Raw genomic sequence first — 115,343 nt, 5'->3', positions numbered from 1 at the left:
TTAATTTCGTTTATGACGAACTTATCAAAAAAACTGGACTTTCGGAAATTTCAACAGATGATTTAAAACAAATTGCTAGTAAAGATAAAAAATTCAACCCCATTATGGCATTAATTAAATTATTATCAGATATTTTTGTTCCAATTATACCTGCCCTTGTTGCAGGTGGTTTATTAATGGCATTACAAAACTTTTTAACAGCTGCTGGACTTTTTGGACCAAAATCAATTGAAGAAATGTATCCTGCGATTGAAGGTATTTCCTCAATGATCCAACTGATGTCCGCTGCACCATTTATGTTTTTGCCTATTCTAGTTGGTATTTCCGCTGCTAAACGTTTTGGAGCCAACCAGTTCCTTGGTGCTGCAATTGGAATGATTATGACAACACCACAACTTGGTGGTTCTATGGAATATTGGAATATTTTTGGTTATCATGTCTCACAAACTAACTATGCTTATCAAGTCATTCCTGTGTTAGCAGCTGTTTGGCTATTATCAATACTGGAAAAGTTTTTTCACAAAAAACTTCCATCATCCGTTGACTTTACATTTACCCCCTTATTATCTGTAATCATTACCGGCTTTCTAACCTTCACAGTCATCGGCCCTGTCATGTTATTGCTTTCTAACGGGATTACAGATGCGATCGTTTGGCTATATAATGCAACCGGATTTATTGGAATGGGTATTTTTGGTGGAACTTACTCGTTAATCGTTATGACCGGTCTTCATCAATCATTTCCTGCAATTGAAACGCAGTTACTTTCAGCATGGACTAATGGTATTGGACATGGAGACTTTATATTTGTAGTTGCTTCTATGGCGAACGTTGCCCAAGGTGCTGCAACATTTGCTATCTGGTTCTTGACTAAAAATGCTAAAACAAAAAGTCTTGCTTCCTCTGCAGGGGTATCAGCTCTTCTTGGAATTACTGAACCAGCTCTGTTTGGTGTCAATTTAAAATATCGTTTCCCATTTTTCTGTGCTTTAATTGGTTCGGGAGTTGCCGCTGCAGTAGCAGGTCTACTGAAAGTAGTTGCTGTATCCCTTGGTTCAGCAGGTTTTCTTGGATTTCTTTCAATTAATGCAACCTCTATCCCATTTTATTTACTATGTGAATTAATTAGCTTTGCGATTGCTTTTGCAATTACTTACTTTTATGGAAAAACAAAAGCTTCAGGCATCTTTGCAGCAGAAGCTCTTACGGATCAAACAGTAACGAATCATTCAGAAAACACCCAACAATCCACAGTTACTTCTGGAGAACCTACTAAAACAAATCATTCTTCAGAAACAATCGTTAGTCCCCTTGCTGGTGAAGTGATTGGACTTGATTCAGTAAATGATCCAGTATTTTCTTCAGAGACTATGGGAAAAGGTATTGCGATTAAACCAACTGGGGACACTGTTTATTCTCCAGTAGATGGTACTATTCAAGTTACATTTGAGACTGGACATGCTTACGGTCTTAAATCGAATGATGGCGCTGAAATACTGATTCATATTGGTATTGACACCGTATCGATGGGCGGTAAAGGATTTATACAAAAAGTTACTGCTAATCAAAAAGTAAAAAAAGGAGATATCCTTGGAACGTTTGATCGTACGCTAATTAAAGAAGCAGGACTTGATGATACAACAATGGTTATTGTGACAAATACCGCAGATTATTCAAAAGTGACACCACTTATTAAAGGAACGGTTACCGCTACTACTGATTTACTTGAAGTTGACTAATGGAATAGTCAATAGTACTGATTATTCTTTCTAACCAAAACATCAATAAACGGATAATTTAAAGGGCTATGCGCGATCTGATGTATGTATTAACTGGAATAATAGCGATTTTTCAAAAGAAAATAACAAATAAACGAGTTAAATTCTTTAAAAATCTGAACAATAAATTGGTTAAATGCATAACTGCCCATGAAATCATCTTTAACTATAAGGAGAAATGTTTTATGCTATACGGTGCAATTGAAGCAGGAGGAACAAAATTTGTCTGTGCAGTTGGTAATGCACAATTAGAGGTTATTGAGAGAGTGAGTTTTGAAACTTTGAATCCAGGAGAAACAATGCCACAAGTTGTTTCTTTTTTCAAAAAATATGAAACAGAATTGTCCAGCATTGCTGTTGGTTCTTTCGGGCCTATTGATATCCATCCTGAATCGAAAACATATGGATATATAACCTCAACACCTAAAATACCGTGGAGAAATTTTGATTTTATTGGTTATCTAAAAAGAAATTTTGAGAAAATTCCTTTTTATTGGACAACTGATGTCAATGCTGCAGCTTATGGAGAATATATAGCTGGACATGGTCAAGGCCATTCATTAGTTGTTTATTATACAGTTGGCACAGGTATAGGTGGTGGTGCACTGCAAAATGGAAGATTTATCGAGGGATTCAGTCATCCGGAAATGGGGCATATGATTGTACGTAATCACCCTGACGATCACTTTAAGGGTAACTGCCCTTATCATCAAAATTGTTTAGAAGGTATGGCAGCAGGACCTGCTATCGAAAAGAGAATAGGAATTAAAGGTCAAGATTTAAAGGAAGATCATCCTTTTTGGGACATGGAAGCTTTTTACATTGCCCAATGCATTCATAATACTACAATGATGTTTTCACCGGATATTATCATTCTAGGTGGCGGTGTAATGAAACAAGTCCACTTACAAGAGAAAATTCATCGTGAATTTTCAAAACTTAATCAGAATTATGTTGCTCATCCGAAAATAGAAGAATATATTGTTTTTCCAAAATTAGGAGATCAAGCTGGAATTATCGGTTGTTTAGGGCTAGCCCAAAAAATAGCTTCTAATTAAACAATGATAGAGTTTTGATAGTAGTTTGACAGAAATCTCCAGCTCTGATAAATAGTTTAAGCAAATCATCTATCTAATATCTCCAATTGTGAATACAATATGGCATTTGCACAGCCATTGGGTATGGTCTAAACGATGTACTTTATTAGGTATTCCTTAGCCCTTCTCACAGCACTTGGTTTTATCTTTCACTCGATTTGTGAGTTTAACTAGTTCTAGTGATAATAACAGAAAAAGATCAGTCAATGTTGTAAACATTGATTGATCTTTTTGTCTCATTTCAGTCTTTTTAAAATGAACACTCAAAAATTTTATTTTTCTGAATCATCAGTAGTCGTTTCTTCGACTTCTTCTTTCAAAGCATCACCTAAAAGATCACCCATTGTGAAACCAGTATTTTCTTCTGGTAATTCATAGGTTTCAACATCTTTTGGTTCTTCTTCCGATGCTGGTTTTTCTTCTAAAGCCTTGATGCTAAGGGCAATACGATGTTCTTCAGGATGTACTTCTAAAACTTTTACTTGCACTTCATCCCCTTCATGAAGTACTTCATGAGGTGTAGCGATGTGCTTGTGAGAGATTTGAGAAATATGAACCAGACCTTCTACCCCTGGGAATACTTCTACAAATGCACCAAAGCTTGTCAAACGTTTCACTTTTCCATCTAAAACTGAACCAACAGTGGCTTTTTCTTCAATATCAGTCCAAGGCCCAGGCAACGTGTCTTTAATTGAAAGAGAAACACGTTCTTGTTCAGGATTAATCGAAAGAACTTTTACTTTTACTTCATCCCCAACTGCTAAAGCATCACTAGGCTTCGCCACATGGCTATGTGAGATCTCAGAAACATGGACCAATCCATCAATTCCACCTAAATCAACGAAAGCACCAAAATCAGTTATACGAGCTACTCGTCCGTCGATAACGTCTCCCTCGTGAATATTGGCTAGAATTTCTTTTTTCTTTTCTTCTTTTTCCGTTTCCACAACTGCTTTGTGTGAAAGAATTAAACGGTTTTCTGAAGGTTCGATCTCAACGATCTTGAACGCCAATGTTTGACCTTTGTATTCTGAAAAATCAGCAACAAAATGATCTTCCACCATTGAAGCTGGTACAAAACCACGAACACCTACATCAACGACTAAGCCGCCTTTTACGACATTCGTCACAGGTGCTTCGATGATATTACCTGCTTGGAAATCTTTTTCGATATCTTCCCAAACTTTTTTGGCATCCAAACGGCGTTTTGAAAGCAAATAGCTACCGTTTTCTTTATCTTTTCCGATAGTACTGATAACTACAAGTTCTAGAGTATCTCCTACTTTTACTACCTCGTTGATATCTTCAACAGGTGAAGTAGACAATTCTTTAGCAGGAACGACGCCTTCAACTCCGGCACCTTCGATTCCTACCACAACTTGTTTATCTTCGATTACTAAAACTTCGCCGGATACAACGTCTCCAACGTTTACTTCTTGGACGCTATTCATTGCATCTTCCATTGATTGACTGTTTTCTGTTTGATTTTGTTCAAATTCTGTCATAACATTTGTCCTCCTAACCAACATTCTGCCGTAACAACGGTACTAATTTTAGTTTAATTGATTATTAAAAAAAAATAAAGCGATTTCGTTTGGTTTACCCTAAAAATCCTGAGTTTTTCCCTTTTTACAAAAGATAGCCTTTTTCTGTGACCACTTTTTTGATGGATTGGACAACTTCCGTAATCGATTTTCCAGTAGTGTCGATTCGAATAGCATCATCCGCTTGTCTTAAAGGGGATACTTTTCTTGTAGAATCATAATGATCTCTCTCTTGGATTTCCTTCGTAAGAGTTTCCAACTCTGTTGGTATCCCTTTTTCAATATTTTCTTTATAGCGTCTTTGTGCCCGTTCTGTTACACTTGCTACTAAAAATATTTTCACTTCTGCCTGAGGTAAAACAGAAGTACCAATATCTCGGCCGTCCATTACAACCCCACCATGTTCACCAATTTTACGTTGGATCGAAACCAGTGCTTCACGTACTTTTTGATGAGCAGAAACTTCAGAAACTGCCTTGGTCACATCTGGCTGACGAATTTCTGTAGTTACATCTTGGTCTGCCACCAAAACGTGTTGACCGTCTGTCTCTTGGATAAAAGAGATTGGATAGGCTTGGATCAGCTTTACGAGTTGCTCTTCATCTCCAAAAGGTACTTGATGTTTTATCGCTAGATACGTAATGGCACGATACATGGCGCCTGTATCGGTATAAATATAGTTGTATTCTTTTGCCAAAATTTTTGCAACAGTACTTTTACCTGACGAAGCAGGTCCATCTATTGCAATACTGATTTGTGTCATGCTATAACTCCCTTTTCAAAAAAAAAGCCGCAGATCGCGGCTAAGATTATTTAACTTTTAATTGTTGTCCAGGATAAATCATATAATTATTTGGATCTAAACCATTTAATGCAAATAATTGATCAATAGTGATCCCGGCACGTTCAGCTACTTGTTTAGGTCCGTCACCTGGTTGAACAGTCACTGTTGATCCATCTGCAGCAGCCGAAGAGGATGGTGTTGTCGCTTCTTCTACCGTGCTAGTTGGTTGTGTTTCTTGTTGGTAAGTAGACGTTGTCGAAGGCGTTGTTTCCTCTGGTACAGTAGTACTTTGTGGTGTACTTGCTACTACTGATTCTGTCTGAGTAGTGCTTTCAGGCTCCGTACTTGATTCTTTTGTTGATGATATTTCTGATGAGGTCGTACTTTCCACTACAGAAGACGTTGTTGTAGTTGATGATGCACTTGAAGCATTGGAAGACCCATTTCTAATCCAGAAGTAAGCTCCCGCTGGAATTGCAATGCACAATACTAATAATACTAAGAAGAGAGACAAAAACAGCGTGTTGCCTTTCTTTTGTTGTCGTTGAGAACTTCTTGAAGAAACTTCGTCTTCAGTGTCATAAATCGGTTGTTCCCATGGCTCTTGTGTTTCATTATTTTCTGATGAATGATGTCTATCTTTTCTGCTCACCTTATTAACCTCCTAATTTCTATCGTGAATATTATACCATAGCCAGAACGCGATTGTCTTATAAATTTTCTATCCAATGTTTTTTTAAAATAAATTTAGTAAAATATCTTGCCACTGTTTTAGCTCTACAGATGGGCTGACTTCTCTATTTTCCTGACTCGTAAGGACCGCTCCATCAATATCACAACATTTTTCTGGTTTTTTTATCAGTTTCTCCCCAAAGTATTCAAGAATCAGCGCTCTTCGACAAGTCTTTGCATTGACATAATGAAGCATTTGTTGTAGTCGATATTCCTTTTCTTTTTCTTGGCGTTTTAGCCGATTTAACCACTCTTGCGGATTGCTCGTTTGTGCAATTATTTCTAACCATTTTTGTTGAATCTCATCGAATTGTTCTTGTTCATTGCTATGATATTGCAGATAAATTTCAAAACTTTGTCGTTGTTCTCTAGAAAGTTGATTAAAAAAATAATGAATGCGTTCGTCATTTTCTTTGTATAAAAGAATCGCTTCACTCGCCTGTTGATCTCTTCCCGCACGCCCGATTTCTTGAACATAATTTTCTAAACTATCTGGTAAATCGTAATGGACAACATAACGGATATCTGGCTTATCGATGCCCATACCAAAAGCATTCGTCGCAATCAAAAATTGAAGTTTATTTTGACTAAATTGTTGTTGCAACTGTCGCCTTTGTGATGCCTCTAATCCACCATGATAATAGCCGATAGTAAAACGTGAGCGAAATAGCTGATACAAACGCTCTACCTCTTTCTTTGTCGCACAATAAATAATCATCGAGCCTTTTGCTTGTTTCATCAGGTCCTCTAGATCAGCTTCTTTTTGGGAAGTCTTTTTGACATATAAAGCAATATTTTGTCGATTAACCGAATGGATAATTCGAACTGGCACTTCTTGAAACAAGACAGTTTCAATATCATGTTGCACGGCTGTAGTAGCGGTTGCTGTCAAGGCAAGCGTTACTGGAGAGCCTAATTTCTGAGCAATTTCTCCTAGTTGTTGGTATTCCGGACGGAAATCTACCCCCCACTGAGAAACGCAATGCGCCTCATCGATCACATATAACCCAATTTTTTGTTTTTGTAATTGTTCTATCACATCTTTTTGCGTCAACATTTCTGGACTTAAAAATAAAAATTTATAATTGGACAAATGATTTAACACATAATATCGTTCCGTTCTAGATAGTAAACTATTGAAAGCAACAACTCGCTTTTCTCCTTGTTTCTGTAGTTGCATCACCTGATCCTCCATCAATGAAAGCAAAGGTGAAACAATGATAACCATTCCTTCACGCAGATAACCGGTCAGTTGGTAGCATAGACTTTTTCCATTTCCTGTCGGTAACACTGCGAGGACATCTTGGTCATTCAATAAAGACTGGATGATTTCTTCTTGTCCTGAACGAAACGAAGTAAATCCAAAACGTTTTTGTAGTTCATCCTTCAGCGACATTCTTCAGTTCCCCTTTCAATACACCAATTTGATAAAAACGAAACTCTCCATAGTCTAGTGGTGCGACTTCATTTAATTCTCGATAATTCCATTCTTTGATGTTCGATAGTTGACTTAGTCGCTTAAATGTCTGCTTGGTGATCATTTTTTGATAAGGAAAATCAGTTAAATAAAGTTGCCATTCGATCAAATGATCGGTTACTGTTCCTCTTTTTAAATGACGTATCTTCATTACTTCATCAATTGAGCATCCAGATAAAATCAGTTTTCTCGTCGTTAACATACTTTGATTGAAGTTTTGCATAAGTAGTGGTGAAACCAATTGAAAAAGCAACGAATCTTTTTTTTCTTCGATTGTTTTTAGCAGCAGGTGTACTTGCTTTGCTTCATACAATTCACGTTGCACTTCATTGGTTATTTCTGTTAATTGATAAGTTAATAAACCAGGTGACTGGATACCTGAAAATTGATTGGCCAGAAAGTTAGCCGATTCAGTCGTCATCGTTGAAAAGATTTCACTCAGTTCTTGGCTTAATTTTTTTGCTAAAGTTTGTCGATCTAGTTGTGTGTCAGCTAACCATTTTTTTACTTGGATAGTATAATAGGGACTAGTTTCAATCGGTAAGTATTCCTTTTTATTATTTACCAGATGAGAGACAACTTGAACAGCAAACTTGATCAACCGCCAACAATTCTCAGCGGTTCTGCCATAACGATCATAATGGAGCCCTTCTAGATCAATCTTTTTTTCTGCTAAAGTTTTTTCACCTAAATGAGTGATCATCACGCCATCTTCCAGCTGAATAAGGAACTTTTGGTCAACTAATTGGTCAATGATACGTGTAAATTCTTCTTGATTCATTTTAGGAAAACTACCATGTATAAATAATAAATGGTTTAAAAAACTATAAATCAATACCGAACTCGTTCGTTTTCCTGTGATAACTTGGTATAAGGAGCTGATCCTTAACTTGTTTCTTGTTGAAAATAAAGCTAAAATAAATGAAGTCATATTACTCCCCTTAAGAATAGGATGGTCAAAATGTCATTACTATGTAAATTAGTACCTGAGCGCTGTATCGCTTGTGGTCTTTGTCAAATCGAAGCCCCAGATATCTTTGATTATGATGAAGAAGGAATCGTTTTATTTGCGCAAGAACCAGAAGCTCATCAGCAATTTGTTTCTCAAACTGACGAGGAAGCCGTCAGAAAAGCTTATCAAAAATGTCCAGTAAGAGCTATTTTATTAGAGAAATCATGAAAACTAGTTAACCAAATGAATATAGATCAATGTAAGTGTTTCTAATAATGATGATTTGAAAAGTAGGCAGTTGACCTGGAAATGGTGTTTGAACAAATTTCTTTCTATGTTCAAGTGAAAGTTTGAGTTGATTTATCTCTAGTCTATTTATATAAAGATTGTGACTTATGTAGATCTTCGGCAAAGTTTCTGATAAATGGACTTCTGAACTGCCTTAGATAAAGTCATGAAAGAAGCGGGAAGCTACGATAACAATAAGCTTGAATTTTTTTTAACAGTTTCTCATGTTATAAAAAATCCAAGCTTTTTTCAAAGAGCTGATACACACTTTTTACTCATTTTTAAAGTGAGCTGTAAGATTTAGGTCTGGAACTCTATTCTCCTAACCAATTGATTAACGTATTGATAATCGCTGTTTGTTGGTCTTCGTTTGTAATCTTAGCTTTACCGTCTCCCTTTTGTTCCCCATAGCTGCCAAATCCGCCATGATTTCCTCCATTAATCGAAACATATTCTGTTTGCTCAGGTAAATATTCTTTAGCTGATTCATAGGCTTTTTTATTCAAGACTTTATCATTAGAAGCAGTCAGGCTTAATACAGGTAATGTCGTTTTCGCCAATGTACCTTTTTCATCAGGATAGCTTGCTAAGAAAAAGATTCCTTTTAAGTGTTTGTCAGAAGAATGCTGATTAGCATAACGACTCGCCATGACGCCCCCCAATGAGTGTCCACCAATCACATAATTTCGATTTGAAAAGTCTTCTTTGATCTTATCTGCCTTATTCCCACTAAGTATGGCTAAGTCAAGAGGCATCTTAGCGATTGCTACGGAGTACCCACTTTTTGCTAATTGTTCAGCCCAGACACTATAACTAGCTGGTTCAACCAAAGCACCTGGATAAAAAATAACCAGTGGTTTTTGACTTTTTTCTTTCGTCTCAAAAAATAAATAATCTTTTTTATCCTTTCCATTTTGGGCTATTTGACTTGCTTGACTAGATGGTTCATAGGTATTTTGTTGTAAATAGTAGTAACCAGCGCCTCCTGCTAGCCCCAAAAAAATAATTATACCAATTAATACTCGCTTAAATATCTTCACATCTCTCACCTATTCTCCTTTTATCGTACCTATTAATCGATTATAAATTCACACTAAATAAAATACGAATAAATTGCAACTCTTTTTTCTTGAAAAAGAATAAATTTGTTTAGCCAGTGGCACTAAATGCGATCTTTCTTAGACCTGACTCTTCCCCTCAACAAGACCCACTATAACAAAAAAAAGGCTGATGAATGTACATTGACCTTCATCAGCCTTTAACAGTAAGAGAGCAGTTTCGTTCTCTATTGGACTAAAGTGTATTTAGTTGAGCATTTCAAATGATTATTTTCCACACAAACGGTAAACAGCTTCTGCATAGATTTCCATTGCTTTGTACATGCTGCTTAGTTCCCAACGTTCATTTGCCTGATGCATAAAATCAGGGGTATCTGGGAACATTGCACCAAATGCTACACATTGGTTCATCGTCCGTGCAAAAGTTGCACCGCCAGATACAAATGGTTCAGTCATATCACCAGTAATATCACGGTAAGTTCCTAAAAGATTTTTGATCAATTCACTGTCTAATGGAACATAAAGGGAATCTAAGAAGTCAAATTCTTCATAAGTCAACTCATACTTTTTAGCAGTTTCTGTTAGTTTTTCTACGAGTTCATCTTTTTTGAAAGTTACTGGGATACGCATGTCGACCCCGATTTTAGTTTGTTCAGGAGTGATTTCCAGACTAGCAAAGTTCATTGTCAATTCGCCAGATTGTTCATCCACCGTTTTTCCTACCACGTTTTCACCAGTAGCATTTTCTTGAACTAATTGACCTAAGAAGTTGATTGGAGCAAAATCAAATACTTCAGAAAGAGCAATCGCTAAACGAGAGATTGCATTGACACCTTCTGCTGCATCTTTGGCATGGATACTTTTTCCAAGAACGACAATTGATTCTCCTTGATCTTCAAAGTCAAATCCATGTTTTTTCAATGCTTCTTTGACTTCAGCTAATTTTTCACCAGCATAAGGAGCTGCATCTGGAACGACATTCAGTGCGCCACCAGCTTTAACTGAAAATTCAGATGTTCCCGGTCCAGTTAGGTAAGCTTGTAGTAATCCTTTTTCAGCATAAATCAATGGAAACTCTGCATCTGGTGCGAATCCTTGCGTAATACCTTCTTCTTTTTCGTTGTATTTATCTAAACAACGCCACAAGTTTTCTTCATCGGTTCCAAAAATAAATCGGATACGTGTATTAAATTCAACGCCTGCATCCATCAAAGATTTGACAGCATACATTGCAGCGATGGAAGGTCCCTTGTCGTCTTGTGATCCTCGTCCAATCAACCAACCATCTTTGACAGTTGGTTCAAATGGTTTAGAATCCCAATTGTTTTCATCGCCAGCTGGAACGACATCCATATGACACAAGATACCAAATAGCTCATCGCCAGATCCGACTTCCGCATAACCATAATATCCTTCTGGATCTTTAAATGTCTTGAATCCTAGATTTTCACTGATTTCTAACACTTTATCCAATGCTTCGATCACTTTTGTCCCAAAAGGATGCCCTTCACCAGTATCTGATTCGTCCAGAACTGAAGGGATTCGAATCAATTCATTTAAAGATTCCAATGCTTGTTCATGATGTTGTTTTGTTACAAATTGTTTCATGTTACTAGCCTCCTAATATAATAAAAAGGTTATGTCAAAACAACAGACACAACCTCTTTTTTCAAACAATAAATAGTTGAGCTTGGATCTTGTCCATTCACATCAAGTAGAAAACCATGTACACTCTAAGTCACGGTTTTGTCTACTTTGTTATAACATTGCCGCTACACCTAAGATAACACAAATGGCTACAAATAGGATAGCAATCAATTTTCCTGTGAATTTCCACCAAACGGAAATATCAAAACGAGCGATCGCAACAGCCCCCATAACGATTGCTGATGTTGGTGTGATCAAGTTGACCAAACCAGATGCTGATTGATAAGCAGTGATAACTAAATCTTTACCAACGCCTGCAAATTCACCCATTGGTCCCATGATTCCCATAGTAGCTGCTGCTAGTCCAGAAGTTGATGGGATCAAGAATGACATAGGGATATAGAAGATAAACGTTAAGATCAAGAAGACACTAGATGACAATGAACTTAATCCTTGTTCACCCCAATGTAAGATCGTATCAGTGATTAAACCATTATTCATCACAACTTGGATACCACGTGCAACAGCTACCACGATCGCAACACCGATCAAATCTGAAGCTCCTGCTAAGAATTCAGAAATAAAGACTGATTCTTTCATTCCGTAAGTGATTGCCACTACAATAGCCATCACTAAGAACAACATGGTAATTTCTGGGAAATACCATTCTCCTAAAGGAAGCATGTTTTTACCTAAAACAGTTCCGACTACAGGTAACCCTGTTAACCAGTTAGTTAATGATTCAAAAATCGTAAAGTTTTTATTCAATGTTGTCCAAGGAATCAAACTAATGATCATAATACCAAAGGTAATGAAAAATAGGATATTTACATGTTTTTGTCTTTTAGTAATTGATTCTTGACGACCAATTGAATCGATATCAAAATGTTTGATGTCTTCTTCACGTTGTTTATATACAAGTGATTTCGTTGGGTCTTTTTCCACTTTAGATGCGTAACGGTAGACATAAGCAATTGAGATAGCCAATAGTACCACGAACATCAAGAAACGTAACCCGATTCCTTCACCCATTGAGATACCCACTGCTTGAGAAGCGACCCCAGTAGCAAATGGATTAACGGTTGAAGCTAAACAACCAACTTGTGACCCTACTAAAACGATAGCTACTGCAACAACTGTATCAAACCCAACAGCCATCATAACAGGAATCAATAAAGCATAGAACGGAATAGTTTCTTCCGCCATACCATAAGTTGAACCACCTAATGCAAATAAGATCATCAACACAGGGATCAACATTTTTTCTTTCCCTTTAAAGCGTTTTACAACGGAAGCAATCCCTGCATCCAAAGCACCAGTTTTATTGATAATACCTAAGAAACCACCCACAACTAAAATAAAGAATGAAATTGGAATAGCAGCCGGTGTTTCTTTCGTTAATTCCCCAGCAGGTACACCTAGCATCCCATTAATCGGTGCCATAAAGATATCCCATAGCCCCTGAGGATTTTGCTCTACTCGTTCATATGATCCAGCAATGATGTTGCCTGCATCATTGACACTATAATGTCCAGCTGGTATGAACCAAGTTAGTACAGCGATAATCGCAATAATAATAAATAAGACCGTATACGCTGAAGGCATTTGAAATTGTTTCTTCTTTGTTTGTTCCATGTTCTTCTCCCTTTCTTGTAACATTAGAATCTTATAAGAGTGATTCCATCAGTTATTTTATCAAAAAGAATACGATAACCAAAACAATAACCTATTGATTTGGCAAATTTTATTCAAAAATCCTGCTTTCACTCCTTTCTCTATAAAATTTAAGGTAAAGCTTTTTCAATACAATTGTAGCGTTTTCCTCTTCCATTATAACAAAACTATTTATCATTCAAAAAGTGATTAATTTCACATTTTGAATCATAAAATACATTTTTATGCATAAACAAAAGAAATACTCAAACACCGTTTATAAAACGCTTACACAACGTGGGTTAATGAATTTTTTTTCATTAAAATTTCCGATATTTTTTTATTTCCTTGAATTCTTTTTAGAAAAAACAATGTTTATTTTCTCATCCCCTTTTTTCTAATAGTTGGACTACTTTTTCAGAAATACTAGTACTGACAAAAACGGCTCCTTAACTTTTTATATTGTAAAAGTTAAGGAGCCTCGACTGATTTTTTTAATGATAAAATAATTAAGAAAGTGGCATCAATTCATGCTTCCCTCTGAAAATGGATAAACGAGCATGAGCTGCTGTACTATTTATTTGTTGTTCGTCACTGTATGTCTTTGTGCCAACTGGTGTTGTTTCCGACTTAACCATGGCAATAATTTTGCGTGTAAAACCAAAAAGGCAGCACTGACGATAAATCCTTTAATGATATTAAATGGGACGATTCCGATCAGGACATAATTAGCTAACGGCATCCCTAACATTTGATTAGCATTTAAACCTAAAAACATAAGGTATAATGGGGTAATCACAAAATAGTTTGCGACACTCATGAAGATCGTCATTGCGATCGTACCAGAAATCACACCTAAAAACTTATTTTTCCCTACTTGAGTCTTCTTACGGAAGAAGTAGAAAATAGGTAAGGTAAAGATAGCTGTTGCTAAAAAGCTGGCTGTATCTCCTACCAAATTATCTGGTGAAAAGCCAGTAGTGATCAAGTGTAAGATCGATCGTAAGAAAGCTGTAACCAATCCAGCAACTGGACCAAATAAAAACATACTGATCAGTACTGGGATATCACTAAAATCGATCTTTAAAAAACTAAAGGCTGGCATGATCGGAAATGCGATATATTGCAAAACCAATCCGATCGCAGCAAATAATGCCACAGCGACCATTTTTTGTACACGGGTGTTCTTCATTTGAAATCCTCCTGTTAGGACTCCTCTTCAGCGAACTTTTCGACGAACTTTTTGCAAATAAAAAAACTCTCCAATAACAGGGAGAGTTAGAGTTATTTGGCAAAAAACTACGTCAAATAAGCTCTATCTTCTTTATCCAGACTATACTGTCGGTATCGGAATTTCACCGATTCAGCTACTTAGGTAAAGTAGGTCGTGGACTATAACCACCGGTCGGGAATTTCACCCTGCCCCTGAAGACGAACCATTTATAATTTTGTTTACCTTTACATTATACATCGCTTGAGAAAAAATGCAATCATTTATCCTTATAATAAGTAAGTAATCACTTTGATTGATTTAATAAACTGCTGACTTCTTTTTTGTTCAACTCACGATAGTCGCCAGGGCGTAAGCCTTGAAGCGTCAAATCGCCGTATTTTTCTCGTTTTAATTTTTGAACAGGTAAGCCAACTGCTTGAAGCATATTTTTTACCTGATGATTTCTACCTTCATGGATAGTCAATTCAACGATACTATGATTTGTCTTAGGATCCACAGATAATATTTGGTAACGTGCTGGTGAAGTTCGTTTCCCTTCGATTTTTATCCCTTTCGTCAAGGGAGATAACATTGTTTTAGTAGCAATCCCTTTGACTTTCGCCACATATACTTTGTCTACTTCATGTTTTGGGTGGGTCAAACGTTGCGCAAAATCACCATCATTAGTCAAGAGCAGTATACCCGAAGTATCATAATCTAATCGTCCTACTGGATAAATTCGTTCTTTTACCATTGGCAGCAAATCAGTTACGACTTTTCGCCCCTTGTCATCAGCAACAGCGGAAATCACGCCTTTTGGTTTATATAGTAAATAGTACCCGTATTCTTCTTGATAAATCGGCACTTCATCTACTTCGATCAAATCACGTTTGCTAACTTTTACTCCGAGTTCTTTTACTACTTTGCCGTTGACTTTTACTCGTCCAGCCAAAATATATTCTTCCGCTTTACGTCTGGAAGTGATCCCTGCATGCGCAATTACTTTTTGTAGTCTTTCCATTATATCTGTTCTCCTTCATCCATTTCATCAAAGAATAAGTCGAGTGAAGACTCTTCGTTTAATGAATGCTCCATTGCTTGTATATCTGGTAAGTCTTTTAATGAGTTGAGACCAAAATAATCTAAAAAATAAGGAGTCGTCCCATACAAAATAGGTCGTCCAGGTCCTTCCACGCGTCCTTTTTCTTCAATCAACTGATGAGCAGCTAGCCGTTGAATGGCACCTGAGACTTGGACCCCACGAATTTGTTCGATTTCTACTCTGGTAATCGGTTGTTTATATGCAATGATCGCCAACGTTTCGACAGCTGCTTGTGAGAGAGTATTAGACGTCCCTTGGGCATAGCGTTTCAACAATGGCGCTAACTCTTTTTTGGTTGTTAAAACGACATGTGCCTCTGTTTCCAAAATATGCAAAGCACTAGCTGGATCATTTTCATATCTTGTTTTTAATTCCGTTAATAAAGCCACTGTCTCTTCTTTCGTAATAGTTAACAGATAGCTGATTTCTTCTAACCCGATTCCTTCCTCGCCAACAATAAATAAAATGGCTTCAAGTTCACTTAATTTTGTCATCTTTGGTATCTCCTACTGCTAGATAAAGCATAATTGTTTCATAATTTCCTTCTTGTTGCGCAACGATCTGACCATTTTTCATCATTTCTAATAAAGCCATAAATGTAGTGACTACTTCTGTTTTCGAAGGCGTTTCAAAAAAAGACTCAAAAGAGCATCCCTTATGATGTTGCTTAAGACGCTCTTCAATAAAGATGATACGTTCTTCAATTGTTGTATCATCAGGAGTAATCGTTTTTTCAACTTTCTCTGAGAATTTCTTTCGCTCTAAGATTTTTTCCATCGCATGAAACAAATCAATCTTTTTGACTTGTCCACGTTTCAATGGTTTCTCTTGTCCAATGAGATCGTCTACTGCAACTGGTTCTTTCGTATAATATAAGCTTCTCTCTTGGGCTTTTTCGGTTAACTGCTCTGCAGCATACTTATACTTTCGATATTCCAATAATTGATTGACTAATTCGTCACGCGGGTCCTCTTCCCAATACTCATCTTCAATGATTGCTTCTTGAACAGGTAACAAAGTTTTGCTTTTGATCGCCATCAACGTGGCAGCCATCACTAGATATTCTCCAGCAACAGCAAGTTCAAGAGTTTTCATCGTATGGATATAACTCATGTATTGCTCAGTGATCGTTGCAATCGGGATATCATAAATATCGATCTCCATTTGCTGGATCAAATGAAGGAGTAAATCTAAGGGTCCTTCAAATATATCTAATTTGATATTGATTTCTGTCACCATATTCACTCTTTCTTCTTGTTTCGATCGACCCATTTTGCGAGATATGGACGGGTAATCTCTGTTGGTCGTATGGAAAAGTCTGGGTATTTTTCTTGAAGTTCATCAAGCATTTGAAAGCCCATCTGATCTCCCCGATAAGATGGATTCAATGAAACATCGTGAATAATCAATTCCTGATTTTCACCCCAATAAACACCAATGATCCCTTGAATATTCGTTGAACCTTCTGGTGTGAAGAAAAAAAGTTCATATCCTTCTTCTGTTTCATAGGTATTGATTTCTTTGAGTAAATTCGATTTATCCGTTAGTTTCTTATGAAAACTTAACAGTCCCATAGCAATTTTACGATTTTCTTTTCGGTAATGTGTTAACATTTTTTCACCTTCCTATGACTAAGCCCTTGGAAAATGCTGCTTATAAACATCCGTCATTCTTTTCTTTGTGATATGTGTATAAATTTGTGTTGTTGAGATATCAGCATGTCCTAATAATTCCTGTACCGTTCGAAGATCTGCACCATTTTCCAGCAAATGTGTCGCAAAACTATGCCTTAAAGTATGAGGGGTCACCTCTTTATTGATTCCTGCTTCACGCACTAATTGTTTAAGGTTTTTCCAGATACCTTGCCGTGATAACCCTGTACCATGATGATTGACAAATACATGCGTTTCAGAAGGATTCGCTACAAGGAGGGGGCGTGCTTCGTCTAGATACCGCTCCAACCATTGGATCGCATAATCACCTAGAGGTATGATCCGTTCTTTGTCCCCTTTACCAAGTGTTTGGACCAAGCCGAGCGACAAGTGAAGATCACTTAGCTTTAAACCAACGAGTTCACTAACACGCATACCTGTTGCATACATGACTTCTAGAATTGCTCGATCTCTGATCCCTAGATTTTTGGTTGTATCAGGTGTTTCGATCAATCGTTCAACCTCAGTCAAGGATAAGGTACTAGGTAACTTTTGAACCTTTTTAGGCGTATCAATGTGTTGCATCGGGTCATGATCAGTCAATCGTTCTTGACGTAAGAATTGATGAAATCTTCTCAAGCTAGTAATCATTCTGGTCACGGTTGCCGGAGCTTTCTTTTCATCATGCATCTTTTCCAGATAATTGATCACGACGTAGCGATCGACATCTTGCCAGGAAGTGATTTGCTCATCTTCTAAATAGTGAAGATACTGTAACAAATCTCGTTCATAACTTTTTCTCGTATTTAATGACAAGCCACGTTCAATCGTCAAATAGTGGAGATAATCATTAATTTCTTCATTCATAATAATCCACCTCGTGCTCTTCTATCATATCAGATACCCTTCATTTTCGATAGTCTATTTTACAGCTAGGCAAAGAAAAAGCCGTCTAGCAATCAGACGGTTTTGCTTTCTTTTTCTTTAGTGTAACATTTTTGACAAATACCATGAAATGTTAAGCGATGATCTTTTACCAAAAAGTTATACCGTTGCTCCACAATTTCTTCCACTTCACACAATAAATCTTCTTCGACCTCTTCAATCGTGCCACATCGTAAACACAATAAATGATGATGGAAATGTTTTGCTCCTTCTTTTCTCAAGTCATAGCGAGCAACACCATCATTGAAGCTGACTTTATCAATGACTTTCAAATCGGTCAAAATCTCTAACGTCCGATAGACAGTAGCTAACCCAATTTCTGGACTCTTTTTTTTCACTAGAAAAAAGACTTCTTCTGCCGATAAATGTTCTTTCTCATTTTCTAAAAGTACTTGTAAAGTTGCTTCTCTTTGTGGGGTTAATTTGAACCCCGACTCGTGCAATTGTTGTTTCGTTTTTTTCATTACTGACATCGCATTCATAACCATGTATTCAACCCCGACAATTTATAATAATTATAATCAAACAAAAGGAATCTCTTTCTAAATTAAAATAATTATAAGCTAGTTAAGAAAAACATGCAAGGTATTCTCAATTAGATTTTCTAATTCGTTTCGTTACCCCTGCTTCTTGTTTGACTAGTCCTTGTTTTAATAGATTGCCGATTGCTCGTTTAAAAGCTCCCTTGCTTATACCAAAAGTTTTCATGATATCTTCCGGATCAGATTTGTCAGTAAAATGGATTTGCTCATCTGCTGATCGTTCAATGATCGTTAAAATCATTTGTGCATCATCAGAGATTGCTTCATATGCTCTTGGTTTTAATGAAAGATTCAATACTCCATCAGGTCTCACACCAATTACTCGTCCTTTGACTTGTTCACCTAAGCGCGGCTCATTATAGCGTTCTGATGGGTGGATAAATCCGATATAATAATCATCTGTTAAGACGTACGTTCCGGTAATTTTCAAGCGGTAAGCAACACCTGTAATGTCTTTATTTTTGATTTCTTCTGTTCCACGTTTACTCAATGATTTAAAAATCTTTTCATCGGCTAAACTACCCCAAATTCGGTCTTTGCTATCGACTCTTAAAGCAACCATTAAACGATCGCCTTTTTTAGGCCAAAGTTCTGTCATCGTTGGTAGTTCATCTAATGAGACTACAAAATCTTTGTCGGGTAATCCAATATCGACGAATACTCCTAGATCTTTTCGTGAAGCAGTCACTGTACCAAAAGCATAATGACCAATTCGACTTTTAGGAATCAACGTAGTAAAACGATTTTCATGTTTTTGATTTTGATAACCAAACCCTTCGACTGCTTCACCGATACGATAGGTCCCTTCGGTTTTACTTAATCCAAAAGTTTGTCCATTTTTCTGGACAAAGTAATTTTTTTCATTTTCATCAATTACCATTCCGGTAAATATTGTTGCCAATAATTCATTCATCTTATTTCTCCTTATTTATAAAAGATTCAGCCATCTTTTCTTAGTTATCATAACATAATGTTCCCATGATTAGTAGTTGGTTTGGTCTTAGTCGTCGCAAAAAAACTCAGACATCGTGTATCTGATCCTATATGGTCATCCACTTAGTTCCATACGATCTACGATATCTGAGTAGTATTTGGTCATTGTCTATCTAGCAGATTAATGGCTGCCATTTCCGCCAAACCAGCCTGTTTTACAATTGATCGTCACAATATAAAATGGCAATGCACTTTCACCGATTCCACGCATCAAATTAGATTGGGTTGAAGTAGCATAAAGATTATAGTAACCTTCACCATTTTCGATTCTCGCTTTTTCTAGTTTATATCCACCTGCCACAATGTAGCCTCGTTGAATACAAGTAGCAATAACACTTTGTTGGACTCCTGGTGCCCAATTCCATGCTGGATTAGATGCATCAGCCACATCACTTTGTCGAGTTGACATGATGGGTTGATTGGCTGAATTAGTCTTATTGGTAGTTGAACTAGATTTTGCTTGTTGTGCAGCCAGAGCTGCAGCTTGTTTGGCTGCTTCAGCTGCTTTTTTTGCTTCTTCAGCTTTTTTTGCTTCTTCTTTTGCTTGTGCTTCTTTCTGCTCTTTCGCAGTCAAGGTTTCATCTACTTTTTTTAGTTGATCTTTTAACGCGACAGCTAGCTCTTCATTTTTGATTTGCTCTACAGCATTTTTTGCTTCGTCATACTGCTCTCTGTTCGCACTGTCTACGACTTGATTATCATGATAGACAACGTTCACTTTATCTTTAGCCGTCTGCAATTGTTTGTATTGGTCCTCTGCTTCGGTTTGCGCTTGCTTGATCAGACGTCCAAAAGCAGTTTCATTTGTAGTCATTGGTTGAATGGCTTGATCCTCTTTTAGTTTGGGATCAGCTGCTAAATGATCATCGTCAATCACTACCGAAGTAAATAACTGGTTGACACGCTGAATATCTTTGATTTTGGTTTGGATATCCTGGAATGTTTTTTCTAATTCAGGGTATTCTTTCTCTTTTTTTACGTCATTCAGATCAGTCTTTAGTTTAGCTAAGTCTTGATTGATCATTGAAGTACGGATAAACTGGTGAGACGAATCTGTATAAAAAGCATTCAAGGCTGTCTGTAGCTCTGCCACCTTTTGTTTTTGTCTTTCTTCTTGTGCAGCGATTTGTGCCTGAACATCTTGCTGATGGTCATAATAAGCCCAACCACCGACTCCGAGCAAGACGATTGCTGCTAAAGCCAGATACGGTCCTTTTTTCGATCTTTTTCGTTTCCCCTCATCAGTCTTAGCTGATGTAACTGGTTCTTTTTGTTCCGTTTCTGTCCTTTGATCGATTTCATTTGATAATTCTGTTTTTTCTATAGCTTCTGGTTTTGAAGAATCTTTCTTACGAATTTCTTTTTTTGGTTCTTCTTCTTTCGGTACTTCTTCTTTTGCTGTTTCTTTTTTCGATATTTCTTCTTTTAGAACTTCTCCGTTTGATTGATTCTCTTGTGATGGAGCTGCTTTCGGAATATCTTTTTCTGAAACTTCAGGTTTCAAATTTTCGTTTAACGCTTCGTCCTCATGGGTTGAGTTTTTATCGACATCTTCCGCACTCGTTTTTTCCTCGACTTCTTTTTTTCCTATCAAAAGTTTTTCTGACGATGATTGGACGTGAGTCGTTTTTGAAGCGGGCACTGGTTCTTCAGTTTGTTCCTTAGAAGAAAGCAGTTGATTTTCTTCTGAAGTTTGGGGTGCCGTTAAGCGTTCATGATTTTTTTCTGTTTCCGTTTCGAACGTTTCTTCTTGATCAATCGCTTGATGGTCAGTTGGCTGAACAACGCTATCCTTCGTATCAACTGTTTCCTTTTCTTTCGTTTCACGTTCGTTAGTTCCTGGCACTGTACTTTTTTGTTTTGAATCAGTCTCTTTGGCATTTTTAGCTGCGAGTTCCTCTTGGATCATTCGCATCAATTCTTCTGCATGTTCTTCTGTTGTATCTTCTCTATGAGCTTTGATATAAGCAGATAAAATCGAATTTTCTTTTTCATGATCAACAAATTCTTTTAATTCAGCTACTCTTTTTTGTTGCTCTGCTTCGAGTTCATCCGTCATTTCATCGCCGTTAGCTTGTTTTTTCGAATTAGTTCCTTCTTCACTTGTTGACGGCTTTGTATTTAGCTTTTTAGTGACTTCTTCTTCAGCATCATTAGTTTCTGCTAGATTCGTTTCTCCAGATGATTCTTCTTTAAACAAGGCCATGACCGATTCTAATGGTAACTCTGTTAATTCTGACCATTCGATTGGATCATTTAATTCCGTGTCAGGAAAATGTTCTTCTGAAGAATCTATTGGTAATTGACTGTTGTTCTTTTCTTCATTCGTGTGTTGGTCTTGCTCTTTTATTTGGTAACCACAATCAGGACAAATCAACTTTCCTTTGATTTTCTTTGATCCACACGTTGGGCATTTTTTTATCACTGAGCGATCGGCTCCTTTTGTTAGGTTTACGCTACCATTTAATCTACCATATTCTGAAAGTTTCGCCAAGAGCCTATTTTGATCAAACAGATGTCAAATAGTATAACTCGTAAAAATAAAACAAATAATTTATAAAAAGTTTCTTATAATTACGCATAGTTACGCAATTATTTATGTTTTCATCATCATAATGTTAATAGCGCATCAATTATTTGTTTATTATGATCAGATTCAAGCTTTTGACTCAGCTATTGACTAAAAAAGTAGCACGGGATCATCTATTCTGATCCCGTGCTACTTTGTTTTCACTAAAGGCTACTCGCAATTTTAAAAGACAGTCATTGTCTATAAGATTCAAAATTTGAATCCTATTTTTACTCTAAGAAATCTTTCAATTGTTTTGAACGTGATGGATGGCGTAATTTACGTAACGCTTTCGCTTCGATTTGTCGAATACGTTCACGTGTTACTCCGAATACTTTCCCAACTTCTTCGAGTGTTCTGGTACGGCCATCGTCTAAACCAAAACGTAAGCGGAGAACATTCTCTTCACGGTCAGTCAATGTATCTAAAACATCTTCTAATTGTTCTTTTAGCAATTCATAAGCCGCATGTTCTGCAGGACTAGTAGCTTCTTGGTCTTCAATGAAGTCTCCTAAATGAGAATCATCTTCTTCACCAATTGGTGTTTCTAAAGAAACTGGCTCCTGCGCAATTTTCAATATTTCACGTACTTTTTCTGTAGGAAGGTCCATTTCTGCACCAATTTCTTCTGGCGTCGGTTCTCTTCCTAAATCTTGAAGTAATTGACGTTGGATACGGATCAATTTATTGATGGTTTCTACCATATGCACTGGGATACGGATCGTACGTGCTTGGTCAGCGATGGCACGAGTGATTGCTTGTCTGATCCACCATGTAGCATAAGTTGAAAATTTGAATCCTTTACGATAGTCAAATTTTTCAACAGCTTTCATCAAGCCCATATTTCCTTCTTGGATCAAATCAAGAAATTGCATGCCACGTCCAACATATCTCTTAGCAATACTTACGACCAAACGAAGGTTTGCTTCAGCTAAACGCTGTTTTGCTTCTTGATCACCTTCTTCGATTTTTAAAGCAAGAGCTACTTCTTCTTCCGCAGTTAATAGGGAAACACGACCAATCTCTTTTAAATACATACGAACTGGATCGTTGATTTTTACACCAGTAGGTGCTGACAGATCTTCTGTTTTTGCTTGTTCCGCTTTTTTCTCTGCACTCTTCAAGCTATGGATCGATGGATCTCCATTTTCATCAACAACGCTGATTCCAGCATCCTCGACTTTTTGGATCAATTTATCCATCTCATCCGCATTCAATGTGAATGGCGTTGCAAGTTTATTTGAAAGATCATCATACACGACTTGTCTTTTTGGTTTGTTTTCTTTGATAAAAGCTGCTACTGCTGCTTCATACTTTTTATTCTCTGTTACATTTGCCATAAAAGAAGGCCCCCCTTGAGTAGCTATTCGGCTTGTTTTAACTGTTTTGTTAAATTAATGATCTCAATCGTTAATTCCAATTCTAATTGCTTGTTTCCAGTTCTTCTAGCCTCTTGCTGCATTTGTTTTTTTAAAGTTATTTCATCAGCTAAACTAGACTTTCTGATTACACGCAATAAGTCTTGGATTTCTCTTGGTGTGCTTTCTTCGGCTACACGCAAATACTCGATTTCCACCACTAAACGCCTTAAATTTTCATCTTGCAAAAAGTCCAAAAACTCCGCAAGGTTGAATTCATCATGTTGTGACACAAATGCATCGAATAAAAAATATACTTCTGCATAAATGTCATGAATAAACTGAAATTGCTGTTCTTTCAAAAGATTACGGACAGATATCTCTTTGAACACTCTGTACAAGAGCATTTGTTCCGCTTTTTCTACTTGAGTCAGCGGTCTCTTTTTCGTTATTGCCGTCCGTGAAATAGCTGGTTCTGGCAATGTCGTTGGTTGGTTGGTTCGATTCGTTTGATTTTCCCTGCGAAAATCCCGTATTTGCTTTTGCAGGGTTTCACGACTAAGTTGAAATTCGGTCGCTAGTTGCGACAAATACATATCTTGTTCGATTGGCGAGACAACTTGACTAAGTTCTCTCGATACCTCTTCTAAGTACTGGATTTTATCTTTTTCATTCTCCAGGTTCTTGTCTTGCTTCAAATAACGTGACTTGAAAGTAAAGACCGTTTCACGACCATGAAAGATCAGTTCATTAAAGGAGTCATTTCCATATTTACGTAAATATTCATCGGGATCAAGTTTTTCCGGAATCACAACGATTGATAATTGCAATCGACTATTTTGTCGTAACAATTCGATCCCTCGATTCGTTGCCTCGAATCCTGCCTTATCTCCATCGTAACAAAAAACTAGTTCTTTGGTTACTCGTTCAATCTGCTGGATCTGTTGATTCGTTAAACTCGTTCCCATGGAAGCTATCCCATTTTTTACACCTGCTTGCCAAGAAGCAATGACATCCATGAAACCTTCAAATAAAAGAACTTCACCGCTTTTTCGGATATCACTACGTGCTTTATCCAAGTTGAACAACACTTGTCTTTTATTGAATAATTCTGTTTCTGGACTATTCAAATATTTGGGTTGATCTTTTTCTTGTCCTTTTTCTGGTGCAAGCCAGCGTCCAGAAAAACCAATCGTGCGCCCTTGAGGGTTTCTGATAGGAAACATGATACGTTGGTAAAACCGATCAGATATTCCTCCATCCTCATGAGAGATAAACAAACCAGAACGTTCCAACACTTCTTGATCGTATGCTTCAGTTTTAAATACTTGTTTCAAAAATGAACGTTCATTCGGTGCAAATCCGATCGCAAATTCTTCAATCAATTCTAGTGTCAAACCACGTTGTAGTAAGTAATCTAAAGCTTGCTCGCCTACTTTCGTGTGTAGCAACATATGATGATATACTTCTGCGGCTTTTTCATGCGCTAAAATCAATTTTCCTGTAATTGAATCGCTATTTTCGAAGGGAAGTGTTTGTTTGCGCCATTGATCTTCTAACTGAATTTGTTCAAAATCAGCAACTTTGACGACTGCTTCTGGGAAACTAAGTCCTTCTAGTTCTTGAAGAAAAGTAAAGACGTTTCCTCCTTTTCCGCAACCAAAGCAATGAAAAATCTGTTTATCTTCAGCCACCGAGAAAGATGGTGTTCGTTCTTCATGAAAAGGACACAAACCTAAATAATTCTTTCCAGATTTTTTTAATTGGACGTATTGACCAATCACCTCAACAATATTCGTTTGTCCACGAATCGTTTCAATGACTTCTTGAGGAATCCGTTGAGCCATGCTTTCACCCCCTGTAAATAGCTAATTGGCATCTGTCAAAGAGATACCTCAGGAGAATAACCGGTAAAAAATCGCACTAACGAAAATCAGTGCGATTTTAAAGGACACAATTATACATGTTTCATTCTATCACAATTCTAAACTTTTTCAAGTATAATACTTGTCATTCTAAGAACAAGCAACGGTTTATTTCGTTGTTGCTAATTTATTCAATAAGTAGTCACGGATATTGGTCTTTCCATAAATCAGTCTCAAAATGATATTAACGATCATAAAACCAATGAAATATGGCCAAGCCGTTCCTAACCCAAGATCAACTTCTAACAGATGATGGAAAAGCATCGCTGCTACATAAATCCCTACAACAGTTGTTACCGCTAAGAAAATTCGCAACGGATTAAATGGATAACACGCTTTGACTACTGCCATACAGCTGATTCCGATCAATAGATAATACATTAAAGTGGTCGTTTGCAACGGGGTAAATGGCAAAACTTTTCCTAAAATATAAACCACAATAATATTCAATACGACTAGTAATGCATTTGGTAACGCATTGATCAATGCTGTTGGTAAATAACGATAGGTAATCTTTCGTTTATCTTGTTCAAACGATAAGAAGAAAGAAGGGTAACCTTCAATAGCTAAGTCAATCAATGTGATCTGGATTGGGATGAATGGAAACCCGATTGCAGTAATTGCGCATAAGATAGAAAGAATAAACGAATAGATCGTCTTGATAAAGAAAATACCTGAAACTTTGGTCACATTGTTTACGACACGACGCCCTTCGAATAAGACTTCTGGTAAAGTCGTAAAATCAGAATCAAGTAAAACGAGATTAGCAATTTGTCTTGTTGCACCGTCTCCTTCAGCCATGGCGATACTGCAGTCTGCTTCACGCAGTGCCAATACGTCATTGACTCCATCCCCAGTCATAGCCACAGTTCCACCACTTTGTTTTAATTCATTCACTAATGTTTTCTTTTGTTGTGGACTCACACGACCAAAGACCGTGTACTCATGAGCGGCTTCCCGGACAGCTTTTTCTTCTGTCATCGTAGAAAGATCAACATACGAATCATAATTTGGTAAGCCTGCACGGCGGGCAATATTTGAAACTGTGAACGGATTATCACCTGAAATAACCTTTAGATTCACACCTTCAGCATGTAAATAAGCTAATGTTTCTTCTGCATTTTTACGTATTGGGTCGTCAATTTCAAACAGCGCGATTGGTTCAACGCCTTTTGGCTCTCCTTCAGTCAAATGTTGTTCAGGAGCGACACCCAGCATCAATACACGGTAGCCATTTGCTTGAGCATCCACCAAACTTTCTGGCAGTTGTGATTTTTCAACCAAACGTTCAGGAGCTCCTACATAGATCACACCTAATTCAGGAAACTCCATTGCTCCCCATTTACGGTCAGAAGAGAAAGCTAACTTTTCAGTCACAGTATAGCGATTAGCTACTTGAAAGTAATCTCTAAGCGCCCGCATGGTAAGATTATTGTCACTGCTTTCAGCTAGATAGGTTCCCATGATTTCAGGAATCGCTTTTTCGTACTTAGGATTTAGGGCTTCGACCCGTTGGATACTCATTTTTCCTTCAGTGATCGTCCCTGTTTTATCCAAGCAAAGCGTATCTACATGAGCAAGTGTTTCAATCGAATACATATCTTGGACTAAGATTCTTTTCTTTGCTAATTTCGTTACACCAGTAGTCAGTGCAATACTAATCAAAAGGACTAAGCCTTTAGGCAACATCCCTAGTAATGCTGCTGCCGAAGCAATAACAGAAATCTTAATGGAAGCATCACGGATAAATAACGCTTCTAAAAATAAAATAATACCTAATGGAATTATAATGAAGCTAGTAAATTTCGATACTTTTCGAATAGAATCGACAAGTTCAGAATGAATCGCTTTATGGGTTTTTGCCTCACTCGTTAGGCGAACTGCATAGTTGTCTGCGCCAACACGAATCGTTTGAGCTAAAACAGAACCACTGGTTAAGAAACTACCTGAAAGCAATTCATCTCCTTCGGTTTTGACAATCAGGTCTGACTCCCCTGTCAATAGTGCCTCATTGGCTTCTGCGCGTCCTGAGATCACTTTTAAATCAGAAGGAATCTGTTCCCCTGCACCAATCTTTACGACATCTCCTAAAACTAATTCTTTCGTTGAAATCGACTGCTCTTTTCCTTCGCGGATAACTCGTACCTCTGATTGCGAAACAATCGATAGCTTTCTTACTAGATTTCTAGCATGGATTTCTTGATAGATACCAATAATGATATTCACCACAATGATTGCCAAGTAAGCCATATTGGAATAGGCACCGACCAATAGTAAGCAAATCCCAATACCAAAATTTAAAAAATTGAATAGCGTTAGTATATTGTCACTAAGAATCTGCTTAGTACTTTTTGATGCATCCTCTTGGTAATCATTTTGCTGCCCAGAGGAAATTTTTTGTCTCACTTCTTCCTGAGTAAGACCATTCATTTCTTTCGTTTCCATTTTTCGCCAACTTTCAAAAAATAATCAATATATTTAAGTCTAGCTTGTTCTATTATTAAAAACAACTTATTTTTTACAAATTTATACAAAATAAGAACACATGATTCTATGCCGCTGAGAAATCCCAGCAAAAATCATGTGCCATTCAACCTTTATTTATATTGTTCTTCTAAACGACTCATCCACCAACCTAATGCGATACCAGCAAAAAATAAAATGGGACAAAAGATGATTCCTAGTAAACTTAAATTTGTGTAATCTGTAGGAACAATCATTACCGTCGAAGCAAAAACAACTCCTAAAATAAAATGGAACAATTTACTATATGCCTTAGAAAAGATAAAATCAAATAACTTTGATAACGTCAACACGCAGACTACCGCGCCTAAACCGATCGGTAAGATCACGTCTAAGCGAGCTTCTTTGAAACCATCAGCCATCGCCTTGTATAACCCCATATAGACTAAAAAATTCGAGGGACTCAGTCCAGGAACAATCATCCCTAAGCCGATTAAACCGCCAGCGATGATCCAAGTTACTGTGTTTTGTTCAACTTGACCATCAAATAGTTGTGATCCGTAAAGTAAAAAGAAATAAGCCACGATCAATGTGACGATCATCAGGATGATATCACCTGATTGCCGCCCTTTCTTTCCAGCTTCTTTCCACAACGCTGGAACAGTACCTACAATACACCCAACAAAAAACCATAAAATCGTCGTTTCATATGTCCCTAATAAGAAACTCACCAAAAAGGAAAGCAAAAAGACTCCGCTGATGCCTCCTAATCCGACAGGCAAAAAGAAAAGCACGTTTTCTTTAAAATTTCTGGTTAGATGAGCTAAAAAAGAGATCAATCGTTCGTACATCCCAAAAACAGCTGCTAAAGCGCCTCCGCTTACCCCCGGTAAAATAAAACCCGAACCGATAAACATTCCCTTTACAAAGCGCAATAGCCAGTCTTTCCCTGAATCTTTCGCTACCTTTTCTGTTATGATTTGTTCTTTTTCCACTTTTTTGAGCACTCCTTCTTTCTGATAAGATAAAGATCTAGCAAAAAATCTCAGCATTACACTCAATTAGTTAAAAACTTTGTCATATAACTCAATGAGGTCTTCATTCATCTTGACAACTCTTGTGTAAAACATGTTCCCTCCATTATGATAAAGATAACCGCCATTGTAAAGCAATGAGGGGACTCGCCAATAGCGATACTTGGTTTTTTTCTCATTACCTAAAAGTGGACTCAAGACATTTTTGGAATATTCTTCTGCTATCTCCATAGTATTTTCCCCACCTCGGTTTTTTACGTAGACAATATAATCCTTACCGAAGTTATAGGCTTGTATAGCTGTATCAAGATCACATCCTTGTTTTTTTGCCTCATTGATCATTTCTGCTAAGTAGCTGACTCCTTGATCGATACTTTCTTTTTGATTATCGATCACATTGGCTTTACCATAGGCGCTTTCCGAACTTTGCATCAAATCAATCCCCTTGCCTTTTGATTCTGTTAAAATGATCCCCTTGACCAAAGACTCGTACTCTTCCATATGGTACTTTTTGATTGCTGTTGTTATTTCTGGTTCGTACTTTTCTACTCTTTTAATCGATTGATAGGTTTTTCCTAAGATGATCAATACTCCTATGACCAAGACAATCACTAAAAAAGAGACGATTCTTCGAAAGATTGATTTTTTCTTTTTTTTCATAAACATTCACCTAGTTATTTTGACATCTTTTTTTATCTTACTATTTATTATCGTTCTTGGCTATTTCTTACTAATCATTTGTTCCTTTCCTTAATAAAAACTGAAATTTTCGGAATTTTTTACTATCTTACGAAAATGATCGTTGTTTTTTTAGGAAAACAATTGCTCTTATAGGAGAATTGTCGTTATACTTTAACCAGTAGGTGATTATGTGAAAAAAGAAAAGAAATATGCAAAAATGACTGATGGAACAGAGATCTATTATGAGAAAAGCGGAAATGGCATGCCTCTGTTTTTACTCCATGGTAATGATGGCAGTGGTCGTTTCTTCTCAGAGCAAGTTCCTGTCTTTAGTCAGTTTTATACCGTTTATCTCATTGATAGTCGAGGTCACGGACGTTCAACGAATCAAGCAAATACCTTGTCTTTTCGTTTGATGGCAGAAGATCTTTATACCATCATGCTACTTGAAGGAATTACAAAAGCAAATATACTAGGTTTTAGTGATGGAGCTAATCTTGGATTGGTCTTTTCAAGTTATTATCCAGAGAAAGTACATCGATTAATATTAAATTCAGGAAATACTTTAGTTAAAGGGGTTTTATTCTCAGCGAGACTGCTTAGCTACTGTCATTATATTGGTATGTGGTTGCTTTCTTTAGTTTGCCCATCGCTTAGAAAAAATTTGTTAGTGATCAAATTGTTGTTAAAAGATATCGGTCTTTCAACAGCAGATTTAGAGAAAATTAAATGTAAAACATTGATTATTGTTGGAAAAAAAGATGTGATCAAACTGCAACACTCCCTTTACCTAGCAAAAACGATCCCAAATGCTTCTTTTGTTTTAGTGAACGAACAAGGACATCAGTTAGCTAGAAAAGATCCTCAACGTTTCAATCAAGAAGTATTAGATTTTTTGTCTGAATAATAAGAATAGTAGGTGATTTTTTTGTTAAAACAAGCCTTACAATGGTTCAAAAACCATTTAGGTCTCTTTAAAACAATCTTTTTAATTTCTGTGGTTGTCATTATCGTTAGTGAATTGATCAATATTGGCAAAACACTATCGATCGCTCAATTAGCCGAAACATTTGCAACAATCCCACTTTGGAAGACGGGGTTGATGCTCATTGTTGGATTACTATCTGTTGCACCGATGATTGGGTATGACATCATCCTTAACCGCTTGTTGGGACAAAAATTAAAAAAGAGTTATTTATTTGAAACAAGTTGGTTGATCAATACCATCAACAATGTTGCCGGTTTTGGCGGCTTTGTCAGCATCGGATTACGCTCCGAATTATACGGTCATAAAAAAGACAGTAAGCAGTTGATGCAAGCTTTGTCGAAGATCTTTTTATTTCTAATGGCCGGACTGTCTATTTATAGTTTGATTTCTTTTTTTATGGTCTTTTTTGCACCGGTTGCGCCTTTTATTAAGCAGTATTGGATTTGGTTGATCGGTGGTGGGTTATACTTCCCACTTGTTTTTGTAGTCACTACCTTAAAAAAAGAGGGCTACCTCGGAGGACTCTCATTAAAAACACAAGGACAATTGCTGCTTGTCTCGATCTTAGAGTGGTCTGGTGTCTTGTTCACCTTTCTAGCAGTTGGGGCACTTATGGATATCAAAGTCGATTTGTGGCAAACGATACCGCTCTTTATCGCAGCTTCAGTTATCGGAATCGTCTCGATGATTCCTGGTGAAATCGGTAGTTTTGATATCATGATGATTATCGGTCTTTCTGCCATAGGTGTGCCAAAGGCAACTGTAGTCGTTTGGATCTTACTGTACCGAATTTTTTATTACATTATTCCTTTTTTGATCGGGATCGTCTTTTTCTTTAAGAATATTGGCTCAACCTTTGATCAACGTTATTCTGGTATTCCTAAGCAGCTGGCAACAGAGATTGCTCATAAAGCCGTCGTCGTCCTTTTATATTTTTCTGGTATCATGATGGTTCTTTCAGCAACGATCCCACAAGCTTTTACCGAGTTTCGTTGGCTGCATAGTATCAATCCGTTAAGGTTGCATTTTATTATTCAATTCCCAAGTATGTTGTTAGGATTTCTCTTTGTCATCATGGGGCGTGGGATTGCTGCAAGAGTCAAAAGAGCCTATTGGCCAACTATTGCATTGATCTTTTTAGCAGCATCTTATGTGACGATTATTGACTTTAGTTTTACTGCAGCTATTTTCCTATTGTTACTGTTGTTGATCGTAATTGCTTCGAAAAATGAATTATTTAGAGAACAAATCATTTATTCATGGGAATGGTTGACGATTGATGGTGTGATTATTGGTGCCTTAGCGTTGCTCTACATCATTATTGGCGTTTATAATCTGCCAACATTTCCTCATCGTAAGCATCATTTTATTTCGTTCTTTTTGTTCCCGTCAGAAAAGATTTGGTTATCTGGATTATTTGCTATTATTGCAGTAAGCTTTATCATCATTCTTTTCGTCCACTTCCTACAAGGAAAGAAACAGCAAGTCGGCGAACCGTTGGATGAAGAAAAAGCGTTAAATATCCTCCATACCTTTGGCGGAAATTCTGATAGTCAATTGATTTTCTTAAAAGACAAGCGCATGTTTATTTACGAAAAAGACCAAGTTGGAACGGTTTTATTACAGTTTGCTTGTTACAATAATAAATGTATCGTGATGGGCGATCCTTCGGGTAAAAAAGAAGATTTTCCTGCTGCTATCGAAGCGTTTATTGAAGAAACTGATCGTTTGTGTTACCTCCCCGTCTTTTATGAAACGAGTGAAGAAATCGTGATGATTTTACATGAATTTGGCTATGATTTCATCAAAATGGGCGAAGAAGCCCATGTTGAATTAGCCAATTTCACTACTTCTGGAAAGAAAATGAAAGGGTCACGTGCGATCTTGAATCGGATTGACCGAGAAGGTTTTACTTTTGAGATTATTCAGCCACCTTTTTCTGCGACACAGATGACTGAACTCAAACAAATTTCTGATCAATGGTTAGGAAGCCGAAAAGAAAAAGGTTTTTCACTGGGGTTCTTCTCAGAAGATTATCTACAGCGGGCACCGATCGCTGTTTTAAAAGACCCACAACAAGACTTAGTAGCATTTGCTTCGATCATGCCAACCTACACAGATAACAAAATCGGCACGATTGATTTGATGCGTTATGATCCTGAGAAAGCACCAGCTGGAAGTATGGATTATCTTTTCCTTCATTTATTTGAGTATATGAAAGAGGAACAGATTGAATTTTTCAACTTGGGGATGGCGCCATTATCCAACGTTGGAACCTCAAGAAAAAGTTTTATTCAAGAACGAATCGCTTACTTAGTTTATGAATTTGGTTCACATTTTTACTCTTTCCACGGCTTGCGTGAGTATAAAGATAAATATGCGACTCATTGGACTTCCCGCTATACTTCCTATTCACGTGACAGTTGGATTGCCTATGTCATGATCGCATTATTGATCATTGATAATGCACCAGTTGACCATAAAAAGCGATTAGTAGGTTTAAAGAAATGGTTACAAAAACGCTGAATATGACAACTTATATCTAATGATGGAAGAAAAAAAGACGCATGATTCTAAAAGTCATCTGACTTGTTGAACCGTGCGTCTTTTTTATTTATCTATCCTTTGTTCTTAGGCTTCGATTTCTGTTACGATACCTGAACCTACTGTACGACCACCTTCACGAATGGAGAAAGTCGTCCCGTTTTCAATAGCAACAGGATGAATCAATTCTACATCGATCGTTACGTTGTCGCCAGGCATGACCATTTCCGTTCCTTCTGGCAAAACAATTGTTCCTGTTACGTCAGTTGTGCGGAAATAAAATTGTGGTCGATAATTATTGAAGAATGGTGTATGACGTCCGCCTTCTTCTTTGGTCAAAACATACACTTCTGCTTTGAATTTAGTATGAGGTGTAATTGAACCAGGTTTGGCAATCACTTGGCCACGTTCGATGTCTTCTCTTTGAATCCCACGTAATAACACACCTACGTTATCCCCTGCTTCACCGTAATCAAGCGTTTTGCGGAACATTTCAACTCCTGTTACTACGGCTTTTTGCGTTTCTGGTTTGATCCCTACGATTTCGATTTCGTCACCGACTCGAACAGCCCCACGGTCAATCCGACCAGATGCTACTGTTCCACGTCCAGTAATTGAAAATACATCTTCGACGGGTAACAATAATGGTTTGTCCGTATCACGTTCTGGTGTTGGGATGTATTCATCGACTGTGTCCATCAATTCCATGATAGCTGCTTCTGCATCAGGATCACCTTGTAATGCTTTTAATGCTGATCCTTTGATAACAGGTGTATCATCACCTGGAAATCCATATTCGCTTAATAGTTCACGAACTTCCATTTCTACTAGGTCAATTAATTCTTCATCATCGACTAAATCTGTTTTGTTCAAGAAAACAATCAAATATTTCACGCCTACTTGGCGAGAAAGTAAAATGTGTTCACGAGTTTGAGGCATTGGGCCATCCGTAGCAGAAACAACCAAGATTGCTCCGTCCATTTGAGCTGCCCCAGTGATCATGTTTTTCACGTAATCCGCATGCCCTGGTGCATCGATATGTGCATAGTGGCGTTTGTCTGTTTCGTATTCCACATGAGCAGTATTGATCGTGATTCCACGTTCACGTTCTTCTGGTGCTGCGTCGATACTAGCATAGTCTTGAGGATTTGCTAAGCCTTTTTTACCTAGTACAGTAGTGATCGCAGCAGTTAAAGTAGTTTTCCCATGGTCGACGTGTCCAATGGTTCCAATATTTACGTGTGGTTTACTTCTATCATAATGTTCTTTTGCCATAATTAACAAACCTCCTAATTAATTTAGAGCTTTAAAGTTTTGCTCTCATCTGTTGTCCATTATAGACTTCTTTGGAAAAATCCAAAAAGAATCTGTCCGCCTTACTTTTTGTAAGTATCGAACAATTTGTATTATACGTCAAACTTGGTCAAAGTCAACCAAGAACACTTATGCTGATTAATGACTAATTTTTCATCAGCCAACCATGCGTAATTGTTGTGACTATCTCCTTGTTTTCACTACAATGGGCTCTTTCGTAACTATCAATATTCGCGATAAAAACAAATCATTTCTTGTGTCGCTACCGATTTAAATTGGCATTTTTCATAAAATCGACGGGTTCGTTGTTCATTTTCTGTCAATAAAACTTTTTGTCTGACTTTTGGATAAGCTTGTACCATTTTTTCGATTAATTGTTTCCCGATCCCCTTGTTTTGATAAGCAGGATGAACAAGCAAATCTTGAATATAAAGAATCGTTTCGCCATCTCCGACACTACGGATCAATCCAATCAATTGTTGTTCGTGCCATACCGTTATTACTTCGAGTGACTGCTGGATTCCCAGAGCTAATTGTTGGATGTCCTTCGTATAGGCTGACCATCCTACAGCTGTATAGAGCGCGAACAATGCATCAAGGTCAATTTTTTTCTCTTCGCTGAATTCCATGTGCTTTCTATCCTTTGCTATATTTTTGTATGATGTAATCTGTCTCAATCTGTCGTTAACTCAATCAGATTTCCTTCAGGATCTTGGATAACCGCTTCATAATAACCGTCGCCCGTAGTTCTTGGACCACTGATCAATGGATAGCCATCTTTTACAAATGTTTCAGCAAATGAATCCACCTCTGTTTTTGTTCCCACTGAAATTGCTAAATGAGCATAACCAAAAGTATCGAGTGCACGATCTGATAAAAAAGGCTTTGTAATCAATTCAATCCGACTTCCTGAGGTGAAATTCAGGAAGTAAGATTGAAACCGGGTTTTAGGATTCGTGTATTTCTCTGAACTTTCTGCAGCAAAATAGTTCTCATAAAACGCTCTCATTTTTTCCAAATCATTAACCCAAATAGCAATATGTTCAACTTTCATTTTGTAACACTCCTTTATATTTTCGTTATCTCTTCCTATCCTTTATACCATTTTCTCTTTATTTGATAAAGAATGATGTGATTATTTTGGCTTTTGCTCTTAGTGATCAGTTCACAAAAGAAATGGTGTTATCTGGTAAAAAGAAAGCTGTCATTCTGAAACATCTAAAGATATGCACTACTTATATAGTTTACACCTGCAAAAAAACCAAGGAAAACTTTATACTGACCGAAAAAAGTTAACTTTTTAATCCAACTTTTAACGTTCACTATAGTTTCTCTTGGCTCTTTTCTTGTCTGCTACATTTTATTGTATTCTCTGAATAAGCATTCTTTTAATAATTATAAACGATTTAATACTTCGTCTACATTTTTGATCATCACTGAGATTGTTCCATCTGGGTTATTAACAAATTCGATCAAATCTGGATTTCGGTAGACGTCTACAGGGACGATCAATTCGATTCCATTGGATAACTTGAATTTTTGTTTACCAAATTTTTTCTCAGAAATTTCTTGGACTTCTCTGACTGGCAAAGCTTCAGCAACAAATCCCTGTTCTTGGACTTCTTCTTGAAAAGCTAATTTCGCTGTGATATTTTCTTTGAAGACTTTTTCCGCAATCATTTCATGGTCTAGTCTGCCCTTTTCCTCGATCGTATCATAAACAGCCTCTTTTAAATCAGCCACTAGATCAAATTCTTCAGTTTCAAATTTTTTCCCTAAACTTTTAGCTACTTTTTGGATCACTTTGACATTCTCTTCTAATGAAGGCGCAGGAACACTTTCGATGACTCTCCCCGAAAAATAGAGTTCTTTTTTTCCAGAAAACTCATATTTTTTTTCAATCAATTCATAGGTTAAATCAGTTAACGCCACCGCAAACGCTTCATCTGCCTTTTGGGATTTTGCCCCCAATATCGCTCGATTCAAAATCAATTGATTGGCGATTCCTGTTTCGTCTGCCTCTACAAAATGTGTATAGGATTCTCGGTAATTGACTTTTAACAAAGCCACATACATCACCGTATCTACTTCATACAAAACAACAAAGACATCAGCGCTTGGTGCTTCTTCGCTTTCTTGATAGATCTCGAACCAGCGTTGAACGATCCCTTCACTTGCTGCTACAAAGTTTTCTTGACAGTCCTGGACTTGTTTCGCCATCATACTTTCAGGTGACAGCTGTCCTGTTTTCGTTTGTGCAGAAGAAATTTTTTGGATTTTCTTTTGTAAAAAATCTCGAATAAACTCTTTAGTCAGATCCAATTCTTGTTGAGAAAATACGGGTGATCCCGTTTCACGATCAATAATATGCATAATTGCTTTTTTTAAATAAATGTCCATGTTCTCATTCCCTTCTGGTTTAGTTTACGGAAAATCAATACAAAATACCAGAACGAAAATCATTATTTTCCTTTTTTTGAAAAAAATAATTGTCTCCTAAACAAAATGGATTCCTTTTTTGAGAAAATGCGCTACACTTAAAAGTGAACTAAAAATTAAGGAGTTGAGAATATGGATTCATTAACAAATACGTATCGTTTATCAAATGGTTATGAAATTCCGATTGTTGGTTTTGGTACTTGGCAAACACCGGATGGCGATGTCGCAGTTTCTTCAGTCAAAGAAGCGCTAGCTGCTGGTTATCGCCACATTGATACAGCACAAGGTTACAAAAATGAGGAAAGCGTCGGTCAAGCGATCAAAGAAAGTGGGATTCCCAGAGAAGAGATTTTTCTAACAACAAAACTTTGGAATGCCAATCACAGTTATGACTTAGTGATGTCTTCGTTTGAAGAATCACTACAAAAATTACAAACAGATTATATTGATCTTTTCTTGATCCACTGGCCTAATCCTGTGGCTTTCCGTGACAATTGGGAAGAAGCAAACGCCCAAACTTGGCGAGCTTTTGAAGAGCTGTATGAAGCTGGAAAAATCAAAGCCATTGGCGTCAGCAACTTCTTGCCCCATCATCTGGATGCGTTACAAAAAACAGCCAAGATCATGCCAATGGTCAACCAAATTTTCTTAGCTCCTGGTGAATTACAACCAGCAGTCGTTGACTATGCCAAAAAACACGAAATGATCCTGGAAGCTTACAGCCCACTTGGCACAGGGAAAATTTTCGATGTACCAGAGATGCAGGAAATTGCCAAAGCCCATCAAAAGAGTATTGCTCAGGTTGCTTTACGCTGGTCCTTACAACATGGTTTCTTGCCTCTGCCAAAATCCGTAACTCCTAGTCGGATCAAAGAAAATGCTGAACTTTTTGACTTTGAACTGTCAGAAGAAGAAATGCAACAAATCGATCAATTAGATGGCGTAGTTGGTAAAGCAAAAGATCCAGATACTACCCAATTTTAATTTAAGGATGTTTGATAACAATGACTCCGATTGAACGTTTAGAAAGGCTCTCAGAAGAAATCACTCGTACTTTTCATCCTGATTTTATCTTTTTGATCGGACCAGACAAGATCCAACACTTCCCAGCACGTAACTGGTCCCATGATCAAAAAATCCAAGAGCTAACCAACCGTTTCGATCATTCGCTAATGGTTACGACTTGGCAAGGACATGAAGTGATCTATTCACCTGAACTGTCTGTCTTTGCTTTGATTCCTTGTTCCAAAACAACGTAGCTGACTTCAATGATCATGATAAGCCGATACACACTGAGTTTTTCTTGCCGGTGTCGTATCGGCTTATCTTTTGATATACACCTAAAAAGAGGAAACATTTCTGATAAAAACAAATATTTTCCTAAAAAAATGCGTATAAATACATACATATCTAAGTTTTTTTCGTATAATCCTTTTCATTTCATCTTTTTTTTCTTATAATCGAAAGGGTATGAGCGAAGGAGAGAACATATGAAGAAAAAACAAAAACAAAAATTACTCAATCAATTCCGTCCTTCTTTAGATGGAATCAGAAGTCAATTATTTCATTCTTTAGAGGATGAAAGTCTACGTCGTTACGGCTTACCTTTACAAGTCATGCTTGATCCGAAAGACCGCCACATCTTAACGATTGGACTTGCAGGAAAAACAAATGAAGATACTCGCATCAATGTACCGATTGATGATAATTTCACAACTGTCTTAAAACGAATCCGTTCAGGAGAAAAAAACATTTTTGAACGCTTCCGTGACAACTTATTGATTGAAATCGTTTCTTATTGGAATGATCAACGTCTTAAAAATGATGAACCAACTGCTCAAGAGGTTTCTACACCTGTTGCTGAAACAAAAGTTGCTGACTCAAAACCTGTGGAATCACCTAAAACAGCTGAAGTATCAAAAGCGGAAACAACTGAAAAACAACGCTCAACTGAAACTGCCGCTTTGAATTTCGCTGATTTTTCAAGCGCAGTAGCGGAATATCCAAAATTTTATGTAGAAAAAGAAGCTGATGCAGCAGTCATCTATGAGAAAACCTCAGATGAACCACGTAAATTAGCTGAAATTTCAATGACAGCAGAAAACCAATTTACAATTGAAAAAGCGTTAGAACGCAAATACAAAGTGAAACTGACATTGATCCCATTGATCGAACAGTTTGCTGCAACAGCTATTTCAGAAAGATAACCAGTTTCACAAATCTATCCACCGCATCAAAAAACGGCTTTTTGTCAAATGATGCCGGTAATGAGAAATCATAAAATGTTAAATGAGCAGAAAGGCAATTGCCCTCTGCTCATTTTTTTATAGTAAAATATTTTTTCTATTACTTTTAATCACCAAAAGTTGTCAATAATCTTCACCAATCTTAAAAAAGATAGAACCAAAAAAACAAGCGGTCTCTTCCCCTTAGTTTATTGGTTATGTTTTTCCAGCTTACCCATGTGCATGATAAAAGACATTCAGTTCATAAGCGACACCAGAAATAATTACTGCTAGTAAAAGGACTAAAAGACCTAAAACTACTTTTTGCTTTTTAGAAAAAAGCGTTTTTTTCTTCTCTAATTGCCTTGTTTTCAATATTGAATCTGTGGAGATAAAAGAGAAACAAACAACATAAGACAATAAAACTACTACTGCACTTAACGAAAATCCAGCTAAAATATCACTTGGATAATGGACTCTTAGATATAATCGAGTTGCTGCAATCAGCAATGGATAGCTGATAAGATACCAAGCAACTCTTCTGGTATCCTGACGACTCCAAATAATACTTAACGATAAGATAATTGTTAGGAAAAGCGCAAAGGATAATAAAGAATGTCCACTAGGAAACGAGTAACTCGTACGTATTTCCAATTGTGAAACGGCAGGTCTGATTCGTGCAATGAGCTTTTTTAGAATATACCCAAAAAAACTAACCGCAAAGATATTACAGATATTCCAAATCGCTAACAAATGGTAATTCTTTTTCCAAATATAAAAAGCAAAAAGAAAGGCGAAACATAAGGTCGGACCAATCGTTGCTAACTTAGCAAACAAACGAACAATCGCTGTTAATTGTGGAAAATTAGGTAAATCGATCTTTGTATAAACCGCTAAATCTAGTGTTTCGAACCATGGAGGATTGATTTTTACGCATAAAATCAATCCAATCAAAAGACATAATGGAACGATTGATAATTTCAGTGCTTTTTGTTGATAATCACTCATAAAACTTTCACTTACTTTCTAACTTCATCTGACTAAACAAATGACTTATTCTACTTTTTTAAAACCTAAGATCATACCTAATCCGCCTCCCATGATCAACAAGGAGGTTCCTCCTTGACTTAGAAAAGGCAAAGGAATTCCTGTTAAAGGCAGTAAACCAATCGAAGCGCCGATATTTTCTACGATTTGAAATAATAGTCCAAATACGAGTACTACCGCTAGATATAGATTTCCTTTATTGTTTGTCTGTATCGCAGTGTAAATAACTTGGTAGAAAAGATAGAAATATAGAAAAACGACGGTCACGCTACCTAAAAAACCAAACGTTTCGGCAATTACAGTAAATACCATATCTGATTCACGTACTGGTACATAGATTGGTGGTATTTCAGCTGGTCGTCCACTAAATCCACCTGCACTAACAGATAATAAGCTTTGTGATTGTTGGTATCCGATCGATTGACTATAAGCAAAAGGATCGATCCAAGCTCTCACCCGGTCTAATTGATACGTCTTAAAGTTCAGACTATAAAGGATCTCATTACCGTATTTCGTAAAAACTAGACAAATCAATATGACCCCAATAATAAATAAAAAACTAGCACATACGGCCAAGATCTTCCAATGGACCCCTGCAATCATGAACAGAGCCCCCAAACAAATAATAAATACCAAACTTGTCCCAAAATCTTTTTGCATATACATCAACAAGAAAGTTGGTAAACTGATCAACAGAACTTGAAAGACATAGATCAGATCCGTTTTCACGGTACGTTCACTGACTTTCTTTTCATAAAGCAAGGTGAAATAAACGAGAACTAATGCAAAAGTCAATTTAACCAATTCAGAAGGTTGAAAAGTAAAACTACCAATCCTCAGCCAACGTTTCGTATCGGTTAATTGGTACATCACTGGATCATAAAATTTGTAGAGCAAACTCATAATTGCTAATGAAATGGCATAAAAATAAGGAGACAATCGTAACAATAACGCTGTCTTGATTTTTTGTGTCAGTAACAAAAGTCCTAATGAAGCAATGCAAAAGATCACTTGTTTTAAAACAATAGTTTTATAAGGCACTTGGTCGTAGACTGCTGCTCCATATTGCACACCGATACTTAATAAATAAAAGAGAAAAATCGGCAAAAATAACGCATAATTAAACTCAAATGATTTTGATTTCACACACAACACCTCTTAAACGAAAGTTTTCGTAACCAGAATTTCTCTAATCTTCTTATCAAAACATCCGTTATCAACTAGTATCCATTTTGCCATCCTTTCTATTAGGCAAAAGGAGTCACTTTCACATGAGGAAAAATAAAAGTAGCGTGATCATAATGTGCTGTGATTTATTTTCAAGTAAGTGGTGTAAATATCCAACTCCAAAAAATAAGCCGAAAATTCACAAAAATCAGCAAAGATTTTTAGAAGTTTCGGCTTATTTGTTAAAGTTGCGTACATCAACAACTATCTCATCGTGTGAGTTTTGACACTAAACAACGTAAAGATTTCTCTTAGCTATCTTATGAAGAGCCTTAATTCGACAATTCCTGTTTTACACATTGGCGTCTTTCGACGTTTCTGCGCAATAGCCTATGTTTGTTTAGGAGCCTCGCCTAACAAGTATTAAATTTGAAAAAAGTATATCCTTTAACGAACAATTTCACAATAGCATCCCGTAGAAAGTTCACAAAAATTTAGTCATATTTAACCTTTTCCTTAATTTTACCGACAATTAGCAAAAAAAGAGAGCTTTTGACTAGGAATAATATGAATAAATATAATAAATATATAGTAGCTTTTTATCCATTCTGCTGTTATCCCAATCAGTCTCTCTTTTTTATAAATACTTATTTTTTACGTAATTGCATCAAAAATTTTCTAGCTACGTCCTGATTCATTCCTTCGGCTTTTCTTAGAAATTCAGCGACTTGTTCAATTTCAGTTCCTTGTGCCCCGACTGTGATCGCTAAGGCTCTAGCTTGAAGCGACATATGCCCCTTTTGGATACCGTCTGTCACTAATGCCCGCAAAGCAGCTAAATTTTGTGCTAAACCGACGGCAGCAATGATTTGCGCTAATTCTTTTGCTGATTCAATCTTCAACATGTCTAGTGCAATCTTTGCTTTTGGAAGAATCCTAGAAGCCCCTCCAACTGTTGCCACTGCCAAAGGTACCGTTAATTGTCCAACTAACTTATCTCCAATCATTTGCCAGTCTGACAGGCCTTGGTAAGCACCATCTTTCGCAGCATACGCATGAACGGCAGCTGCACAAGCTCTCGTATCGTTTCCAGTAGCAAGAATGACAGCTTCGATGCCATTCATGATCCCTTTATTATGTGTTGCTGCCCGATAAACATCTAATTTAGCATACTCGGAAGCTTGTTGGATTTTTTCAGCAATTCTCTTTCCTGCTTCAATCGTTTTTCCCAATCGCTCGAAGGGAATCTCACAACTAGCTGTTACTAATGATTCTGTTGCGAAATTGCTTAAAATACTAAATAAAATCTCTTCTTTAGGAAACCAGGAACGTATTTTCTGGGCAACACCTTCTAAGATAGCGTTGATGATATTAGCTCCCATCGCATCTTTTACATCAACCAAGAAATCGATCGATAAGTAATCCAAATTATTACCCTTAAAGTTTCTTGTTGCGATTTCCTGCACTCCACCACCACGTCTCACGATCGAGGGATAACTTGCATTCGCACATGCTAGTAGTTCATCTTGTCTGGCGATGACAGCATCAGTTATGCCTCGATTATCCAGTTCCCCTGATAGTACAATCTGACCACGCATCAGGCGTTGTGGTGTAATTGCTGTAATGTCTCCACATATTTTTGCACCGTTACTGGCTGCAGCAATTACAGACGGTTCTTCTGTCGCCATCGGTACTTGTCTTTTGATTCCATTGATTTGAAAATTAGGTGCAATCCCTAGAGGAATCTCAATTTGACTGATTTGATTTTCAATCAAATGATTGGCTACTTCTTCAGAGAGTGTTCCTACTTTTAATTCATCAGCTTGTGATTGACTGATGATTCCTTCACTAACCAACTGACTCCGACGTTGTTCAGGCGTCAGTTGATAAAACTTTTTTTTTTGGTCACTTGATTGTTCCGTTTCTAGATTTGCTTCAAGTAACATGGCTAGTCCTAAGCCTCCACCAATACATAAAGAAGCCACACCATATTGTTGGTTCATTCGTTTCAAGCCATAACTTAATGTTGTCAAAATACGAGCACCACTTGCACCAATCGGATGACCGAGTGCGATGGCACCACCATCTACATTGACCTTTTCTTCAGCTAGTTGTAAGTTGCGATTGACCACAATCGATGAAGCCGCAAATGCTTCGTTGATCTCAAAACGATCGATTTGATCAATAGAAATTTCAGCTTTTTTCAATAACGTTTGGATTGCTGAGATAGGTGCAATTCCCATAATGCTCGGATCAATCCCAATTTCAGAAACAGCCTTGATCGTTGCAAGATAAGGAAGCCCATGTTTGATCGCATATTCTTTTGAAGCTAAAATCAATACCGATGCTCCATCATTTAACGGAGAAGCATTCCCTGCTGTCACAGTCCCATTTTCGGAAAAAACAGTTTTCAAAGTCCCTAATTTTTCCAGTGTACTATTCCCTCGGATGGCTTCGTCTTTATCCATGATTCTTTGATCAGGTAAAGTAACGGGAATAATTTCTGCTTCAAATACCCCGTTTTCACTAGCTTGAGCTGCTTTTTTTTGTGAGTTGAGCGCATATTGATCTTGTTCTGTTCTCGTAACGGAAAATTCGTTCGCTACTTTTTCAGCAGTTAAGCCCATATGTGCATTTGAGAACGCATCTGTCAGCCCATCATTGACCATACTTGAGATCGGCTCTTCATAAGTTGCATTTTCTGCTTCATATTGCTGAAGCAGTGGCGCACGTGACATGCTTTCAGTGCCTCCTGCGACTACTAGATCAGCTTCACCTAACTGAATCAATTGGCGAGCCAAAATAACCGCCTTCATTCCTGAGCCACATACTTCGTTGACTGTCATGGCAGGAACCTGAACAGGGATCCCACTATTGACAGAAATTTGTCTGGCAACATTCTGACCATTCCCCGCTTGTAATACATTTCCAAATATTACTTGATCGATGTTTTCTTTATGGATACCTGTTTTTTCTAACAGTTCTTTTGTAATGATTGTTCCTAATTCTACAGCAGAAAAACTGCTTAAACTGCCACGATACTTTCCAATTGGCGTTCTCGCAGCATCTATAATAACGACTTCCTTCAAGTCAGTCACCTCCTAGAAAAATATACCATTGTTTATGCTAAAAACAAATACCTCACTACAGCTTCAAAAAAATCTAGGAATAAATTTTACAAATCCTTAAATATTCGCTTTTTTATATTTCTTTTAATCTTTTTATGATACTTTAGTAAAGTAAGTTTTTTTATCATGAGTAAAGAGGTGTTGAAATGAAAGTAGGGATTGATCGTCTTTCCTTTTTTATTCCAAATTTATATTTAGATATGACAGAGTTAGCTGAACGTCGGGGAGATGATCCTGCTAAATACCATATCGGTATTGGCCAAGATCAAATGGCCATCAACCGAGTGTCAGAAGATATCGTGACTTTAGGAGCAAATGCAGCTACTAGGATCGTCACAAATGAAGATCGCGAGCTGATCGATATGGTTATCGTAGGAACGGAATCTGGCATCGATCATTCAAAGGCGAGTGCTGTAATTATCCATCATTTATTGAAAGTCCAACCTTTTGCTCGTTCGTTTGAAGTAAAAGAAGCTTGTTATGGTGGAACTGCTGCTCTCCACATGGCAAAAGAATATGTAAAAAATCATCCAGATCGAAAAGTTTTAGTGATCGCTAGTGACATCGCCCGTTATGGTCTAGCTAGTGGTGGAGAAGTGACACAAGGTGTGGGTGCTGTCGCTATGATGGTTACCAAAGATCCACGAATCATCACTATCGAAGACGATAGTACTTTCTTAACCGAAGATATTTATGATTTTTGGCGTCCTGATTATGCGCAATACCCAGTGGTTGATGGTCCTTTATCCAACTCCACTTATATCGAATCTTTTCAAAAAGTTTGGAATCGACATAAAGAGGTAACAGGATTTACTTTAGAAGACTATGATGCGCTAAGTTTTCACATTCCTTACACAAAAATGGGGAAAAAAGCCTTACAAAGTGTCTTGGATCAGACAGATGAAGAAACACAAAATCGCTTATTGACTCGCTATGAAGAAAGTATTCGTTATAGTCGGCGAATTGGTAACCTTTATACTGGTTCTCTTTATCTAGGAGTGATTTCTCTTTTAGAAAACTCACAAGTGTTAAAATCAGGTGATCGAATTGGCTTATTCAGCTATGGTTCGGGTGCTGTCAGTGAATTTTTCACAGGTTACTTACAAGACGGCTATCAAGATTTCCTATTGACTGAACTACATCAAGAAATGTTAGAAGGTAGAGAAGCTGTCACAGTCGATCAATATGAAACAATCTTCAAGGAAAAATTACCTGAACATGGGGAAACAGCCGAATATTCTTCCGATGTACCATTTTCAATCTATAAAGTTGAAAATGATATTCGTTACTACAAGTAACCATATGAGATAACTGCCTGATTGATTTAATAGGTAATCAAAAATGTTTGCAAAAAAGCAACTTTTGACATATAGCTACAAAAAGCAGTAAAACAAAAAATAGCGGCTTGCAATTACTTTTGTCAACATTGTTGTGACAATAAATAACTGTAAGTCGCTATTTGATTTTCTATCCTATTTCATAAACTATATGATGCTTCTTAATGTTTAGAACCATTTTTTGAATAGTATATAATATAAAGTTTGATATTCTGATTTTTCTCTTAATGATGTTTGATCAATCATCACCCATAACAATTTTTTTTCAGGTGATCGGTCACTTGGAACCGGATTGACTAACTCTTTATCCCAAAGTTGAGTGGCTAATGACGTAATTCTTTTTTTGAGATCCTCTTTGGCATCATTTTTCAAAGCTAGGTTTTCTAATCCAAATTGGGTTACTACCCAACGATTGGTCGATTGCGTAGTATCAACGATCCCTTCAGAAGAAATGAAGCGGTTTTTAGGTTCTGCATGATAAATTTCAACGATATCACCTATTTTCAATGATACATTTTCTTCACCAGTAACAGACTCTATGCCTTCGATCGTTTTTTCGTATTTCAGTTCTCCTGTACTACTTTTGACCATTACTTTTACATAAGTTTCATTCTCATAACGATAATGAGGTCTCGAATGCGTAACTGAAACAATTGCTTCTTGAGTATCACTGTTCTTGTTTGTTCTAAATGTAAATGAGCCAAACTTCCTGTCATTCACTCCATGAAAATCAATGACTTGGCTATCTTTTACTTCGTCCAACGTAATAACCGCATGATTTGTTGCTTCTTTCACGTAAACATAACTATTCTGTGGGATGAAATACATCATTTGATTTCCAGAGAATTCTGCACAATAGATGCCATTAGGAATGTTTTTAAAAGTGACTACTCCTCCAGTGATTTCTTGAGTAGCTATTTCTTTCGCTCCATCTTTTAAAGTTATTTTGGTACCTTTTAATAGGTTTAAATCTCTCAAACTTAATTCAATCGTAAGATCACCTTTTAGATTTAGCGCAGCAATCTCCTTGTTTTGCACCATCTCAAAATTAGAATTGATCAAATAAGATGGGTCGACTAATTCACGCGCACGTGCCAACTCACTTTCTGGTACGACATCAGCTAAAGAAGCGACTGCCGGATAACCATGCTCACGATTTTTTTGAACTTGTACTTGATCAAGCGTCAATCCCCATTTCTCTAAAACACCTGAAAAATCTAGTTGACTATTTTCACTATAGATACGATTCATTAAATCAGGTAAGGTATGATCTTCACGGACGAAATCTGATTGATTAGCTATTTTACGATATTCTTGGTACATTTTAGCAAAAGCCTCATCTCCAGCTTTTTGTTTCAACATCGCTAATAAAATTAGTTTTTCGTTGGCTTTAGCCTCAGCATATGTACGTTTTTCGTAGATCATATGCTCATACATACTTCTTTCTACTGTATCTTTTTTCCCTTCAAATAGCCCGCCTTTTTTATCTGCTTCTTTTCCAAATAGGATATTGTATTCATACTGAACAACAAACAAATTATTTGATATTTCTCCCGTATACATTCCAACTCCATCAAAACCAGCTTGATAGCCATGACCAATTTCATGCAACACTTTCCAACTGTCTTCAGTTAACCAGCACTCGACTGTGCTATAGCTATTTGCTGTCCATTCTGAGGAATAATAAGCACCGCCAGGTCCGTTTTTGTCTGCTTTAAAGAAAAAACGATTCACTCCATTTTGATTTTCTTTAGACGAGTTATCAAAACCAGCGATTTGATTATAGTAACCAAACAATTCGATGTAGTGTTCGATCAATTCATCTAAGGAACGGTAATCTTTCAAGTTTCTTACTTTTTCTTTATCATTTTTAGGAACAAGCAATTGAAAATCTGGTCCTTTAATCAAAGCATATTCAGCATCGAACTTGTCCCACATTGAAAGAAACATAGTATCATCTCCATGATAATTATAAACTGGTAATGGTTTAATATGTTCAGAAGTGACGATTTCATATTCAATCTGAGCAGCTTCTTCTCCATATGGCGTATCAATAAACGGAACCAAAGGATCATTTGCACTTATACTTACCCATTCTGAACCAACTAAGATACTTTTTTCGATACTTGAAGCATTACCTAACAATCTCAATCTTAATTTATTTTTGAATTGTTTATTTGTTTGTCTAATCCTCAATTCAACATTTTCGGTCAAGATAAATCCTAAATCTTGGCGATCATGATTTTTTCCTTTATCCATCCCTGCATTGAAGATCCAAGTTGGTTCAGGAATACTAAAAATCTCTTTTTTAATTACCTCTTGCGCCTGAACATTCGTAGAAAACAAACAACCAAAAAAATAACACTGATAACCCTATCAAAAAAATCTTTTTCAAACAAAAAACCTCCTGTTATGTAATTTTATACAAATTGCCATTTAATCAAACAAAGCAATCGTATACATTTAAGTATAAATAAAATAGTCAAAAACCACAATAAAAATTATACTTCCACTTCAATTAAACTATTTTTTTAAAGAAATAATTAAGATGCAAGCTATAATTTTTCAAAACAAACATTTTAACTATTTGTTATTTTATAAAATAATAAAAATGATTTAAAACAGTTAAGAAAACACAATACCAATATATCTGACAACTCATTTTTCTCCGTTTATTCTTTTAGAAAGATAACCAACAGTCAAAAAATAGTTTTAGGCCGATTTCTTAGAGTGAATTGTTAAGACACAAGCAAATATAAGTGTTTTTTCTTTTACGTTAATTTTCGATTACTCCATTAGCCACAACAAAAAAAGACTGAGCCAATCTGATATGCTCCCCCTATATAGGACACTGAAATATAAAAGTCCTGTATAGGTGGAGCATATCACAACTTGCCTCAGTCTCTTCTCATCATATCTCTAAAGACGGATAAACGGTGTTCAAAAAGTCATTCCTCGTCAATCCGTCCTAAGAGATAAATCGTTTTTCTCTATATTCTTAGAGTAAACAAAACTAGTCATGCCCATTTTGGGTCACTCCTTCTTGATTAGTAGTAGCCGATAGGTCAACATCGTTGTACTAACAATTTTTTCTTTTGGGTCAAAATATTTTTGAATATACTCTTTAAAAATTATTTCTTCTAGATATTCTTGATAATATGCTCTCATAAAATCTTCCGTAATTTCTTCTTTAAACGTATACGTAAATTCTTTTCTTTTATAGGACCATTCTTCATCTTTTAAATAAGTTTCCAAATGATCCATTATTACTGGTGAAGTCACAGCATCTTCTTCGAAAATTCCTAATTTTTTTTCCAACGATGTAAACAGATCTTCTTTAGAAGAGACAACTCTTAGGATGACACAATATTTTTTCATCTTTGTTAACATTCTACTTAACTTAACGGAATCGTCTAAAGCCGGATTAGAAGCAGAGAAAATAAAATCATACGTTTTTCCATTTTTCAGAAATTCAGAAAAAGTCTGTTTCGTTAGATGAATGTTTTCCCTCCCTAATCTAGCTGCTTCTTCAGTAGCAAACTTCAACATTTCATCCGAAAAATCTATCAATTCATATGTAGTTGCTTCTTTTGACATCGCTAGATAGCGTCCAGCGCCACCTGCTACATCCACTATTTTCTCAGTTGGTAATGCAGCTTCTTTTTTTAGATACTCAATGACATCTCGGACAATTGTTTTGTCTGATTCTTTTTGATTCATGTAGTAATCGCTTGCAAAGGCGTCCCATTCTTCTTCGTTCATTTTCATTCCTCTATTTCTCTATTTTTATATCACTTTTTCACTTTTCGGAATAAATAATATACTGACTAATTCATAACCAAAACCTACCTGCTCTTAGGCTTATCGAAATAATTATTTTTAAAATTTCTGTCCTTTCATTATACATGATTCACATGTGTTTTTTTTCTTTCTATCTCATCAGAGCCAAATTTTTAAATTGCCGATATAGTTCTTCACTATGTATATTAGACAGCTATCATCAAGTAAAGAATAAAGATGTCATTGAACAAAAAACTGGCTGGTATACATTCGGTTGAATCCCGAAGCCATACCAGCCAGTTGGTGAAATACTCTGCTGTTAACTTTTGAATAGCACATCAAAAAATTATCCCAGGTATTCCTATTTATTTCTCTTTTTGTACGTGTACAAGGATCAGTTTTGTGATTTCCATTAAAATGATCGTTACTAAGGCAATCCCGATTGACGTAAAGACTTCTGTCAAACCAAATGCTGCTGGAATTGAAAAGACTTCTTTCAAGCCTGGGATCATCGTCAAGCAATACAATGCACTACATACTACAACAGCTAACAATACGCTTCGATTTGCGAAGAAACCTGCTTGGATCGCTGTTTGTGTGTTAGAACGCGCAGGGAATGTTTGTAATGTTCGACACCAGATCAATGTTGAAAACGACATTGCTACGCCAAATTCTGGTGAATGTTGCATTCCTAACCACTGCGCAAAAATGACTGCGATACCGATTAGTACGCCTCGATAAGTAACCGAAATCAATGTTTTATCGGTAAAGATTCCTGAATTTGGATCTCTTGGTGGACGTTTCATTGTAGCTGGTTCGGCTTTTTCTGTTCCTAAAGCAATCGCTGGTAATGAGTCGTTGACTAAGTTGATAAACAATAATTGTAATGCTGTAAATGGATTGGACCAATCAGCAACTAAAGCGAAGACAATCGCAATGATCGCACCTAAGTTTCCAGAGAATAAATAGGCAATCGCCTTTTTGATATTATCAAAAACATTACGTCCTACTTCTACGGCACTAACGATTGAAGCAAAGTTATCATCGGTCAAGACCATCGCTGCCGCATCTTTCGATACATCCGTACCCGTACCCATGGCAATACCAATATCCGCTTGTTTCAAGGCCGGAGCATCATTAACTCCATCGCCTGTCATCGCAGAAATGTGTCCTTTTGTTTGCCATGCACGTACGATTCGGATCTTGTTTTCAGGAGATACACGTGCGTATACAGTCACTTTTTCCAAGACTTCGTTTAATTGATCTTCGGTCAATTCATCTAACTCTGTCCCTGTAAGTGCTTGATCTCCTTCTGCAAAGATCCCAATTTCTTTCGCGATCGCAACAGCAGTCGTTTTGTGGTCTCCAGTGATCATAATTGTTTTAATTCCAGCGCTTCGAGCTTCTTTAACTGCTTGTGTGACTTCTGCTCTTGGAGGATCGATCATGGCAAGTAATCCAACTAGAATCAAGTCATTTTCATCTTCAAATGACAACTCTGGACTTTCAATTGGGCGATAAGCAAAGGCTAAAACACGCAATGCCTTGTTTGAGAAAGCTTCATTTTGTTCTTTGAATTGTTTCATCAATTCCTCTGTCATTGGTACAACTTCACCATTTAGCAAGACCTTTTTACTGCGAGCAAACACGATATCTGGTCCACCTTTAACAAAAAGATAGTGTCCCTGATCAATGTTATGAGCAGTCGACATTAATTTTCGGTCAGAATCAAATGGTAATTCAGCTTTTCTTGGATAGTTGTTACGGATTTCTTGATACGGTTGATTCAATTTTTCACTAAAATCAATAAACGCTACCTCTGTCGGATCTCCAAGTTTCGTACCATCTTCACTGATGGAAGCATCATTGGCTAATACACTGATTTCAATCAAGCGTCTTTCATCGTCTGTCCATTTTTTTGGATCATCGGTAAAATCTCCAGTCGAACCATTCGCTAGATAATAATCAACTACCGTCATCTTATTTTGGGTCAATGTCCCAGTTTTATCTGTACAAATAATACTAGTCGAACCCAGTGTTTCCACTGCTGGTAATTTTCGGATAATGGCATGTCGCTTCGCCATTTTATTGGTTCCCAAGGATAAAACGATCGTTACGATTGATTGTAATGCTTCTGGGATGGCAGCAACCGCAACAGCGACTGCAAACATTACTGCACTAACGATATCAGCAGTTAAATCACCTGTGCCGCCGCCAAGATAGATTCGGAACAATTGGATACCTAAAATAACTAACGATAAAGCTAAAATCGCTAAACTTAACTTCTTACTAAATTTATCTAATCCACGCTGTAGTGGTGTTACTTGTTCAGTTGTTGATTCAAGTAACCCTGCCACCTCACCGATTTCTGTGTTATTTCCAGTAGCGGTAACTAAGAATTTCCCACGACCATAAGTAATGATTGTTCCACTAAATACCATGTTGATACGATCACCAATCGGCACTGTCTGACTAATATCAGTTACTTCTTTTTCCGATGCTGTCGATTCACCAGTTAGCATCCCTTCATCCACTTTCAATGATCCAGCTTCTAACAACCGACCATCGGCAGGGACATAATCTCCTGCTTCCAATAAAACGATATCTCCTACAACCAGTTCATTCGCAGGGATCGTTTTTTCTTTTCCATCACGAATCACACGTGCATCAGGTGCAGAAAGATTTTTCAATGCCTCTAAAGAACCTTCTGCTTTCTTCGTTTGGATCACACTAATCACGGAGTTCAACATCAATACGGCAAAAATAACGAAAAATTCGATATAATCTCCCATGACCATTTGAATCAAAGCGACAATCAACAAGACAATAACCATTGCATCTTTAAAAGTTTCTAAAAACAATTTCCACGTTGGCTTCTTAGGTGCTTCTTTTAACTGATTCAATCCGTCTCTTTCTAACTTTTCTTTTGCTTGTGATGTACTCAAACCATCGATTGAGCTCTGTGTTTTTTGCATCAGCGAGTCAATTGGTTCTTTATAGACAACTTGCTGAGCCTGTTCTTTGTTTTCCAAATTCCATCCCCCATTTTGTTTTTCGTTACCAAAAAGTTTTCTGACTGAAAAAAAAGAGACCTAAGACAAATGCGGATTTGTCTTAGGTCTCACCATTTCATACAATACCAGAAAACCAAATGGTTAACTTACTGTTGATATTATCACAACAAACGTTGTCGGTTACTCCCCTAAGGAGATATTCAACTATATTCTTATCCTACATGAATGAATAGAAAATTGCAACCACTTTGCCTTGTGGTTCTTTATTTTTTCAAACCACTTTATAATCTCTGCAACTTCAAATTTAGGATTCTAAGGATTCTCATGATATAATACTGTTTGTTATTCTAAATAAGGAGGAAGCTATTTTGGTTATTACTATTCTCACGATCCTTTATTTCATCAATGCACTAATTGCTTTAGTAACTATTTTAATCAAACCTCGTGACGTAGCTGCAATCTGGGCGTGGTTGCTCGTACTATTTGCTCTTCCAGGTCTTGGATTTATCCTATATCTCTTCTTCGGTCGCGGATTGACTGATAAGAAAAAATTTTATTTGAGACAAAGCGACTTGAAAGAACTAGAAAATTTTCAAGATTTCAAAGGAGATACGATCGATCACTATGATCCCGTCATGGATAATGAAGAGCATCAACAATTTGTTGACTTCTTCTCTTCTTTGAATCGCATGCCATTAACCCGACGTAATTCCGTCACTTTATTAACAGATGGTCAACAAAAATTAACTTCTCTATTAAGTGATATTCGGCAGGCAAAGCATTCGATTCATATCGAATATTATGCATTCGTCACGGACAACATCGGACAACAAATCTTGACATTACTTGAAGAAAAAGCTGCTGAAGGGGTTGAAGTCCGCTTATTATATGATGCGTTTGGCTCACACGGCACTAAACCGAAAGACTTTAACCGTTTGATCCAAAATGGTGGTCACGTCCACACATTCGTCACGTCACAAAGAGCATTACTTCGATTCCGCTTAAATTATCACGACCATCGTAAAATCGTCGTGATCGATGGTAAAATCGGCTATACCGGTGGCTTTAACATCGCCAATCAATATGTCAATCCAACCAAAAAGTTTGGTTATTGGCGTGATACTCATATTCGAATCTATGGCGCTGCTGCTTCATTATTACAGCTACGTTTTCTAACGGATTGGAATGTTTCAGTACCCGAACAAAAGAAGGTTGCCTATCATCTTGATTACTTTTTTCAAAAAGAACTTGGGAAAGACGACAAGCATGAAAATACTTCGATTCAACTAGTATCAAGCGGTCCTAACAATGAACGTGAACAAATTAAATTATCCTTTATTAAATTGATCACAGCTGCTAAAAAACGGGTATGGATTCAAACACCTTACCTGGTTCCAGATGAAAGTGTGATCGCTGCCTTAAAAATTGCCGCTTCTTCTGGCGTAGAGGTCAAGATCATGATTCCTAATAAACCTGATCATCCGTTTATTTACCGAGCAACCCAATATTATGCACGTCAATTGATCAAAGAAAACGTTCAAATCTTGGTTTATGAGAATGGTTTTTTACATGCGAAAACATTGATCATGGATGATGAAATTTGTATGGTCGGCTCTGCCAATCAAGATGTTCGAAGTTATCGGTTGAACTTCGAAACCAGTGCTGTCATTTATGATCCAGCCTTTTTAACCCAGTTAGCAGATCAATTTTTACAAGATGAAAAACAATGTACACCGATGACCACGGAAACAGTCAAAGAAATGTCTGGCTGGTTGTTATTCAAACAACAAATTTCTCGTTTGTTTTCACCTATCTTATAAATCATACGCAGGAAAGACTTACAAAACATGAGAAACTAGTGTTTTTTCCTTGAGCCACAAAAAAAGCCAAGAGCTTCAGAAACATTTTTTGTTTCTGGATTTCTCGGCTTATTTCTTTATGTTTAACTATTGCTTATTAGGAAACGTCGAAAATTGCTAGCGGAAAAATGAAGTAAGTCTCTTATCAAAAAATGACTCTATCCAGGAGCTTTTACGATAGTCCATTCTAATTCAGATTGATATACCCCACTTTTCCCTCCTGGAGCAACTGTTAGTTGGAATTGATGATCTTGGTCTTGAGGTAAAGAATACTCCCTATCATTGATCTGTCTTAATGAAAGATTGACAGGTGTCGTTGAAATCACTGAACGGACCGAGTCATTTTGATAGGCTAACTGAGCCGCTAACTTTTGATCTCCATTACTAAACGGTTGAACTTGTTTAACGGTTAAATCCCAATCCTTTGGCTTGCCTGTTGTATCCTCTACTATCACATTCACTGCTTTTTGTGTCGTTGATTGGCTCGTTTGCCCTGTGATCACTAAATCTTGAAATAACATCTCTGGATCAATCTGTTTAAATGAAATCGTTCCTTGAACCAATTGGATAATCAATTTCTCCTTTTCAGAAACCTGTCCTTCCGCATCTTTTCCATAAATTTCTGCGTGGTTTTCTCCTAATTGGAGCTGATCTAGTGGGAGTTTTTGACAAAAATCTGTCCACGTATCTTTCTTTTCATTACTAATAGAATCTACTAAAACATTTTCCGTACCATTTAATTGATAGAAAAGACGGATACTCTCACTTTCTTTATCTTTCCATTGACCTTTGATCACTAGTGACTGATCGGTCGGTGAAACCGTGACTTCACTTGTGGGTTCTAATAGTTTGACCTCTGGTGGTGTGTCTGCTTGAACAAGTGATAGCACTGCATCATCTTCAGCTACTTGCGTGCCGTTAGTGATCTTAAGATGAACTGCATTATCTCCTAAATTCCCATGATTTTTCAAATCAACAGGAATTGAAAACGTCCCGTCTTCCTTAAAATCTGTTACTGATACTGGGATCGTTTGCCCATTGATCGTCAAGTCAGGAGAAAGATTGCTTTGATCGCCCACCCAATTTCCTGTCAATGTTGTTTGGTAGGACTGCTCATCTGAAACAGTGATTTGCTTATTTTTTGTTGCTTCATCAAAAGAAAGGCCTAGTTCTTGAATCTTTGGCGCTGATACTGTTAGGAAATTATCCCAGTCAATCGTAGCTGTCTGACTATCGAAAATAGCTGTATGAAAAGTAAATTTACTTTTCGTTAGTGCTTCTTTTGTGATCTCCGCTTGGTAAGATAATGACACTTTATCCCCTTGATGAAGCAATAATTTTTGTAAGGAATATTGATCGTCGTAGTTTCCATCTGTAAAACCTGAGTCAGAGATTTGGGTCATCCTACCGTTATATGTGATATCGTCTGAATATAATATTTTTACATTCGTATTAAAATACCACAACATCGTTGATTGCAACTGTGTATTGCTATCAATAAAGGCACCTGTTTGATTTTTCCCATTCATTGGCTGATAAGTAAAGGCTGGATCCCCGAATAATTTTAGCCCTTGAGTTTCTTCGGGATATAAAATCACGACAGAAGACTGCTTGTACACATCTGGCAGAATTCCTTCGTCCTGTTTTTCTAAAGTCGTCGTGACAGTAATTTTATCGCCTACAGCTGTGTAATTAGGTGCATGATCTTTTGTATAAGAAATGGTTGCTTTTACATGCCCATCAAAAATGAGTCCTTCCGTCTTTTCTGGATAAGTAACATCCGCTAACACCGAAGTAGTAGAAAAGAAAAGAGTGATCAAAAAACAAAAAAAGAATAAAAAGATAAAGAGCTCTTGTCTTAATTGTTTTTTTGCATCCATTTGACTAGCTCACCTACCTTTTTGCTTTCAGTAATTTCCAACTTAAAAATAAAATGATCAGCACAAGAAATAGTCCAATTCCGATAATGAGGGATAAATAAGGGATTCCCTTTTCATTTGTCACAGCATCATGATTTAGTTTATTTGCTTTATCAGCTTTAATTGTCAAATCAGAGGTCATATGCCAGCGATGAGTGGTTCCTTGCTCTTTTGCATCAATGGTCACTGTATAGTTACCTGCAGCGATTTTGTCTTTGTTCAAACCGATCGGAAAATCAAAATTTGTATTGGGTGCGATCGACAAATTCTCCTTTTTCGTTTCATACAGTATCTCATTACTGTCTTTTTTCGTCACTTTAGCATCAAATGCCACCTTACTAATGATCGTAGCTGTCGGATTTTGGATATTTGCAAAGATTGTCGTATACGAGTTTTGTAATCCTACGTTGACTTTTTTTAATTTTAAGTCAGGAGTCACTTTAACCAAACTATTTTGTAATTTAACGCCAATGACATAGGCATATTTATTACGGATCGCCGTTCCTTTTGCTTTTTGGCTAATGTCATCCTTCTTACTAACGTGAATCCCGCCAAGAACGATCCCCTTAAAAGCAGTTTTTGGCATGGTGATCTGGAATTGAACATCCTCAGCTTTTCCCGCAGGTAATTCTACTTCTTGTGTTTTGGGTTTTACTAGTTGATTCAACTCGTATTTGGCTGACGGATCTTTTTTAAATTCATTTTTTCCATAATCGATCACACCATTGCTATTGGTTGCAGCATTATTCACGTTCACAAGAAAAGCAGCTTTTTCTTTCCCAGTATTCGCTAGATGGATCTTAATTGTTTTTTGTTGATTGGGCTGAAGGTGTAAATCAAAATACGAAAGATTCTTGTCAACTTGGAAATCTGGAATATCCGCGCTAACGCTATATGCTGATTCATTTGAATCAGCATAGACGGACATTGGCAACATAGTCACCCATAATCCAAGAACCAAAACAATCAATGCTCGTAGTTTATTCATCTTACTCCTCTTTCTATTCCGTTGGGCCTGCCGTCAATGTCCAGGTAATCGTAGCCGTATATTCTTTTGCTTGTGCCGATCCTGAAGGAACCGCTAACTGCACATTTGCATTGTCTCCTTGTGTTCCATTAAAGACATCTACCCAAGTGCCTTCTCCAGCTAAACTATCTGCTGTCATGACCGTTTGTGCTTCTGTATTGGCAAAAACGACATCATTCGTCACTGGCTTTTTACTGATATTATCTGAATTAGTAGCTGCTTCACCATTTTTAAATGAAAGAATGGCTCCTTTTAATTCTGAGTTGTCACTAGCTGTAAATTTTGAGGCTGAGGCTGTCAAAACCCAACCACCTTCTACACCACGCTTATCCGTTACTTGGACATAAGGGGAAGCATTGACTGCATGATATACTTGTCCAGTCGTAGCAATATCTTTGGTACCAAATGTAATATTCGAAACATAATCGATCGATAATGGACCATTGTCTCCTGTTCCATGGTTATCTGGATCATCTGGATCAATCGGATTATTTGGATCAACTGGCGTATCCGGATCGTTAGGATTGACTGGTGTGACCGGATCGGTATTGGTTCCATCAAAAGTGATCTTTGCAGTAGAAGTAGTTGAATCATCAATCGTTTCGTCTGCTTTCACCATCGTAGATAATAAAATAGTAGAAAATAATGAGGCCGTTGCTAGCGTATAAAGTACTTGTTTTTTCATTGTTATTCCATTTCTCCTTTAATTAAAACTATGCTGGTGCATCAGTTAATGTCCAAACTAAAGTGGCCGTGTAGGCTCCTGCCAAATTCCCTGAAGGAACTTTTAACTTCACTTGAGACGTTGTCATTTCATCTGCCCAAGTACCCAGACCAGTATCTTTCACTGCTGACATGATATTTTGGGCATCATCATTGACGGTGATTTCATTTGTAGCAGGCGCAGCGGATTGACTATCTGCGACAGTTTTAGTTTGCCCAACTGGTAGCGTGAGTTCTGCCCCTTTTAATGTTTGATCAGCTGAAGAAAAACCAGATTGTGCTGGATCATAGCTTACTTGCAGATTCCAACCAGCCCCTGTTCCTCGTAAATCTGAGATTTGAGCTTCGACCATGTTAGCTGGTGCTGTTGCTTGGTAAGTCTCTGTCTTCCCAGAAATCATTTGAGTCCCAAAATCAATATTTGAGATATAGTCAATACGCAAATCACCTGTGTTACCAGTAGGTTGATTCGATGATGGGTTATCATCTGGATCAAGAGGGTCAATCGGCCCTACTGGATGATCAGGATCTTGTTTCGTCAAGCCGATTTTTGCTGTACTTTTTCCACTTAAATCATCGGCATGTACGGTTAAAGTCCCCATTAAAAAACTTGTACTGAGTAATACAGTCGTTAAGATTATTTTTTTCACTGTTGTTCCTTCTTTCTTTTCCTGAACAGTTGCCATAGACCTATCACTAAAGTAAGAAAACCCAGCCATTCTAAAAAGAACGAGGATCGGTCATTTGTCTGTGGAAATCGTGTTTTTTCTTCTTTTTTTGTTACCTGATTTTTTTCAGATGCAGAAAATAGAGTACTTGGGTCTTTTGGAAGCTCCCCTTTAAAGGTGATCCCCACCTGACTTTTTTCACTTGAAGCAAATACTTCATCATTTAAAACGGATAATTGGACCGATAAAAAAATCAAAACATACAAAACAATCTTTTGAAATGTCTTCACATGTATTTTGCATCTCCCCTTTTTAAATAGTTATTAAATGACAGATAGGATCGATTTTTCGTTCATGACTAGTTAGAACACTCAAAAACAAAAAATAGGTCTATATCTTTTCAAACCAGAATCATACACGCTTCCTCTTTTCCCAGCAACGTAATAAATGTATGCCATACAATTTTCAATGAGAGTTTTTTGAGGTTTTTGAATTTTTTTTAACTAGTTAAACTAAACTAGCTGAGACTAGGTCATTCATGAAACAAAATAAGCCGAAGAGCCCCAAAGTTAAACTACTTTTGGCTCTTCGACTTTCTTCTCAAATATAGATACTTTTCTTTCAGTATAAAAATTATGAAATGAAGATTTATTGAATTTTATTGAATATGGAAGAAGCAGTTTGCTCTAATACGTTGTTTAACGAATGTAACTTTTCTTTTCCAATGGTTTGAAACCATTCTACTGCAGCTTCGTTGCCTTCTTTCACAAATGGTGGCACTCCTTCTGCCCAAGTAGCTCGTCCACATAATACTCCATTGAAATCAGAACCTGCTTCATGAGCAAATCGTAATGTTTGCTGAAATAATTCTGTGCTAACTCCTGCACTCAAAAAGATAAACGGACGTTCAGTTGCAGCGCTTTGTGCTAGAAAGAATGCTTTAGCTTCTTCTCTTGAATACACAGCTTCTTTCCCAAAGCCTTCGACAAAGTTCATATTGACAGGAACTTCTACTTTTAATACATCTACATGATATCGCTCTTTTGAAAATTCCCGCATCGCTTCAATTACTTTTTGCGGTTTTATTTTTGCATATTCTTTTGTCGTTGTATCAGAGTGAATTGCATCGTACGAAATGATTTCTAAAAAAAATGGTAGTTCTTCTGCAAGACATTCTGAGCCGATTCTTTCGATATAGGCTTTCTTTTGTTCATTGATTTCTTCGTTTTCATCCACATCGTAATACAATAAAAATTTGCAGGCATCTGCCCCCACCTCTTTTAATCTTTTTACAGACCAAGTATTCAAACTATCTGGTAACCGTCCTGGCAGCGAACTATCATAACCGGTTTTTTCATAAGCTAATAATAGTCCTGTATTATGGGCACGATCTTTCGCTGCTGGTAATCCATACTCCGGATCTAACAAAATAGCTGAGGCATAAGGTGTTAATTCCTTTGAAACGATTTCTTTAAAACCAACTATATCGCGATCGTTTGTTTCTCTGTATTGACCAATTAGTTTCTTCAATGCGCCCCGTTGATCAATTGCTAAGGCACCGATCCTTCCATTTTCATCAACTATATTTTTTAAATGGTTTCGTTTCCCTTGACTGATCTTTTTCATTTAAGCTACCTCGTCTATCTGATTATTTAGTAATTTGGCTATTTCATCTGCTGAACTGGCTTCTTTTAAACTAGCTCTTATATCATCACGCATCAATAAACGTGCCACTGTTGACAATAACTTTAAATGCGCGTCATCAGCTTGTGTATTGGGAACAAACAAAGCAATAATAAATTGGATTGGCTGACCATCCAAACTTTGCCACACTACTTTTTCTTTTAGTTTTAAAATAATCGCTGCCGGGTGATGAATCGCTGAAGCTTTCGCATGAGGAATCGCAAAACCGTCCATCATTCCAGTAGTACCTTCATTTTCTCTTTCAATTAACTTTTCCAATACTTCTTTTTGATTGTCTGCAATAGTCAAATCAACGGTTTTCTTAGCTAAAAACTCAAAAATATCATTTTGAGTTTGACCTATTTGATTTAAAAATATATTTTGCTCTTGGATAAAGCCCATTTTATTATCTCCTAGTCTATTGATTTAACCATGATTTTATTTTTCATAGTTACAGTTCTTTTTTGCAAAAATCCTAATAAAAAGCCGCCAATTAAAGAGCCAGTTAAAATAGCGATCAGCCATTTCACCCCATGTGTAACAACAGGTAATACTAAAAATCCACCATGAGGAGCAGGGACTTGTACCCCGAAAATATAGGTTAAAACTGCAGCAATCGAGGATCCAAACATCATGATTGGCAAAACCTTCAATGGGTCTTTGGCAGCAAAAGGAATAGCGCCTTCGGTAATATGTGTCGAACCTAGAATAAAGTTCACTAAACCAGCGTTTCGATCATTTGTCGCAAAATATTTACCAAAAAACAATGTCGCAAAACCGGTAATTAACGGTGGGGCAATACAAGCAGCAGAAACTCCTGCCATAAAGGTTGTATTTCCTTGCGCTAGCAAAGCGGTCCCAGTGACATACGCTGCTTTGTTGATTGGTCCGCCCATATCAAATGCACACATACATCCCACAATGATTCCTAAAACAAGTGGACTAGAATGTTGAAAACTAGCTAACCAATTCATCATTCCTTCATTGATCATTTTCATTGGTTCTGCTAAAAGGGCCATAATTGTCCCAATCGTCGCTACACCAATCACGGGATAAAGAAAAATTGCTTTCAATCCATCTAATGACTTTGGCAAGTTTTTTAATAGTTTTTGCAAAAGTAGAATAAAGTAACCTGCTAAAAAGCCTGATAAAATCCCCCCTAAAAAGCCTGTTCCTCCTGCATTTGCTACCAAGCCGCCTACTAAACCGACTACTAAACCTGGTCGTTTGGCAATTCCTTCTGCAATATAAGCTGATAAGATAGGAACCATCATCCCCATCGCTGCATCTCCGACACTTTTCAGCATTGCAGCAGTTGCATTGTATTGGGCATTTGTCGGATCAAAGGAATAAATGCCCCACACAGCAAAAGAGATAGCAATTAAAACACCACCGGCTACAACAAATGGCAGCATATGTGAAACACCATTCATTAAATTCTTATAAACACTGTGTCCCAGTGAATTAGCGGAACGCTGGTCCACATCTTCAATCGTATCGGCTATTTGAGACTTTGTTACAATTGAGCCTTTACCAGCTAGTGCCTCTTCAATCAAGCGATCTGCTTCTTTAATCCCCACACTAACAGAAACATCAATGATTCGTTTCCCCGCAAATCGTTCTGGCTGAACATCTTTATCTGCTGCAACAATTACCGCATCAGCTTCTTGAATCTCTTCATGTGACAGTTCATTCTCTACTCCTATTTGTCCGTGCGTTTCAACCTTGATCGTAATACCTTTTCGTTTGGCTGCTTGTTCTAATGCTTCTTGTGCCATATACGTATGGGCAATTCCTGTTGGGCAACCAGTGGCTGCAATCAGTTGATACTTCGTCATACTTTCTCCCCCTCTTCTTGAATCACATTGATTTGTGTCATTAATTCCTCAACATCCGAAAAATCGGTTAACCCTTTACGAAAAGCCGTAGAACTCCCAGCTGTGAGCCCTTCTTTCAATGACTCTTGAATTGTTTTTTGTTTCAACCACCCAGCTAAAAATGCCCCCAGTAAACTGTCACCCGCACATGCGGTATTCACTACTATTCCTTTTGGCGAATTACCGAATAATACTTGTTCTTTATTCAGAAATAAAGCGCCTTCACTGCCAAGTGAAATTAACACATTTTGAGCTCCTCTTCTTAACAACTCTTTTCCATAAAAAATATACGCTTCTTTGGTATTCCTCTCTGTCTGGAACCATATTCGCAATTCTTCTTCGTTTGGCTTTAACAAAAACGGTTGGTATGGTAAACAATCCAATATTTCGGAGTAGCTGCTGTCAATAATCAAAAAGACTTTATTCTTTTGACAAATGCGACTGATTTCGACTAAAACTGCTGGAGAAACACCTTGAGGCAAGCTTCCTGAAACACAAAGATAATCGCCCATTTTAAGATTCTCAATTTTCTTTAAAAATTGCATCACTTGGTTTTTCGTTAATTCTGGGCCTTTGTTTACCAGTTTGTATTCTGCATTTTCTTGTTTTACCTGAGTAAATACATTGATCCTAGTCATCCCAGGAACTTCTAAAAAGTCCGTTTTGATACTTCTTTCTTTTAAAAAATCTTCGATATATTGTCCAGTAAAACCTGCTTTAATCCCCATTGCTGTACTTTCGATACCTAACATTTTTAAAATCAGCGACACATTGACACCTTTACCATTCGCTTGAATATCATCTTGATTCGTGCGATTTACAACAAAAGGATTTAATTGATCCGTTTCAATAAATAAATCAATTGCTAGATTTAACGTACACGTATAAACGGCCAATTGACTCCCTCCCTTCTTTCCTTTATTATGAAGCAGAGCCTATTGTAAATGTTTTCATAATCAAACATATTCAATGAAAACTTTTACAAATAGCAGAAAACATTTGTTTTTATTCTTTTCTACAGAAAAAGTGCCACAATTTCTTTCTATTCTATACATCAAGCGAGGGATCATACATGGAAAACAAGCTAAGTGAGTCTGAACAATATTTGTGGCGTTTTATTGAGGCACATATTTTAGATATTCCTGATTATTCGATCATCAAACTGAGTGAATTAGCTAATGTGTCAACGGCAACCATCGTTCGAACTATGAAAAAGAAAGGTTATGAAGGTTTTACTTCTTTCAAACACCATTTAAAAGAAAAGGGAAATCAAACGATCAACTTTTCTACTTTAGAAAAAGTGGATCGAGGGATTCGGAAAGCTATTTTAAAAAATGAAGAAGAAGTAACACGTACAATCAATATGATTGAAATCGGCAACATTGAGGATGCCATCCAAAAAATCAAAGTTGCACGTCGGATCATTATTTTTGCGCGTGGCTTTTCAGAATTAATCGCCCAAGAAATGATGGTTAAATTTCAACTTGCAGGCAAATACTGTGAGCTTCACACTGATCCTGAAATCATCAAAAATATCAGTAAAACGTTACATAAAGAAGATATTGCTATTTTTGTTTCTTTAAATGGCGAAACAAGCGAATTAGTAGTTGCTGCTCAAAATTGTTATAACGCAGAGATTGGGACGGTACTCTTAACCGCGAATCAATACTCTAGTATGATGCAATTTATTGAAATCGCTTTTGTTGGGTTTAAATCAGAGGGTTCATTTTTTCCTGATTACGAAGTAAGATCCAGACTCCCATTGTCGATATTAGCGCGTATTTTATTAGATGCATACGCATTGAGAACAAGCGAGTAAAAGAGAACATGGATCGTTTACTTTCATACTCTATGAACTTATTTTTTTGAATAAAACAAACGAAAGACAGTGGAGTGATCATCAATGAATGATCCTCCTCTGTCTTTCTCGGTTACTTTAACCAGCTATTTTTATGATTTACTTATACTTTTTTGAAAAATTACAAAAACAGCAAAAAACGATTCTTTTAGATACCTATTGATTCTTCTTTGAAGAACAATTTTTCGCTGCCAGTTGTTTTTCTGCTGCCCAATGATTGATGGGTCCATACTTGTGACCGACAATGATTTCTTCACCAATTGCAATATTGACATAGTCTTTTGCCGTTCGGATTGCTTCTTCTACTGTTTTTCCTTTTGCTAATTCTGCAGCAATGCAAGCCGACAATGTGTCTCCTGTACCGTTGATTCGATCTGTCGGATAAAAGACTGCACTTAACCAAAATGATCGTCCAGATTCCAGCAACACATAATCTCTTACTTCTTCTTGATTACTTTCTTTCGTATGAAATCCTTTGATCATCACATTTTTGGCACCCATTGCTTGTAAGTCAACAGCGGCCTGAACATAATCTTCATCTGTCGTTAAGGTTCGTCCAGTTAATTTCTCTGCTTCATAGAAATTCGGCGTCAAGACAGTCGCTAACGGTACTAGTTTTTCTTTCAGACTACTTAAAGCAGCTTCTTCTAATAATAGATTTCCATGCTTCGTCACGATTACCGGGTCGACCACTAAAGGACCGAAGTTATACTGTTGATAATTTTTAACTACTGTTTCAATCAATTCTGCATCAGCTAGCATACCTGTTTTAGCCGCTCTTATTTGATAGTCTTCAGCGATCAAAGAAAATTCTTTATCAATGAACGCACTTGGTAAGGTCACACTTGCTCCGATCCCATAAGAATTTCCTGCCACACAAGCCGTCATAACTGATACACCATAGACGCCACGGGTAAAGAAAGTATGCATATCTGCTTGCATTCCTGCACTTCCATCACTGTCTGATCCCGCGATCGTCATGACTTGTACATATTGGTCGTTCATACGCTTCATTCCCTTTTTTATTTTTCCAACTCATTCCCTATTCTACACAACTATACCACTTCTTACTTTAAGGAATCAAATCGTATATAAATAGGCATTTCCATCCACTAATCATTTGCTGATTAGTAAAAAAGGGAAAGCAAAAAGAAAAAAGCATGACAAAAAACCGAAGAATACTGACATAAAAGAGATGATGCTCAGCTTCTTCGGCTTACTTTTTTATTTGCTTCTTCAGTGTACTGCTCAGTTCTAGCATCCTCTCACTAACTAGCGAGTGACGTTATTTTACTACCAACACATTGCACGGTGCATGTGTGACTACATAAGAAGTAGTTGACCCAACTAAGACACGTTCCACGGCATTCAATCCTGTAGCCCCCATAACAATCAAATCAATTTTTTCCTTTGATTCATTGAAATTTGCAATCAATGTTTTCGGATATCCATACAAAATATACGTCTCGATATCTGTTAGTCCCTTTTCAATTGCTAAGTTGCGATGCTCTTTCATTTGGTTTTCTGCAACTTCATCTAATTCCTCTTGTAAGTTCGTTGTAACAAATGCAAAATCACCGAAATAGTTACCCGTTACTTCGTTTACGTACAAAATGTGTAGCTTTGCCTGATTTCTTTTTGCAATTGTAACTGCTTCAGAAAAGGCTTTTTCTGCTTTTTCTGATCCATCAATTGCTACTAATATATTTTTATAGGTGTCTGCCATTGAAACCGCCTCCTTTACAATCAGTGTAGCACGATTATTTTAAGGGAACAACTAATTTACTAGCACTGACCAAACTTAGCGATTCGCTTGTCTTTGAACTTGTTCATGCGGTTTTCTTTCATTAGAGCTGTGACCTTCTTGGCTTGCTTTTTCTTTTATCTGAGTCATACGCAGTTTTTTTTCTAGCAGCTTCATTTGTCCTAAATTACTTTTCGATTCAAAATAATCCCTGGCAGGAAATAACTTCTTCTTTTCGTTCGTCTCTGTTAAAACCATATCATTATTTAACTTCTCATGCTTGGTCACTATTGACTCTAATGATATTTCAGTCTGTCTTTCCTTATTCACTGGTTCTTTTTCTTGAAGTTCTTTAGGTAATACTCTTTCTAAATTTGAAGCGATACCTGTATAAAAATCCGTTATTTTTTGTGCTTTACCCCGTAATCTCCATTGATCAAAATTACCACACGCTTGAAAAGAGTATAATTTAGGTCTATAAATTGGGTTTAAATTTATATTCTTGAACCCAACATAATCGACGAGGATCGCTCGTAAATTTTCACAGCACCAAGCTGGATTTTCTTGATACAAATCATAGATTTGTTTTTCTACTGTCATTTGACTTCTTACTTGCGGGGCATGTTTTCGTGCAAACTTCCTAATGTTAGTATTTCTTATAGCGAACTCATTATCGACAATTTCACGAAATTCTTTTGAAGAAGTTAGCGAAACAAAAGGAAGTCTGTCCTGACATTTTTTCAGTAATTTTTTCCCTATTTCAGGTTGTTCCTTTATTAAATTTAGAATAATTGGATAATTCGAAAGATGATCCCTAAACTTTTCTTCTACACTTTTATCGGAGTCATCCTTGTTAATCTTGACTACTGATTGTTCGATTGCTGCTATTAATTCTTCTTTTACTATATTATTTTCCGCTTTGTCGGTTGGAATATTCTCTATTAGAATTCCTTTTCGTTCCATATGTTTTTCAATTACTTTTGCAATTGTTTTAAGTATTGATATATGATTATTATCGTTTACTATAGGACCTTCATCAAAAGTGTCTATCCACTTTTGCATTTGCCCGTATGTAAAATGGATACCCGCTTCCTCTAATCTTTCTCTTGTTATTTGATATTCTTTATCTATTTCCTCCAAATTCCTAATTTTAGGAGGCAAAATTTGTTTAACTATTTCTGGAAAGTAATAAACAAGTTTTTGCTGCTCTAATGTTTCTTTCATTTCATCCATCAATGAAAATAAGAATCTATCATTTTCTTGTTTTACATTTTTATTTGTTGAGGGGGCCTTCCATTTAGTCTGATCTAGTTGATTTATAGGAGCTACAGAATCAATTTTCTGATAAAATTCAGAGCGATTTTCATCAGTCAATGATGAATCAACATGTTGTAGGACAAACTCTTTAATTGGTGTAAAGGACGTTTGACGATAAACTGCTACGAGTGGATCAATCTCTTGTTTGTTTTGGTTTACTACTCGCTCCAATTCTAAAGCTATTTGAAGATTGATTTCTTCTGCAACTGCACGGATAACTTCTTTTTCAGTAATCAATTTGTTTAGCTTTTCTTTTTCAGTTACTGTTAAATAATCCCTCAAACAGCTAGAAATTTTCCCTTTAAAAGATAAGTCTGTTTTTTTAAGACAAACATCTACATAAGCTTTTAATTCAAGTTTTGATAAGTTATCCTTCTGTAAGAATAATGGAAGAAACGGGTCGTTTTTTAGGTAAGCGTAAAACTTTTTCCTTTCCTCCAAACTTAAATTTGGTTTCATTACTGTTTGAATCGCTGCTTCTCTTTGCATATCTGTATCTAAATTTTCAGCTAGTTCTTTTATAAATTTCTGTAATTGTTTATTTTTCGTAACAGAATCAACATTAGCCTGTCCTATATGTATTTCTTTACGCTTATCTTTTTGAAAGTTAAAGACACCATTCCTTACTAATTCTTTCAGTTGGGTATCATTCTCAATCTGCTGCTGCTTCTTTTCAGTTTCCAAAATATTTTTTTGCTGCGCCATGTCGAGCTTTTGATTATAAATTTCTATTATTTGTTTGGCTCTTCTTTGACTTTCCTCATTAGGAGATATTAGAATATCTTTCGCTTTTTCATTGATACCAGTTGATGCCAAATATTGGATTAAATCTGCACAAAACGGGAGGTCTTGCTTACCTAGCTCATAAATTTGTTCAGATAACTCTGTATCTTCCCCTAAATCTTCTCTTGCAAGTTGATGTGCTGAATTTTTAAAATGAGCAACGACGGTTGGCGTTGTCTTTGCAAAATCTTTCAACGGAACTGCCGGAGCAATTTTTTGATAGTATGTAAGTAGTTCTTTGATTTCAGGGTCTTTTTCTGCAAGGTCTAAAATTTCTTTATCCGTTTTCGATTGACTTGCTTTCACTTCTTGGCTAAATCGTTCTAATCTTTTCTCTATTCTCTTCTTTACAGCGATAAATAAAGGCTCAATTTCGGCTACAGATTGCCATGTAGGTAATAAAATGATTCGGCTAATAAAACCGGTAATATTCGATTGTTTCTGTTTATTAAGTTCTAATACTGACTGCCAGTTTCTTCCCTTTTCTTCATCATACAGTACCCACTTATCCTTTAATTTATTTAAAGCCTTATTTTTTTTTGGTAGAGATAAAATGTGTTTCCCATTATGAGATGTTTTTTTGACTGAACTATATATATTTTCAAAATGACTGTCCATATATCTATATTTATCATCAGCATCAAAATGAGAAATTAGAGCAAGAAAAACTTGTAATTCTTCCTTGACACTTTTTGGTTCATCGTTTTTTTTGCTTTCTATTTCTTCGGTAGACTTCTGGACATAAACCATCCTCTCAGCTAGAGAAGACAGATTGTGCTCTCTCAATCTTCCTATGTCTTCAAGGCTGATTTTTGTTCGATAGTTCTCCCCATTTTTTTGTTGAGAATGACGTTGTCTTTGAATAAAAGAGTCAACTTCAAAGGTTAATTTACTAGATTTGCTTAGTTCATAAAGTGCAATACGTTTTTTAAATTCTAAATGTTTTTCAGCATCTAAAGACAACTGTGCTTGATTTTTGATGAACTGCTGAGTATCAACTGAATTCACTTTTTCATACATCTCCGTAAAGAAGCCGATTGATACTCCTATGTCATATCTTAATCTTTCATATGCGCTTGGGCCTATTTCGTTAACTATTGTTAGAAGTTGTTTTTTTTCTAAAATCAATTCATCAATATCGATTTGGTTTGGGGTTGCGACATTTTTTTTCAAGTTTTTTATTGTTTCTAAATCACTTGGTATTTCTTTAGCTTCAAGGTAGGCTAGATAATAAATGATCATTTCACTTTTTGATGATACTTCATGGTCAATAAAATACCGTAGTACTTCATCTTTAAAGTCAACTGTCGGTAAAGTAAAGTCCGTTTTTCTACTTTCCTCTTGGAGTTGGTTGTTTATATCAAATGCTAGGTAATTACTTTCAGTCAAATATTTTTGAGCTTCTTCTTTAATCATTTCTCGAGCTAGTATCGAATCACTGTTATTATATATCGCTCTGAAATAATCATCTGTTCCCCTTTTTTTCCCTTGTTGGATTTTTTCAAGTTCGAACACAATATCGCTTTCTAAGTATTTTGCCAGCAATAATAATTGTCTTTTCTCTGAGTATAGCGTTATCACTTCTTTTTTTTCTTTATCCGTTAAATCTTTAGTCAAAACTTTTTCAAAAATCATTTGGATATTATTCGGTAATTTTTGTGCATCAAGATACGCCAAGTAAAAAGCCCGAACTTCATTAGCAGATAAGTCTTCCCTCTTAAGAAAACGACTTAGTCCATTTTCTTGAAAATCTACATTTGGTTGTGTGACTGATTTTTTTCTAAATTCATCTTGAAATTGGGTATGAATTTCAAATTCAACATACTTACTTTCCGTTAGGTATTTTTTGGCTTGTTCTTTGATTTTTTCTTGATGCTTTTTCGAATCGGTCTTTTTATACACCGCTAAGGCCACTAAAAAATAATCATCTGTTACCTGTTTTTTGCCTTGTTGGATTGCTTCAAGTTCATATACAGTCTTTCTATCTAATTCTTTTGTCAGTAGTAACAATTGTCTTTTCTCAGGAACAAGCTCTAACGCTTGTGCTTTTTCAGCAGAAGTTAGCTCGTTCAATAAGAGGTATTTCAAAGTATCTTTTAGAGAATTTGGTAATGTCGTCTCTTCAAGATAAGCCAAATAATACGCTCGTTCCTCGTAAGCCCTTCTGCTTTTTCCATCCACGAGTAGATGGAGACTTTCTTGTAAACGATCATTTTCATTCCATTTTCCCTGAGATCGTTGTTGTCTTGTCCTGAGCATAAAATCCAAATAATCAAATGTAGTTAAATACTGTTTTGCATAGCCATCAATGATATATCGTTTTTCTTCAATCGTTGTATGTAAGTAGATATGTGTGAATAGATCTGTTGATGCTTTTCTAAATCCTTTTCGGATTTCTTTCAATGCTAATAAGTAGTATGGTTCTACCTCGTTTGTCAGAAATAATTCAATTTGTTCCTGTTCTTTTTTAATTGGCAAATAACTATAGTCAGGATCTGTGGCAGGATTTTTCTTAAGATAGGGGTTAACGGTTGTCTCCATAAACGTATTAAAGTTTGGATGGTTATCAGAAAAAACATGGGGCTCCACCATTCTTTTGAATAAATCATTTTTCAATTGTGTCGAGGATAATTTCCGTTTTAAAATCAAACTAGCTCGGACTACATCATCCATTTGATTCCCCCATTTTCTTTTTGTACTACTAGAAGGAGACACCAAATCAATAAATAGTTGTTCGATATTATTCATTGATTTAACTATTTTTTCATTCTCGAATGGATGTAAATAATGATAAATTTCCGTGGATTCACTTAGTTCGCTATCATCTAATGAATAACTAGCATAAAATTGCTCTTTAAACTTTTTTTCCTTTTTATCTTTGATATCGTTTATCAACTCTTGAAAAGCCACACAAACTTTCGCCTTTTCTTCTAAAGAAAATAATTTTTTTTTAAGGAACAACTCCCTAAAGTTTTGTCTTGTTCCATAGTCAGCCTTAGCGATTAACTGTGTAACCTCTTGCCAGTCTAAAAATATATTTTTTTGATTTTCTGGCAATCGTTTCAATATACTTTTTTCTAAAATTTCTTTTTTATTCTGAAAAACATGTCCATATAGTACATCTTTTTCATCCCATAATTTATTCAATAAATAAACACTATCCGCCAATAAATTGGGATTGTTGTATAGGTTAATTGTGATCCACTCTTCATTTTCTTTACAAGATACTTCATTTCCTCTAATCTTCATATATTCTTTCTCATAAAAGTCTCTTTCCATTTGCATTTCTCCGTTCTTCATTAATATACTTAGTTTTTTAGGGAACAACTAATTTACTAGCAATGACAAAACTCAGCGATTCGCTTGTCTTTGAACTTGTTCATGCGTTTTTCTCTCATTAGAGCTGTAACCTTCTAGTCTTACTTTTTCTATCTGAGTCATACGCAGCTTTTTTTCTAGCGACTTCATTTGCTCTACATTACTTTCTGATTCGGATTGACCAAGAAAAGGATATAGTCTCTTCTTTTCGTTCGTCTCTGTTACATCCATATCATTATTTAACTTCTCATGCTTGCTCACTATTGATTCTAATGATATTTCAGTTTGACTTTCCTTATTCGCTGATTCTTTTATCTGAGTCAAACGCAGTTTTTTGTCTAACGGCTCCATTTGTCCTAAATTACTTTTCGATTCAAAATGATTTGTGGCAGGAAATAACCTCTTCTTTTCTCTCGCCTCTGTTAAAGCCATATCATTATTTAACTTCTCTTGGTCGCTTACTATTGACTCAAATGATATTTCAGTTTGGCTTTCCTTATTCGTTGATTCTTTTTTTTGAAGTTCCTTAGGCAATACTTTTTTTAAATCTAAAGAGATATCTATATAAAAATCGGTTATTTTTTTGGCTTTATTTAGTAATCTCTGCTGACTAAAACTCCTATCCACTTGAAAAGAGTATAATTCAGGTCTATATATTGGGTTTAAATTTTTCTTCTTGAACCCAGCATAATTGACGAGGATCACTCGTAAATTTTCACAACACCAGAATGGATTTTCTTGATACAACTTATAAATTTTTCTTTCTTCAAACAATCGTGCTCTTTTTTCTCTCGCATATTCTAATGCAAAACGTCTAATCCCGGTATGTTTTTTGAGGAACTCTCTATTTATCATCTGAAGAAATTCTTTTGAAGAAGGTAGCGAAATAAAAGGAAGTCTGTTCTGACATTTTTTCAATAATTTTCCCCCTATTTCGGGTTCTTTCCTTACTAAATGGTTGAAGATTGGCTGAGTCGAAAGATGATTTATAAACTGCTCTTCTATACTGATCCTAGGGTCATTCTTATTAATCTTAGCTACTGATTGTTCGATTTCTTTTTTCAGTCTTTCTTTTATGCTATTTTTTTCTTCTTTTTCGGTGGGGATATTTTCTATTAGAGTTCCTTTTCGTTCCATATGTTTTTCAATTACTTTTGCGATTGTTTGAAGTATGGATATTTGAATATTATCGGTTACTATCGGGCCTTTTTTATATGTAGCTTCCCAATTTTTCATTTGCTCGTCTGTAAAATGGATACCTAATTTTTCCAAACTTTCTCTCGTTACTTGATGAGAATTAAATTCTCCGACTATTTCAGGAAAGTAATAGGCGATTTTTTGTTGTTCTAATGTTTCTTTCATTTCATTAATTAGTGAAAGAAAGCCTATTTTAGTTTCTTGTCCTAATTCCTCTTTGTTTGTTAAGTGTGCCCCAAAATTAGTCTGATCTAGATGCTTTATAGAAGCTACAGAATCAATTTTCTGATAAAATTCAGAGCGATTTTTTTCAGTTAGTGATGAATCAACTTGTTGTAGGACAAACTCTTTAATCGCTGTAAAGGTTGTTTGACGATAAACAGTTACGAGTGGATCAATCTCTTGTTTGTTTTGGTTTACTACTTGCTCCAATTCCAATGCTGTTTGATGATCGATTTCTTCTGCAACTGCACGGATAACTTCTTTTTCAGTAATCAATTTGTTTAGCTTTTCTTTTTCAGCTACTGTTAAATAATCCCTCAAACAGCCAGAAATTTTCCCTTTAAAAGATAAGTCTGTTTTTTTAAGACAAACATCTACATAAGCTTTTAATTCAAGTTTTGATAAGTTATCCTTCTGTAAAAATAATGGAAGAAACGGGTCGTTTTTTAGGTAAGCGTAAAACTCTTCCCTTTCCTCCAAACTTAAATTTGGTTTCATTACTGTTTGAATCGCTGCTTCTCTTTGCATATCTGTATCTAACTTTTCAGCTAGTTCATTTATAAATTGCTGTAATCGAGCGTTGCCCGAAACAGAATCAACATTAGCCTGTCCTATATGTATTTCTTTCCCATCACCCTTTTGATAATTAAAAACGCCATGTCTTACTAATTCTTTCAGTTGGGTGTCACTCGCAATCTGCTTTTCTTTCCTTTCCTTTTGTAAAACTTTTTTCGATTGCTTAGTTTGCTGTGGCTTTATGAACTTTTGATGATAATTTTCTATTATATATTCGGCTCTTTCTTGACTTTCCTTATCAAAAGATTTCGGAATACCTTTCGCTTTCTCATTATTGTCAGTTGACAGCAGATACCTAATTACATCTACACAAAACGGTAGGTCTCGCTTTCCCAGTTCATAAATTTGTTGAGATAATTCCGCATCTTTTCCAAAGCATTCTCTTGCAAGTTGATGTGCTGAATTGTTAAAATGATCAACGACGGTTGGCGTCGCCTTTGCAAAATCTTTCAACGGAACTGCCGGAGCAATTTTTTGATAGTATGTAAGTAGTTCTTTGACTTTAGGGTCTTTTTCTGCGAGCGCTAAAATTTCTTCATCCGTTTTCAGTTGACTTGCTTCCACCTCTTGGCTAAATCGTTCTAATTTTTTCTCTATTCTCTTCTTTACAGCGAGAAATAAAGGATCAATTTCAGCTACAAATTGCCATTCAGGCAATAAAATGAATTGTTTAATTATTTTGATATACTTCGATTGTTTCTTGTCATTCAGATCTAACACGAACAGCCAGTTACTTCTATTTTCTTCAATAAATGGTACCCTCAGATGTTTCAATTTATTAAACGTTCTAACTGATTGTGGTATAGAATAAACTTGGTTCCTCCGATGAGCATAATGTCTGACGTACCTGAATATATCTTTCAAATTACTATCTATAAATGTATATGAATCATTACTATCAAAACGAGAAATTAAAGTAATGAAATCTTTTAATTCTTCCTTGACAGTTTTTTGTTCATCGTTTTTTTTGCTTTCTATTCCTTCGGTAGATTTCTGATCTAAAACCATCGTCTTAGCTAGAAAAGACAGGTTTTGCTTCCTCAATTCTTCTATGTCTTGGAGACTGACTTTCGTTCGATGGTTCTCCCCATTTTTTTGTTGATAATGACGTTGCAGTCCAATAAAAGAAGCAACTTCAGAGGTTAGTTCGTCAGACTTGCTTAATTCATAAAGTGCAATGCGTTTTTTAAATTCTAAATGTTTTTCAGCATCTAAAAACAATTGTGCTTGCTTTTTGATAAACTGATGATGCTCATTAGACTTCACATTTCCATACATCTCCGTAAAGACACCGATTGATATTCCTGCATTAGTTCTTAATCTTTCATATACACTTGGATCTATTTTGTTAGCTATTGATAAAAGTTGTTTTTTTTCTAAAACCAAATCCTCGACATCGATTTGACTTGGAGTTACGACAGCTTTTTTTAAATTTATTATTGTTTCTAAACCACTGGGTATTTCTTTAAATTCAAGATAGGCTAGACAATAAATAATCAGTTCATTTTTGGATAATACTTCATGGTCAACAAAATAACGTAGCGCTTCATCTTTAAAGTCCACTGTTGGTAAAGTCAAATCCATTTTTCTACTTTCCTCTTGGAGTTGGATGTTTATGTCAAATTCCAGATAATTACTTTCAGTCAAATATTTTTTAGCTTGCTCTTTAATCATTTCTTGAGCCAATATCGAGTCACTTTTTATATATATCCCTAGAAAATAATCATCTGTTCCCTTTTTTTTACCTTGTTGGATTGCTTCAAGTTCTAATACAATGTCGCTTCCTAAGTATTTCCCCAACAGTAACAATTGTTTTTTTTCTAAAGATTGCGTTATCACTTCATTTTTTTCTTTATCCGTTAAATCTTTAGTTAAGTGTTCTTCAATAATTACTTGGATATCATTCGGAAATTTTTGTGCATCTATATACGCCAAGTAAAAAGCTCGAATGTCATTAGCAGATAAGTCTTCCCTCTCAATAAATCGTCTGAATACTTTTTCTACATTCGGTTGTGTAACTGATTTTCTTCTAAATTCTTCTTGAAAATAGGTATAAATTTCAAATTCAACATACTTACTTTCAGTTAAGTGTTTTTTAGCTTGTTCTGTGATAATTTCTTGAACCTTTTTCGAATTGGTTTTTTCATATAACTCTAAGAAATAAGCGTACGTCACCTTTTTTTTGCCTTGTTGGATTGCTTCAAATTCATATACAGTCTCTATATCTATTTCTTTTGCCAACAGCAACAATTGTCTTTTCTCAGGAGCAAGCTCTATCACTTGTCTGTATTCACCAGAAAATAGCTCGTTCAATAAAAGGTATTTCAAAGTATCTTTTAGAGACTTTGGTAATGTCGTCTCTTCAAGATAAGCTAAATAATACGCTCGTTCCTCGTAAGCCGTTCTGCTTTTTCCATCTAGGAGTAGATGGAAATTTTCTTGTAAAGAATTGTTTTTATTCCATTTTTTCTGAATATGTTGTTGTCTTATCCTGAACATAAAATCCAAATAATCAAATTTAGTTAAATACTGTTTTGCATACCCATCAATGATATCTCTTTTCTCTTCAATCGTTGTCTGTAAGTAGATATGTGTGAATAGCTCTGTTGATGCTTTTCTAAATCCTTTTCGGACTTCTTTCAATGCTAATAAGTAGTATGGTTCTATCTCGTTTGTCAGGGATAATTCAACTTGTTCCTGTTCGTTTTCACTTGGAAAACGACTATAGTCAGGATCTGTGGCAGGATTTTTCTTAAGATAGGGGTTAACGATTGTCTCCATAAACGTATCAAACTCGGGTTGTTCATAGGAAAAAACCTGAGGTTCCACCATTCTTTTGAGTAAATCATTTTTCAATTGTGTCGAGGATAATTTCCGTTTTAAAATCAAAGTGGCTCTGACTACATCATACATTTTACGTCTTTTGTCTGTACTACTGGAAGGAGATACCAAATCAATAAATAGTTGTTCGATATTGTTCATTGATTTGGCTATTTTCTCATTCTCGAATGGATATAGATAATGATAAACTTCTATGGATTCACTTAGTTCGTTATCATTTAATGAATAATTAGCATAAAATTGCTCTTTAAACTTTTTTTCCTTTTTATCTTTGATATCGTTTATCAACTCTTGAAACAGCACACAAACTTTCGCCTTTTCTTCTAAAGAAAATAATCTTTTCTTATGGAACACCTCCATAAGTTTTTGTCGTGTTGTAAGATTGCCTTCAGAGATTGCTTGGGTGACTTCTTGCCAATCTAAAAAAATTTTTTTCTGATCTCCTACCAATCGTTCTGATATACTTGTTTTTAAAATTTCTTTTTTCTCCTCCGTATCCTTTCGAGGTAGTACATCTTGTTCATCTAATAATTTATTCAATAAATAAATACTATCCGCCAATAAGTTGGGATTACTGTCTAGGTTAATTGTGATCCACTCTTCATTTTCTTTACAAGTTACTTTACTTCCTTTAATCTGCATATAGTCTTTCTTATAAGAGTCTCTTCCCATTTGTTTTGCTCCTTTTATTCAGAATTTGCCCTCATTATGTTTTTATCTATCTGATTTTCTATTAATCAATAGATTGACTGGCTTTTTCTTCAAGTTAGATGGCAATCAGGAAGAATACTGAACTCAAGAAACATGATTTCCGAATTCATCGATTATAACTAAGTTTTTCTGATAATTGTCTATCATTAGGGATGCTCCTCTCATTTGTGCTTTCACCTCTGTTTATTGACGTGCCGTATGTTCTTTCTGGTACCAATGGTGAATTAGTAGAGCAATTTCCTGCTTTTTCCATTATTTGTTGCATGCTAACTTGCGTTCTTTGATTGCCCTTCACTGATTGATCATTTTGCGTGATAAAATCAAATGAGATCATAGTACTTTTTGTTTGCCCAGGAATGTTTTTCTGCAATTCTTGTAATTCTTTCGGAAGTATCTTTGATATACCTTGTTTTTTCATTACTTCTTTATAGCCCACTAATACTGATTCTGCCTTCTTTCTTAGGGGATAACCATACATTTCTCTATCTCTTGGGTCTAAACTTACCGATATACCCGCATAATCGACAAGCATCACACGCATATTTTCTGCACAATAATTGTCATCATTATAAAATAATTTGTAAATGGATTTCTCAACTTGGATTCTTTCTTGTTCTGTTTTATTATAATTTTTTAAAAATGGAGAGAATGGGGTATTTTCATACCATTCATTGACCAGCTTACGTAATTCAATAGGATAAGAAAGATTAATAGCGGGTAATTTTTTTAACAATGCCTTTTTCAATGTAGGTGATTCCTCTAAAATATTTTTGACTGGGAGACCTTTTCCTCCATACTTTTGAATGCTGCAACGAGTAAAATTTTCAACAAATTGATCTTCTATAGTCCTTTTTTTATCGTTTGGGTTAATCATACGCACAGATTGTTCAATCTCTTCGATTAAGTTTTCTTTTGCCTCATCTAAAGATTTCTTCATTGATGGGCTTTCCACTTGATTCATTTGTTCCTCATATTTTTTCTTTAAAAGTTCGTTTATTTTTTCAATAGTTGTGTTAAATGTTACTCCCATTCCACTTAAAGGATATATTTCTTTTTGTTCATTTAAATCCCCTATCCTTATGCCTTCTATAAAGTTATCAAAAAATATATCTCTCCAATTTTCTATTTGCTCATCTGAACAAGTTATGCTTACTTGTCTCAATTTTTCTTTTATTAATTCATTTTCAGAATTTCCCTGATGGTTGTTCCAATCTATCTTTCCAATTTCTTTGATTATTTCAGGAAGATAATACTTGATCCCTTTCTCTTCTAGATTTTCTTTTATTTCAGCAATTAATGGCAATCGTTTTAAGTTAGTTGCTTCTATCCTCTCTGCAACTTCTGGACTGATTGCAGAAACTAACGAAAACATGTCTTCCTTGTTTGACCGAGAATTTTCTCCTTCTGCTGTAGTAAGAGATACTTGTTTGCTAAGGTCTTTCAGCTTATGGTTAGAGTTAATTTTATTATAAAATTGCATACGATCTGCTTCATTAAAAGAAGAATCAATCAGTGATGTAATTGATTCTTTTATTAATAGGAATGGCGTATCATTATAAATGGATACTAGCCAATTTATCTCACCTACTTCTTCTTTCTTTAATACCTTTTCAAATTTCACTGCTGTTTCATAATCCCGTTGTTCTGCTAAGACACGTACTATCTCTTTTTGACTAACCATTTCTTTCAACTGACGTTGTTCCTTGTCTGTTAAAAAAACATCTAGTTTCTGATCCACTTGTTCTTTAAATGGCAAATCACTTTTATGTAGGCAAGCACTAACACATGCTTTTAATTCAATTTTCGATAGGTTTTCTTGCTTAAGAAACTGTTGAAGATACGTATCCTGCTTCATAAAAGCATAAAACTTTTGTCTTTCTTCCACACTTAAATAGGGTTGCATGATCGTTTGAATTGCCGCTTCTCTTTCTGTTGCTGTATTTAAATCATGTACTAATTCTTTAATAAAATATTGCAATTGAACATTAGCGGGTCTCCTATTTTCAGGAGCAATCATTCGTTCCACCAGATAATTCGTCAGCTCATCTGACTGTAATTGTTGAGTCAAATACACACCTGCTCGAACTAATTCTTGATTCTCCATATTGTTCGCACATTCTTTTTGATCTTGTTTTTTTTGCACGACATGCTGATATTTTTTTAATGCTAGTTCCATTTCTTCATGAGCAATCTCTCTTCCAGCGGAATTTTTTGATTTTTTATAGCTCTTTTTTTTCTTAAGAAATTCTTGGTAGGCAACTTCTTTGAGACTCTCTTCTTTAGTTGTATTGGTTTTGTCTTTTTTTCTCTCAAGCCTTGGTTTCGTTGCAAAAGCTGTAAACTGCTTAGTCATCTCTAGATCATGGTATTTATTGTGAAACGCAACAATTGCCTTAGCTGTTTCAGTCGGTCTTACTTCTTGATTTAAAATGACAAAAGGATTCCAATCAAACGGCTGACTTGATTGCTCTATGATTGATGTTGAGATTGGCCTTTCAACATTTCCAACTACTTCATTAGCCACTTTATTAACTACTTTTTTGCCAGTCAATTCGCTACGCAAGGACGGAAGTGGGTATAGGTCATGATAGCTTTCTACTATCTTCTCCATTTTATTTTGTATTAAAATATTTGGATGTATTGGTAAAGGGTTAGGTTGCTTATTAGTGTATTGTGCGCTCAAGTACTGAATCATTTTTGCACAATATAATGGATCCAGTTTCCCTAGCATGAAAATTTGCTTTGCTAATTTTTCTCCTGGACTTTGATATGTTTCCTCAATTTGATGCGCTAAATTGGCAAAATAGGTAGACACCATTGGAATCGTCTGAGCATAATTTTTTAAAGGATAAGAAGGCAGCATATTTTGGCAACAAACGAGTAAATCTTTAAGGCCCGGTTCGTTTTCTACAAGTTCTAAAATCCTTTTATTCGTTAATGACACGTCACCTTTATCCTCATAATCCTTTTGAATCAACGTATCTAAATATGGAATATACTCATGTACCTTCTTTTCAAACTGAACGAGCAATGTATTTAGTAAATTATTATAGTGTAAGTTGGAATCTGACAGAACCTCCGCAATTTGTTCTTTTTCTGACTTTAGTCCCTTATCAAGATTTTTGAATATTCTTCTTAGTATTTGGTTTCTACTTACCTCTTTAAACCTTACACCCATTGCGTTAAATTCACTTTTTAATTGACGATTGATTTCTATCGCTGTTTCATCATAGGACACAATAGCTTCTCTTAGTTTTAGATCTTGATAATCACACCTATTGTTCGTTAATATTTTTACAACAACCGGCTGAAGTAAATTGGCTGGTGCGATCTCATCTAGTTGTTCTTTAATTTTTTGGAGTTTAATAATTCTACGATCATTGTCAACGTGAAATTTAGCATAACCCCAAACTGAGCTAAATCCAACGGAATCATGAAACTTAACTTTATTTATAAATCTTTCCAATTCTTTAACTTTTAAAGAAATCTTGATCTCTTTTTTTTCTAAATCGTTTAAATGCGAGATGGAGCGGTCGATTGCTTGATCTTTTAAACGTTGTTCCCAATGTGGAAATCTCACTTGGACTTTGACCAAAGAATCGATTAGTTGTTCCTTGTTTAATCGCCTAAGTTCAAGAGGATCTAAAAGATTAGCATTGACTTGTTGCAGCCCGTTTTTCACTTGCAGCTTTTCAATGACTGGAAGACTCATTGCTTTTTCGAATGCTCGTTTATATTGGTTATAGACTGCAGATGCTTTTAAATCAGGCCCACCTTCTTTGATTATTTCTTTTAGTTTGACTTTTTTAGTAAACTCTAAATGTTCTTTTCGATTTAAATGTAAAGATGCCTGTTCTTTTATCCATTGTTGGGTATAGGAAGATACGTTGTTATATAAATCTGTAAAGAAATCAATTGTTGCTGCTTTGTTTTCTTTTTTTATTTTTAAGAATTCCAATGTACGTTCTGGGCCTATTTCTTCAGACAAGTGGATAAGTCTTTGTTGTTCTGAAATGAGTTCTGCCAATTTCAGATTTTCGTCTACAGTTAAATCTTTTTTCAAAGCGTGTATCAAACTTTTTTTGATATCCATTGGTATCACTTGTTCTTCTATACAGGCTAAGTAATACGCTCTAATTTCAAGTGGTGATTGTATTTTCTGGTCAAGAAACACCCGAATTTTATCTTCGCTAAACTTAATATTCGCTAGCTTTAATCCTTTTTCTCTCAATGCATCTTGCATCTGACTTTTCACTGCAAATTCAGCATGGTTAGCAGGACTTAAATATATTTTTGCTTGTGTTTTGATGTATTCTTGGTTAGTCGTTGAAAAGGATTTTTCATAAATATCTGTGAAAAAACCAAGCCTTCCTTCTTGTTTTCCTTGCTGTATTTCTTCAAGCTGGAATACGTTTTTTAAATCTAGCTCTTTTGACAATTGGATAAGAACTCTTTTTTGAGGAACTAAGGCTTGCACTTCATTTCTTTCTTCATTTGTTAAGTTTTTCTCAAAATATTGTTGTAAACTCTTTTTCCAACTATTCATTCGGCTAAGTGGTTTGTATTTCATTTCTAGATAAGCTAACTCATAAGCTCTAATTTCGTTAGGAGATAAATTTTCGCGACTTAGAAATGGATTAAGAAAATCTGTTTTTTCCCATTCCTGTAAATTTTTTTTACTCTCTCCCTCTCGTATCACGTGACCTATTTCAAATCTCACATAGTTTGCTTCACTTAAATGTTTTTTAGCTTGCTCTTTGATGAATTGGCGACAAGTCACTGAAAAAGCTTTTTGATCCATCACTTTGAACAATTGAGATAGGACTACTTGGTTGCTTTCCTTGCTATTGTCAAGCTTAGCTGCAAGTTCTGGACCTACTTCTTTTCCTAATTGTAAATATAATCTTTTTTCTGAAACTAGATTCTTCACTTTCAATAATTCTTCTGGTTTCAACTCTTTCAAAAAAGGTTTTTTCAAATTTTTTTTGATGTTGTTCTCCATTTGTTGCTCTTCTAAATAGGCTAGATAATAGGCTCTAATTTCGTTAGAAGATAAATCTTGACTATTAATAATCGGATCAAAAAAATTGTCTTTTTCTCTTTCCTGTAACCCTTTTTTTCTCTCTATATTTCGTATCATTTGAGCTACTTCAAATCGAGTATAATTCGTTGCACTCAAACATTTTTTAGCTTGCTCTTTGATGAATTGGCGACAAGTCACTGAAAAAACCTTTTGATCCATTTCATTGAACAATTTCAGTCGTTCTACTTGATTATCTTGATTGCTTCTTTCATATCTGACTGCAAGTTCTGGACCTACTTCCTTCCCTAATTGTAGACATAATCTTTTTTCAGAAACTAGATTCTCCACTACTTTAATCTCTTCTCGTGTTAAATCTTTCAAAAAAGGTTTTCTCCAAAGTTTTTTGATATTGCTTTCCAGTTTTCGCTCTTCTAAATAGGCTAAACAATAAGCTTTCACTGCATAAGGAGATAAATCTTTCTGTTTAAGCATAGATTTAAGTACACTTAAAGAAGTAGATTCTTGTTTTATTATATGATTTTTTTGTTCACTATTATGTACTATAAATTCAAATTCCGAATAGCCTACTTCGCTTAAATATTTCTTCGCTTCTCTAGTCATTGTTGTTCTATTTATTGCTTCATACTTTTTATAAATAGCTGTAAAAAAATCTACTGTTGCTTTTTGCTTTCCTCGCTGTATTTCTTCAAGTGCTAATAAATCATGCGGTCCTACCTCTTCTATCATCTGAATATTTTGTTTTTTCAAAAGCTTGACTTCTTCAAGTTTCTTTTTTTCTTTTTTTAATAAATTTTTCTCCAAAGTTTTTTTTATTTTATTTTTGGTTTTCGGTAATAATTTACTTTCATCGATATAAATTTCATAAATTGCTATTTTTTCCAGATGAGACATGTCAGGCAAACGGAGTAAATTGGGAAATATCTTATCATAAAAAACAGAAGCGACAGATTGTGCTTCTTCTACAGGCACCTTTATTTTCTTGTTCAAACCATTGATTGTTTGAGATAGTTCATAATATGTATCATCCAAACCATTATTTTTTTGCATGCGTGGAATCGCATGGTTTTTGATAAATGAATCCCCTTTTTCTTCAAAAACAGGTTGATTACCGGAATTTTTTATTTCAGTAAATATTTTTGTTTTTAGTTTCTCTGACTCTATCCCTCGCTCCAGAACCATAACTGCTCTCACTAAATCATTAAACCAATTAGGACTATTTTCACCTTTATTTACCACTGGTTTGATCAACAAATCATTGACCTGCACTTCTAATCTTTTAGTTGATTCTGCTGTTTTTTCATTAGAAATCTTATGATAAAAACTATAGATATCGATTGTTTTCTTTCGTGATTGCTGATCTAATGACTGAACATCTTTAAACTGATCTTCAAAAGCTTGGTCCGCTTCATTAGTTATTTTTTTTAACAGCTTATGAAAAGTAACGTAAGTTTTCGCCATTCCCTCTAAAGATCTGTACTGTAACAATTCATTTTTATGAAGAGTATTTATCCATTCACTGACTATTGCTTGTTCGTTCAAAGTTAAACGCGGCATAACATATCTTTCAAAGTTAACTTGGTGTTGTTCCCAATCCCTTGGAGAAAATGCCTGCTTATTCATGAATAAAAGATTATATAAATAAATACTATCTGACATCAAATTCTGGTTATTTTTTAAATTGATAGATTCATTGCCATTTTTTCCATAGTCCACTCGATCTGCTTTAAAATATACATTAAATAAACCTTCATTTTTTTCCATTCGATCTCCTTTTCTTTATCGACAGTTTTTGTAAATTGCAACAAATTTTAATCACTCGTATCCATGTTCTTACTAGTTTGGACAACTGTGTCGGTTCACACTGCTTTTTAGTATTGTTTCTACCATTTTTTATGTAATAAACTAATGAAATTGAGACAAAAAGTTTTTATTCTCAAGAAATGAGCCGATGAGCTGAAATTTCTGAAGATTGGTAAAAATAATAAAATCGTTTATTGCGATTATGACCTTTGTACTTCACAACTTTTTGTCCCAGTTTCATTCGTTTTTATTCTAAAAACTATTTACAAAACTTTTTAGGCTTCAAACCCATTTTTCAAGGCTACGGTTTTAAACCAATGGCCCGACTTTTTAATCGTCCGTTTACCGTCTTGGTTTAGATCGACAGCAATCAGTCCATAACGGTTTTTATAAGCGTTCGTCCAAGACCAGTTATCCATGCAAGTCCACATGTGGTAACCCACACAATTCGTTCCTTCTTGGATTGCCTGATGCACATATTTCAGATGGTCTGTGACAAAAGTGATCCGATAATCATCTTCAATCACGCCTTCCGAGTTAACGAAACGTTCTTCCCCTTCTACACCCATACCATTTTCAGAGATATAACATTTGATATTGCCATAGTTCTCTCTCGTATTCGTCAAGATATCATAGATCCCTTTTTCATAAATTTCCCAACCACGATAGATATTCATTTTTTTATTAGGCATGTCATAATAATCAAAATAATCTTCTGGCATTGGTCCATTCTGATGATCAATCGGTGTTTCTTTTGCCTTGATTCTCCGAGGTTGATAATAATTGATTCCTAATAGATCAATCGTATTTTCTTTGATAATCGTTAAGTCATCGGGCCCCATCTCTGGCATTATCGCTAATTCTTTCACAATAGCAACCAACTCTGATGGAAACTCTCCTTTTACTGCAGGATCAAGAAAAGAACGATTGAAAAAAGCATCAGCGATTCTAGCAGCCTTGACATCCTCAGGGTTTGTTTCGTCTCGCGGGTAGCTAGGAGTTAAATTCAAAATGATTCCAATTTCTCCTTTTTGTCCCATCTTATGATAGGCTTCAATTGCTTTGGCACTTGCCAAATTTTCGTGGAAACCAACTTGAATAGCCTCTTTTAGATTGATATGGTTAGGATAATGGAACTGATAGAGATAACCGCCTTCTACTGGAACAATCGGTTCATTATGGGTAAACCATTTCTTTACTAAATCCCCAAATAACTCAAAACAGGTTTTTGCATAGGCCACATAGGCGTCAACCGTATCACGAGACAACCAGCCACCTGTTTGTTGTAATTCTAAAGGCATATCAAAATGATATAAATTGACAAATGGTTCAATTCCCTGCTCCAGTAATTCTGTAAAATATGAGCGGTAAAATGATACAGCCTGTTGATTCACTTCTCCTTTTCCTTTAGGGAATAGACGACTCCATTGAATGGATGTTCGGAAAGTATTATGACCTGTCTCTTTCATCAATTGAACGTCTTCTCGATATTTCGTGTAAACTTGAGAGGTTTTCTCAGGACCAACTTGATTGAAAAATTTTTCTGGCTCTAGATCATACCAATAGTCCCAAATGTTTTCTCCTTTCCCATCTCCGTCGATTCTGCCTTCTGTTTGTGGTCCACTTGCGGCGGTTCCCCACCAAAAATTCTTTGGAAAATCGTAGTGTTTCATTTCATAATCCCTCAATTCTTTTAGTAATTACCGTAATCATAAACAATCACCGAAAATAAATCAATACTTTTGATAAAAATGACTAGACATTTAAACAGACAGACGTTATACTACGTTTGTAATCGATTGCAAAATAAATTTGAGGTGAAAAAAATGAATGGTTTTATGGATAAACTTTCTCAAAAAATTATGCCCTTAGCCAATCTTTTAGGGCAAAACCGTTACTTAACTGTGTTACGGGATGCATTTATGTTGTCATTTCCGCTAACAATGTTTGGATCAATTGTGGTCGTTGTGAATAATCTACCGTTCTTCAGTGATGGTACCAAAAGCACGTTAAGCACCCTTTTTGGCAATGGTCAAAATGCGACGATGAGTATCATGTCCGTTTTTGTTACATTTGGTATCGGCTATTATTTATCAAAATCATATGATGTAGAAGGTATTTTTGGTGGCGCTGTTTCATTCGCAAGCTTTTTGATTCTCACACCTTTTGTGATGACAACAGCTGGTGGTGAAGAAGTTTCGGGTGTCCTATCACTTGATCGTCTAGGTGCTAAAGGAATGTTCATTGGAATGATTGCTGCCTTTTTAGCTGCGGAAATCTACTGTCGAATCACCAAACGTGGTTGGCAAATTAAAATGCCTGATGGCGTACCACCTGCAGTAACGAAATCTTTTGCTGCTTTGATTCCAGCTGTAGTCACATTGACTGTTTTCTTGATCATCAACGCTGTCATGACTGGCGTATTCAATGCGAACCTTCATGACTTAGTCTATGAAGTTATCCAAAAACCTCTAACTGGTTTAGGTAGTAGTTTACCTGCCACGTTGATTGCCTTATTCTTTGTTCAATTTTTGTGGTTCTTTGGTCTTCACGGTCAAATTATTGTTAATTCTGTTATGGACCCTATCTGGAATACATTGATGCTTGATAATTTAGAAGCTTATCAGCATGGGAAAGAACTACCACATATCATCACAAAACCATTTATGGAAACCTTTACCGTTGGTATCGGTGGCTCTGGAATGACGTTAGCAGTAGTATTATTGATGGCTTTTGTCTTGAAGAAAAAACAATACCGTGATGTTGGTCGTTTAGCGCTAGCACCTGGAATCTTCAATGTCAATGAACCTGCGATTTTTGGTCTACCAATCGTATTGAACGCAACCATTTTGATTCCTTGGGTCGTTGCTCCTTTGGTCGTGACAACGTTCAACTACTTGATGATGGCAGCTGGCATCGTTCCTCCGCCTACAGGTGTTTCAGTTCCGTGGACTGTGCCGATCATTGCTAGTGGTGTTTTAGCTACCAATTCATGGCTAGGCGGTCTCTTACAAGTAGTCGATTTTGTGATCGTCGCTTTTATTTGGTACCCATTCTTAAAAGTATTAGATAAACAACCTGATTTAGACGTTGTGTAAAGCCTTATCTACTCACCTGTGAAGCAAATCATCTTCTTTCTAATAGAGATTAAACAAATTTTATAATCTAGCATGAACAGTCAAAACATGGAATGATGTGAATTGATTTGTTCATGCTTGTTTCATTGAAATGAGTAATTCAACAACTGAACTTCGTTATTTCTTTCTTGTCGAACGAAATAACTTTCGTTATACTCAATACGAGGTGAATAACGTGCCAAAATATGAAGAAATCGCAAATGTTTTAAGGGAAAGAATCCGTTCAAAAGAATATCCACCAAACAGTTTTTTACCTAATCAGATCACTTTAGTCGAAGAATTTGGCGCAAGTCGAATGACCATCAAAAAAGCCATCAATATTCTGGCTATGGAAGGATTAGTTTATTCGCAAAGAGGGGCTGGAACCAAAATTTTAGATCATCCTTTTATCGAGAAAGATACCTCCCCTGCCAATGAGTATGAGGGACTCAGTCATCAAATGAAGCGTCGTCATCGTTCACTGACGAGTCAAATCATTCAATTTGATGTCGAGTTTCCGAACCCATTTATTCAAGAAAAACTAATGATTGGTGCCGAACAACCGGTTTATAATATTCACCGTCTACGAATTTTAGACAACGAACCTTATATTTTGGAACATACATTTATGCCTGTACATTTAGTTCCAGGTCTAAAAAAAGAACATCTGCTTTCTTCTATCTATGATTACTTGCACCAAGATCTAAATCTTCATTTTGCAGGCGCCTATCGAGCAATTTCAGCAGATAAAAGTACGCACTTTGATCAGGAATACTTGAATTGTTCGGAAATAGATCCTGTTTTGGATGTGCAACAAGTCGTTTATCTAAAAGATGGTCAGCCCATCGAATATTCATCTAGTAGAAATCGGTTTGATGTCCGCAACTATTCCTTACTTGATGTCCGTTCAAACTAAAAAAATCCGTTTCAAAAATAGGGAACTATTGTGAAACGGATTTTTTGGTGTTCACAAAAGAGCAGAGTCAAACAGAATAATTGCCAGAAACGTTCCCACTCACTATACTGTAATTAACACAATGCTTACTTTTTGTAAGTACAAAGGAGGAACTCTCATGGATACTCAAATCAAAGGCATCCACCATGTTACCGCTATGACTTCAAGTCCCACTAAAATTTATCGTTTTTTTACGGATATTTTAGGAATGCGCTTAGTAAAAAAAACGATCAACCAAGATGATATTGAAACGTATCACCTTTATTTTACAGATGAATACGGCTCCCCTGGAACTGACATGACTTTTTTCGCTTTTCCTAATCAACCTCAAGGAAGTAAAGGAACCGATACGATTTCTAGAGTGTCCTTTCGAGTACCAACTGATGAAGCATTGACTTATTGGTTCAAACGCTTTGAAGAAAAGAATGTTCCTCACTCTGCGATCAAGGAACGTTTTTCTAAAAAATATCTGGAGTTTGAAGACTTTGACCATCAATTCTATCAATTGATTTCTGATGAAAACAATACAGGTGTTGCTGGTGGTACTCCTTGGAAGAACAGCAATATTCCATCAGAATATGCAATTATAGGCTTGGGACCAGTTTTTGTCCGAGTGAGTCAAATGGAACCATTACAGTTACTATTAGAACAGACTTTAGAGTTTAAACTTACTGATCAAACAGGAGCTTTTTCGCTCTTTGAAGTCGGTCAAGGCGGTAATGGAGCAAGCATCATTGTTGAACAGCGAGCAGATTTACCAAAAGCAATCGAAGGATTCGGCAATATCCATCACCTTGCCTTGCGTGTCGCTGATGAAGAAGCCTTACGTCACTGGATCCATGTGATCAATCAGATAAACGTACCAAGTTCAGGGTTTGTGGATCGCTTCTACTTCCAATCAGAATACTTCTTAGCTGCCACCCACGTTCTCTTTGAATTAGCAACAGATGGACCTGGCTTTTTTGGCGATGAATCAGCAGATACAGCTGGCGAAAAACTATCACTCCCACCACAACTCGAAAGTAAAAGAGAAGAAATCGAAGCGTACATTCGTCCCTTCGATACTCAGGATGCCAACCAACAACGAGAATGATCTTCTTTCTATCCAGACAGTCGTTTTCAAGAAACATAACTTTCAAGAAAAAGAGGTCAAATCATGGAATATTTTTTTCAAGCGGGAAAACAAACAAGTAGAAATTTACTCCTTCTTCATGGTACAGGTGGCGATGAATATTCTTTACTTGAAACCGCCCAGTTCCTTGAACCGGATGCTACGATTCTTTCTTTTCGTGGTTCAATCAAAGAAGACGGGATGAATCGCTTCTTTCGACGGAATGGATTGAATCAATTCGATTACCAGAGTTTAGCAGAAGAAACAGCGCTTCTATACCATGAAATCTCAGCAGTTAGCCAAAAAGAAAACATCTCGTTACATGACTGGGTGATCGTAGGCTATTCCAATGGAGCGAATATCGCTGCTCACTTGCTATTATCAAGAAATACTGAGCTGCGAAAAGGAATCCTTTTTCATCCAATGTCTTTAAACGTCAATTATCCAGCAAAAGTAATGACTGATACTCAGATCTGGCTTTCTTACAGCAAAACCGATCCAATCGTCTCCTCTATAGCGATTACGAATTTGATCAAAGATTTTGAAATGCAAAAAGCTCACCTCACATTCCAAGAAACATTTACTGGTCATCAATTAACAAAGGCTGAATTAATTGCCGCGAAAAGTTGGCTTTCTTCGCTTTCGGTTAACTAATATTGGACGAAGGTTGTGATGCATCGGATTATTTTTCAAAGACTCTATAATGAGGTACGGTCCAAAAGTTGTACGTGAAAACGACAATTTTTGGGGCGTATTTTTTTGTTTCGACCTCTACTCACGAAACAGAAAAATGAATGTAAGTGCTAGATCCAACTATCCATTTTTCTCAAATCATCTCTTTTAACTTTCATGTTGGAAAATCCTTCTTGGCTCCCCCTCATTATAAACGCATCATATTAAAGATAAATAGAAATATTCCTCATTTGAAAAAACTGTAGAATATGGATTTATATTATAAAAATTAGAAAAAAATGAGTTTTTGATTAGCTAGATTTCCGAAAAATTGCTATAGTTTAATTAATCAGAGTTGCAATCATTTTAGCGTTTGCCAATTTTTTGTCGAGTTAATATGGTTCACTCATTAGGGAGGGGGCACGATGCTTCACAAAAAAAGAAAACAGATTCAACAAGTAATCTTTCTGTTATTGACACTTCTGTCAGTGCTTGCACAAACAAATGTTGTTCAAGCAGTTTCGTTAAATTTATTTGGTACGACTACCGCAACTAATAACAGTCAAACCAGTCCAAATGCGCCTTTTTTAAACCGAGTAAATGTCCCTGTCACTTTTCTCATTGAAGGAAAAAATGGCATCAGCGCTGGGGTTATCACAACTGGCGATAAATATGCCATTTTAGAAGCACCGACTGAAATGGTCGGGTATATCCAACCTAATGGGAATGCGACTGTTCAAACTACTGTTACTGTGCCACTTAGTCAGTCCCCTTTACAATTGATTTTGCCGACCATAACCTCTGTGATTTCGTTGATCGTCAACTCACCTTTAGTTTCCACACAAAATAAAACAGCGGTTAATCAGGCATTGTCAGAATTACGTTCGGAAACTTTTGGTGCCCAGAATCTTACTCTAGCTATCGTCCCACGGTCGAGCACTCAGTATGGCGTAGCGATTAGTCAAGGGCTATTACCCATCCTGACAACGACATTAAAAAATCGGATTCAAAATTTATTAACGATCGTCCAAGCTTTACCGCTGATTGGGACTGTTTTAGGAACATTATTGTCCCCCTTTGTCACAGCTTTGTCTCAATTTATTACGAGTTTAAATTCACCAACTTCTGATAATAGTAAAAATTTGGTTGCTGCTTCGATTTTAGGTAATACGAGTGTTTCGCTACCATTTCTTTTATCTTCGCCCAAATTGACCCAAGATCTAACAGCTAATTTTAAGGGCGGTTTTATTCAAACAGATCAGTCGACGATTCAGTTAGGAACTACTACTGGTACAACACCTGTTTATTTTTCAGCCGGAGCACTCACCTGGCAGACCACAAGCTTGCCGACTCACTTGAACTTTGGTCAGCACTTGATCCAGACCCAACAGGATGAGCACTTAGTAGCCACCAATAACAATCAAGTAACTACCGGGTCAATTTCGATTACTGATACACGGACAGTTGTAAAAAATTGGCAAATAAAAGTCCAACAACTTAGTCCTTGGCAAAACGGAACCAATCAATTAACGTCCCAATTACAAATCTCAACAGCAGATTTAACAACTACCTTTCCTATCACTGGGATCACAAGTACTGCTAATCAAATGGTCCCTCTATCTATAGGCACGCAACAAACATTACTCAAATTAAATGGTGTAACTGATCCTGGTCAAGTCCAATTAGCAATCAACCAGTTCTCATTAGCGGTTCCCAAAGAAAGTCTGAAAACAAAGGGAACCTACCAAACAATGGTGGAATGGCTCTTATCGGATACACCGTAATTTATTTAGGAGGAAGAAGAAATGAAAAAGAAAACGTTATCTTTTTTTGTCTTAGGGATCAGCTTGTTTTCAAGTTCTCTCGTTTTTGCTGATTCACAAACCCAAGGAGAAGTGGCCTATGTGGAAGGCGCACTTGAATTTGACTATGCTGGCGGTATACCAACTAATTTAGACTTTGGGGATCATCCCCTGCAAACTACAGCTGCTGAAAACTGGATTGCTACTGCTACAGGTGAACAAACCGGCTCTACACCTACTACTGGAACCGTAGCTGTTCGAGACAACCGAGGAAATCCTGCAGCTACCTGGACAGTCAAGTTATCTCAAACTGACCAGTTCAAAACAGCGGATGATGTTGAGCTATCAGGTGCACAGCTCAATTTATCTTTTGGCGGACTTACAAATAATTTAGGGTTAGCCCCTACCAGTGCCTATGAAAACGATGAATTAGCGATCCAAGTATTCAATCAAGATGCTACGATTTTAGATGCAACCGCAGGTCAAAACTCGGGTGATACTGCACTAGCGATCAATCAATTCAGCTTATCTGTTCCAGCGAATACAAATAAAGTAGCCGAACAATATACTACTATATTAAATTGGACTTTCTCATTCAGTCCAACCAACTAAGAAAGGAGGAATGATCGTGAAAAAGTGGTTTTGGATACTACCCTTCTTCTTTCTACTGATGGGAAATCTTAACATCTACGGCGAATCCTTACAAAGTTTTGATGCACAAATACAAGTCAATGAATCAACACCATCAACAAACGACAATTATTTTGATCTACAACTAAAACCTGGACAGGAATCGACTTTGAATGTCTTAGTCACGAATCTAAAAGAAACTGAGATCACGATCATTCCGTCCTTTAATCGTGCAAAGACCAATCAACTAGGCGTTGTTGAATATTCTGGTAGAAATCAAGATCGTCCTAATAATTTGCCCACTGATATCGAGAAAATTGTTTCTGTTGATAAGCAAAAGTTTACTCTTGCGGGACATGAACAAAAAAAGATTCCTTTAACCATCAAAATGCCAGAAAAAGATTTTGATGGAGTAATTGCGGGTGGGCTCTATCTCCAAGAAGAACCAAAAAAAGATATACAAGGAAATATTCAACATGTCTTTTCTCGGGAGATTGCTGTCTTACTTAAAACACAACTAAACAAAATCCAACCGAACTTAGAACTAAAAAAAGCAGCACCTACCCAAATCAACCAGAGAAATGCCATCAAAGCAACTTTGGAAAATACTAATGCTGCTTATCTATCTAGTGCTCGTATACACTATGAGATCAAAAAAGAACAACAAAAAACCCCAGTACTAACTGGGACCCAGCCCATTTCGTTCGCCCCTAACAGCGGCATGGACTATTTGATTTTTTTAGAAGGAAAAGAATTCGAACCAGGAACCTATCAGCTAATGACGAATGTCAAAAACAAGGAAATCAATTGGCAGCAAAAGATAAATTTTACTATTTCGCAAAAAACAGCTGCAACTTATAATGAACAAAATATATCTACTACAAAGGATGAGCCGCAAAACAATTGGCTCCTTTGGCTAGCTGGAGGTATTATTTTCGCTCTCGTCCTCATTATTGTCTTTTTACTGTATATTGTAAAAAAGAAAAAACGATAACTGTTATCAAACAAAAACTAACTCTACCTAAATTTTCACGAGGCAGAGTTAGTTTTTTTCTTCTGATCTAGCAGTTATTGATATACTATCAAGCACATTAGTTCTTTACTACGATCAGGAACAATCCCAGCCGTTCTTCAACAACTAGCGACTCCTTATTGTGGTTCTCCAAATCGGATGGTATCCCCAATCGCAAACTCTGGAAAGATTTGAGGCTCTACAACGATTGCTCCTGGCAAGACTTCGTTTTCTCCTGTGCGGAAATAAATGGAGATATGACCGAGGGTTTCAAAGTTATGATTGGCTTCACTGCCAACTTCTTTGATTTCATATTCTTGGTTGCCGATGGTCAGTATATCCCCTGTTTTGATGACATTTTTAGCCGTTTCATGATTGTCATGGACCACACAGATGTCTTTTAATTCAGGTGGTACCTGTTGTCCGAAAAGAATCATTAAGTACTCTGCCGCAAATTCTTCCACTAAAGAACCAACCTCAACAATCTTTGTTGTGTGCATGGTTTTCTCCTCCTTCTATGATAACGTCGTATCTTGTAAATGACGTAACTGCCAAACAGTGGTACTGGCATCTAGTTCAACGTCATCTTCAGTTAAGAAAGAACCCGCCCGTATAAAACGTTTTGCTACTACTTCTCCAGAGATCAGTCCGATCGGGATATGTCCCTCTCGCTTCATTTCTTCGTGGGTCTCAAGTACTCCTCGGACACAAAAACCACCGATTCCATCTAAATGATCCCCAGGTTGAATATCTTTTTTCGCTACCGCAACGGTTTCTGAAATTGGGGCGCCTAATGGAACAATGGCATGATCTTGTTGTAAGACAGCTTTTGCAATCGTAATTGGTGTTTCTAAACTTGCTAAATGATACGGGCGATATAAGATATGATGATCCCGTTTCCCTTTCTTCATCAAGTAATTCATTTCTTCAGCTACTTCGCTATTTTGCCCCTTAACGATAACAAAGACGCCTGGCGCTAAACCATCCACATATTCCACTACACCAAATTGAGATAAGACCCCACCATTTTCTTTTAAATCTAACGAAGTAATGACAGAATCTAGATTCCCTTTCAAACCATGCATACCTACCTTGTCAGGGATATAGCCAATCGCATTTGATAAAAGATTCATTTCAGCCATTGTTTTTGTTCCATCTTGGAAAGCAGCTAGCATGTGAGGAGCCATTTGTTTTTTCTGAGCTTCTTTTTCAGCAGTTGCCGGATTTGCGGAAATATTCAATTGATTATTTTTGCCTTTTCCCGCAACTAAGACTTCCATCCCCATAGACGAAGCAAATTCAAATAATTCGGTGGTTGCTGCAGGTTCATCGCCATCTGATCCTGTATAGATCAACCCTGCTGAATCATAGAGTTTATGCATCAAAGGTCCAATAGTGATATCGATTTCAACATTTAATAAGACAAGATGTTTTTTTGCTAATAACGCTTCAAGCGCAATTTTTGCTCCTGCTTCAGGTACACCAGTAGCATCTACGATTACTTCATTCCAATCAGAGTGAATAATTTCTTTAGCATCTGTTGAAATAAGGACATCATTTTTAACTTTTGCCGAAGCTAGATACGCTTCTTTCGCTTTTTGTGCATAATCAAGAGACAAGTCACTGATCCCTGTTACGATCATCCCTGGAATTGACGCTATTTGTGCAATCATTCCCCTGCCCATTTGTCCTGCACCAATTACTCCCACTTTGATTGGATTTCCTGTTTTTTCTCTTAATTGTAATTCACCATATAAAGTCATCTTATGTATTTCCTCCACTCATTCAATTTTTTATGTTTTTTTATAAATATTCTCTAAAGATTCGGTTCACTAATATTTTAGGCGAATTGGCAAAATTACCAATTGTCGAGCCCGCAATATGAGGGGTGATCGTGAGATTATCTAATGTTAGATAAGGATGGTCTGCGGGTAATGGTTCCTGTTCAAAAACATCCACTGCCGCTCCCGTAATCTCTTTGTTTCTTAATGCTTGAATCAAATCTTGTTCATTGACTAATCCAGCACGGGCACTATTGATGAAAACAGCAGAAGGTTTCATTTTCTTGAAATGTGACTCATTGATCATATGTTTTGTTTGAGGAGTCAATCGATAATGCATCGAAAAGATATCTGCTTTTTCCACCAGTTCCTCTAAGCTAACTTGAGTATCAGGGGACGTACCATCAAAATAATCATCAAAGAAAAGAATGTTACATCCAAAAGGTCGCAACAAATGAGCAACTCGTTGGCCAATTTCGCCATAACCAATTAACCCAATCGTTGACTCTTTTAATTCAGGTGCTAATAGCCCATTAGGATAGTACTTTTGCCACTGATGCTCTCTTAATTTTTGATTTCCTCGTGCGATATTTCGAATTTCTGTCAAAATCAAACCAACAGTAAATTCCGACACACTAGTCTTACTTCTGCCAGGAGTATTATAAACAGCAATTCCTTTTTCTTCGGCATAGCTAACAGCGACATTTTCTGTACCTGCTCGCAGTACGCCAACTAATTCCAAATTTTCCGCCCGTTCGATCACTTTTTTACCAATCGGTGCAAATTGAGTAATGATCCACTGATACTCTTCAATATTTTCTAAGAGATACTCTGGTAATTCGACTGCATCACACCCATGTTTTTCAATCTTGATATTATCTTTTTGCAGACTATCTAAATCAGAATGCCGCCATTCTTTGATGTCTACAGAAATTCCTTTTGTCGCTAAATCTTTTAAGCCTTCTTCCATCATTTCTCGATCGATAAATAAATCTGCGATTGCTAAACATTTGATCATTCTTTATTCCCCTCCTCATTTAATACAACTGATACCCGGTAGCTTCCTGGGGTACTAGCGATCTCGAATGCTTTTTGAATATCCATTAATGGAATTTTGGTTTCGATCAATTTTGATACATCGACACGCCCTTCATTTAGGAGTGTAGCTGCGTCATAAAAATCTTCTAATGTGGAAGCATACGTACCGATCACTTCGAGACGCATATAATGAATCGTATTTGGCTGGATAGCCATTTCAGGCTCAGGATAACCCGCAGCATAAATCGAGATTTTCCCATCTTTTTCTTTCACCATTTCAAGGGATTGATTCATCGCCAAAGTTGATCCAACTGCGACAATAACGCTGTCAGCTCCTCTCCCATTTGTGAGTTCTTTGACTTTTTGGACTGGATCGGTTTGACTTGCATCAATCGCTTCAAACCCTAATTCCTTGATCAGAGCTAACTTTTTAGGCATGACCTCAGAAATAATGACCCTTGCGCCCATTGCTCGTGCTGTTAGTCCATTGAGAAGTCCCATTGTTCCTCCACCGATGATCACGATCGTTTCTTTCCCAGGCACTATTCGTAATTTTTTCATATTTTGAACGACGGAGGATAAGGGCTCGACAAAAGCAGCTTCTGAGGCAGATAAAGTTGGTCTCATCTTGACGAAGCTCTTGGCTTTACAAACAAAATAATTCGCAAATCCAAAAATCCCATAAAACTCTTTTGAATAATTCTTTCCAAATTGCCGTTTGTTTTCACAATTCGTAATTTCACCAAATTTACACTCATCACAGTAACCACAATAATCATAAAGTACACTGACTCGATCGCCGATCTGGTAGGTATCGCCGACAGCTTTGCCTTTTGCTATGACAATTCCTGAACATTCATGTCCGCCAGCCATAGGATAGCCTTGATGTTCTCTAAGTCCTAACCATTGTTGATAGTCAGTTGTACAAATGTTACAAGCTTCTTGTTTTACTAACAATTCATCTTCTGCCAATTCAGGCATCGGTATTTCCTTGATCTTTGCATTCTTCTTCTCAGCTAAATAGCCAAACGTTATGTTTTTAGGTTGCATTTTTTCACTCCTATTCTATAATCCAATTGAAAAGGCATACGCAATGATAACTGCGATCGGACCAGTTAAAATTCGCGAAAACAACACAGCTGGCACACCATTAGAAATCGTTTCTGGTTTTGCTTCTCCCAAAGTCATTCCTACGGGTGCAAAATCACAGCCAACTTGTGAATTGATAGCAAACAGTGCTGGTAGAGCGTAATGTGGCGGGATTGTACCATTAGCGATCTCTGTTCCGATCAATAAACCAATCACCGAAGCAATCACCGCCCCTGGTGCTAATAAAGGAGATAAAAACGGCAAACTAGTAATAGCACCTAATAGAACTAAGCCAAGTAAGCTACCGCCTAAAGGTGACAAAAACTTCGCAATAATATCCCCAATTCCTGTATAGTTGATAATACCAATCAAAGTTGCAACAAAAGCCATAAATGGAATAATATTTGTTAGCACGGTATCGATCGTTTCACGCCCTGCTTGATACATGATATTGATAAAGCTCCCCGCACCACGTCCGATGGTATCGATCAAGCCAAAAATCCCACCTTTTTTATTGCTTTGATTTTTCTTTTCAGTGGTTTCTTTTGTTATTTCTGTAGTTGTTTCCGGTTTTTTTGTGTTGATATTTGATGTTTTTTCATTCTTATCTTCTTTATTATGTACTTGTGCAGCTTCGCTCTCACTAATAATTTCTATGTTTGTAATCGTTGTTCCTGAAACAAAAATATCTTCTGTCATAAATTTCGCCAACGGCCCAGAAGGCGCTTGCAATTTTACGTTGATTGTTGGGATCTTCATTCTTGGATACGTTCCACAGCGTGCTGTTCCGCCACAATCAATGACTGCACACAAGGTTTCTTCTTTTTCCACTGGATTTTTAAATGCATCAACCGCTGTTACCCCAGCTAATTCCGCAATCTTTTCAGCGACGGGATGAATGCCCCCACCGGTTACGCTGATAACGTACTTTTTACGTTCATCATTTAACGGAATGGTTAATGGTCCTCCCCAGCCACCATTTCCTTTATGGATAATTAGTTTTTTCGCTTCCATCTCTACCTCCATTCTCAGTTTCATCTATGCTTCTGTTGTTTTTTTTGCTTCTCTTTGTGTTAAGAAACGAGCAATTTTTTCTGTAATGATTCCTCGTACTAAGATAATCATAAAAGCAGCTAATAAATACCTTAGTCCTAATTCACTTTGATTTCCCACTTTACCAAAGCCAGCTGCCACACCAAGATAAACAAATAGTTCAGCTGAATTTGCATGAGGAAATAATCCCACGATGGGATGAAGCATTGACACCGTTGCATCATAGTAAGCTGCCTTGTGTTCTTCTTTTAAAAATCGTCCAAATGTATAACACATTGGATTTGTTAAAAAGAAACACGCTAAAAACGGAATCAATGTATAGCGTAATAACGTGAATTTCGTACATCGTTGCATGAATCCAAATACTCTTTTTTCTCCGATAATTTTTATTAGAGCGTTTACAAAAAGAATCAAAGAAATCAACAGCGGAACGATCGTCGTTAAAAATCCAACAAAAGTATCTGCTCCAGCTTGAAACATTCCCATAAAGCCATCTGACAACTTCACCAGAAAATTCAAATCCCATTCCTCCTTTTAAGATCAAATTGCGCGCTTTTATCAAAAGACAATCCATTTGTCATATGATACCACACCAAGAATATATCATTTGACAAAATCAATGTCAATTGATTTTTCCGAAAAAATAAAGTACACTAAAAATGGAAATGTTTTTTATTAAATGTATGACAGTTATGATTACCCGATCGACTTGATCTATTTAAGTGAAGTGAATAACTGGAGTGAAACGATCAATTGGAGGAAAAAATGAGTAAATCTGAAGAAAGAAACATGGTGAAAGTAGCAACTTTATATTATAAAGAAGGTCTGACACAAGCACAGATTGCTAAGAAAATGGGAGTCTCTCGTTCACTCATTTCTAAATGGTTAATTGATGCTCGAAAAGCAGGTTTCATTGAATTTTTTATTAATAGTGAAAATATCTATGCCATTGAATTAGAAACCGAACTAGAGAAAAAATTTGCCTTATCTTTTGTTAAAGTGGTGGACACAACGAATCTATCTTATCCAGAAATCGAGAAAATGGTTGGACAAATTGCATCAATTTCTTTAAAAGATAAGATTGCAGCTGCGAAAACAATCGGGATTTCATGGGGAAAGTCAATCAAAAGCTTAGTTACTCAATTTCCATTTGAGAATTATCCTGATACAACATTCATTCCATTAATCGGCGGCATGGGATATGATCATTTTGATATCCACTCCAATCAACTTTGCCATGAATTTGCTCGAAAGACACGTGGTTCTTCAAAATATCTTTACACTCCAGCACTGGTTTCTAATGAGATAATTCGTCAAGAATTTGAAGGTAATATCTACATTGATAAAATTCTCTCTGAAGCCAAAAAAGTCGAATTAGCACTTGTCGGTATCTCCTCCCCTGATCATTTCAACACGATGGAAGAAATCGGGTATACTAATAAAAAAGAAATGGCACAATTAAGAGGGATTGGTGCAGTTGGGGACATCAACTCCCGTTTTTATGATAAAGATGGTCAAGAAGTAAATCATCCAATCAATAAGCATGTGGTTGGCCTAAGTCTTGAAGAGCTTAAAGCGATTCCTGAAACCATCGCTATTGCTTATGATGATGCGAAATGGCAAGGAATCTATTATGCTTGTAAAAATCAACTGATTGACTCCATCATTACTACCGACACCATTGCGGATCACTTGATTCATATGGATATTTAGCAATGACAAAAACGGAAGTTACGTAAGAGCAGTTCCGCTTCTCACCTGTTTCCTTTATCTGCTCTTGAATCTCCTAACTATTTCCGCTATGATTAAAAAGTAATAAAATATGATTTTGTTTGCAGGGGGACGCTGTTGCGTTGAGAAGGTAAAACCTGACCCTTTGAACCTGTTTGGTTGATACCAGCGTAGGGAGCAAATGTCCTTTTTGTTGATGCGAAATCAAAACAAACAAGACATTCTTCTTTCTAGGGGAATGTCTTTTTCTATTTTAAGGAGGATTACAGATGAAAAAAGTGCTTAGTATTGCAGGATCAGATTGTAGTGGTGGCGCGGGTATACAAGCCGATTTAAAGACTTTTTCTGCTCATCGAGTGTATGGAATGTCGGTTATCACCTCAGTCGTAGCTGAAAATACGGTTCGTGTATTGACCTACCAAGATATTTCCCCTCAAATCATCAAAGATCAAATGGATGCGGTTTTTGAAGACATTTTTCCCGATGCCGTAAAAATTGGGATGCTTTCTAGCCAAGAAACAATGCTTGCAGTGACTGAAAGTTTAAAAAAATGGCAACCACAAAATATTGTTTTAGACCCAGTGATGTACGCTAAAAACGGCAATGCGTTGATGGAGCCAACTGCGATTGATACACTGATTCAGACGGTTCTTCCCTTAGCTAACTTGATTACACCTAATATCCCAGAAGCAGAAAAAATTGCTCAATGTACGATCTCATCAATAGCAGATATGGAACAAGTCGGACGAACCATCTACGAAAATAGTGGAACAGCTGTTTTAATCAAAGGTGGGCATAAATCTGGTGAAGCTACCGATGTGCTCTTTGATGGAAATAAATTCTATCACTTTACTGCAGAACGAATCGAAACCAAAAATACTCATGGGACAGGGTGTACGTTATCTTCTGCTATTGCTTCTGAATTAGCTCTAGGGAAATCCTTAGAGCAGGCTGTCTGTGAAGCAAAGAAATACGTTACACTTGCAATCCAACATTCGTTGGCGATCGGTCAAGGACATGGTCCTACGAATCATTTCTACTCGCTTTACCAAAATACCGTTGAAGAGGAGTAATTTTATGTCATCATTCAAAACGATTATCCAACAGATTCGTGCATGCAATCCGTTGGTTCACCATCTAACGAACTATGTAACAGTCAATGATTGTGCCAATATTACTTTAGCTATTGGTGGTTCTCCGATAATGGCTGATGCGATTCAAGAAGTAGCAGAAATAACAGCTAAAACGGATGCACTCGTTCTCAATATAGGAACCTTGAATGAACAAACCGTCGATTCGATGATTCTTGCTGGCAAAGAAGCGAACAAGCATGGAATTCCGGTCATATTCGATCCAGTCGGTGTGGGTATTTCTCAATTTCGTATGGATGTGACTAAAAAGTTATTAAACAGTATCCAATTTACAGTCATTCGTGGAAATTATTCAGAAATCCTTTGTCTAGCAGGTATTCGAACTTCAGCTAAAGGAGTAGACACTTCGCTTGTGAATCAAAAAAAAGAAACTGAAGTCATCAATATTGCACGAACACTAGCTTCTTCTTTTCACTGTATCATCGTCATAACCGGCGCAATCGATATCGTTTCAGATTGTGTTCGAACGATGCAGGTAAAAAATGGTTGTGCTGCAATGCGCCATGTTACTGGTACTGGTTGTATGTTAGATTCTCTAATTGCTACTTTTTGTGGTGGTTATTCCGATGATTTTTTTGAAGCAGCCGTAAGTAGCGTGATTGCAATGGGAGTTGCTGGTGAATTAGCTTTTGAAAAGGCAAAAACCAAAGGAACAGGTAGTTTACGTACCCATCTAATAGATGAAATAAGTAAACTAACGGATCAAACCTTATCAGAACGAGGTGACTTTATTGCATACGATGATTGATTATCGGCTCTACCTAGTAACCGATCCATATTTGTTCACTACCAATACACTGTTGGAAGCTGTCTCACAAGCACTTGAAGGAGGCGTTACTGCTGTCCAACTCCGAGAAAAACAGTTAGATTCTAGAAAGTTTTACGAAGAAGCCATACAGATAAAGCGATTAACCAAAAAATATAACGTTCCCTTGATCATCAATGACCGCCTTGATATTGCTCTGGCATGTGATGCAGACGGTCTCCATATAGGTCAAAATGACTTACCCTTAACTATAGCTCGTAAGCATCTTGGACCAGATAAACTAATCGGTGTTTCAGTACAAACGGTTGAAGAAGCCATCGAAGCAGAAAAAAATGGTGCGGATTATCTAGGAGTCGGTGCAATGTTTCCTACAGATACCAAACCAGATGCAATACATGTCACAACTGAAGCATTAAAAAAAATCTGTGCGCAAGTCTCGCTTCCAATCATTGTGATCGGTGGAATCAATCAGCAAACAATCCCAGCTTTTCACTCACTTCCCATTCAAGGTTTTGCTGTCGTATCTGCTATTTTGTCAAAAAAGGATATCAAAAAAGCCAGTCAGGAACTTTTAGGATTGATTGATCAGACGATTGGGAGGTAAATCAATGTCATTTTCAAAAAATTTAAAAATCGAAGCTTATGACAGCTGGGAAAAAGGATTTAATCATCCATTTATTCAAGAATTAGGAAAAGGTATTCTTGCTAAAAAAACATTTCAATTTTATTTACTACAAGATTACTTATATTTGTTTGAATATGCTAAAGTATTCGCATTAGCTGCCACCAAATCAGACAATGAGCATCAATTATTTCATTTTGTGGAAGCACAATACAGTATTCTAGCAACAGAACTTGACTTACATCGCCAATATATGTTGGATTATGCTATTGAAAAAGAAGAATTTAACACCGTACAACCTTCTTTTTACAATCGCTCTTATACAACAAATATGCTAGCGATCGGCCATAGTGGAGGTGTCGCTGAAATCATCGCAGCTATCCTTCCCTGTGCTTGGACCTATTACGATTATGCGAGTCGTTTAAAAAAACGATATCAATCGAGTTTAGAAAAGAACCCCTATCGCTCCTGGATTGATTTATATGCAGATCCTGATTTTGAAAAATCATTTGAATGGATGTTTGACCTGTTGGATGAATTAGTCGAAATGAAAAGTGCGAAGGAACAACAAAAAATAAAACAAATTTTTATTTCCAGTTTGGAATTTGAATATCTTTTTTGGGAAATGTCTTATCATGAAGAAATGAATCTGATTCCATTATCAAAATAAATTGTATAGTGATCTCAGTAGACAACTTCTTCTGCTTTCGTTTAAAGCAGATCTAGTAAAACATGTTAAGTCTAGGACACTCACCTTTTAATCTCTATACCAGACGAAACCTCAATCATTGTAGGACTGATAGAGTATTCTATCGGTCCTGATTTTTTTATAAAAAACTACCACACTACCGCTAAGATGAAGTTATTCAACCCATCAATCTGAAAGAACTTATTTGATCACGCCAAACTACTAAATCAAATTGTATATGACTTTTACTGCTTTGAGAATAACCGTTTGTCTAGTCCTCATCGGTGATTGCACTCATTCGACATAAAAAATAGTAATCTCTCTATAAAATTAACTGACGAAAATATAATCATAAAAAAGCACAAATTCTTTATTGAACCAAATAGAATTTTCTCATAAACTCACATTCCTAAGTCACACATTGCGTCTTTTAACCAAGGATGTAAAACGAAAATATCCGTTAAAGCCCATTCAATATAGGTTTTACACCCTTGATCTAAAGAGATGTCTAAAGCTTTGTCCAATTTTTTTAAATAAGGAGCACTATGGTCTCTATCCCATTTAATCTTATCTGCAATGAAAACAACTTTATCTAAACTAGAAGCATTTTTTTTAAGCGTTGTATGACATTCAATAGCTGATAATATTTCTCTATCCTTGATATTGAATAGTTCTTTTGCTATACATACTGATTGTTTTTGGTGGAGAATCATAGGTAGTTTCTCTTCTTCTTTTAGTACTTCCTCTCCTAAACTCTTTTGTAGTTCTATCCTTTCATCATCAGGAATGATTACGCTAATATCATGTAACAAACCAGCAAGATAGGCTTTATCTTTTGGTACGTTAAATTTTTCTGCAAGTTCTTTCGCCTTGTTGGCTACTTCATACGAGTGAAAGACGGTTTTATCTTTCCCATAATAATTCAAAAATTCTCTGACTTGTATTTCAATATTTTTAGAACTAAAGGGTATCTTATACTCAATAATGTTCTTCATTTTAACTCACCTTCCAATGAATGCCTTTACATTATTATGTATTAATAAGGTCAAAAATAAAGTTCGACAATCATTCCATCCTCTGATAGTTTTGCTCCTTTTTAGCTTTTCGATTCCCATGGATCAGGGTACAACGAATAAAATCATCAAATCAATCTAAGTGCGTTTTGATTTCTTACTGTCTGACTTATTCCTATCAGTTAACAAACCATAAGTGGCATAAGCAGGAATTACTATAGCTAAGAACATTTTAACGAGAAACTTAAAAACTTTCATATGATTCACCATCCTTTATATGTTACTCATACTTTATCATATTACCTATTAATAACCCAGCTATCGCAGGCGATCGTTTATCCTTGGAGACTAACTACTTCTTACTTCTCCCTCATTATTTCATACCATAGTTTATGGTTTTCGAAATTTTTATCATTTCAAACGACGAATCATTATCTGTCATGGTAATACTATTTTAACCAAAAAAGAACAGAAAGAAATTTTCTTCTTTCTGTCCAAATGATTCTAAGAATTTTCTTTACCAACATCATTTGACAAAGAGACCAAAAAGCCCCCCCCTAATGTAAGATCCATTAGAAGTTCTATGATACCCGAAGGCTGGGGGTTAGCTAGAACCCTGATTATTTTAATTAGATGATTACCCATCTCGTATCTTCGTAGTTCAGTTTAACTAGATGATTTATTTCAAAACAAGATTGCTGACTTAAATCCTAATTCAGCATAATCAAACAAATATGCTGCATCAATTCATCTCACATTTTAATTTTGTAAAAAATTGATATTTGTTTCACAATTTTATTGTAAAATAAAACAATACTTATTGGAACAAACACCCCTAACATCAAGCGGAATAATCCATTTATAGGTGTTATTTCGCCATGCCTCATATTAAAGATTTGAATAGGTATCATATGAAACAAGAATATATTCTTACTATAGGAATTTAAATTTTCAAAACTTTTGATTTTACTTTTAGAAATAACCAGCAATCCATACAAACTAAAAATAAAAGGGATTGTGAAATACATAAAATTCTTATCGATTCCTTGATTATAAAATGTGATTATCCCTTCGACTCCTCCTAAAAAACACGCAGCGACTAGTCCATATATTAATAACTTTCGATGCTTTTCTAAATTATGTACATTATCAGCCAAAACAAATCCTATGGAAATAAAGAGTGGACTAAAGAATAACCCATTTCTTGTAGTAAAAAAAATATTAAAGTATTTTTCCATAACTGATATGACCATTGGATTTGATATAAATAAGGAATACGTTTCAAGGGAACCAACAGAAAAAAATAAAAAACAAACCAGAAAAACCCATTTATATCTAAATCTTTGAAACATATATTTAACTATAGCTAATGAACTTATCAAAGCAGGAAAATACCATAAGTGATAGAAGCTTCCAGCATATAGGAAACTAACTACCAATGCCAATAATATTGACCATAAATTCCACTGAATATCAACTGTATCTTGTAACAGTTGAACACCAAACGGAATGTACAACAAAAACACTATAGTATATAGACGTACTATTCTTCTTAGCCACATCTTCGAATAGCCTTCCCTCTTACTATTTATCCGAAAGAAATATGCATTATTTACAAAAAAGAATGGAACAGCAATACGACAAACCATACTTTTTAGAAAAAAATGCACTATCGGGTGATTAGTAATGGTTCCACAATGAATAACAACAACACAAATCGTTGCAATAAACTGAGCAATAAATAGTTTTTGATTCTTATTATCCATAATCCCTCCAACAAGCAAATTTGACTTTAATAGGATAGAAATAAAAATAGAATATGTACCAAAAAAATTTGGAGATAATTAACTCTAACATCTATATTTTCTCTTTCCTTTTTACTTTCTTAAATCCACAATACTATATTTATTATAGTATTGATTAATGTAAAAAACATTAGACTAAAGTCCAATTCATTTAATTCATAATTGTATAGAGTGGGAGCAATTTTAAACTATTGAGGTATTCAAAAAAACAATAGATAGATCCCTATTTTTTTAAAATTAGATGATTACCATTATCGTATTTTCTTGGCTCAGTTTGATTAGATGAATTATTTCAAACATAGATGAGTGGGTAAAAACGACTTTCACTATACCTAGAAGCCAGAAAAATCATAGGCTATCTAACGTTTGAATCCCTGTAGGACCCTCACCAATGATAATGAATGATAAGGACCATTTTCTGCTCTTTGCAGTAGCGAAAGCAACTCATAAAAATCATCAGATAGAAAAACGTTTTCTTCATCTTCATTACCTCTATTCATTTTAGCTTCTTATACGGCAGTAGGTACGGTTCTTTTCATGATGTGGAATGATTTCCTATATAGAGAGTAGGACAACGCTTCAAAAAGAAAATGGCTCTATAACAAAAAAATCTGGGTCAGAATGAACCTCATTCTGTCTCAGATTTTTTTTACACCACGCATCAGTTCTTATTGACAAAGAGCCAAAGAAAACCCCTAATGTAAGACACATTAGGAGTTCATTATGATACCGGCGGCCGGGGTCGAACCGGCACGCCCTTAACGGGCACTGGATTTTGAGTAGGACCTGCATGTACGTTTGAAGCTGTTTAACCTAATTTAAAAGGATTTTGACATGTTTCAAATTGTTTGAATTTACTTGAAATGAACTCGAATTTATTATATTGATTCAGAAAATCAATCAGGTGATTATTCCAAGCATCGCGGTGCTGTCCTTAGTTAATTGCATCAATAACTATTAAAACACGTGAATTACAAGTTTCTCCCAAAGTATTAATTACTGAAAGTATTTCCAAAGATGACATTTCTCTGAAGCCTAAACTTTTAGCTAAAAATTGAATTGGATTATTCACTGTATAATGCTGTCCTAATAAAAATAAAGTTGGTAAATTTTCTTTAAGTCTTTTAACAAAAATATCACATAATAAATGAGATTTTCCATTTCTAGCTTTCCCAGTGATTAATAAGAATTTTTCTTTTCCGGAAATTAAAATTGGGCTTTCAACATATTCTTTGAAATCCTTAACACTATTAACAATAGTTCTAACTTCGTAATTAAGAGAATCAATCTTCTCTATAATTTTTTTATTAGCTATCTCTATTCTATATATATATCACTATTTAGAGTATTCATTTTTATCAATTTGTTCTCATTTAGAGTTTCCAAGAGAATTCAAAAAGTATTTTGCTTGCCAAGCGACTTCAGTTCCATCATTCAGCATTCAAAAATATTAAACTCCTCCAGAACCATCTTTATTTATAAATCTAGTTGCCCCTTCTATCTTTTCTCTACGAGCTATTTGACATACCATTTCTTCAAAAATCACTGTTTTGACAACCTTTATGCTCCCTAATTTTAGAAAAATCTATATCTATCATTACACATTCTCCATCTCCTGATTATTTTTCATCTTTTAATAGTTCAGTGTAAAATTAGTATCTTTACTAAAAAAAAATTTATTTCAAGTTACTTTCAACAATCAGATGTAGCTTAACTCCATTTTCAAATAAAAATGCTTCAAATTCTTTTTTATTTACAGTCCAAACTTCCATTGTAACATCTTTATATCTCTCTGAATTGATATATGCATGTTCATTTGGCATCGTGAATACGTTTCTTGTTAGATCAAAATCAACTTTCTGAAGTATCTTATGGAAAAATGAAGAAGGTATCATTCTCAGCGAACTAAGATAAATAGTTGATCCATATACATTATCAAATAATGATTCATCTGGATTATATTCTCTTTCATATAGTCCGTAATATTGAATTAAACTTCCACGACCGCTTATTTTTCCCAAAGATAAGTTCTCGAAATTATGATCTAAATAATTAGGCGAGATAGAATATGCCAATGAAGCTACCATTTCTTCATTTTCAAAAAATTTAGTCCAAGTCAACCCAATTATCATTTTGTCAAAACCAACTTCTTTTAAAATAGTTTGATTCATATAGTCAATATCTGAATTTTCTTCCAAATTAATTGAAAATATCCTTTCATCATATAGCATGGACTTACTTCCTTCAATAAAAAGGAAAGGTTCATCTATAGGCAAAATTTTACTAATCTCAAAAATTGACTTCCCCCTTCCTTTTAACTCATCATAAAGATATCTTTGTATTAAGAATTCTTCTTTATCATCATCTATAAATTTGTAAAATGCTCCATACTCTAGTTTGATTTCTTCAAAGTTGTTTCTGTATTCTAATTCATATATATCTTTCAAATCATCAAAATTCTTTTTAAATGATATGCCGAGAATTTCGGAATAATATCTCATATGTCCAGAACTCACAAATTTTTTTATCCCAGAGTGATCAACATACTCTCCTCCAAATGTTTCCCGTAAAAATGTTGTGTCTTGTTCCATATAACTTAAAACAATATTTGCTTCAACTTTTAGTGAAAGTAAATTTAATTCATCAGAACAAAAACAAATAAACTCTTTTGCAAAGTCTATGTTTACACCATTAATAACTAACTCTTCCAAAATAAGTAACAGCAAATATTTTTGCCTAACCATTGTTTTAGAAATTAAAATTTCATTATCCCATCGTTCTGGGAACATGAGATAAAAAAAATATAGGCCTTTAAATGTTTCTCTTGTCTTCATTATATCGTTTGTTGAAAAACTGATCCAAAGAATCTTTTCTATAACGTCAACCCAGTTTTTCTTAATCTCAGTATAATTTATCTGAATAGAATAAGTATCCTGATATGAAAGATCCCATACCCTTATTTCTTTAATTTGTTGATCAAAAAAATTGAGTAGTAGTTGAAAATTTTTTGTTTTCAAATACTCTATAGTATACTGATTCAAATCATCTGTAAACGATGACAACCAATAGGATATTTCACTTCTTTCAAAGTACTTATTATGAATAATGTGGGTAAACAAAGCCTCCCTTTGCAAATCTGTAATCAGTGGAAATAAACTAGCAACCAATTGTTCCATCCCTTGCGACTGCCAACTATACCCCTCATCAATCTTTAAAAATATTGAAAAGATAGTATCTCTATGAATTCGAAAGTATTCATCCCTATTTGTGTTCAGTCGATCAACAACCTTGTTGTACAAATTTAATAAATCAGATCTTGATTCAAAATCACCAAAATCAGCCTCTAATAATTCATTCATTATCTCTTGCATAGACATTAAAATTAGCTCATCTTCCTTTTTCTTTTTACTAGTAGATTTGGGAGTTTCGTAACCTTTAATGGTTTCCTCAAGTTCATATAGTCTTGATTCAATAATTATGTTCTTCGTTTCATCAAAATTTTGGGAGAGAAGCGACAAGTAATTAAATATTCTATCACTTTCGTCTGCTTTCTCTGAGATAGCTTCCAATAAAAACCAATAACTCAAGCGCTCCGTGTCACTTTCTAAGTAAGGTTCCATAGAAAAAGAAATTTTTTTTATTTTACTAATAACTAACTCTTCAAAGTTTTTACTAGAAATTAATGTTAAGAAATGATTAGCTCCAGATTCCATAGAAGCTTCAACTACAGATTCTTTTACCAATCCGGATATTAAATTATCGCCTTTCTTATTAACTCGTTCAGAAAGATTTAGCAAATCAAGACCACGCTTGTACCATTCATTTGAATTCATAGAACTAATAACTTGAAAAGTCTGAAGTGGATAATAAATTACATCCTCCTTATGTCCTACAAATCCTAATAAATGTATCCGAAATTTTAATTTAGCTCTATCGATTAATTCGGCTGGTTCATCTAATAGTTTAATTAGCTCCATAAACAATTCATAAGTATCTCTCATATCATCAATCGTTTCATCCCATGCTAATCCATGTTCACCAAGCCATGTTAAGAAGTAATTTTTTAATGCTTCATCAAATCCTCTCCTGTACAAATAAAGCCAAATCAAACGAGTAAATTTATCAGAATATTTTTTTTTATTCTTTGTTAGTGTGATAAAATATTGTGTTAATTGTGTTTCTAAATTATTGTCACAAGTTTTTTCCACATAAAAGACGATATACCACTCAATAAATCTTGATGCAGTAAAAGCATCGTGTGGCAACAGAATTGAATTCTTTATATTCCAGTTTTTTTCAAAAATTGTCGTTAACTCTTGTATATCAACTTTTGCTGCCTCCATGTTTAGACTGCCAATTTCAAAATATATTCGTAGAATTTCATCTAATGATCCTGCACTACGTTTATCGTTCTTACTCAGGAAGAAGAGGTATTTTAATCTATCAATTAGCTTTTTCATATCATCACGTAGAATTGATTTTCCAAAAATAAAAGCTAATCTGCTAAATAAAATCACTGGATCATCTACACGATTTTTGAAAAAATCACAAGCACTATCTGAGTAAATCCATTCTAAAAATTTTGTACTATCTATATGCTTGTTCAAGAGTAATTTGAAAAAATCTAGATTTATTGTAGTTACAATATCAAACTTGCTTTCATCCCATGTTTGATTAATGAGTAGCTCTATCCACTTTATCTTGTTAGTGTCAAAAAGAAGTTCAAGTAACTTATTCAGGTTATCAAGTATTTGATTTTTATAATTAATTAAACTAATTTTGTACTTTTCAATATCATCATTTTCTATTATTCCTTCAATTGTACCTATAAAAACAGCTTGTTCCAACTGGCTATTTTTTGAAATAAATTCGCAGTCCATTTCTACGGGAAATACTTCTGCAAGATAAGTTAGTTCTCTTACAAAATTGGAAACACGATTAGATGATATACGACCATCGTCTCTCTTAAATGTATTCTCTAGGGATGCTCTGAAGATTAGTTCGAACTTAGTAAACCATTTCTTAAAAGTTCGGATCGCTCTTTCTTTTTCACCAAATTCAAATAATTCTTTTATCTCATTTAGAGTATTTTCCAATTCATCAAATTGGACTTGATTCAAATTTATTTTTTTAAATTCTGAAATAAAATATTCCATCTGACTTTCTTCTTGTGTAATATCATATCTTTCTAATACCTTCACATATTGGTTTAGAACAATCGCAATTAAAGTGATCTTCTCAAGGTACTTATAATCGAAACTACTCTCAAAAATCAAACATATCTCTTTAAATTGCTTAACAATTTCGTCTATATTTTGATTGATATAGAATGCTTCTTTTAAATAATCAAGTGTGAATATCTCTAACTTCTCTTGATTCCTATTTGCTAATTCCAATAAACGAAAAAGATCATTGTGGCGCATGTATACTTTTGACTGATCTGTTATATAAAAGTTTGCAATTCTACTAGCTACTTCTTTAATAATCCCTTGATTCTGTAACTTATTTTCTAAGAAGACTTTGATATCATTATGGTAAAGATAATAATAATCATCTTTCTCGATAATCAAAGGAGAATAACTAGCTAAGATACTTTTCCATTGAATTTTTGTCAAAGGAACATCATCAAATATTTTGCAGAAATCATTAATATGAACTTTTTCTTTTGACAATACAAAAATTCCCGCTAAAAGACTATTTCCAATCTCTTTTCCTTTAGTGTAGTGAAGAGATCTCGAAGTCCATATATGATTGTAGTATTCAGTAATATTCGAAGTCAGAAATTTACTTTTTAATAAGTGGATAAATTCAGCTACATTTTTTACTTTTTTACTTTCATAAGCAGAAAAAATTGCTGATAAGGTGTTTCCTTTCGAATACTTGAGTATTTCTTTTGCAAAAAGATCAATATTTTCAAATTCAGGATTTATATCAATTAGTAAGTTTTGAATATCATTTTCTGTAATTCCTTGTATTTCAACTGTACTTATTAAGGGATTTTCAGGAGTTAGCCACAATGGATACTCTGAATAATCTTCTGAAGGTTGCCCACAGATAATAAAAACAACACCCTCTGGTACATTTTCAGGAGAAAGTAATGATTGCAAAAAATTTGTACCTTTTCCGGCTCTTGCAGCATGATCTATGCCATCTATGACGATAACTGTTTTCTTATCATGAATCTTTGAATATTCCGATGCTAATCGTAAAACATTCTCTCTCATTTCCGACACAGTTAAAAATGAATTATTTATTGGAACTTGATATTTATAAAGTTTACCAGTGAAAAGAGCTCGTAATTGTTCTAATAAAGAACCCCATAATTCTTCAGGTAAAATAGAGTTATCATAATCTAAACTCACAGAATTTGAATAAGGTGTAATTGGAACATAAGCAAAATAACGTAAATCTATCAGCGAATCTAACTTCTGATCTAAAAGATTAATCAAACTAGTTTTTCCTATCCCTGGTTTTCCATATAAAAACAAAATATTGTTTTGACCGTTTCTACATTCATCTTCTATCTCACTTACAAGAGATTCTCTACTTTCAAAAAAAGGCTCTGGTGGTAGTAGTTTTGTTTTCATATACTTTTTTTCAAAAATAGATAACTTTGAAAAAACATCTTCAACTGTAATTTCTTCTTTTATTCGCGTTGAACTAGCCCATTCCTTAAGTGCAAAAAATAATTTTTGGTATAGATTAGATGCCTGGACATCATCAATCGAGAAAAGAGTCATTAATTTTTTTAAGATATTTTCATCCAATTCATCTATTTCTAGGTATCTATATTTTATAGAAAAATTATGAATGAACTCTATAATTAACTCTTCATTGCCATCAAAAACATCAAGCTCTCTAATCATTAACTGGATTACATCCTGCCATTCATCATGAGCATTAGAAAACAAGTCAGATATGGTTTTAACTTCTTCCTTTTTTTCCTCAAACCATTCCCAAAATTCTAAAAAACTGGGTACATATATTTTATTTGAATTTTTACCTAAGGCGCTTTCATTCTCTACCGCTCTTCTATTAGTAAGTAAAATAGCTTGACCGAGCTTTTCTTTTTCTCTTAGCTTTTTCCAACTATTTGCAATTTTATTCATTAGTGATTTATTTTTATCCGTACTGTGCAGTAATGAACTAAATCCAAAAGACTTATTTTCTCTAGAATGTTTAACTTGAATATATTCAAAATAATCCTCATACTCACATACAACATCATCTAATGACATTGCCATCGTAGATTGCAGTGTTACAGATTTCATTTTTTCTTCAGGAATCATTAGATTAATAACTTTTTCAATCCCTACAGTCCATTCATAGAAATAAGGATCTCCAATTCCGGCAGATGAGTTCATATTACTCCTCCTCAAAAGACATTTTTCTGTATCATTTCCTACATTAATTCTTGTCCGAAGAAATACTTTTAAAATTATTCTAACAAATCATCTGGATCACAAATATCTTTGTTTATCTCAAATTTTAAAACTTCTTCTGTTTCTTTATCAATATATGATTTATATGGACATTTGTATCCAAGTAAACAGTTAGATACTGCCATCAGATTAGATAACTTTACTAAATTTTTGTTATTTAACTTTCAAAGCAAAAAGAAAGTTACCAAAAAATGGCATACTCTCCTCAAAAAAAGGCAAAAAACAAAAATTGGTATAGCTTTACGAACCATATAGGAACGTTGCTATACCAACAAATACCGGCGGCCGGGGTCGAACCGGCACGCCCTTAACGGGCACTGGATTTTGAGTCCAGCGCGTCTGCCAATTCCGCCACGCCGGCGTAAAAAAACTGGGGTAGCTGGATTCGAACCAACGCATGAGGGAGTCAAAGTCCCTTGCCTTACCGCTTGGCTATACCCCAATAAGAAAGGGCGAATGATGGGAATCGAACCCACGAATGCCGGAGCCACAATCCGGTGCGTTAACCACTTCGCCACATTCGCCATTATAAACAATGTTATTTTATTTCTCAATAAAAAACTAAGATGAGTACATCTTAGTCAATACCGGCGGCCGGGGTCGAACCGGCACGCCCTCAACGGGCACTGGATTTTGAGTCCAGCGCGTCTGCCAATTCCGCCACGCCGGCAAGTTGATTTTATTAGTACTAAGGCGGTAACCGGATTTGAACCGGTGATGAAGGTTTTGCAGACCTCTGCCTTACCACTTGGCTATACCGCCATTATACTATTTTCAATCTATAAATTAAATTATAGAACTGGGGTAGCTGGATTCGAACCAACGCATGAGGGAGTCAAAGTCCCTTGCCTTACCGCTTGGCTATACCCCAATAAAGAAGGGCGAATGATGGGAATCGAACCCACGAATGCCGGAGCCACAATCCGGTGCGTTAACCACTTCGCCACATTCGCCATGGCAGGGGCAGCAGGAATTGAACCCACACTAACGGTTTTGGAGACCGCTGTTCTACCTTTAAACTATGCCCCTATGTAATGGAGGAGAGTGGATTCGAACCACTGAACCCTAAGGAACGGATTTACAGTCCGTCGCGTTTAGCCACTTCGCTACTCCTCCATGGTGGCGCGGGACAGAATCGAACTGCCGACACACGGAGCTTCAATCCGTTGCTCTACCAACTGAGCTACCGCGCCAAATTTTAAAATGTATTAATTGAAAAAGAATGACGGTTCCGACGGGAATCGAACCCGCGATCTCCTGCGTGACAGGCAGGCATGTTAACCCCTACACCACGGAACCAGTTCATTATGGAGGTTAACGGGATCGAACCGCTGACCCTCTGCTTGTAAGGCAGATGCTCTCCCAGCTGAGCTAAACCTCCATTTTTCAATTAATGACCCGTACGGGACTCGAACCCGTGTTACCGCCGTGAAAGGGCGGTGTCTTAACCGCTTGACCAACGGGCCAGGAAAATGCTACGGAGAGTAAGGGATTCGAACCCTTGAGACAGCGTGAACCATCTACATGATTTCCAATCATGCTCCTTCGGCCTCTCGGACAACTCTCCAGAGTGAAAGAAGCTCATTACTCTTTCTCATAAATGAGAACTCCGGCAGTAGGACTCGAACCTACGACATCATGATTAACAGTCATGCGCTACTACCAACTGAGCTATGCCGGAATCACCTTGTTCGTTTTTTACAACGAACACACACATAAGATAATCTTATGGGGGTTTATATAAACCGCGTGGCGACGTCCTACTCTCACAAGGGGCAACCCCTCACTACAATCGGCGCTAAGAAGCTTAACTTCTGTGTTCGGCATGGTTACAGGTGTATCCTTCTCGCTATCGCCACCACACTGTGGTGTTATCATTATTGAGTTTGCTTTTGCTCACTCAAAACTGGATTTGAAGTATTTCGTAAACTCTACCGAGTTTTTTTCTTTACCAATGTGGTTAAGTCCTCGATCGATTAGTATCAGTCCGCTCCATACATCACTGTACTTCCACTCCTGACCTATCTACCTGATCATCTCTCAGGGATCTTACTTTCTTAAAGAAATGGGAAATCTCATCTTGAGGTGGGCTTCACACTTAGATGCTTTCAGCGTTTATCCCTTCCCTACATAGCTACCCAGCAATGCCCTTGGCAGAACAACTGGTACACCAGCGGTAAGTCCATCCCGGTCCTCTCGTACTAAGGACAGCTCCTCTCAAATTTCCAA

General features: G+C 36.0%; 80 protein-coding genes, 15 tRNA genes, 2 rRNA genes and 3 riboswitches (2 of these 100 running past the window's edge). Of the genes, 23 read left to right on the top strand and 74 right to left on the bottom strand.

Features of this window, described 5'->3' with window-relative positions; genetic code table 11:
• Nucleotides 1-1,739: the 3' portion of a sucrose-specific PTS transporter subunit IIBC gene (locus IGK81_RS04760; protein ID WP_010719566.1), read on the top strand. Its footprint begins 205 nt before the window's first position; 1,739 of the gene's 1,944 nt are visible here — the last part of the coding sequence; the start codon falls outside the window, past its left edge; it ends in the stop codon at nucleotides 1,737-1,739.
• Nucleotides 1,740-1,963: 224 nt separating this feature from the next.
• Entirely contained in the window at nucleotides 1,964-2,836 is an 873-nt protein-coding gene (locus tag IGK81_RS04755) for an ROK family protein (protein ID WP_010737353.1), read from the top strand.
• Between the two features lie 311 nt (nucleotides 2,837-3,147).
• Here IGK81_RS04755 and rpsA read toward each other — a convergent pair whose 3' ends face one another.
• The 5 genes from rpsA to IGK81_RS04730 form a co-directional block, all read right to left on the bottom strand.
• On the bottom strand, nucleotides 3,148-4,380 hold the full coding sequence (rpsA, locus tag IGK81_RS04750; RefSeq protein ID WP_010719568.1) for a 30S ribosomal protein S1: 1,233 nt from the start codon (nucleotides 4,378-4,380) through the stop codon (nucleotides 3,148-3,150).
• Between the two features lie 124 nt (nucleotides 4,381-4,504).
• A complete protein-coding gene (cmk, locus tag IGK81_RS04745; protein WP_010719569.1) occupies nucleotides 4,505-5,182 on the bottom strand; it encodes a (d)CMP kinase in 678 nt (225 codons plus the stop codon).
• Between the two features lie 46 nt (nucleotides 5,183-5,228).
• Nucleotides 5,229-5,855, bottom strand: a complete 627-nt coding sequence (locus IGK81_RS04740; protein WP_034700270.1) for an SAG1386/EF1546 family surface-associated protein — start codon at nucleotides 5,853-5,855, stop codon at nucleotides 5,229-5,231.
• An 84-nt stretch (nucleotides 5,856-5,939) separates the two neighbouring features.
• Nucleotides 5,940-7,331, bottom strand: a complete 1,392-nt coding sequence (locus IGK81_RS04735) for a RecQ family ATP-dependent DNA helicase (protein ID WP_034700267.1) — start codon at nucleotides 7,329-7,331, stop codon at nucleotides 5,940-5,942.
• Nucleotides 7,315-8,343, bottom strand: a complete 1,029-nt coding sequence (locus IGK81_RS04730) for a helix-turn-helix domain-containing protein (protein WP_034700265.1) — start codon at nucleotides 8,341-8,343, stop codon at nucleotides 7,315-7,317. Before IGK81_RS04730 ends, IGK81_RS04735 begins: the two co-directional genes overlap by 17 nt.
• Nucleotides 8,344-8,373: 30 nt before the next feature.
• On the opposite strand from IGK81_RS04730, the gene IGK81_RS04725 reads away from it, so the two are divergent.
• Entirely contained in the window at nucleotides 8,374-8,592 is a 219-nt protein-coding gene (locus IGK81_RS04725; RefSeq protein WP_010719573.1) for a ferredoxin, read from the top strand.
• A gap of 374 nt (nucleotides 8,593-8,966) precedes the next feature.
• Here the strand turns inward: IGK81_RS04725 and IGK81_RS04720 are convergent, their stop codons facing one another.
• The 17 genes from IGK81_RS04720 to IGK81_RS04640 all read right to left on the bottom strand — a co-directional run bounded on the left by IGK81_RS04720 (nucleotide 8,967) and on the right by IGK81_RS04640 (nucleotide 29,466).
• Nucleotides 8,967-9,692: an alpha/beta hydrolase gene (locus IGK81_RS04720; RefSeq protein ID WP_034700392.1), complete on the bottom strand. Its 726-nt coding sequence runs from the start codon at nucleotides 9,690-9,692 to the stop codon at nucleotides 8,967-8,969.
• A gap of 285 nt (nucleotides 9,693-9,977) precedes the next feature.
• Entirely contained in the window at nucleotides 9,978-11,318 is a 1,341-nt protein-coding gene (locus tag IGK81_RS04715) for a M20 family metallopeptidase (RefSeq protein WP_034700263.1), read from the bottom strand.
• Nucleotides 11,319-11,468: 150 nt separating this feature from the next.
• Nucleotides 11,469-12,992, bottom strand: a complete 1,524-nt coding sequence (locus IGK81_RS04710) for a YfcC family protein (protein ID WP_010719576.1) — start codon at nucleotides 12,990-12,992, stop codon at nucleotides 11,469-11,471.
• Between the two features lie 595 nt (nucleotides 12,993-13,587).
• Nucleotides 13,588-14,202 (bottom strand): ECF transporter S component, encoded by a 615-nt coding sequence (locus IGK81_RS04705; RefSeq protein ID WP_010737347.1) that lies wholly within the window; start codon nucleotides 14,200-14,202, stop codon nucleotides 13,588-13,590.
• Nucleotides 14,203-14,323: 121 nt separating this feature from the next.
• A riboswitch (FMN riboswitch) is annotated at nucleotides 14,324-14,447 on the bottom strand.
• A gap of 80 nt (nucleotides 14,448-14,527) precedes the next feature.
• Nucleotides 14,528-15,244 (bottom strand): pseudouridine synthase, encoded by a 717-nt coding sequence (locus tag IGK81_RS04700; RefSeq protein WP_010719578.1) that lies wholly within the window; start codon nucleotides 15,242-15,244, stop codon nucleotides 14,528-14,530.
• Nucleotides 15,244-15,819: an SMC-Scp complex subunit ScpB gene (gene scpB, locus IGK81_RS04695; protein WP_010719579.1), complete on the bottom strand. Its 576-nt coding sequence runs from the start codon at nucleotides 15,817-15,819 to the stop codon at nucleotides 15,244-15,246. The genes IGK81_RS04700 and scpB overlap by 1 nt, the downstream gene beginning before the upstream one ends.
• Nucleotides 15,803-16,570, bottom strand: coding sequence for a segregation/condensation protein A (locus IGK81_RS04690; protein ID WP_277749450.1), 768 nt, complete (start codon nucleotides 16,568-16,570; stop codon nucleotides 15,803-15,805). The genes scpB and IGK81_RS04690 overlap by 17 nt, the downstream gene beginning before the upstream one ends.
• Nucleotides 16,567-16,938: a hypothetical protein gene (locus tag IGK81_RS04685; protein WP_010719581.1), complete on the bottom strand. Its 372-nt coding sequence runs from the start codon at nucleotides 16,936-16,938 to the stop codon at nucleotides 16,567-16,569. Before IGK81_RS04685 ends, IGK81_RS04690 begins: the two co-directional genes overlap by 4 nt.
• 18 nt (nucleotides 16,939-16,956) lie before the next feature.
• The gene (xerD, locus tag IGK81_RS04680) at nucleotides 16,957-17,844 is read right to left on the bottom strand and encodes a site-specific tyrosine recombinase XerD (RefSeq protein ID WP_010719582.1); all 888 of its coding nucleotides are present in this window, start codon (nucleotides 17,842-17,844) and stop codon (nucleotides 16,957-16,959) included.
• A gap of 92 nt (nucleotides 17,845-17,936) precedes the next feature.
• Nucleotides 17,937-18,410 (bottom strand): ferric iron uptake transcriptional regulator, encoded by a 474-nt coding sequence (gene fur, locus IGK81_RS04675; RefSeq protein WP_438757615.1) that lies wholly within the window; start codon nucleotides 18,408-18,410, stop codon nucleotides 17,937-17,939.
• 103 nt (nucleotides 18,411-18,513) lie between these two features.
• Nucleotides 18,514-19,377, bottom strand: coding sequence for a CvfB family protein (locus tag IGK81_RS04670; RefSeq protein ID WP_010737345.1), 864 nt, complete (start codon nucleotides 19,375-19,377; stop codon nucleotides 18,514-18,516).
• A 201-nt stretch (nucleotides 19,378-19,578) separates the two neighbouring features.
• Nucleotides 19,579-21,882 (bottom strand): cell division site-positioning protein MapZ family protein, encoded by a 2,304-nt coding sequence (locus IGK81_RS04665; protein WP_034700261.1) that lies wholly within the window; start codon nucleotides 21,880-21,882, stop codon nucleotides 19,579-19,581.
• Between the two features lie 374 nt (nucleotides 21,883-22,256).
• Nucleotides 22,257-23,366 carry an RNA polymerase sigma factor RpoD gene (gene rpoD, locus IGK81_RS04660; RefSeq protein WP_010719586.1) on the bottom strand — a complete coding sequence of 370 codons (1,110 nt, stop codon included), beginning with the start codon at nucleotides 23,364-23,366 and terminating at the stop codon, nucleotides 22,257-22,259.
• A gap of 23 nt (nucleotides 23,367-23,389) precedes the next feature.
• Nucleotides 23,390-25,231, bottom strand: a complete 1,842-nt coding sequence (gene dnaG / locus IGK81_RS04655) for a DNA primase (protein WP_010719587.1) — start codon at nucleotides 25,229-25,231, stop codon at nucleotides 23,390-23,392.
• 186 nt (nucleotides 25,232-25,417) lie between these two features.
• Entirely contained in the window at nucleotides 25,418-27,739 is a 2,322-nt protein-coding gene (locus IGK81_RS04650) for a cation-translocating P-type ATPase (RefSeq protein ID WP_181878300.1), read from the bottom strand.
• 167 nt (nucleotides 27,740-27,906) lie between these two features.
• A complete protein-coding gene (locus IGK81_RS04645; RefSeq protein WP_225792594.1) occupies nucleotides 27,907-28,689 on the bottom strand; it encodes a DUF368 domain-containing protein in 783 nt (260 codons plus the stop codon).
• A gap of 144 nt (nucleotides 28,690-28,833) precedes the next feature.
• The gene (locus IGK81_RS04640) at nucleotides 28,834-29,466 is read right to left on the bottom strand and encodes a lysozyme family protein (protein WP_034700254.1); all 633 of its coding nucleotides are present in this window, start codon (nucleotides 29,464-29,466) and stop codon (nucleotides 28,834-28,836) included.
• Between the two features lie 211 nt (nucleotides 29,467-29,677).
• On the opposite strand from IGK81_RS04640, the gene IGK81_RS04635 reads away from it, so the two are divergent.
• Together IGK81_RS04635 and mprF are read left to right on the top strand one after the other, a co-directional pair.
• Complete coding sequence (locus tag IGK81_RS04635; protein WP_010719591.1) at nucleotides 29,678-30,394, top strand: alpha/beta fold hydrolase; 717 nt, start codon at nucleotides 29,678-29,680, stop codon at nucleotides 30,392-30,394.
• A 21-nt stretch (nucleotides 30,395-30,415) separates the two neighbouring features.
• Nucleotides 30,416-33,001: a bifunctional lysylphosphatidylglycerol flippase/synthetase MprF gene (gene mprF / locus IGK81_RS04630; protein ID WP_010737339.1), complete on the top strand. Its 2,586-nt coding sequence runs from the start codon at nucleotides 30,416-30,418 to the stop codon at nucleotides 32,999-33,001.
• A gap of 105 nt (nucleotides 33,002-33,106) precedes the next feature.
• On the opposite strand, the gene tuf is transcribed toward mprF, so the two are convergent.
• From tuf to IGK81_RS04610, 4 genes are all read right to left on the bottom strand, one after another.
• On the bottom strand, nucleotides 33,107-34,294 hold the full coding sequence (gene tuf / locus IGK81_RS04625) for an elongation factor Tu (protein WP_010719593.1): 1,188 nt from the start codon (nucleotides 34,292-34,294) through the stop codon (nucleotides 33,107-33,109).
• 263 nt (nucleotides 34,295-34,557) lie between these two features.
• Entirely contained in the window at nucleotides 34,558-34,962 is a 405-nt protein-coding gene (locus IGK81_RS04620; protein WP_034700252.1) for a GNAT family N-acetyltransferase, read from the bottom strand.
• A 44-nt stretch (nucleotides 34,963-35,006) separates the two neighbouring features.
• Nucleotides 35,007-35,387 (bottom strand): VOC family protein, encoded by a 381-nt coding sequence (locus tag IGK81_RS04615; protein WP_034700250.1) that lies wholly within the window; start codon nucleotides 35,385-35,387, stop codon nucleotides 35,007-35,009.
• Between the two features lie 341 nt (nucleotides 35,388-35,728).
• The gene (locus IGK81_RS04610) at nucleotides 35,729-36,733 is read right to left on the bottom strand and encodes a nucleoid-associated protein (RefSeq protein ID WP_010719596.1); all 1,005 of its coding nucleotides are present in this window, start codon (nucleotides 36,731-36,733) and stop codon (nucleotides 35,729-35,731) included.
• A 171-nt stretch (nucleotides 36,734-36,904) separates the two neighbouring features.
• Here IGK81_RS04610 and IGK81_RS04605 point away from each other — a divergent pair, with 171 nt between their 5' ends.
• The 3 genes from IGK81_RS04605 (at nucleotide 36,905) to IGK81_RS04595 (ending at nucleotide 38,979) form a co-directional block, all read left to right on the top strand.
• Nucleotides 36,905-37,756, top strand: a complete 852-nt coding sequence (locus IGK81_RS04605; RefSeq protein WP_034700247.1) for an aldo/keto reductase — start codon at nucleotides 36,905-36,907, stop codon at nucleotides 37,754-37,756.
• Nucleotides 37,757-37,776: 20 nt separating this feature from the next.
• The gene (locus IGK81_RS04600; protein ID WP_010719598.1) at nucleotides 37,777-38,031 is read left to right on the top strand and encodes a hypothetical protein; all 255 of its coding nucleotides are present in this window, start codon (nucleotides 37,777-37,779) and stop codon (nucleotides 38,029-38,031) included.
• Between the two features lie 231 nt (nucleotides 38,032-38,262).
• Nucleotides 38,263-38,979, top strand: coding sequence for a hypothetical protein (locus IGK81_RS04595; protein WP_034700244.1), 717 nt, complete (start codon nucleotides 38,263-38,265; stop codon nucleotides 38,977-38,979).
• A 249-nt stretch (nucleotides 38,980-39,228) separates the two neighbouring features.
• Here the strand turns inward: IGK81_RS04595 and IGK81_RS04590 are convergent, their stop codons facing one another.
• The 3 genes from IGK81_RS04590 to IGK81_RS04580 form a co-directional block, all read right to left on the bottom strand.
• Nucleotides 39,229-40,005: a phosphatase PAP2 family protein gene (locus IGK81_RS04590; protein ID WP_034700241.1), complete on the bottom strand. Its 777-nt coding sequence runs from the start codon at nucleotides 40,003-40,005 to the stop codon at nucleotides 39,229-39,231.
• Nucleotides 40,006-40,050: 45 nt separating this feature from the next.
• Nucleotides 40,051-41,190, bottom strand: coding sequence for an FtsW/RodA/SpoVE family cell cycle protein (locus tag IGK81_RS04585; protein WP_010719601.1), 1,140 nt, complete (start codon nucleotides 41,188-41,190; stop codon nucleotides 40,051-40,053).
• Between the two features lie 281 nt (nucleotides 41,191-41,471).
• Nucleotides 41,472-41,639, bottom strand: a riboswitch (M-box (ykoK) riboswitch).
• A 219-nt stretch (nucleotides 41,640-41,858) separates the two neighbouring features.
• Nucleotides 41,859-44,300, bottom strand: a complete 2,442-nt coding sequence (locus tag IGK81_RS04580) for a hydroxymethylglutaryl-CoA reductase, degradative (protein ID WP_080704618.1) — start codon at nucleotides 44,298-44,300, stop codon at nucleotides 41,859-41,861.
• Nucleotides 44,301-44,485: 185 nt separating this feature from the next.
• On the opposite strand from IGK81_RS04580, the gene IGK81_RS04575 reads away from it, so the two are divergent.
• Nucleotides 44,486-45,637, top strand: coding sequence for a hydroxymethylglutaryl-CoA synthase (locus tag IGK81_RS04575; protein WP_034700238.1), 1,152 nt, complete (start codon nucleotides 44,486-44,488; stop codon nucleotides 45,635-45,637).
• Nucleotides 45,638-45,844: 207 nt separating this feature from the next.
• Here the strand turns inward: IGK81_RS04575 and IGK81_RS04570 are convergent, their stop codons facing one another.
• The 3 genes from IGK81_RS04570 to IGK81_RS04560 form a co-directional block, all read right to left on the bottom strand.
• Nucleotides 45,845-48,022, bottom strand: coding sequence for a putative mucin/carbohydrate-binding domain-containing protein (locus tag IGK81_RS04570; RefSeq protein ID WP_034700386.1), 2,178 nt, complete (start codon nucleotides 48,020-48,022; stop codon nucleotides 45,845-45,847).
• Between the two features lie 687 nt (nucleotides 48,023-48,709).
• A complete protein-coding gene (locus IGK81_RS04565) occupies nucleotides 48,710-49,438 on the bottom strand; it encodes a class I SAM-dependent methyltransferase (protein ID WP_034700235.1) in 729 nt (242 codons plus the stop codon).
• 383 nt (nucleotides 49,439-49,821) lie between these two features.
• Entirely contained in the window at nucleotides 49,822-52,488 is a 2,667-nt protein-coding gene (locus tag IGK81_RS04560; protein WP_010719606.1) for a cation-translocating P-type ATPase, read from the bottom strand.
• 350 nt (nucleotides 52,489-52,838) lie between these two features.
• Between IGK81_RS04560 and cls the strand changes: the two genes are divergently transcribed.
• Nucleotides 52,839-54,290: a cardiolipin synthase gene (cls, locus tag IGK81_RS04555; RefSeq protein ID WP_010737327.1), complete on the top strand. Its 1,452-nt coding sequence runs from the start codon at nucleotides 52,839-52,841 to the stop codon at nucleotides 54,288-54,290.
• 197 nt (nucleotides 54,291-54,487) lie between these two features.
• Here cls and IGK81_RS04550 read toward each other — a convergent pair whose 3' ends face one another.
• The 9 genes from IGK81_RS04550 to pfkB all read right to left on the bottom strand — a co-directional run bounded on the left by IGK81_RS04550 (nucleotide 54,488) and on the right by pfkB (nucleotide 63,122).
• Nucleotides 54,488-56,209, bottom strand: coding sequence for a hypothetical protein (locus tag IGK81_RS04550; RefSeq protein WP_034700233.1), 1,722 nt, complete (start codon nucleotides 56,207-56,209; stop codon nucleotides 54,488-54,490).
• Between the two features lie 13 nt (nucleotides 56,210-56,222).
• A complete protein-coding gene (locus IGK81_RS04545; protein ID WP_010737325.1) occupies nucleotides 56,223-57,236 on the bottom strand; it encodes a DUF916 and DUF3324 domain-containing protein in 1,014 nt (337 codons plus the stop codon).
• A 13-nt stretch (nucleotides 57,237-57,249) separates the two neighbouring features.
• Nucleotides 57,250-57,960: a WxL domain-containing protein gene (locus IGK81_RS04540; RefSeq protein ID WP_010737324.1), complete on the bottom strand. Its 711-nt coding sequence runs from the start codon at nucleotides 57,958-57,960 to the stop codon at nucleotides 57,250-57,252.
• Between the two features lie 28 nt (nucleotides 57,961-57,988).
• A complete protein-coding gene (locus IGK81_RS04535) occupies nucleotides 57,989-58,648 on the bottom strand; it encodes a WxL domain-containing protein (RefSeq protein ID WP_034700230.1) in 660 nt (219 codons plus the stop codon).
• A complete protein-coding gene (locus IGK81_RS04530; RefSeq protein ID WP_010737322.1) occupies nucleotides 58,645-58,956 on the bottom strand; it encodes an LPXTG cell wall anchor domain-containing protein in 312 nt (103 codons plus the stop codon). The genes IGK81_RS04535 and IGK81_RS04530 overlap by 4 nt, the downstream gene beginning before the upstream one ends.
• A gap of 358 nt (nucleotides 58,957-59,314) precedes the next feature.
• The gene (lacD, locus tag IGK81_RS04525) at nucleotides 59,315-60,292 is read right to left on the bottom strand and encodes a tagatose-bisphosphate aldolase (RefSeq protein WP_034700228.1); all 978 of its coding nucleotides are present in this window, start codon (nucleotides 60,290-60,292) and stop codon (nucleotides 59,315-59,317) included.
• Nucleotides 60,293-60,751 carry a fructose PTS transporter subunit IIA gene (locus IGK81_RS04520; RefSeq protein ID WP_034700226.1) on the bottom strand — a complete coding sequence of 153 codons (459 nt, stop codon included), beginning with the start codon at nucleotides 60,749-60,751 and terminating at the stop codon, nucleotides 60,293-60,295.
• Between the two features lie 11 nt (nucleotides 60,752-60,762).
• On the bottom strand, nucleotides 60,763-62,187 hold the full coding sequence (locus tag IGK81_RS04515; protein ID WP_034700224.1) for a PTS fructose transporter subunit IIC: 1,425 nt from the start codon (nucleotides 62,185-62,187) through the stop codon (nucleotides 60,763-60,765).
• The gene (gene pfkB, locus IGK81_RS04510; RefSeq protein ID WP_034700222.1) at nucleotides 62,184-63,122 is read right to left on the bottom strand and encodes a 1-phosphofructokinase; all 939 of its coding nucleotides are present in this window, start codon (nucleotides 63,120-63,122) and stop codon (nucleotides 62,184-62,186) included. The genes IGK81_RS04515 and pfkB overlap by 4 nt, the downstream gene beginning before the upstream one ends.
• Before the next feature lie 176 nt (nucleotides 63,123-63,298).
• On the opposite strand from pfkB, the gene IGK81_RS04505 reads away from it, so the two are divergent.
• Entirely contained in the window at nucleotides 63,299-64,045 is a 747-nt protein-coding gene (locus IGK81_RS04505; RefSeq protein ID WP_034700219.1) for a MurR/RpiR family transcriptional regulator, read from the top strand.
• Between the two features lie 195 nt (nucleotides 64,046-64,240).
• Here IGK81_RS04505 and thiD (IGK81_RS04500) read toward each other — a convergent pair whose 3' ends face one another.
• The 6 genes from thiD (IGK81_RS04500) to IGK81_RS04475 all read right to left on the bottom strand — a co-directional run bounded on the left by thiD (IGK81_RS04500) (nucleotide 64,241) and on the right by IGK81_RS04475 (nucleotide 85,310).
• The gene (thiD, locus tag IGK81_RS04500; RefSeq protein ID WP_034700216.1) at nucleotides 64,241-65,089 is read right to left on the bottom strand and encodes a bifunctional hydroxymethylpyrimidine kinase/phosphomethylpyrimidine kinase; all 849 of its coding nucleotides are present in this window, start codon (nucleotides 65,087-65,089) and stop codon (nucleotides 64,241-64,243) included.
• 280 nt (nucleotides 65,090-65,369) lie between these two features.
• Entirely contained in the window at nucleotides 65,370-65,810 is a 441-nt protein-coding gene (locus IGK81_RS04495) for a universal stress protein (protein ID WP_010719609.1), read from the bottom strand.
• A 75-nt stretch (nucleotides 65,811-65,885) separates the two neighbouring features.
• Nucleotides 65,886-71,207, bottom strand: coding sequence for a hypothetical protein (locus IGK81_RS04490; RefSeq protein WP_141639401.1), 5,322 nt, complete (start codon nucleotides 71,205-71,207; stop codon nucleotides 65,886-65,888).
• Between the two features lie 72 nt (nucleotides 71,208-71,279).
• Nucleotides 71,280-76,754, bottom strand: coding sequence for a hypothetical protein (locus tag IGK81_RS04485; protein WP_034700212.1), 5,475 nt, complete (start codon nucleotides 76,752-76,754; stop codon nucleotides 71,280-71,282).
• Between the two features lie 145 nt (nucleotides 76,755-76,899).
• Nucleotides 76,900-83,598: a hypothetical protein gene (locus IGK81_RS04480; RefSeq protein WP_438757602.1), complete on the bottom strand. Its 6,699-nt coding sequence runs from the start codon at nucleotides 83,596-83,598 to the stop codon at nucleotides 76,900-76,902.
• A 314-nt stretch (nucleotides 83,599-83,912) separates the two neighbouring features.
• On the bottom strand, nucleotides 83,913-85,310 hold the full coding sequence (locus tag IGK81_RS04475; protein WP_034700207.1) for a glycoside hydrolase family 1 protein: 1,398 nt from the start codon (nucleotides 85,308-85,310) through the stop codon (nucleotides 83,913-83,915).
• A gap of 153 nt (nucleotides 85,311-85,463) precedes the next feature.
• Here IGK81_RS04475 and celB point away from each other — a divergent pair, with 153 nt between their 5' ends.
• The 7 genes from celB to IGK81_RS04440 all read left to right on the top strand — a co-directional run bounded on the left by celB (nucleotide 85,464) and on the right by IGK81_RS04440 (nucleotide 92,917).
• A complete protein-coding gene (gene celB, locus IGK81_RS04470) occupies nucleotides 85,464-86,735 on the top strand; it encodes a PTS cellobiose transporter subunit IIC (RefSeq protein WP_034700205.1) in 1,272 nt (423 codons plus the stop codon).
• A 214-nt stretch (nucleotides 86,736-86,949) separates the two neighbouring features.
• Nucleotides 86,950-87,669 carry a GntR family transcriptional regulator gene (locus IGK81_RS04465; RefSeq protein ID WP_010719615.1) on the top strand — a complete coding sequence of 240 codons (720 nt, stop codon included), beginning with the start codon at nucleotides 86,950-86,952 and terminating at the stop codon, nucleotides 87,667-87,669.
• A gap of 157 nt (nucleotides 87,670-87,826) precedes the next feature.
• Nucleotides 87,827-88,801, top strand: coding sequence for a VOC family protein (locus IGK81_RS04460; protein ID WP_412003911.1), 975 nt, complete (start codon nucleotides 87,827-87,829; stop codon nucleotides 88,799-88,801).
• A gap of 63 nt (nucleotides 88,802-88,864) precedes the next feature.
• The gene (locus tag IGK81_RS04455; protein ID WP_088745320.1) at nucleotides 88,865-89,473 is read left to right on the top strand and encodes an alpha/beta hydrolase; all 609 of its coding nucleotides are present in this window, start codon (nucleotides 88,865-88,867) and stop codon (nucleotides 89,471-89,473) included.
• Between the two features lie 443 nt (nucleotides 89,474-89,916).
• Nucleotides 89,917-91,275: an adhesive domain-containing protein gene (locus IGK81_RS04450; RefSeq protein WP_053766467.1), complete on the top strand. Its 1,359-nt coding sequence runs from the start codon at nucleotides 89,917-89,919 to the stop codon at nucleotides 91,273-91,275.
• A 21-nt stretch (nucleotides 91,276-91,296) separates the two neighbouring features.
• The gene (locus IGK81_RS04445; RefSeq protein ID WP_181914891.1) at nucleotides 91,297-91,905 is read left to right on the top strand and encodes a WxL domain-containing protein; all 609 of its coding nucleotides are present in this window, start codon (nucleotides 91,297-91,299) and stop codon (nucleotides 91,903-91,905) included.
• Nucleotides 91,906-91,921: 16 nt separating this feature from the next.
• Nucleotides 91,922-92,917 (top strand): DUF916 and DUF3324 domain-containing protein, encoded by a 996-nt coding sequence (locus IGK81_RS04440; RefSeq protein ID WP_431393365.1) that lies wholly within the window; start codon nucleotides 91,922-91,924, stop codon nucleotides 92,915-92,917.
• A 155-nt stretch (nucleotides 92,918-93,072) separates the two neighbouring features.
• Here IGK81_RS04440 and IGK81_RS04435 read toward each other — a convergent pair whose 3' ends face one another.
• From IGK81_RS04435 to srlA, 6 genes are read right to left on the bottom strand one after another with little or no spacing between them, the layout of a single operon-like run.
• Nucleotides 93,073-93,435 carry a PTS glucitol/sorbitol transporter subunit IIA gene (locus tag IGK81_RS04435; protein ID WP_010737306.1) on the bottom strand — a complete coding sequence of 121 codons (363 nt, stop codon included), beginning with the start codon at nucleotides 93,433-93,435 and terminating at the stop codon, nucleotides 93,073-93,075.
• A 15-nt stretch (nucleotides 93,436-93,450) separates the two neighbouring features.
• Nucleotides 93,451-94,698 carry an NAD(P)H-dependent oxidoreductase gene (locus tag IGK81_RS04430; protein WP_181914889.1) on the bottom strand — a complete coding sequence of 416 codons (1,248 nt, stop codon included), beginning with the start codon at nucleotides 94,696-94,698 and terminating at the stop codon, nucleotides 93,451-93,453.
• 40 nt (nucleotides 94,699-94,738) lie between these two features.
• A complete protein-coding gene (locus tag IGK81_RS04425) occupies nucleotides 94,739-95,734 on the bottom strand; it encodes a 2-hydroxyacid dehydrogenase (RefSeq protein WP_010719623.1) in 996 nt (331 codons plus the stop codon).
• Nucleotides 95,731-96,804: a zinc-binding dehydrogenase gene (locus tag IGK81_RS04420; protein ID WP_412003913.1), complete on the bottom strand. Its 1,074-nt coding sequence runs from the start codon at nucleotides 96,802-96,804 to the stop codon at nucleotides 95,731-95,733. The genes IGK81_RS04425 and IGK81_RS04420 overlap by 4 nt, the downstream gene beginning before the upstream one ends.
• Nucleotides 96,805-96,819: 15 nt before the next feature.
• Nucleotides 96,820-97,857: a PTS glucitol/sorbitol transporter subunit IIB gene (srlE, locus tag IGK81_RS04415; protein WP_094940903.1), complete on the bottom strand. Its 1,038-nt coding sequence runs from the start codon at nucleotides 97,855-97,857 to the stop codon at nucleotides 96,820-96,822.
• A gap of 24 nt (nucleotides 97,858-97,881) precedes the next feature.
• The gene (srlA, locus tag IGK81_RS04410) at nucleotides 97,882-98,415 is read right to left on the bottom strand and encodes a PTS glucitol/sorbitol transporter subunit IIC (RefSeq protein ID WP_010737301.1); all 534 of its coding nucleotides are present in this window, start codon (nucleotides 98,413-98,415) and stop codon (nucleotides 97,882-97,884) included.
• A 246-nt stretch (nucleotides 98,416-98,661) separates the two neighbouring features.
• On the opposite strand from srlA, the gene IGK81_RS04405 reads away from it, so the two are divergent.
• From IGK81_RS04405 to tenA, 5 genes are all read left to right on the top strand, one after another.
• Complete coding sequence (locus tag IGK81_RS04405; RefSeq protein WP_081128757.1) at nucleotides 98,662-99,609, top strand: sugar-binding transcriptional regulator; 948 nt, start codon at nucleotides 98,662-98,664, stop codon at nucleotides 99,607-99,609.
• Between the two features lie 113 nt (nucleotides 99,610-99,722).
• Nucleotides 99,723-99,821, top strand: a riboswitch (TPP riboswitch).
• A gap of 75 nt (nucleotides 99,822-99,896) precedes the next feature.
• Entirely contained in the window at nucleotides 99,897-100,700 is an 804-nt protein-coding gene (gene thiD / locus IGK81_RS04400) for a bifunctional hydroxymethylpyrimidine kinase/phosphomethylpyrimidine kinase (RefSeq protein WP_053766473.1), read from the top strand.
• Between the two features lie 4 nt (nucleotides 100,701-100,704).
• Complete coding sequence (gene thiM / locus IGK81_RS04395) at nucleotides 100,705-101,526, top strand: hydroxyethylthiazole kinase (RefSeq protein ID WP_412003914.1); 822 nt, start codon at nucleotides 100,705-100,707, stop codon at nucleotides 101,524-101,526.
• A complete protein-coding gene (gene thiE / locus IGK81_RS04390) occupies nucleotides 101,510-102,148 on the top strand; it encodes a thiamine phosphate synthase (protein ID WP_412003915.1) in 639 nt (212 codons plus the stop codon). The genes thiM and thiE overlap by 17 nt, the downstream gene beginning before the upstream one ends.
• A 4-nt stretch (nucleotides 102,149-102,152) precedes the next feature.
• Nucleotides 102,153-102,836, top strand: coding sequence for a thiaminase II (tenA, locus tag IGK81_RS04385; protein ID WP_412003916.1), 684 nt, complete (start codon nucleotides 102,153-102,155; stop codon nucleotides 102,834-102,836).
• Nucleotides 102,837-103,255: 419 nt separating this feature from the next.
• On the opposite strand, the gene yqeK is transcribed toward tenA, so the two are convergent.
• The 21 genes from yqeK to IGK81_RS04280 form a co-directional block, all read right to left on the bottom strand.
• Complete coding sequence (gene yqeK / locus IGK81_RS04380) at nucleotides 103,256-103,849, bottom strand: bis(5'-nucleosyl)-tetraphosphatase (symmetrical) YqeK (RefSeq protein WP_412003917.1); 594 nt, start codon at nucleotides 103,847-103,849, stop codon at nucleotides 103,256-103,258.
• A gap of 770 nt (nucleotides 103,850-104,619) precedes the next feature.
• Entirely contained in the window at nucleotides 104,620-105,633 is a 1,014-nt protein-coding gene (locus IGK81_RS04375; protein WP_034700200.1) for an acyltransferase family protein, read from the bottom strand.
• Between the two features lie 398 nt (nucleotides 105,634-106,031).
• Complete coding sequence (locus tag IGK81_RS04370) at nucleotides 106,032-106,172, bottom strand: hypothetical protein (RefSeq protein ID WP_158000815.1); 141 nt, start codon at nucleotides 106,170-106,172, stop codon at nucleotides 106,032-106,034.
• 1,176 nt (nucleotides 106,173-107,348) lie between these two features.
• The gene (locus IGK81_RS04365; RefSeq protein ID WP_034700198.1) at nucleotides 107,349-113,036 is read right to left on the bottom strand and encodes an ATP-binding protein; all 5,688 of its coding nucleotides are present in this window, start codon (nucleotides 113,034-113,036) and stop codon (nucleotides 107,349-107,351) included.
• Between the two features lie 354 nt (nucleotides 113,037-113,390).
• Nucleotides 113,391-113,475, bottom strand: a tRNA-Leu gene (locus tag IGK81_RS04360).
• Between the two features lie 9 nt (nucleotides 113,476-113,484).
• Nucleotides 113,485-113,556 (bottom strand) — tRNA-Gln (locus tag IGK81_RS04355).
• A 9-nt stretch (nucleotides 113,557-113,565) separates the two neighbouring features.
• Nucleotides 113,566-113,638, bottom strand: a tRNA-His gene (locus IGK81_RS04350).
• 61 nt (nucleotides 113,639-113,699) lie between these two features.
• Nucleotides 113,700-113,784 (bottom strand) — tRNA-Leu (locus tag IGK81_RS04345).
• A 21-nt stretch (nucleotides 113,785-113,805) separates the two neighbouring features.
• Nucleotides 113,806-113,876: transfer RNA gene (locus tag IGK81_RS04340), tRNA-Cys, on the bottom strand.
• 37 nt (nucleotides 113,877-113,913) lie between these two features.
• A tRNA-Gln gene (locus IGK81_RS04335) sits at nucleotides 113,914-113,985 on the bottom strand.
• A gap of 9 nt (nucleotides 113,986-113,994) precedes the next feature.
• Nucleotides 113,995-114,067, bottom strand: a tRNA-His gene (locus tag IGK81_RS04330).
• Between the two features lie 2 nt (nucleotides 114,068-114,069).
• Nucleotides 114,070-114,143: transfer RNA gene (locus tag IGK81_RS04325), tRNA-Trp, on the bottom strand.
• Nucleotides 114,144-114,149: 6 nt separating this feature from the next.
• Nucleotides 114,150-114,230: transfer RNA gene (locus IGK81_RS04320), tRNA-Tyr, on the bottom strand.
• A 1-nt stretch (nucleotide 114,231) separates the two neighbouring features.
• A tRNA-Phe gene (locus IGK81_RS04315) sits at nucleotides 114,232-114,307 on the bottom strand.
• A 33-nt stretch (nucleotides 114,308-114,340) separates the two neighbouring features.
• Nucleotides 114,341-114,413: transfer RNA gene (locus IGK81_RS04310), tRNA-Asp, on the bottom strand.
• A 9-nt stretch (nucleotides 114,414-114,422) separates the two neighbouring features.
• Nucleotides 114,423-114,495 (bottom strand) — tRNA-Val (locus IGK81_RS04305).
• Nucleotides 114,496-114,508: 13 nt separating this feature from the next.
• Nucleotides 114,509-114,580: transfer RNA gene (locus IGK81_RS04300), tRNA-Glu, on the bottom strand.
• A 12-nt stretch (nucleotides 114,581-114,592) separates the two neighbouring features.
• Nucleotides 114,593-114,681, bottom strand: a tRNA-Ser gene (locus IGK81_RS04295).
• Nucleotides 114,682-114,721: 40 nt separating this feature from the next.
• Nucleotides 114,722-114,795 (bottom strand) — tRNA-Asn (locus tag IGK81_RS04290).
• A gap of 66 nt (nucleotides 114,796-114,861) precedes the next feature.
• Nucleotides 114,862-114,977, bottom strand: a 5S ribosomal RNA gene (gene rrf / locus IGK81_RS04285).
• A 93-nt stretch (nucleotides 114,978-115,070) separates the two neighbouring features.
• Nucleotides 115,071-115,343 (bottom strand): 23S ribosomal RNA (locus tag IGK81_RS04280); it runs 2,641 nt beyond the window's last position.

Origin of the sequence: Enterococcus sp. DIV0703 (genome assembly GCF_051711065.1) — a bacterium.
Taxonomy (GTDB): domain Bacteria; phylum Bacillota; class Bacilli; order Lactobacillales; family Enterococcaceae; genus Enterococcus_B; species Enterococcus_B hirae.
The sequence above is the reverse complement of the archived record's forward strand: the minus strand, read 5'-3'. Positions and strand labels throughout refer to the sequence as shown.

Bases quoted from the DNA above. Each gene is read 5' to 3' on its own strand.
- IGK81_RS04460 (WP_412003911.1), top strand. From the start codon at position 87,827: ATGGATACTCAAATCAAAGGCATCCACCATGTTACCGCTATGACTTCA.
- rpoD (WP_010719586.1), bottom strand. From the start codon at position 23,366: ATGGCAAATGTAACAGAGAATAAAAAGTATGAAGCAGCAGTAGCAGCT.
- rpsA (WP_010719568.1), bottom strand. From the start codon at position 4,380: ATGACAGAATTTGAACAAAATCAAACAGAAAACAGTCAATCAATGGAA.
- dnaG (WP_010719587.1), bottom strand. From the start codon at position 25,231: ATGGCTCAACGGATTCCTCAAGAAGTCATTGAAACGATTCGTGGACAA.
- fur (WP_438757615.1), bottom strand. From the start codon at position 18,410: ATGGTTATGAATGCGATGTCAGTAATGAAAAAAACGAAACAACAATTG.
- IGK81_RS04700 (WP_010719578.1), bottom strand. From the start codon at position 15,244: ATGGAAAGACTACAAAAAGTAATTGCGCATGCAGGGATCACTTCCAGA.
- IGK81_RS04545 (WP_010737325.1), bottom strand. From the start codon at position 57,236: ATGAATAAACTACGAGCATTGATTGTTTTGGTTCTTGGATTATGGGTG.
- tenA (WP_412003916.1), top strand. From the start codon at position 102,153: ATGTCATTTTCAAAAAATTTAAAAATCGAAGCTTATGACAGCTGGGAA.
- celB (WP_034700205.1), top strand. From the start codon at position 85,464: ATGAATGGTTTTATGGATAAACTTTCTCAAAAAATTATGCCCTTAGCC.
- scpB (WP_010719579.1), bottom strand. From the start codon at position 15,819: ATGACAAAATTAAGTGAACTTGAAGCCATTTTATTTATTGTTGGCGAG.
- IGK81_RS04435 (WP_010737306.1), bottom strand. From the start codon at position 93,435: ATGCACACAACAAAGATTGTTGAGGTTGGTTCTTTAGTGGAAGAATTT.
- IGK81_RS04715 (WP_034700263.1), bottom strand. From the start codon at position 11,318: ATGAAACAATTTGTAACAAAACAACATCATGAACAAGCATTGGAATCT.
- IGK81_RS04430 (WP_181914889.1), bottom strand. From the start codon at position 94,698: ATGACTTTATATGGTGAATTACAATTAAGAGAAAAAACAGGAAATCCA.
- IGK81_RS04735 (WP_034700267.1), bottom strand. From the start codon at position 7,331: ATGTCGCTGAAGGATGAACTACAAAAACGTTTTGGATTTACTTCGTTT.
- IGK81_RS04640 (WP_034700254.1), bottom strand. From the start codon at position 29,466: ATGAAAAAAAAGAAAAAATCAATCTTTCGAAGAATCGTCTCTTTTTTA.
- srlE (WP_094940903.1), bottom strand. From the start codon at position 97,857: ATGGAAGCGAAAAAACTAATTATCCATAAAGGAAATGGTGGCTGGGGA.
- IGK81_RS04730 (WP_034700265.1), bottom strand. From the start codon at position 8,343: ATGACTTCATTTATTTTAGCTTTATTTTCAACAAGAAACAAGTTAAGG.
- cmk (WP_010719569.1), bottom strand. From the start codon at position 5,182: ATGACACAAATCAGTATTGCAATAGATGGACCTGCTTCGTCAGGTAAA.
- IGK81_RS04490 (WP_141639401.1), bottom strand. From the start codon at position 71,207: ATGGAAAGAGACTTTTATGAGAAAGAATATATGAAGATTAGAGGAAAT.
- xerD (WP_010719582.1), bottom strand. From the start codon at position 17,844: ATGAATGAAGAAATTAATGATTATCTCCACTATTTGACGATTGAACGT.
- IGK81_RS04725 (WP_010719573.1), top strand. From the start codon at position 8,374: ATGTCATTACTATGTAAATTAGTACCTGAGCGCTGTATCGCTTGTGGT.
- IGK81_RS04370 (WP_158000815.1), bottom strand. From the start codon at position 106,172: ATGAATAGAGGTAATGAAGATGAAGAAAACGTTTTTCTATCTGATGAT.
- IGK81_RS04590 (WP_034700241.1), bottom strand. From the start codon at position 40,005: ATGAGTGATTATCAACAAAAAGCACTGAAATTATCAATCGTTCCATTA.
- IGK81_RS04475 (WP_034700207.1), bottom strand. From the start codon at position 85,310: ATGAAACACTACGATTTTCCAAAGAATTTTTGGTGGGGAACCGCCGCA.
- IGK81_RS04540 (WP_010737324.1), bottom strand. From the start codon at position 57,960: ATGAAAAAACAAGTACTTTATACGCTAGCAACGGCCTCATTATTTTCT.
- IGK81_RS04575 (WP_034700238.1), top strand. From the start codon at position 44,486: ATGAAAGTAGGGATTGATCGTCTTTCCTTTTTTATTCCAAATTTATAT.
- IGK81_RS04485 (WP_034700212.1), bottom strand. From the start codon at position 76,754: ATGGGAAGAGACTCTTATAAGAAAGACTATATGCAGATTAAAGGAAGT.
- IGK81_RS04670 (WP_010737345.1), bottom strand. From the start codon at position 19,377: ATGAATGAATTATTGGCAACAATATTTACCGGAATGGTAATTGATGAA.
- IGK81_RS04645 (WP_225792594.1), bottom strand. From the start codon at position 28,689: ATGTTTATCGGTTCGGGTTTTATTTTACCGGGGGTAAGCGGAGGCGCT.
- IGK81_RS04565 (WP_034700235.1), bottom strand. From the start codon at position 49,438: ATGAACGAAGAAGAATGGGACGCCTTTGCAAGCGATTACTACATGAAT.
- IGK81_RS04515 (WP_034700224.1), bottom strand. From the start codon at position 62,187: ATGACGAAGTATCAACTGATTGCAGCCACTGGTTGCCCAACAGGAATT.
- IGK81_RS04375 (WP_034700200.1), bottom strand. From the start codon at position 105,633: ATGGATAATAAGAATCAAAAACTATTTATTGCTCAGTTTATTGCAACG.
- IGK81_RS04420 (WP_412003913.1), bottom strand. From the start codon at position 96,804: ATGCAACCTAAAAACATAACGTTTGGCTATTTAGCTGAGAAGAAGAAT.
- IGK81_RS04480 (WP_438757602.1), bottom strand. From the start codon at position 83,598: ATGGAAAAAAATGAAGGTTTATTTAATGTATATTTTAAAGCAGATCGA.
- IGK81_RS04520 (WP_034700226.1), bottom strand. From the start codon at position 60,751: ATGGGCTTTATCCAAGAGCAAAATATATTTTTAAATCAAATAGGTCAA.
- IGK81_RS04495 (WP_010719609.1), bottom strand. From the start codon at position 65,810: ATGGCAGACACCTATAAAAATATATTAGTAGCAATTGATGGATCAGAA.
- IGK81_RS04425 (WP_010719623.1), bottom strand. From the start codon at position 95,734: ATGATCAAATGTTTAGCAATCGCAGATTTATTTATCGATCGAGAAATG.
- thiD (WP_053766473.1), top strand. From the start codon at position 99,897: ATGAAAAAAGTGCTTAGTATTGCAGGATCAGATTGTAGTGGTGGCGCG.
- IGK81_RS04710 (WP_010719576.1), bottom strand. From the start codon at position 12,992: ATGGAACAAACAAAGAAGAAACAATTTCAAATGCCTTCAGCGTATACG.
- IGK81_RS04755 (WP_010737353.1), top strand. From the start codon at position 1,964: ATGCTATACGGTGCAATTGAAGCAGGAGGAACAAAATTTGTCTGTGCA.
- IGK81_RS04405 (WP_081128757.1), top strand. From the start codon at position 98,662: ATGAGTAAATCTGAAGAAAGAAACATGGTGAAAGTAGCAACTTTATAT.
- thiM (WP_412003914.1), top strand. From the start codon at position 100,705: ATGTCATCATTCAAAACGATTATCCAACAGATTCGTGCATGCAATCCG.
- thiD (WP_034700216.1), bottom strand. From the start codon at position 65,089: ATGAACGACCAATATGTACAAGTCATGACGATCGCGGGATCAGACAGT.
- IGK81_RS04455 (WP_088745320.1), top strand. From the start codon at position 88,865: ATGGAATATTTTTTTCAAGCGGGAAAACAAACAAGTAGAAATTTACTC.
- IGK81_RS04550 (WP_034700233.1), bottom strand. From the start codon at position 56,209: ATGGATGCAAAAAAACAATTAAGACAAGAGCTCTTTATCTTTTTATTC.
- IGK81_RS04610 (WP_010719596.1), bottom strand. From the start codon at position 36,733: ATGGACATTTATTTAAAAAAAGCAATTATGCATATTATTGATCGTGAA.
- IGK81_RS04615 (WP_034700250.1), bottom strand. From the start codon at position 35,387: ATGAAAGTTGAACATATTGCTATTTGGGTTAATGATTTGGAAAAAATG.
- IGK81_RS04365 (WP_034700198.1), bottom strand. From the start codon at position 113,036: ATGAACTCATCTGCCGGAATTGGAGATCCTTATTTCTATGAATGGACT.
- IGK81_RS04450 (WP_053766467.1), top strand. From the start codon at position 89,917: ATGCTTCACAAAAAAAGAAAACAGATTCAACAAGTAATCTTTCTGTTA.
- lacD (WP_034700228.1), bottom strand. From the start codon at position 60,292: ATGAAAAAGATCAGTCAAGGGAAACGAAACCATTTAAAAAATATAGTT.
- IGK81_RS04620 (WP_034700252.1), bottom strand. From the start codon at position 34,962: ATGGAATTCAGCGAAGAGAAAAAAATTGACCTTGATGCATTGTTCGCG.
- IGK81_RS04650 (WP_181878300.1), bottom strand. From the start codon at position 27,739: ATGAATGGTCTTACTCAGGAAGAAGTGAGACAAAAAATTTCCTCTGGG.
- IGK81_RS04685 (WP_010719581.1), bottom strand. From the start codon at position 16,938: ATGTTAACACATTACCGAAAAGAAAATCGTAAAATTGCTATGGGACTG.
- IGK81_RS04505 (WP_034700219.1), top strand. From the start codon at position 63,299: ATGGAAAACAAGCTAAGTGAGTCTGAACAATATTTGTGGCGTTTTATT.
- IGK81_RS04595 (WP_034700244.1), top strand. From the start codon at position 38,263: ATGAAGAAAAAACAAAAACAAAAATTACTCAATCAATTCCGTCCTTCT.
- tuf (WP_010719593.1), bottom strand. From the start codon at position 34,294: ATGGCAAAAGAACATTATGATAGAAGTAAACCACACGTAAATATTGGA.
- IGK81_RS04600 (WP_010719598.1), top strand. From the start codon at position 37,777: ATGACTCCGATTGAACGTTTAGAAAGGCTCTCAGAAGAAATCACTCGT.
- yqeK (WP_412003917.1), bottom strand. From the start codon at position 103,849: ATGAAGAACATTATTGAGTATAAGATACCCTTTAGTTCTAAAAATATT.
- IGK81_RS04605 (WP_034700247.1), top strand. From the start codon at position 36,905: ATGGATTCATTAACAAATACGTATCGTTTATCAAATGGTTATGAAATT.
- IGK81_RS04445 (WP_181914891.1), top strand. From the start codon at position 91,297: ATGAAAAAGAAAACGTTATCTTTTTTTGTCTTAGGGATCAGCTTGTTT.
- IGK81_RS04705 (WP_010737347.1), bottom strand. From the start codon at position 14,202: ATGAAGAACACCCGTGTACAAAAAATGGTCGCTGTGGCATTATTTGCT.